The sequence below is a fragment of the Stieleria sedimenti genome (assembly GCF_025060895.1).
Taxonomy (GTDB): domain Bacteria; phylum Planctomycetota; class Planctomycetia; order Pirellulales; family Pirellulaceae; genus Stieleria; species Stieleria sedimenti.
The window spans coordinates 57,672-166,695 of record NZ_JANZKV010000146.1; the positions used below are offsets into that span (position 1 = coordinate 57,672).

The following is a 109,024-nucleotide window of genomic DNA, read 5'->3' on the forward strand; positions in this document are numbered from 1 at the left end:
CATCACAGCGATGTCGTCCGCGATGTGCTCAAGTTCCTCGAGGCGGTGAGTGATGTACACGATCGAAACGCCTTGCCGTTTCAAATCGCCAATCCGTTGAAACAGCACTTCGGTTTCGTGCTCCGTGATTGCCGACGTTGGTTCGTCCATGATCAGCATGCGAACATCACCGGCCAGGGCGCGAGCAATTTCGACAAGCTGCTGCTGCCCGACCCGCAGTCGTCGGGCGACTGCTGTCGGCGAAACATCCAAATCCAGAAGCTCCAGCCACTGCCTCGCGCGATGGTTCAGTTCGCGGTAGTCAATCAGCATGTCGAGGTGGAGTGGTTCGCAACCGAGGAAGATGTTCTCGGCCACCGTCATATCAGGAACGAGGCTAAGCTCCTGATGAATCATGGCAATCCCGTGATCGATTGCATCACGTGGGCGAGTAAAACGAACTGGGTGGCCCTGCAAGATCAACTCACCTTCGTCGGGTGTCTGCACGCCAGCCATCACGTTCATGAGTGTCGATTTGCCGGCACCATTCTCGCCGAGCAGAGCCGTCAGCCGGCCAGCACGCAGCGTCAAATTGACTCGATCCAGCGCCTTGACGCCGGGAAACGCTTTGGAGATCCCGCGGGCTTCCAGGACAACTTCGCCGCCTGCCATCATTGAGCCTCCGCAATGAAAGGGACGACTCGCAATGGACTCAAGTCGGTGGTCTCGTCCGTGATCTGAACGCAACCGACAAAACGAACGGTCCCGCCGACCACCGCGACTTTCCGCAGCGTTGGCAGGACCTGAGCCTCGATGCGCCGATTGATTTCCGACGAGATCCTGTTGAAGTCCTGCGAATTGGCATAATCGTTTACGTCTAGCAGGCCGGTAGCGTCACGAACGGCGTTGCCGAAGATGGGGCCGGACTCCAGCAACACTTCGGCGTCATCAGCACCTTGCCGGATCACCAACGCGACGGTGTTTCTTTCCACCCGGGTCACGCGGCCAGTGCCGGAGATGAAATAGTAGTAGGTACTGCTCAGTCCGACGCTTCGTCCACGAGTTTTTCGAGCCTTTGCGTGATCCTCCTGAATGGCGGCAATGAGCTTCTGAGCATCGACCGCACGCGACTCTGCCGGAATAAGTTGTTCGTTCCAGAATTTCTCCACGAACGCAGCAGGATCGAAGGACTCAGCCTCCGCCGCCAAAGATTCTTGCTCGGCTTGCTCCAGTGGCACGATCTGAAACAACGGCCAAAACCAAACCGCGACAACACAGGCTGCCGCGATCGTGCCTCGGATGACCCACCGCTGTCTGCTCGATTTCACTCCGCATCCTCTTTGCCGGTATCACCGTATTTGTCGGCGTTGCCTTGATGCACAAGCTCCACCGCGACAGGAACCTTCCGCGACAAGTCACGCTCGCCTTTCAGATACTTGTCCGCATATTCGGCGGCGGTTTGAGCCATCAGTTTGGGAAACTGCATCCCCGTGGCGACGATTTTGCCTTCCTTGATCATGTTGACCACGTCTTCCGCACCGTCGAAACCAAAGACCTTGACCTGCTGGTCCTTGCCCGCCGCCAGCAATGCTTGATAGGCACCCATGGCCATCGCATCGTTGCCGCAGAAGACTGCCTTGATATTGGGATGGGCCTGAAGAATCGTTTCCATCACGTCGAGCGCCTTGGCCCGATCAAAGTCGGCGCTTTGCTGAGCGACCAATTTCAGGTCGGGATATCGATCGACGACACTGTGAAAACCATCAGACCGGTTCCGCGTGTTGTTGTCGCCAACGAGCCCCAACAATTCGACATACTCTCCCGACTCGCCCACCTCCTTCACGAAGTGCTGTCCCAAAGCGACGCAACCGGAATAGTTGTCCGACAGGATCTGCGATACTGCCGCATCCGTCGCATTGATTTCCCGGTCCATGCAGAAAACGGGAACGCCTGCTTCTTTGGCGCGGCGGACATTCGCGACCGAACCGTCTGCATCCGTTGGGTTGAAGAGAATCGCTGAGTATCCCGACGCGATGACATTATCGAAGTGTGCGGTTTCTTTGGCGGGATCGTTCTGTGAATCGAAGACGGTGGCTTCATAACCGAGCTTCGTCGCATTCTCCTTTGCGGACTCGGCCAGAACGACGAACCACGGATTGTTCAGCGTCGAGATGACGACGGCGACTTTCTGTCCGCTGGATTGCGATGCTCCAGTGCTGGCTTCTTGCGTGTTGTGGTCACGACTTCGACTGTTACAGCCGGTAACGGCGATCGCCAGCGAACAAGCTAGCGTCGTCAGAATTCGAAGGAAGGATTGTCGAACCATGGGATGCTCTCCGGGAGTTCATTTGCCGATTACGAGTCCAACTGGACTCGCTCAGCGTCATTAAAATACAACGCCGGACTTAAGGATCACGTTCGCATAGGGCGTGCATTCGCCGGTGCGTACAATGACTTCGCTTTCGCGGGTCATACTCTTGAATTCTTCGTGATCAACTTCAGTTACTTTTGGGGACATTGACTGATTGTTAAATTGCTGAATCATCTGGTCAAAGATCGTCTGGTTGTGGTCGTGAATTTCCGTTGCCACCACGATCTCTTCCACCATCATCTCGCTTAGCATCGCGTCGAGTGTCCGAAGAAATGACGGATAGCCGCTCTCGATTGCGAGGTCGATGCGCTTGACTCCGGCTGGGATCGGCAAGCCGGCATCACACAACGTGATTGCTGCCGTGTGTCCAATGCGGCCGATTTCGTAACTCAGTTCACTGTTGAGGAGTCGGTTGCGTTTCATTGGTGGATTGCTTTAGCGCCTTTCGCTCCTGATTCTTGTGTTGCTTTCCCATGGCGAAAGGTGACGTTTGAACAGCGCAGGAGTTCCTTAGCTTTTATGTGGGACGACTTCGATTTTACAGCATTCATCAAAGTTCGTGACCGTTCCAAATTTCTCAACCAATTCATCAAGGCCGAAGCGGTGTGTGATCAGCGACGGGAAATCGTAACGGTCCGATTGCTGCTGCAGAATCTTAAGCACCGGACGCCAATCGGTCCCACAATGGAACACGGAATGAATGTGGAGGTTCTTGGAACTGATATGCTTCATCACATCCAGAGCGACAGGCTTTCCCAAGTCCACCCAGTTGCCGACTTCGATCACAGTCCCACCCTTGCGCACCATCTTGAGCGCCTCGATGAAAGCTTCCGGTTCACCAGCCGATTCGATCACAAGGTCCGGACCAACTCCTTCGGTCATTTCTTTGACCTGAGCAATTCGATCTTCCTCGGCTACCTGCGATGCGTTGATCGTTACGTCCGCATACAGGCTTTCCGCTTTCGATAGCCTCAGATCCGATAGGTCGGTTGCGATTCGCAGTCCCGCTCCATGGATCGTGGCCATGACGCCGTGCAGAATCCCCAGCGGACCGTTGCCAAGAACGGCGACCGACATGCCCGGTCCAAAGCCTTCATTCACCGGGGCGAATGGGACCGCCGCTCGACCGAGCGCGTGAAACGCAACCGCCATCTCTTCGACGAAAACGGCAACGTCGGTTGGCATCTCTTCAGGCACTTTGAAGAGATGCGTGCCGGGACGGATATACATGTACTCTGCAAAACCGCCTCGCAGGTACGGTTTCGTTTCGCAGTTTGGATGCAACCCGTAGGCCTGGATCTGATTCAGACACGTTGTGTTGTTGTAGTGTTTGCGACAGTAGTAGCAGTGGCCGCAGTTCACTTCGACGGCGATAGAAACTCGATCACCAACCTGAAGAAGTTGCTTGTCATAGTCCATCGTTTTGGCAGCGTTATCACCGATTTCAACGATCGTCCCAATGACTTCGTGGCCACCGACATAGGGGAAGATCGATTTGCCGCGTAGTTCCGTCGCTTCGCCTTTGAAGATGTGGCGATCGGTTCCGCAGATGCCCGCCATATCGACCTTCAGAATCGCCGAGTCGTGATCCATCGTCGGATACGGATAACTCCGCATCTCAGTTTCACCGGGGGCCGTCATCGCAACGGCACGAACCGTTTCGGGCTTCGTCGATGCTACTGCGGGCTGCCGCTGAAAGCTTTCCGAGTCCAAGATTTGTGACATGGTGAAATTCTCCATTTCGGCTGAAGCAACGAAAACAGGATGATGTTGAGGAATCCGCCAAGAAGCTGAACTCATCCTCGGAATACAACGCGACCACGATGAGCAGAGTTATCTCACAGGATTATTGCACAGTCTCCCTCGAAAACGGGCCAAACCTACACTATCCTGAGGCCATGCGACCATTTCAACACTTTGATACTGGGCGTCCCGAATTCGCTCCGTACGGCTTCACCTGTGAGGTTTGGGAGCCGATGCGGATGTCGAGACCGGACCGTCACGACGAAATTGAGATCAACTTTCTTGATCAGGGGCGCCTGACGTACCTGATCGGCGGCAACCGCATTACTGTCGAATCACGAGCGGTGACGCTGTTCTGGGCGGCTGTACCGCACCAGATCATTCAATTTGAAGATGTCACGCACTACTACGTGATCACGATTCCGTTCGGATGGTTTCTGCAGTGGGGGCTTCCGGAAAACCTGCAAACGCAACTCATTCTCGGAAACGTGCTTTCCACCGAAACCAACGAGACAATCGCCGCGCGAGACAAGATGCTCTTTGACCAATGGCATCGCGACCTGTCGGCTTCGGAAAGCGAGGCGCAAGAGATCGTCCTGCTCGAATTGAAAGCTCGCCTGCTGCGTCTGGCCCGTTCACACAGTCGCCGACCACCGCTTTCCGTCACACGCTGCGATGCGCGATCCAGCCGAGCATCGCCAAATCTTGAAAAAGCCGAACTGATGGCAAGCTACATTGCCAGAAACTTCAAGGCGCGACTGCTGATCAAAGACATCGCGGACTCGGTTGACCTGCACCCGGACTACGCCGCTACCTTATTTCGCAAGACGTTTGGAACAACTCTAAATTCTCTGATCACTCGACACCGCGTCGCGGAATCCCAACGCCTACTAGTCACCAGCAACGAACAGATTGTCAACGTTGCCCTGTCATCTGGATTCGATTCACTCAGTCGCTTCAATCGAGCATTCAAGGAGGTGACTGGAACCACGCCGAGCGGATTTCGCAAGCAGTGCCGTTCCGCAGGTGACTATCGATGATTCGTTTAGCTCGGTAGGCATGTGGTCGCAGGTTGGTAGAGGAATCCAGAGTCAGTGCAGAGAAGGGATGGGAAATCCGATCGGAACGCGTAAGCATTTGGTCGAATCCCAAGGGTGGGATCCCGCACATTAGCGGCTATATCTGAGTCTCCCTCGTCCTTGTCAAATCGGACAATTGAACTGCGTTCGGTCGCCACACCGACGCGACTTCCAGCTTCTTTTTCGTGCGTTCGGTTGGACCAATCAACGCAACCACATGAAACGCCAGCTTCTCAGCTTTCGTCATGCACGGCGGCTTCGTTGAAGTGCGGATTGTGAAAGTTGGATAAAAGTTTTCACACACCACTGTGAGAAAGCAGTCAAACCCGTATGATCTCTAGGGAGGGCTATGCCAGACCCCCCATTGAGCTTTGCGACTTCTATTTTTACGAGGGTTTCATGAAAATTTTGAGGAAGTTAACCGCCGCACTTTCAGCATTTTGCCTCTCGGCCGTGATTCATGCCGGCCCGGCACTTGCCCAGACCATCCCCTTCTACGCGGAAGGTTTTGGTACGTACAACCCGGCGGACGGCACCTACGCCGCGCCGGGGGTTGGAACGCTGCTGGGGCGTTACGACAATTTCGGAGGCGTTCAAGTGACTCCCACGGATGACCCATTCGTATTCAACTTCGAATCGAGCGGGACCAATCTGGGAATTTCGGGTGGAGATGTTCTGGAAACAGCGTTCCAGGACGGAACGCTCACTGTGACTCCCGTCGAAGGTGAAGAAGGACTCTTTACAGCCGTTTGGGAAGCAGACGTGGTGGTTATTGGGGGTGCGGGGGTTTACGCCGATGTCGAGTCGCATCGAAAGCCCTTAAAGATCGTCGCAGTCAATGAACCCTTCAGTTTCAGCGATACCGAATGGAAGTTCGGGTGGACATTGACTGGCAAGGTAGACCTCGGCGGACCCAAAAAGGTTGTCAGCCGCCCGCTTAAGATCAAGGGTGCGGGCGTCGTTTCAGAGTTGCCATCCGTTGACACTCCGTGGGGAGTCCAGGGGAATGCCAGTGGGCTAGGTCGATACACGAGTCCGCCTGTGGATTCTGCCGAAGCTAATCTCGTCTCAGTGGATTTCGATCCGCGGTTCTCGCCGCTCGAGGGACGCGTTCCGTTTAGCGGAACTTCCACCTTCATCGCCGCCGACGGTTCAGAACTCTCCCTCGATTTTGAAGGCTTCATTTCAATTCTTCCCAACGGAGAGTTGCGCTGGGTCGCTGATTTCATCCCGGCTGTTGAGATGTGCACCGGACGATTTAGCGAGGTGGAGAGTGGAAGCGTCGTGATGCTCGCGACTTCACCGCCTCTTGGACTGGGAGAAATTCCCTTTTCATGGTTCGGTGGCGGTCACCTGGTCATTTCAAAGTGATCATTCCAGTTTCTCACAAGAATTTTTGTTTTAGCGCTTCAACTTTTGGGGATTGAAATCATGGGAAACAAACTGAAACTTGGACTCGTTGTGATGGCGGTAGCATTCTTTACCGCTACGAATTCACCACTCAGTGCGAAAGGAGTGGACCGACCATTTAAGGGATTCGCAAATGCGGTGACCAACAATTTTGTGTTCGAAAACCCGGCTCCCGATTTATTCGAACCGGAAAACCCCGACGGGTTGGCCATCCTCGGATATTTTGACATCCAGTACGTTGGTCGATCGACACACTTGGGGAAGATGACTCGTCAAGAATACGCAGTCCTCTACGAAGACGGATCCTTTGAGGGTCTGATGATCTTTGTCGCTGCGAATGGAGACGAACTGTATGCGACATTGGATGGAAGCCTGGATTCGCTCGGACCACCAACAAACGGGTCGGGTTGCTACTTTTTCTTCGGCGGGACCGGACGATTTGAAAATGCCACCGGCATTACCTACTTTGAGTTGTTCACGCCAGACTTCAATGATGTCTTCGTGACCTTTGACGGAGTCGTGAACTATTGAGATCGTCTCGGCCCTGGCCGAGTCTTTCCAGCTGATCAAGCACCCCTTGTTGGCTGCCTCGTCAGTTGTTCTTCCGCGAATCCCGCGCGATCGGATGATCCGCCCGAAAGTTCCTCCGCCAAGACCGATCAAGATTCCGTCGATCTGATCGATGGATTTTTCGGTTCCGGTCAAAGCAAATCGAAAACGCCAGGCAACTCAAAACGCCAGAATCGAAATCGGAGTCGGCGTCAGCCGACGGCGGCTCTGAAGGCGTTTCGACTGGATCGAGCATTGAATCGGGGCCTGCGGAAAACGCAAAGCCGAAATCTAAAAAAAGACGTCGAGTGGGAGACCGCATTGAAGCGATTCACACCCGACTCCGACGAGATCAAACAACTCGCGGAATTGCTGTCCAGGCGATCGGCTTCTGTGCAGACCGCGGCCGCGAAACGGATGTCCGACCATCGGGGTGCGGCCGCGGCGGCTGTCGTCGACAAACTGCGTGTCGGCAACCTTTCCGCACAGTGAACGGCGCTGGAAATCATGGCCACCTGGCATGCTCCGACGGCCGGGTTCGATCCCTGGATCCGGACTCGATCAACGCCGATACGACGACCTCGTTGGTCGAGTGGCTCAGAGCGTTGCCCGCGGCGAATGATCCGGCGTGATCGGATTCGGACACGTCCGAGGCAGACCAGCAACAGGTCGGCGAGCTGCTGCGTGAACTGACCACCGCGACCAGCTTGCGTCACGTCGATCATCCGATGGGACACGGAGGCGTATCAGCCCCATCCGTCCTGTCGGGACCCATCGCCAGCGAGACGCTTCATCGTGGGCGGTCGGTGGTTGTGTTCAAGCCGGGAATCGGAGTTTGGCCAGCGGGGGATTGCTGCGAATGATTTCACCAGAATCCGAGACCTTTAAATAATAGGACGACAGAATATGGGCACGCGTTGAGTACGCGGAGTCCCCTGTCGGGGCCAATCTCTCCCAGATGTTGACCCGATAGTTGCCGTTGTGGTGACGACACACCTCGACACGATGCAGGCGGGGGGGCCTGCCGACTTTGTCCAGAACCTGTGACTTGATCTTTTCGGTGTGTTCTGATCCCGCCAGGGCGTTCTCTTTTTGCGGGGCTGCTGGATCGACGTTTGACATGGTTTAGCTCGGCCAATGGGATGCGATGGGATGCCGGACTGTAGCGTAACGCAGTTCAGTTCGATATGAGTCGAAACTTGCGAATGAAGCGGAAACGGAATGCCCCCCGATTGGTCGGGGCCCTGGGCTTTGACGGCCAGCCGGTTTGATTTCCGGTCGGTTCGGCTGTGGAAAGCTGACGCGAAGGTGCTCGAAACGACGTCGTTTCCGGAGTCTTCAATCATGCGAAAAGCCATGCCACTGGCGGTGATCGGTGGGATTTTGAACAACCCGATACGTTTGCGGATTTTGCCCGTAGCAACAAGATCGAATTGGTTGGCCACTGTCCGGTCTGGGCCAAAGAAGATCGCACCGATGAATGGATCCGCCTTCACTCTGACAGCGGCGCGAACTCCAGTTCACCATCGACGTCCGAGTTGCCGGCTTTGGAGCCGGTTGGTTCGCCGGGCAGGATGTCGTCGAACGACTTGTCAAGATTCGGTTTATAGCGATCGTTGGCTTCATTCAGGTCCATCAGATCACTCGGTCGGAGCGGATCGTCGGCCAGTCGCGTCCAGCCCACGCTGCCGGGTGAGATCATCGTCTGGTCAACCATCACCATCGGTTTGGCCGTCGCATGTTCCGGGTGTCGAGACGCCCGGTTGCAGCCAGAACTGCGGGCACACGTCTGACTTGCCCGCCAGAACATGAGTTCGTCCATGCAAGATCGTGCGGCGACGAAGACGCGGTCACCCGGCTGCAGTTGATAGTTGGTTGCCGTGTTCCCCATTTGAACAATCTCGCGATAGCACACCGGCAGCGTGACGCGGCACTCACCAGGATCTGTCGGTCGGGCCAGCAGGATCTGACAGGGATTGGCGCTGGATGTCAGCCCACCGGCGCTGACGATTGCATCGAGTACCGTTTCGGAGCCTGTCAAGGGAAACGATCCGGGCGCGTTCACTTCACCAAAAACATAAAACCGATGAACAGGTTCGAGCAGTCTGACGTTGATGGCGATCGTGTCGCAGTCATCGGGAAGCGGGGACTGAGAGATTGATTCCTTGACGTCGGGGCTCACGAACGGTTTACATGCCGAGATCTGCTGACGGATCTGGTCGGTGATCTGTCTCTCAATCAACGCTTCCGCCTGTTCCAGATTCCTGCCGACAACGATGACGCGGCCGTAGGGACCGAGATCGACCGTTCCGTCGGCGAGAACCGACTGGTCGGCCGGCAAACGCAGATCGCGATCCTGATTGACAGGTTCAATCAACAGGGCATCACCCGGTTGAAGCGAATGTAGCGGCAGCACACTCTTGGCGTTCTCTCGCGGTATGCCGTGGGGGATGCGAGAGGCTTCGAGAACGGTTTTGGCTTCCGTCGTTAGCGTCGAGTTTGAAGGATACAGTGAAAGCCCCAAGGGTGCGCAGCCGCTACTCGCGGCCATCAACAGAACTGCCAGAACAAGTAGAACTTGGTAAACAGAACGTTGCATCGCTTCACCCATTGTTGTGGAACACTATCCAGAAAGACAATCGGCTCGATGAGTGGATCATGAATGCTGAAAACAGTTTGGCTATGGCGACACGCGCCATCCTCAGTACCGGAACGCATCGTGATGGCGATAGAACTATGAACCTCCATCCAATCCATTCAACACGCCCAATGAGGTCCCGGCAAGGACGAGTCGTTGGCCCTCGCGTAGCAGGAACCGCGCGGCTTCTTCACGAAACGTTTCGATGGGTCGCAATCGCACGATCGGGTTTTGGGTGGTTCCCAGTACCGCGATGACCACGGTTCGATCGCGAAAGAGTTCGGTCACGCTGAAGATGGCGGATGCGGGCAGCAGAGAACGCAGAGCATACTTCTGTGCCAACTGGCTAAGGTTTGCGGCGATGTCACGATAGTCGCCGGTTGCAATCAGTGCGATCATGTCCAGACGACCGCTGCGGAGATAGAGTTTTCCGTCCGCTCGCACCAACGCGTTGTCGGCACCCAGCCAGAATTCGTCGATCACAACGACACCCTGACCGATGATCCCTTTCGCTTCCCCGACGTCGAAGGTTTGACCGGCAAGTGAGACGGGGCCGAGAAACTGTGACGCCGCGATCAGGCCAGGAATCGCGGCACCACGCGTTCGCCCCAACTGAAAGTCGAATCGGCCGGCGAGGTCATCGACCGATCGAATGGACTTGCCTCCGAGTGACATTTCGCCGGTGACTTCGCCAGTCGCTAGTGAACTGGATCGCCCGAACGGATGGGTCAATCGAAACACGTCGACTCTCCGCGTTTTCCACCGGCTCGTCATGTCAATGCCTCCACGACGACCGGACGATAGGTGCAGTTCGCCGTCGAGTTGTCCGCCGCCGACACTTGATCGAACCGACGGGATGCTCAAATCCCAGTTCCATGATTTCAAATTCGCGGTCGCAACGAGCGCACCGCGCGCCACGCCGATCGGCAAGTCGTAGGCGGCCAACTCGCGTCCATGCAGACTGCCTCGGATTCGAACGGATTCTTGACGCCCGGTGATGGTCGCCTTGGTGGAGATTCGTCCCTGGATTCGCTCAGCCTTTTGTCCCAGAAACCACAATCCCCGATCGAGTTGGATTCTGGACGCAACCAAACGAAGCTCGGCCCGGGGGCGAAATGTTTCGTCACGATCGAACAAGTAGACGCGACCGTCGAGCCGAAGTGATCCATTCGCGTAGTCGCCCAATAGGGGTTGGACCACAAAGACCCCCTCTTCGAGTCGTCCGTTCAGGGTCAGCTTTCGTGAAAGAAGACGCGAGCGATAATTGACGTCTGACAACTCAACGGACACCTTCACCTTGAGATTCGTTCGGTCAGTTGGTTGCGAATCAAAATCGACAATGATGTCGCCGCTGACGTCGCCCGTCAGGCCGACGCGACGACCGAGAGACAGGTCGACCAATGGGTTGATCGACATGTGTTCGAAACGAAAGACCGATTGCCCGAGTCGGGACATCACATCAGACCAACGATCGGTCGTCATCATGTTGGCGATGGTTCGCACTTTGACCGTCCCGCCGAACAGATCGCCGTTCGCTTGCAACGCTAATTCGCCTTGTCTTGCGACAAGTTCTGCGACCAGTTCGCCAATCCCTTCCTCGTTGATCCTGATCTCCGAGACAGACAGCGTTGCAGTGCCCGCGTGTTGATTCGGATCCAATAGCTTGTCGATCGGAACCCGCCAATCGATGTTTCCCGCGATGCTGGCGGTGGCGGTGGGGGCAATCCTGCCGAGGACTGGGATTCGAACGTTCGGACGGATGTCGGCGATTGTCAATCCGACAACCAAATCACCGTCGCCATCACGCGGCACCGTGGCGGTTCCCGAAATCTGTCCGCCAAAGGCTGTCGCCGTTAGCGACTCCAGGGTGAGGGCCTCGCTGGTGATTGAATACTTCGATCGAAACTTGACCAACGTGAACGAAGTCGGCAACGTCGTCTCGTCACGTCGTGGCAGAACATCGAATTGGTTGGGCGTGAATCGGATGGTGTGTTCCAAAACGCCCAGGTCGACACCTGCGACTTGCAACGACGGCGATGCAACCGAACCATCGATACTCCAGGTCGACTGTTCTGTTTCGGGGGCGAGGACACCGGATCCACGAACGCGAAAGTCGAGTTTGCCATCGACCACCGCTGGGGTTGTCCGTTGGGCGGGTCGACTCGAAAGTCGAGCGATCGCGCCGAGTGGTAGATCATCGCCGACGAGTTCGAACGAAAACTCGCCTTGACCACCTAGCGGCACGTCGGCCCGCCCGATCAAGCGAATGCCGGATGGTTCGAGATTCGATGGGGCAGCCATCAGATCGAGTCCCCCGAATTTCAGGCGTCCGTCCTCAATCGTGAGGTTGCCGATGTTTACATCGGCAGGCGGGAGACTGGCGAGCTTCAATCCTTGTCCATTGACCTTCCCAGCAAGTTCGTACGCCTCCATCTCGCTGATGCGGTCGATTGGCGCGCGAAAGCGAATGTCACCCGACAGCCGACCTGCGTCGGGCAACAAACCGTTTTGCGACGGTAAGAACTTGGCAATCAAGTCGCTGACCGGGGAGAGGGCGATGTTGTTGATCTTGATTTCGGCCGTCGCATCTCCCCGCGGAACCAATTGCAGACTGCCACTGCCTTCGATCGATCCACTCGCTTGGCGATCTTGCGTGCCGACCCGTGACTTCAGGCGTGTGAGTGTTGCCAACCCGTTGCGATAGGAGATCGAGGTTTCAAAGTCCTTCAGTTCGACATCATCGATCACCAATCCCGGACTGGTTAACGTGCCATCAAAACGGTAAGCGGCACCATCTCTTAGCGACGTCAGCGGAATCCCGACGTCCAGTTTGACGGTCGCGGTTCCGCGGAGGTGGAGCCCAAGATCAATGCCGATGGATTTTAGCCGTCCGGCGAGTTTGTCGATGTCGACGTTCTCAAACTCCCAGCGGGTCGTCCAATAACGCCCGGACTTTGCGTCTTCCTTCTGAACGGGCTGTTGGGCCGCCGCCACCGGCGTTTGAGCAGCAAGGCTTCCCCGTGACGCAATCACCGCCATCGCAATGATAAGCCGACAGACGTACCGGATCGCTGGGGAATGGGCGGAGTTAAAATGGGGCATAGGTACGAGGTGTTCCCGAATGAAACTCCAGTCGTGCACGACCGAATTCCGGTACTCAATGGTGAAGCGTTTTCCGGTTCCAACCGACGTCAGACTCCCTTTTTGCTGCCGATCGAAGCTCGCAGCTCCAAGCCGGAAAAATCGGACGTCGAAGTCTTGGATGGAAGCTACCGTGTGAAGTTTAGGCCACCGGTTCGATCGATCCGTCCTGTTTCGCATCGCTTCCGCTCCACTTTGCGAGGTTCTGTGTCAATTAAAATTGGTGGCGTACAAGGACAAACGGCGGTTTCCATCGACTTCTACCCCAGTATTGAGGGTTACACGGTTATTCGCGGACGTTGGTATTCGCGGACGTCGGCCATCGGAGTGGCCGCCCATCACGCCATCGTTGACGGTTTGCCATGCCTTGGCGGCATCTGAATCGTCGAATTTGAATAAGACTCGATCCTCGGCGATGGCCGATGAGGCCCCGAGAAAGGATGAGCCCCCGAGAAAGATGGTCAACAGCAGGATTCGTAGGATCATGGTCTTCTCTCTCATCGCGTGAAGGCTTGCTCAGATAGACAGCGATGCAATCACTGCAAGAGTTGGTCGGCGTCATTGTTTCCGACATGTAGCATACCGGGCACCTATCCGGCGAAGGTGACTGGCGAACTGAACAATCACATCGATGTCCGGCTGCGAGAAGACGGTCGGTGATGGGGGACTCTGTCGAGTTAAAACGGTAGCGATCGTAGGAACCGTTGCCCGAAGCGGCCGTAGTCTTGGCCGTCGATGTCGCCGTCACCGTCGCTGTCCAAGGCTTCGTTGTAATCGGGCTGGCCCTCGCTGGTCAGGAACGCAAGTCCGAATCGTCCATAATCTTGGCCGTCGACGTCTCGGTCGCCATCGGTGTCGCCGTAGAGTGCGAAGAAACTGTCCGCTTGCGTCGCGCCGAACTGTAGTGCACCTCCGGCGACGCCGTCACCGTCGCCGTCAAACTCGGCCGATGTGCCGGCGCGGCGCACCTTGGAAGGGTCAACGGTCAATTGATAATTCCCATCGACGAGCGCGCCCCCGGTTCGCGTGAAATCACCGCCAAACGAAAGCGTGACAACCGTATTGCCATCCAGGTCCGTCTCCACGGTATGACTGGTGTCGACCGCGACGGGCTGATCACCGCGTCGTTGCACCAGGAACGCGTCTGCATCGATGTCGACGGAACCGTCAAAGATCAATTCAAGTTGGTTCACTGTCGATCGCTGCGCCCCGGTGCCGAGCGAACGTGACATCACGTCCACCATGTCCACCAACTCCAATCGCACCTGTTCGGTCTGGCGAATCACGTCCCAGGCCAAACCGGCGGGAGCGGGCGGGAGCGTGTCGACGGTAAAACTGTCGCCGGCCGCGGCGATCGAAACCGATTCGATGTGCCGAAACTCCGTTTGGAACCCGGCCGTTTGTGTCGAGGCCGGATCGAAACCGGTGCGACGGATTCCCGAGTGGGTTGCCAGATACAGGTCGTTTTCGCCGACCGCCAGGTCCGACGTTCCAATGGAAACGTCATCGCCGGCCATATCGACGATCACGGCATGAAGCAACGACAGTTCGCCCGTCGCGGGATCGATCGCGTAGGTGGCGATCGTATTCTGGTCGCGACTGGTCAAGACCGCGACGGATGCATCTGTCGATAGCTCGATCTGGTCAACATCGAGCAGACCACGAACGCCGGTGTCGCCGTTGCGAATCGTTTGCACCGCATGAATCTGACCGGATGCTTCGTGGCGGCGATACACGCGGACCTCATCGGCGACCGGGGACGCGGTGTAGATGAACTGTCCGGTGGCGGATGCGGCGACCGCCAGATCGGTCACGCCGGCGGAGGTCGCGACGGCCAATTCGGTCACGTATTGGAGGTCTACGCCCGAGCTAAACGAGACATCTGAATGGACGGTTCCGGCGAACGTGAACCCGCTCCCGATCGTCAGGTTGGGATTTGCCGAGGCGACGAAAACCTGGCCGGAATTCGTGATCGCACGTAGACTCCAAGAACGGAAAAACGTGCGGGAAAAATCGGCGGAGTTGTCATCGTCGGTGACGACTAATCGCCAATCGCCGTTGAGCGTCAAGCCATTCAAGACAGACAGCGACTGTTCGGGGCGGTAGGTCCCGCTGCCGGTGTAGGCCAGGATCGAACGCGTGGCCTGGTCGCTCAGCGTGACCGTCCTGGAATCACGGGAACCACCGACGTCATCGAATAAACGCACCGATCGACCATTCGGCGCGATCAGGCGAACGTCCAACTCGTCCATGTCCGCATTATCGATCTGGACGGTCACGTCAAGATCGGTGATCACCGGAACGGTCAGACGACTCACACGGAGCGTCTCGGAGGAATCCGCGGTCAAGACGATGGGGGCAGGATCACCCGAGTCGGCTACGAAGGCGGCCGCGGTTTCGGAACCCAAGGGCGTCGTTTCAATGACGGTCGTCAGAGATCCATCGGCAGCACGCGACAGAGTGACAAACGTCCCGCTGCCGACGATGATCGTTTCACCGTCGCCGGAAATCTCGAAGATCGGGTCATCAAGCGACACCGACACCGCGATCGAGCCGGCGAGTGTAACCTGTCCCGTTGTGGTGTCTCGATCCAAGATGGCGACTCGCCCCTCATCCGCAGCCGTGACATAGACGTTCTGGCCGTCCGGACTGATCAAGACATCCGATGCACCGCCCAAGAAGTTGATGCCGTTGACGCCGTCTCGGAGTGATTGACGAAGCGTTCCGTCGGCGGCATCGATCACGAACAACGAGTCATCTTCCGAACTGACGGCATACAACGTGTCGCCGTCGGGACTGAGTGCGACCGCGTCGAACTGATCTGTGACGTCATTGACGCTGGGAACGTCGCCGGACAGAGTCGCCATTTGACCGGCGGCAAGGGTCTGGTTGTCGATGACGTTGCTTGCCCCTGCGACCGAAGCGGTCAAGTCGACGTCCCCTTCGGGAACCAAGGTGATCCAGACGCTGTGGGCGGGCAACGCGTGGAGGACATGCGTCCCACCGGGGCCGGTTCCGGCGGCACCGCCGAATGCCGGGTCGATCTGTCGTCCGCCGAGGGCCAACGGCAAGGTCGTCGCGCCGGCACCTCCGTTGACGATCAATCTCGGATCGGCCACATATTGATGCGTCAGGTTGGCCACCACCAAGACATCGTAGCCGACGAAATCTTCGTTTGTCGTTGCATCGTGATCGGTATCCAATTGGTCCATCCGCAGGATTCCGACGATGGCATCGGTACCGGCGAGTTCGCGGAAGACTTCGAAGTCGTCCGCGGTGAACTCGGTCAACAACCCGAACGCCTCGGCACCACCGAGCACATCGGGAATGCGAGGAGTCAACGGACTGCCCTGGACGAAGGGATTGCTGCGCGAGATCAGACCGGGCTGGGCGGTCCCGTCGAAGCGGCTGATGGTTCCATTGCCGCCGACCAAGACCGGATCGATGACGGCGGTGTTGCTGCCGAGCAAGATTCGTCCGTGGTCGGAGGGGACACCGCGGCCGTTGAGTCCACCGCTGGCATCGATTGCGACATCGGAGGTCAGGTTGAGCGAGGAAGCAAACCATTTGACGCTTCCGGCGGCTCCACCGGAACCTGCGCCACCGTCGCCACCCTTGCCGCCGTTGCCGCCTTTCCCTCCGTCGCCTCCGTTGCCGCCATCGCCACCGCTGCCGGGCAAGAATGGGATGTCGTCTTGGTAATCGCCTTCGAAGCCTTCATCACCCGAATATCCGATTTCGCCGAGATAGCCGACTTGGATCGCATCGGCCAACTCGCCGGGCGTGCCATCACCGCCAGCGATCGAGACGGACGTTCCGAGCAGATTGGCATCGCGATCGGGGGCGAAGACGACACGACCTGCGGCGATGATCTCCAGCGCCCCGCCGCCATTTCCGCCATCGCCGCCGTAGCCTCCCTCGGTGCCTTCGCCTCCGTCACCGCCGAAGCCACCATCGCCACCGTATCCGCCTTCGCCACCTTCGTTATAAGGGTAGTCGATTTCGCCTTCGTCATCGAGGAAACCGCCGACGGCTCCTCCTCCTCCGCCGCCGCCGCCAGCGCCGCCGCCTCCACCACCGCCTCCGCCACCCGCTCCGCCGCCTCCTCCGCCGCCGGCTCCACCACCGCCGCCGGTGATAATCAAGGCATCCAGTGGGACGGTTCGGGCGAGGGTCGCGTCGTCACCTGCCACGCCGTTTTCTCCATCGAGTCCCGCTTCGCCAGCGGTGCCGTGGAATCCGTTTTGGCCGTCGAACGCGTTTCGTCCGTCGCTTCCGTTGACATCGACTGAGTCTCCGCCTTCGCCTCCATCGCCTTCCGTACCGGCGATTCCTTCTCCGCCTCCGAAGCCATCTCGGCCACCGGCGCCGAACAGTCCGGGATTGCCGCCGTTGATTCCCGCTTGACCCGATTCACCCGGTTCGCCGGCAGTGCCCTGGTATCCGGGTTCACCGTCGAAGGCGAGTTCCCCAAATTCACCTTCTTCGCCCGGCGTCAAATCATCAAAGAAAGCACCGAAGCCGCCAACGCCGCCGTACCCGTTTTCGCCGCCAAAGCCGCCTTCGCCACCGAAGCCGCTACTGCCTCCGTAGCCGCGCTCGCCGCCACCCGGGCCCGGTGAATTTTCGGTCGCGGCAAATTCGAAGACCACGTTGTCGCCGAGATAGATGTCTCCGGCGACGTGGAACGAAACACCTCGGGCGCGATTGCCGACGACGCGAACGATCGAATGGTCAGGCAGGAACAAGTCCCCCGCGAAACGAAATTGGGCGATCGTGCCGCCGGCAATGTGTTCGGCGTAGAACCTCGTTCGATTGAAGAAACTGGACGATCCCGCCAGCGTTAGCGCCGCGGTGTCGATGTCGACCTGCCGAGAGCCCGCGATGGGGGGCAGCATCGCGGTGACCGGCAACGCGTACGATTCGGGAACCATGGCGTACTGCAAGTTGTCAATCGTCACGCCGTCGGATTGCACGTCCAGCGACTTGAGTCCGGCGAAGCTGGACGGTAGCGTCTTGCGAACGAATCCTTGGCCCGCAGGAATTCGCATCTCGGAAACAACCAACGACGAGTCAATCGTCAATCCGGCCCAGCGGATCAATTGTTCTTGATCGGTTTGCCAGACATCGACGCCGAATACTCCGAATCCCATCGCGTCGGCCGGATTGGTGATGGTGATGTTCTCGACCCACGCGGCATTGCCAACGCCGACCGCCACGCCAATCGTTGGGCTAGTTCCGGGCGCCGAAAACTGCAGTCCGCCTTCGGTGTATTGTGTCGAATCGGAGATCAGCGATTCGAAACCGATGCGCTGATCGACCGCAGGATAAACCATTCGGGCCGAGTCACCGATCAGCAGCGAGACCGGATTCAGATCGATCGTCGGTCCCAGCAACCGGGCCAAGGGCGCGGCCGCCGAATCAGCCGCTTCGACCGCGAGTGTGTCATCTGCGGTGCCGCCAGAAATGCGAATCCGTGTGTCTGGGTCAGCGCGGAACACCGTGACGGCCGGATCGGTTGTGTCCAGTCGCCGCGCCGAGACGCTGCCGTCGCTGTGACGGACCCAAGCGGTCGGTTGCGAGCTGGTGTGGTCGTCCAGTGCCACGGTCTCGACACCGAACCAAACATCGTCAAACAAGTCGGACGTCGGCAACGGGTTCATCCCGACCGATACGACATCATTGCCTGCGTCTCCGACCAACTGCAGCCCGGTCGGATGCGACGACGTGATACGAAACTCGTCGTCGCCAGCGCCACCGCCAAATCGAACGGGCGCGTCCAAGCCGGACGCGAATTGAAACACATCATCCCCCGTCCCCAACCGGCCTTCGTAATCTTCAAAGTCAGCCAATCTCACTTCCGATGCCCATCCACCGGTGATTTGCCCCCAGCCGACGACGACGTGTCCGGCATCGACATCGAACGACCCGTCGATGATGGCGACATTCAGTTCGCTTTGGTCCAAGACGAATTGATCGCGGCCCCTTCCGCCATCGACGGTGATCGAAGCATTGACTCGGTCGGTGACGAGTCGATCGTCTCCACCGCCCAGGAAAAGCTGCAGCAACTCGTTGGGATCGGTCAGCGTGACGTTGTCGCGCCCCTTTCCTAACCGAATCGATGAAGCGAGAAGCGGAGAGTCAATGATCAGGTCGTAATCGATCTTGTCCGCCCCAAGGAACGTCACGTCAGGTGATGGTGCACCCGCGTCGCGGCGAATCGTGACACTTGAACCGCCGAAGCCGCTGAACGTGTCGCCGCTGAACCAACCCACTTTCGTCGACCGCGCGTCGTCGTGTCGGTCGTCCAAAAGAATCGTTGCCGGCAGGTTACCGGAGTCGATGATCAATGGGGAATCAAGATCGGATAGCGAGCTGGGGAACCAAGGAATGTTGGTCAGTCCCGGCGTGCCGACGGTGGTTTCGGCGGTGTCGCCCGTGAATCGAACGGTGGTTTCGCCCCAATAAGCCGGTGTTTGGGGGACATAGACCTGGGACGCCGGCGTCACCAAGGTCATCGATGTCGCCCAGGACGACGCAATCAGTCGCCTCGAAGGTCGGATCGTCTGAGTTGTCGGTACGGCAGAGACCCCTGATCCTGTGATCAACCAAGGATGTTGAGCTTCGACCGGAACGTTCGTTTGATTGACTTCGATGGCAAAACCATTGGCTTCGATCCATTGGTAGGCTTGGTTGTCGGCGACGAGCGCGCCGTCGACATCAACCGTCAGCTGGTTGTCGCCTGCACCGCCGTCGACGAGATATTGCTGTGTCGAAAGATCGATGGCGTTGGGCACGGCTCCGACCGACAAGTGGACCTGGTCAGCTGCCGATCCGGTGTGGACGCGAACACGCTCGACAGAGCCGTCGTAACGGACTCCATCGGCACCGAGACCGCTGACGCGATCGGATTCGATTCTGACGTCCGATGGCAATGCGGACAGCGCGGCGTCAAAGAAAACCTCGTCGTCGCCGCCCGTCGCATGGATGGTGAGGGCTTCGGTAATGTCCGCTCGTTGTCCTTCCTTTCCGATCGTCCACAAATTCACGCCGCCGCTCGTGGCAAAATCCACCGGACCGCTCGTCGCGTGAATGGTGAACTGATTCGTGCCACCGGAGTCCTTCACCGTATGGCTGACGCCTGTAGCCGTGTCGCGAATCAGCAGGTTGTCTTGTGAGACACCCAGCCGCAATTCCAAGCTGGCGATCCCGGTGTAGTAAACTCCGAACGCCGACGCCAAGCCGTCGATCGCGTCGAACTCCGTCTCATCTTCCAACACGAAGCCCGTGACAAACGCGTTCGCCAGATTCAGGTCAAAGCCGCTGGTGGTGAACAGCCGAATCTCTTCCACGGCGCCATCGACCGCGTAGTCGACTTCCATCATCACGCCGATGCCCGACGACAACATCGCATCTTCGGCGATCGAAACCACGCCATCGGTGACGTCCACATCGAACGGATGGTTCGTCGCAAACGACTGGAACTCCGCCAAGGAGGCGAATTCTTGAACGGCAACGCCGGGTAGGAAACGGAGCGACGTTTCCAAACTGGGGTTGGCCAGCATTTGATCGATCAAACCGGTTTGACGAATCCGATGCAGGTCTCGGATCTTGTTGCTGACGGCGTTTTCCAGCAACGCAGCGGAGATCCCGGCGGGTACCATCGGTTCCAAGATGGCAAGGTCGGTCGTCAGCGACCGGGTCTCGATCACCTTGCGTTGCAGCACGCCGACTCCGCTGCCATCGACTTGGCCGTCGTTGTCACCGTCGAGGTGGGACAGCGTGTTATCGATGATCAGTTGATCGCCACCGGCGAATCGGTTTCCATCGACAATCACCGGTCCGTCGAGGCGTCCCAAATGCCGTGCCTCGGGCATCGTGATGGTTTCCGAATAAGCCGGGACGGTGATCTGTTCGGGCACCAGTAGGTCGGCTTGCGGCGTCCGAATGGTTCGGGTGCCATAGCGGGCTGACACGTAGACTCGCGTATAAATCGGAAACAGTTTGAACAGGGGAATCCCGTAACCGATGATCTTGCTGTAGGAATACGCCGGCCGAATCAGGTAGCTCTCAGTGGTGATGATGTCCGGTTGCGGGATGCGATTGATCCGGGTGTAAGTGGACTCGGGGATCAGGATATCCAAACCTCTTTGTCCACCACCCAGGAACACTTGATCGTCACCGCTGCCCGTGTTGATCTGGATTTCCAGTTCAGCCAGCGTGCCATACACGTAGATCCTGTCGTCGCCGGCGCCGGTCAGGATGATCAATCGTTCGACGTTTTTAATTTCGGGGACGACCAGCCCGGCGCCGAAGATCCGTTGAACCAGTTCGCCATCGATTTCTTCGGTAAAGACGATGAACTCGTCGTCGACCTGTGTGCCCAGGATGACGAGGGTGTCGATCCCGTCGCCGCCGTCGACGTTGACTTGTGCATTGCGGACGTAGGAAAGCGTGTCGTTTTCGCCGGCTGCGGAAATGACGTTGACGGTATTGAGCGACAACGGTTGGCCCTCGTCACCGGCTTCATTGGTCGTCAGATGTGCTTGAATGAAGAAGATGTCATCACCGGCTTCTCCGAACAGTGAGATCTCGGCAAGGTTGTGGTTGACTTCGAAGTAGTCGTTACCGCTGCCGCCATAAAAACGGGTCGGAAACGACACGCCGTCGGTGATCTGGTCGACGACGTCGATCAGGCCCAGCGTCGGATGGTTGAAGGTTTTGGTCGACAGGATGTTTCCGATGAAGAAACGGTCGCTGCCATCGTCACCGTAGATCGACATCTCGGTTGCGGTGTCGTCGGTGATAAACAGGTCATCGCCCGCCAGGCCACGCAGCGTGACCAACTCGGTCGTGAAGTACTGAACCTCTTGCCGATAGAGTGCCGCCAGCTGCGGGCTGCGGACGACCAGGTCGGTCGTGAATTGCGTCAACACCGCAAACAGCGAATCCAACGAATCGCCTTGTTGGGGCAGGTAACGTTGGATCGCTCCACCACCGAGTCGCAAAACGTCGTCGTCATGCGTTCCGACCACCGTCAAGGCATCCAGTCCGCTCGCGCCGGTGTCTTCGATCCGCAAAATCGAATCGCTGGCGCCGGCAACCGTCACATTCAAAGAGATTTCATAGATGTCGCTGCCGATTCCCCCGTCGAAGGTCGCGTCGCCGCTGAATCCGTCCACAACGAAGCGATTGACGTCGGTGGGTTCATTGCCGCTGACGAGATTAAATCCGAACAAGGAGACCGATGAAAAGATCGCCATCGGTTCGGTTTCTTCCAGGACGACACTTCGCTGCGTTTCACCGGCAACGCTGGGCGCTAATTCGGCGATCGTCAACGAAGCATCGCTGAGTGTGAAGTTGGCGTCGCGTGATTCGGCCAGCGTGTTTGCACCTCCGGCATCAAGGAACACGTCGACACCCCGTCCTCCGGTGTACAGGTCGTCTCCCAATCCGCCGTCAAGCGTGTCGACGAACGGAGTCCCGATCAGGACGTCTTGACCGTCACCGGCGGAAACGGAAAGTTCGATGAGTGATGCGGAGATGTCACCGGCGTCGATCTTGTCGTCACCGGCAAACGTTTCGATGATCAACCGATCGCCGCGTTCGACGCCGCCGTTGCTGATCGAAAACTGAATGCTGTTCTCGATCGAACCGGAAATCGTTTCGTCATCGCTGCGAACGGTGATTGAATCTTCGCCTGGCGTGCCGAGCAGTCGAAGTGTGTCGGCGTCGAAATCGATGCCATACTCCGGCGTGATGAAGACCTCTTCGATCGCCTTGCCCTGGCTATCCAGCAGCGGATTTCCGTCTGGGCCAAAGACGGGAATGGAGCGCTGGCGTGACCGTTCGACGTTGCGAAGTTCATGCAACACCGGGATCGAATCCGAATCCACTTCCCAGACCGGCTGGCCCGCCTGGTCGACGACTCCGTCGCCCTCGATCTCTTGGAAGTAGATAAGCGTGCTGTCGGCGGTCAAGCTCCCCAGGATCGGGGCGCCGCCGGCGTCGTAGCGGTAACTTGCCCCGGCGGATAGCTGCTGGCGGCGGAATCGCTCGACGGTGGCGTCAGACGACATTCCTTCGTTGAGCGTTAGCGATGCATCAAAGACCCGCCGCACCTCGCGATACTCGATTTTGGCTCTGGTTTCAAAGGCCACGAAAATCGGCTCGCCATCGGACAGCACCGCGGTGCCGCCGCGGTGCGACTGGACCCACGCGATCTGGCCATCGGGAAGTGTCTGTTCGGTCAACGTTGGCGTGCCGTCCACTTCGAAATCGTACGATCCGCCATCGAATGTCTGACGATAAAAGCTTGTCGCGGTTGTGGTGTCGGCGTCGAAGGGATCATCGAGGGAGAAGATCTGCGCGAGATTGGCTCCGTCCAAGATCAGCGTTTCACCCGTCTTGAGTTGCTCGGTCACCGCAACGAATTCCAAAATCTCGCCCGTACCGAAGTCGACGTCGACGTTCTGCAGGGTCGTCGAGGTCACGTCATCAATCGTCACCGAATCGGCGCCGGCTTCCAGGCGGAGGATCACGCGTTGGAATTCCTGCAGCAGAAACGTGTCGGTTTGGAATTGATCCGGCAACCGTTCTGACTGATACGACAGCATGACGTCTGCCGGATTCGCAAACGACGGAGCAATGGCGACGGTATCGTCGTTCCGATCTTCGATGGAAATCAGCCGGATCGTATCGAGGTCTTCGATGGTTTCGCCGTCCACCGTTTTGGTCGACTGGCCGCCGAGGATCAATGCATCGGTACCGTCCCCGACCATCCATTCGAACGTATCTTCGCCGTGATTGCCGCGGAGTGTATCGATGTCGGGGCCACCGGTGATGGTATCCGGGCCGCCTTGCCCCCAAATGACATCATCGCCGCCACCGCCGAGCAGAAAATCTTGTTCGCCGGCCGGGTCAACGGTGAGGGTGCCGTCGCCGGCGATCGAGATCACATCGCCATAGATCTCGTCGTTTCCGTCACCGCCATCGATGCGGTCTTCGCCCTCGCCACCGACGATGAAATCTTCACCGCCGTCGCCGGTGATTGCATCGTCGCCACTGCCGCCGTCAATGGTGTCATTGCCTTCGCCGCCGCCGATCAAGTCGTTTCCGCCGCCGCCGCTGATCGAGTCGTCGCCTCCCATGCCGCCCAGAACGTCGTCGCCGGCACCGCCGTCAATCTGATCGGCCTCGTCCGAGCCGATGATCGTGTCGTGTCCGGGACCGCCGAACAACTTTCGGCTGGCGCCCAGCGACGAATGGACTTCGATCGTATCATTGCCCGCGCCGCCGTGGATCTCGATCGCCGCGGTGACGTCGGCCGAGACGATGTATTCGTCGTCGTTGGGTGTGCCGGCGATGAAGAGTTTCGACACGGTGGCAGGATCGAATTCTTCGCGATTGCCACGTGATCGGACGACGATCCGCAGGTGTTGTGTGTTGTCGGTCGGATCGCCGGGTGTGGCGTCGACCATCTTTTGTTCGACCAGGTACTTTTCGCCCCGATTGGGATCGACCGGTTCTCCCGGACCGGGTTCGTACTTCAGCGTGACCACATCATCGGTCTGTGAAGCGATCGTCGCATTCGGATTGGGACAGCTGAAATTGAACTCCGCCAGCACGGCACTGAAGAAGGTCTTGCGCGCTTCGAACACCGTGACTTTGCCAAAAATACCCAAATCCATTCCGACCCAAAAAAAGGCATCCAAGAACGTCGAGAGCCGTCCCGTGGTGTCGAACAGACATTGAGCCCCTTGATCGAGTCGTTGATCCAACTCGCTGAATCGCAGTTTTCCGTCATAAACGTCCACTCCCGCGATCGCCGGATCGGGCACGTCATTCAAGTTGAAACCGACGTTGGCGCGAATGCCGCCTTCGACCCCAGCCTCAATCAATCCCGCGATACCGACCGACGCTCCGGCGGTGATCGTTGAACTGAGCGTGACTTCCGGTAAATCTGAACGAATGGAGCCGTCGCCGTTGAACGTGACTTGATCGTCGACATAGAACCCTTGAAAGATTTTTTCGGCCTCTGTGATCGCAGAGTTGCCTTCTTCTTTCCACTGCCGAATGCCCGAGGTGTCAAAACCGAAGATGAAATCGGTGTCCGCTTGAACGCGACCGCCCAAGCGTGCGTTGAGGCCGGCGAAGATCGGGAACGATTTGCCGTATTGGAAGTTCAGGTTCAAACCCGGCATTTCGTACTTGAACAAGTCGACGTCTTTTCCCAACAGCAACCCAAACGCGGCAAAGGGATCCGTCAGCAGCGGAAACTCAATCGATCCCTTGGTGGTACCGATCTTTTCGGTCACCCCTTTGGTCTTGGGGTTCGTCGACTGGTCCAGTTGGGAGGTCGTGTCTTTGGCGCCGTCGGTTGACGGTGTACCGCTGCCGCCGGGCGAACGGACTTCATCTCCGATTTTGAAACTGCCGAAATCAATGATCAATGACTCACCCTGGGAGTCGTTGAGAAAGGCTTCGACGCGATCGACCAATTCGACGACCGCCGCAATCGCCTCAACGCCCTTGGCGACCGGGGCAAACTTCGTCGGCCCCAAAACGACTTTCGCGATGTCGAGCAATGAGGTTTGGGAGGCGCCCAAACGCTTCAGCAACGGGATGTCATCGGTCAACACCGACACGATCGGCTCGAGCGGTTCGGTCACCCGAGCCACTTCGGAAATGACCGGCCCGACGAAGCCGGTGATGAATTCACCCAAGTCCAACTTCACGTCGGCGAATTCGATGATCGGCGAGCCGCCAAACGTTGCCGAGGAACCGCCGGTGCCGAATTCGATTTCGGCGAACAATTGATCGTAATGCAACGTCGTCGTCAGGTTCGGTAATTGCAACCCGTTGGCTTCGGGCAATTGCACCGTTGTGTCCAGATCGACGTTTGCATCGGCGACCAAGCGGCCTTGAATGCCAAGACTTTCCAATTGAAGGGGTGCCCAGCGTCCGTTGCCGTCTCCGTCTTGCAAATCGATTTCGAATCGACCTCTCAATCCGCTGGAACCATCGGCGTCATCGATTTCGTTGATCTGAACTTGCAAGAATCCCAGTTCACCGGTCAGTGACGTTCCCGGGGCGAGTGTCGCGGAGAGATCGAGTGAGAACTCCGCGCCGCTATCGGTCACGCCGTTGGTGTCGACGTAAAACCAATCGCCGCTGGAAAGGCCAAACCCGAACCCGAAGACGTAATCCATCTGGATGGTGATCGCGCTGTCGTCTTCCGAGCGGAGGCCCAATCCCGGCACGCTGGCATCGAACGTCAGTGGCACCGTGATCGCTTCAAACACTTTTCCCGAAAGGACAAGATCAAATTGGACGGCGTCGTCGCGGATCGTCAGACCGATGTCTTCAGGCGCTTGGATGTCCTTGAGCAGCAACCGTCCTTCGCCGTCGAACTGCAAACGTCCGTTGGAATCGAAGTCCGGCACCATCAGCGCGCCTTCACCCAGCTTGCTGACCAATGCGAAAAGTTCCGCGCGGATCAGATCGAGAACCGTTTCATCGTTCGCGATTGCCGATTCCAACGCCGCACCCAATCTCGCGTCATAGCCGGCATCGCCATAGTAGTAGAATCCTCCGGCGTTGGGCACGTCTTGCTTGATTCCCAGCAAGTCGTCTTCGAGCGTGCCGACAAAGGACGCGGCATCTTTGAGCGCGTCGCCGGCGAGTGGCAGCCCGAGTTCGGCGAATTTCGCATCCAGATCCGAATTCAGGCCCGCGAACAGTTGCTCCAACCCATCCAGCAGGTTTTTCGGATCGTTGATCATCGCCCCCAGCCCGAACAATTCCTTCACACCCGGGCCGGACAGGTCATAGTCGAAATCGCCGCCGCTGAAGCCTTGGCTTTCCATGGAAACGCCGACGTGCAGCACGTTGTCGCCGAAGCCGTTGTCGTCGTTGTCTTCGGTCGTGCCTCCGACGGGAATGTTGTCACCCAGATACAGCGGCAGCGACAGATCCGCCCGTCCAGCGACGGAGATTTCTAAATCGTCCGCACCGATTTGGCCGACCTCGTGACGCCCCTGGTCGTTGTCTTGGAGTCCGTAAGCCGCCCGAACATCAATCTCCGCGGTCGCCTGTTTGATCGAGAACCCGATGGTTCCCAGCGAGGTATTTTCACTCTGGCCGATCAAATCCGCCAAATCCAAACGGACATCCAAATCCACCGGTTGGGAAAGGCCGGCGGTCGCGGAGACAAAAACTTCCGACGCGTCGGTAAAGTACGACACCGGGTTCAAGACGTCGCTCAAATCGTACCCGAACCCGAAACGGATCCCGCCCGAACCCGACACACCCAATTTGATTTGTCCGTCCGAATCGCCCACACGCACGTCCAGTGCGTCCAGGTCCACGGTGACGTCGGCCAGCAGCGGACTGTTGTCAACGAAGTCTTGGATTTCATCTCGGAACAATGCGTTCAGATCCACCGAGAAATCGAACTGCTTGTCGACCAACAGCCGCTCCAGGGCGAAGTCGATCAAGAAGTTTGAATCTTGATAGGTGATGGTGAACGGTTCGACCGGTTCTCCGAAGAAATCGCTGACGGCCGTGTTCAGATCATCGGCGACACTGGCGAGGTGGCTGCCTGCATTGTCCCGAACCCCTTCGATCGCGTTCTTCAGCCCGACGATCAAGTCGTCGGTGCCGTCACCGAATAATTCCATCGCACTTTGGTTCAGCCCGGGAATCCTGCGGGCGATCAAGCTGCCGTTGACGGGATCTTCGTCGACCAATTTGTCCAGACCGGCGATGATGCCGTTGAGGATCGCGTCCAGGCTGACCCCGCGGAGCCCCAGAATGTCGCTGAACTCGGGGACATCAAAGCGAATTCCCGAGACCAGGCTGTCCAGCGTTCCGACCGTTTCGCCGAAGCTGCCGCGGGCTCGGATCGCAAGTCCGTCGTCGTTGAGTCCGGAGAGAAACCCGTTCAATTGGATCGGCAAGTTGATGTCGACGATCGAATCGCCGCCCAGTCGGGGCAGCAATTCAGTGGCGAGCGAGGTGCCGTTGATCAAATCGCGGTAGGAGAGACGTTCATTGGTTTCCAAGATCATCGAGCCAACAATCTCCGCCGTCCCGCCGACGACGCTCAGCCCGATCGGTCCCAGGTTGACGTCCAAGTCAAATGGCACCAGATCCCCGTCGACGTCACGCCCGGTGTCGACTTGCAGATCGGCGACCAAAGCGGGCGAATCGACGTAAAACTGCCCGCTCGAATCGATCCCGAATTGAAACGTCAGGTCGATGCCAGCGCTGACGTTCAAGACCGGGGGCGTAGCACTGTTGACACTGAAGCCGAAGTCGGATGGGTCAAATCCGCCCAACCGTAACTCGTCAAAATTAATCGCAATCGTTTGGTTGTAATCAAAGGTGGGCAGATCGACGGTGGCGAGGAACGACATCGGATTGTTGCCGGCGGCAAAATCGATGTGGTCCAAACCCGCCAGTGTCACGTTGGTGACTTCGTTGCCAACCGTCGCGATGGCAAATGCATTTTGGATCGGGGTCAGGATGTCGCTTCGCAATCCCGTTTGCAGCTCGTTGGCAAAGACGGTTCCGTCCAGATCGATGCCGAACACATCAGCCACCGACAGTGATCCCAGCAATGGAATCGAGACGCGTGGACTGAGCGTTTCGACGAAACGATTGGCCAGACTCTGGCCGTTGTTGGCACCCGCAACCCAGCCCGCAAAGGCCTCCAGCCCGATCTGCAGTTTCGCTTGATCGGCAGTGGCGGCCGAGACGACGTGTTGGTCCGTCGGCGGATCGATGCGTGTTCCCGCCGTAATCGTTTCATGCATCAATGCGGTTGCGCTGGCATCGCTGCCCAGTCCGATCGCGCTGCCCATCTCGTGCATGATGACGTGCAACAGATCGATGTGATCGTTGTCCAGGTCGACATCGGTCGTGGGGCTGGGGTCGACGAACCATCCGTGCCCGGCCGCCGTGGGATCGATCTGGATCGTGCCATCGGGAAGTGTCCGCGAAACTTCACCCAGCGGAAGATGCCCGATGACAACCGTCGGTGTCTCGACAGAAATCGTCGCGCCGCCGCCGGCGATCACCGTGTATCCGCCGACCACGTCTTGCCATCGCGAGACGGCTTCAGCGATGATCGCAGTCAGGTCGGTCGATTGATCCAGCTGGGTCGCCGGAGTTTCGCTGACAATCAATGGCGGCTGATCGTTGGCCAGCGGATCGATCGTGATCGTGGCATCCACATGACGACTGGCGACACCGGGTGCAAGCTCGGTTTGCGTAGGCGTCTGTTGCAACAGGATACCGATCTCGTGAATCAACACGGAAAGCAAATCTATCCGATCGGCCTGGACCGTTGCCGAACCGGTGACGTCCCATCCAAAATCGCCGCCGGTATGATCGATCAGCACATCGCCCGAATCATTGCGGTTGGACAGCTGGCCGTCGGGAAGGTCCCGGATCAGAAACGGCAGCTTGTCGCTGACCAGCAGGACCTGTCCGGAGTCCGATCTGATTTCATACGCTTCCCCCGAATCCCCCGGGCCGGCGGTCAATCCGACCAAGGTATCGCCGCCGTCGTTGTCAACCAATCGCAGCGTTTTGTCGTGAAACGCGAGAACAGCTTGATGGACCAACGCGGAGGGCAAGGAGCCGATCGGATTGGCGATCGTCGTCGATAGCCGCCCGGACGCGGTAACGGCCGGCAACGGTCCCGACGTACTTCCTGGTGTAGGCACATGCACTTGAATCGGCCATCGATCCGCCGCGATCGTGCCGTCCTGGTCACGGATCCGAAGGTCAAACTTTTGGTTCGGCTCGATCGTGATCGTGTGCGGAAGATTGGTCCCATCACCGTCGGCAAACTGAACAACAACATCAGCACCCGAGGTCACGATTTGGTACGTCCAGTCACGGGGAATGCGGGTCAGATCGATCGTGTCACGTCCAACTTCCTGATCGGTCTGCGACGCCGTCGCGTTGGAACGCAAGACATCGTGCCCCCATCCTGCCGAATCGGTGGCGGCAAAGTAGAACACGTTGTCGCCACTGGAGCCGATGAGGGTGTCGTCACCTTGTCCGGAGACGACGTCGAAACCGTCTTCCCACGTTAAAAAGTCTTCGGTCGTCGCTCCCGGCTGATAGGTGACGCTGTGGGTGTCGATGTTGATCGTCAAGTTTTTGTCGACGCCGCTTTCGAACAGATTCAAGACTCCTTTGACGCTGTCACCTCGATCGGCAACGAACTCGATCTTGAGATTGTTGCTGATCAGACGGTCCTGATGCGGACTACCGATCACTTTGCTCAGACCCGAGACGCCGAAATCGGCGATGAAGCCCGAGACCGGATTGTCGTATCCAAAGACTTTGGTGACGTCAACAACCGTTGTCAGGCCTTGCAGCCGGTGGCCGCCGACACCACTTGCACGGCCCGACGACGTTGCCGCTGTGGCAAAGGATGGCGGAAGAATGTCACCGTCCAGGGCGTAGGTCTGCACTTTGTTCAACAATTCTTCAAGGAAGGGATGACGCTCACCGTCGACGACGCTGCCCAAGACCTTTTCGTCGGCCAGAACATCGACGGTCGGATCCAACGGCGGTCCTTGATCGGGCACGTCTCCGGTGTAATCCGAATAGTCCAGGGTCACGGTTCCGTTGTTGCCGGAATTGATGGTTCCCCTGAGAGTCGCGTCACCGTGGAAGCGAACTGTCATGTTGCCCAGTTCAGGTCCCTGCAACGACTCGATGTCCATCGCGACCAGGAAGCTGGCTTTGTCGCGTAGAAAGTCGGTGATCGGTCCCGTTTCGGGGGCACCGAGCCATCGATTCAAGATCGCGTCGGGAGTCACATCGCGCACGACGATATAATTCGAATCCAGATTGGGGGCGACGGGATCTTCGAAGAATGTCTGGTCGGGACCAGCGATCGCTTCATGGGCTGCATCAAAGGCATCGTCAACACCATACGAGTAGACGTCGACGACAAGGCTGCCGACCATCCGGGAGAAATCCAGCGTGTCGAGCGATTCGGGGATCGGCTCGCCGTTGATTTCCAAATCGGGATAGTCAACGATCGCAGCGGCGCCCCAGAAATTGGTAAAGCTGTAAGTGTCCGCCCCCGCTCCGCCGGCAATCATGTGAAGCCCCGGCAACGGTCGCTCATGGACGAATCGATTCGATAGACCGTTGCCGTACAGCTTGTTGAAACCGCCTGCGTATTCGACGCCCGTGATGCGTTGGTTACCGGCAGAATCCAGTTGCAGCTTCAGACCATTGACGGTCTCCGTTCGCAAGTCGGCGATGTTGCTGGCGTTGTAGATTCCGTTGGTGATGTCGATGGTGTGACCGACGTTGAGGCCGTTGGGGACAGACCACTCGCTGCGCGGGACGGAACGATACCGAAAACCGTCTTTCAGAACGAGCTTGCCGGGGAACTCGACATCGATCTCATGCAGATAGGTGTTTTCGTTGATGCCGCTGATGATCGTGGTGTTGGCGTCGACATGAGAGATCCAGATCGAGTCGGCGTACCGGTCAAAAACATAATCGTCGATTTGCGAGGGTAGAACATTCTGAATCGCATCGGTGAGTGCCTTCCCTCGTTTGACCCGCATGCCGACGCTGCCGTCTTCGTTTTTGAAAGGCTCGAATTTGAGCGGGATGGCCGAGTCGGAAAAGTCAAAGGTCAGCGTCGCACCGGTTTGTCGTGCCGTTGACGTGTCAAAGTGCAAGTCCTTCCAGCGATTGCCGATCTGGACGGTTTGGTTGCCCGTTCCCGTGACCACCGTTTTCACCGCCGTCCCCAGTCCGCCTTCGGTGTGGAGCTGGTTGCCCGCGTTATCGCTGGCAGCGATTTGTTCGGACTTCACGTCGAACGTGAAGTCAGTGGTCGTTTTGCTGAAGTCGAGCTTGTCGGTGCGGAAATCCAGCAGGCCGGTGGTGATGGTGTCGTTCCCAAAACCGTCTTCGAATTCGAAGGTGTCTTCGCCACCGTTGCCGGCCAGCGTGTCATCGCCCGCGCCGCCGACGATCGTGTCATCACCGCTTCCGCCGTCGATGCGGTCGTTGCCTGGACCGCCGAGCAGCACATCGTCGCCGGAGTCGCCACGGATTTCGTCGTCGCCTGCTTCGCCAGACACATAGTCATCGTCATCGCCGCCGCGGAGCACATCGGCACCGGCTTCGCCGACGATGGCATCGTTTCCATCGCCACCGTTTAAGTCGCTGCCGGTCGTTTCGGCGAACAAAAAGTCTTCGCCGCGTCCTCCCGTGACCGCAACCACATTGCGGACCGTTCCACCGATGGCGGGGAAGTCGCCCGCGTCGGCTCCGATTGAAAACCGCACGCCCGAGGGATTCGTCGAAAACAACTGGGGAAACGCGGCGGTGATCGTGTCGATGGCCGTGGCGTCTTCGGGATCCAAATTCCCGTCTGCCTCGCTGCTCGGCGGATCGTCCGGGACATACAGGTATTCGGCGCCTCCGGTTCCGCCGTCGAGGTCACCGGCCAGCCGGGCGTCTTGCTCCAGCGTGACTTCGTCGCGAGCCTGGGTGCCGATGATGCTGCGAACGTTTGTCACCCAGAGTTTTTTGCCCGACTCAAACGTGACCGTCACGTTGTTGTGCACCGGGCGACCGGAATCGCGTTTGGTGAGCGTGATTTTTACCTTGCTGGTCAACTGGGAAAGATCCAGCACGGCCGTCGGATCATCTGAGGGCATCAGCGGATTGCCGATCGTGATCGTCTTGTTGAAGAATCCGTCGACGGCCAGTGAGTCACCGAACTGGTCAAGCACGACGATGGTGTTGGTCCCCGATCCGGCAACGATTCGCTCGATGTGGTTGCTCGCTGCAACTTCATGAACCTGGCCACTTTCGGCCGGCGTGGTGACCTGAAGGAATTTCAACGGATCGCCAAGTGTGATCGCTAGATCTGTCGTGACTTGCGTGAAGTAGAGGGTGTCTGTTCCTTCGCCGGCAGCCTCGTCGACTCGGTCTTTGCCCCAGCCCTCTGCGGGAGAGTTGGCTGCGAAATGGTATCTGTCATCGCCGGGGCCTCCTTCCAAGGTATCGTTTCCGACACTGAAGTCGGCCGCCGCATCGAACGAATCGTGGTCACCGAAAAGCTTGTCGGCCCCCGGACCGCCGTACAATTCGTCGTCGCCGGCATCCCCGAACAGCGAGTCGTCGCCGTCATCACCGGAGGCGACATCATTGCCGGGACCTCCAAACACCTGGTCATTTCCGGCACCGCCCAACAGCGCCGCGGCCTCGAAACCGAACAGTCCTGGTATCCGGTCATTCCCATCGCCGCCGAGAAGGGTGTCATCGCCGGCGTCACCGCGTAGACCGTCGACGAGGTCACCGCCGACGATGCGGTCGTTACCCTTGCCGCCGCGCAAATCATTCTCGTCGGTATCCGATCGCGCGGTGAGCGTATCGTTTCCACGCCCGCCGGTGATCTCGATGTTTCCATCCAAGACGTCAAATCGAACGCCCGCCGAACTCGTGGTCGGGCTGGCATTCAGATCCAAATTCACCGGTTTGTTCACACCGCTGGCAAACAGCTTGTTCGGGTTGGCATAGTCGCTGGTGTATGCCAACACGATCCGGGTGGGCGAGACCGGAAAGCCCTCGCGACCGTTCCCCAGGATGGCTCCCTGGTCCAGTGCCGCGCCTTGTTCGACGATGAAAACATTTTCCATCGGGCCGGGAACAAAATGCTCGACGTGAGTCGCCGTCGCTTTCTTGCCGCTCGCGCTGGTCACTTCCACTCGGTTTTTGGCTTGGATACGAAACGTCAAGTTTTCCGTGACGTTGCGAAAGTCCAGCGTGTCCAGCGATCCGCCCGCGGCGGCGGATTCGTTGATGTTCGTTCCGTTCCAGTCGGCGGTGCCGAATTCGTAAACGTCGTTGCCGGGGGTGGCGGCGAACACTTGATTGTCCGGGCCGACCGGATTGACCGCCAGCAGTCGGCGCGGTTCGAGCGTCTCGATGCTTCTTTGAAACATGCGTCGCCGCTCGTCCGACGCGCGCCTACGTTGCACACGTCGCCTGGTTGTTGCTCGTTGATCCATTATCTTGGGGGGGGTGTGTCTAGGCTGTGTGAATTCCGTAGCCCTGAGTCTAGTGGTATGCCTCCCACCACGGTGAGACCGGTTTGTCGGATCGGTCCCCAGTTACCGCCTGTTTTTGCTTGATCCCGCAATCGTGGTGGGTGATCGCGTGAGGTTGTTGTGAAGTGGGGGAAGTCGCAGGGCGGTTGGTCGCCGGTCACGATGGCATGATCGCAAATCGGGGCTACACCCACTCCTGCGAGATTCCGGAGAGAAGGCCTTAACCGAATTTTGAAAAAGAAATTTCCCCCATTCCGCATCGCCACCGCCCGGGCAGAGCGACGAGGGAACACCATTTGCGTGCGATCAGTCTCGCTCGATAGCTCTGCCCCCTAGAGTGAGTGAGGTGAGTCATGCGTGCTTATTCTGATATGAACACCCACCGTCTTGAGAAGCTGGCGCGTGAGAAAGGAGTCGACTGTCAGATCAGAACGGTGGAGGCCCAAGAGGACGGTCGGTTTTTCGTGTTTGCCGTTGACGGTGTCCCACTTCGCCGCCCCGTCTCGCTCGGTTTCACGGTGGACCGTGCGATTCACACGCTGAACGTCGGATCGTGGCGGCGCTACGCACTGGTCGGCGAGCCCACGACGCTGGCTTCCGCGTGACAAGAGGGTGAGCGCAGGTGACACGATCGATCGACTGGGGCTCCACGGTGCGGACGATCAAACACTGCAACCACGTCTTCAACGCCCCCAATCCGCCTCGCTCGAACATCCGCGACATTCTGGAATTGGTTCGGGCGGTTGGTGAGATCGTGAAATTCTCACGTCACTGCTGTGTTCCGTAGCAGGATGCTGGCCCACCATCCTGCGTTCCGGGTGTGCGGGGTGGCACAGAGGGCAGCGGTGATTCGTGCCGTGTTGGCCGCAACTGGGCGAATCGGCGCGCTTCGCAGTCGATGCCCCTTTCTTTCACGAGGGAATGCTTGGGAACAGGAGTTGCTCAGCACAAGCATGGTTCTCCTGTTCCTCCGCCGCGCGGTGAAAGCACATGTGTGTGGAGTTTGATCGAAACATCCATCGTGTTGAGAGGTCGACACTGAGAATGAATCCCCAAAACGCACCTCGCCCGACGGAGCGAAAACGATGTTGATGGACCGTCCGCGAACCGAACGAACCGCCGTGGTGGCACCACCGGACGACGACAAACGTTGGAAGATCATCGATGTCACGATGCGTCGCAATGGCTACGCGGGACACGCCTTGATCGAAACGTTGCACGCCGTGCAAAGCTGTTTCGGGTATCTGGAAGACCGGTCGCTGCGCTACGTCGCGATGTCGTTGCAGCTGCCGCTGAGCAAGGTCTACGGGGTCGCAACGTTCTACCATCTGTTCACGCTCAAACCACAGGGCGAGCACACTTGTGTGATTTGCACCGGAACGGCTTGCTACATCAAAGGGTCTCGCGGTTTGGTGTCGGCGATCGAAGCGCGTTACGGGGTCAATCCGGGCCAGACCACCGAAGACAATGCGTTGTCTGTGTTGAGCGCTCGTTGCATCGGTTCTTGTGGCGTGGCTCCGACCGTCGTCCTGGACGGAGACGTGTTGGGGGAACAGACGCCAGATAGCTTGATCGCCGAGCTACAGGAGATCGTTTGAATGAATTTAGAAGACCTGGCGGAGATCGCTGAGCAATCGGTCGAAGCTGAAAAATCACAGCGTCATTGTGTCCGCGTCTGCATGGCGGCGAGTTGCCAGTCCAGCGGCGCCGGCGCGGTGCTCGAAGGCCTCCGGCAGCATGCCAAACAGGACGCCGATGGCGGTGTTCACGTCAAGCCGGTCGGTTGCATGGGACTCTGCTCGGCCGGACCCTTGGTCAGCGTCGACGCGACCGAGTCGAAAACAGAGGTGATGTACAAAGACGTCAAGCCGGACGACACCGAAGAGTTGTATGCCGGCCTCGACGGCGCCCCGCTGGAGCGGCTGCGGTGTCCGACGGACATCCCGTTCTTTGCCTGCCAGCAACGCATCGTGCTGAAGAATTCGGGAATCATCGATCCGGAAAATCTTGACGACTACATCGCCGCCGGTGGTTATTCGTCGCTGGTTCGGGCGGTGACCGAGATGACTCCGGCGGACGTTCTTCGCGAAGTCAAGCAGAGTGGATTGCGGGGACGCGGCGGCGGTGGCTATCCGGCGGGTCTGAAATGGTCCACGGTCGCGATGGCGCCGGAGCCACACAAGTTTGTGATCTGCAATGCCGACGAAGGCGACCCCGGCGCCTTCATGGACCGAGCGGTGTTGGAATCGGATCCCCATCGGGTGCTCGAAGGGATGGCGTTGGCCGGGTACGCGATCGGAGCCGAGCACGCCTACGTCTACATTCGTGCCGAGTACCCGCTGGCCGTCGAGCGGCTGAAGAAGGCCATCAAGCAAGCGACCAAGAAGGGGTTGTTGGGACGTCGCATCAGTGACACGACGTTCAATTTCGAAATCGAGATCCGTCTGGGAGCCGGCGCATTCGTCTGTGGCGAAGAAACCGCGCTGATGGCGTCGATCCAGGGCCTTCGTGGGCAGCCGCGGCCCAGGCCGCCGTATCCGGCCGAGGAGGGGCTGTGGGAGTGTCCGACGTTGATCAACAACGTCGAAACGCTCGCCAATATTCCCTCAATCTTGGCCCGCGGCGGAGACTGGTTCAAGGGAATCGGCACCGAGACGTCGACCGGGACGAAGGTCTTTGCCTTGGCCGGACGGATCGCGCATTCCGGCTTGATCGAAGTCCCGATGGGGATCCGTTTGCGCGAGATTGTCGAACAAATCGGCGGCGGTATCCCCGACGGACGACGATTCAAGGCAGTGCAAACCGGTGGGCCCTCCGGCGGTTGTCTTCCCGAAGAACACCTCGACATGTCGGTCGAATACGACACGCTGCGTTCGGCCGGATCGATCATGGGGTCGGGCGGGATGATCGTGATGGATGAGACGTCGTCGATGGTCGATGTCGCGCGCTACTTCATGGAATTTTGCATGACCGAATCGTGTGGCAAATGTGTCCCCTGCCGCGCCGGCACGGTTCAGATGCACGAGTTGCTGGACAAAATCGCCGAAGGTCGGGCAACGCAAGCGGACCTCGATTTACTCGAAGAACTGTGCGACGTCGTCCAGGCCACTAGCCTCTGTGGACTCGGGCAGACCGCACCAAATCCCGTGCTCAGCACGTTACGCTACTTCAGGCACGAGTACGATGAAAAGCTGCGTCCCGAGTCCGAACGTTTGCCACCCTTACCTGTCGTGACGGGAGATCATTGAATGCCTGGACCTCCCGTTACAACATCGACCGGCATGAAAGTCCGCGTCGTCACGTTGAAAATCAATGAACACGACATCGGTGCCCGCGAAACGGACTCCATTCTCGACGTCGCTCAGGCGAATCACATTCGCATTCCCTCGTTGTGTTTCCTGGAAGGACTCAGCACGTGGGGCGCCTGTCGGTTGTGTGTCGTCGAAATCGAAGGCTACCCCAGGCCGGTTTCGGCATGCTCGACGACGGTCAGCGAAGGCATGGTGATCACGACCCATAGCGACCGGCTGAAACGCTACCGACGCACGATCCTGGAATTGCTGTTCGCCGAACGCAACCACGTTTGTTCGGTCTGCGTTTCTAACGGCCATTGCGAACTGCAAGATCTGGCGGCCGAGTGCGGCATGGATCACGTCCGCGTTCCCTATCGCAATCAGCCCTACGCGGTCGATTCGACGCATGAAATGTATCGTGTTGACCACAACCGTTGCGTGCTGTGCACCCGCTGTGTGCGTGTCTGTGACGAAATCGAAGGCGCCCACACGTGGGACGTGATGGGCCGCGGCATCGAATGCCAGGTGATCACCGATATGAACCAGCCCTGGGGTGATAGCAGCTCGTGCACTTCGTGTGGAAAGTGCGTTCAGGTCTGTCCGACCGGGGCGTTGGTCAAGAAGGGAACGGCGGCCGGAGAAATGGAAAAACACGACGAATTCTTGCCTTACCTGGCGCAGATGCGGGGCAACCGATGAGCGATTCAGCCAAAATCACGTTGGCGACCGCGTGGCTGGACGGCTGCTCGGGCTGCCACATGTCGTTCCTGGATCTCGATCAACGGCTGATCGAGCTGGCCGAGAAGGTCGACATCGTTTACAGCCCGATCGTCGACACCAAAGAATTGCCCCGCGACGTCGATGTCGGGATTCTGGAAGGCGCGGTCAGCACCGAAGAGAATTTGCAGGTAGCCAGGAGATTCCGCGAGCGTTGCAAGTTTCTCATCAGCCTGGGCGATTGCGCCGTCAGCGGCAACGTGCCGTCGATGCGAAACACGTTCGATTTGGATGACGTTTTCGATCGCGCCTTCGTCGAAACCGTTCAGACGCAACCCGGCCGGCCCACCGAAAGTTTACCGACGCTGCTGCGGACCGTCGTGCCGATTCATCATGTCGTGAACGTCGACTTGTTTGTCCAGGGTTGCCCTCCGTCGGCGGACACCATCTGGTACGTGTTGACCGAACTGATCGCCGGCCGCACGCCGGATCCCACCCAACTCACCCGCTTCGGAGCCTGAAGTCCGCCATGGGACGTACGATCAAAATCGATCCCGTTTCTCGCATCGAAGGTCATGCGCACATCACGCTGCACCTGGACGATGACGGCAACGTGGAGGATGCGAAATTTCATCTGACCCAGTTCCGCGGCTTTGAAAAGTTTTGCGAGGGGCGGCCGTTCCCCGAAATGCCCGCGTTGACCGCCCGGACCTGCGGCATTTGTCCGGTCAGCCACCTGGTCGCTTCGTCCAAAGCCTGCGACCACCTGTTGAGCGTGACGATCCCGCCGACCGGGGCCAATTTGCGACGGTTGATGAACCTGGCTCAATTGATGCAATCCCACGCGCTCTCGTTCTTTCATCTTTCCTCGGCCGACCTGCTGTTGGGCATGGATTCGAATCCGAAGTCGCGAAACATCTTTGGCCTGTTGGCCGTCGATCCCCAATTGGCCAAAGACGGAATCCGATTGCGGCAAATTGGTCAGACGATTATTGAAATTCTGGGCGGCAAGAAAATTCACCCCGGCTGGATGGTCCCCGGTGGCGTCAGCGCGCCGATCACCGAAGAGAAGCGTGCCGAAATGTTGGCGATGCTTCCCGAAGGCCTGGAGATCGCCCAACGCACCTTCGAATCCTTCAAAGGCTTGATCGGAAAATTTTCCGAGGAAATCGAACACTTCGGTAACTTTCCGACGCTGTACCTGAGCCTGATCAAACCGAACGGTGGACTGGAACACTACGACGGTTTCTTCCGAATCAAAGACGACAGCGGCGCGATCGTCGAAGACATGGTTCCGTTGGAGGAATACGAACGCGTCATCGGTGAAGCGGTCGAACCCTATTCGTACATGAAGTTTCCGTATTACCTGCCGGCAGGCTACCCCGAGGGGATCTACCGTGTCGGACCGTTGGCGCGATTGAATAACTGTGATTTCTGCGGGACCAAACTCGCCGACGCGGCGCTGGACGAATTTCGCGCCCTGCAGCACGGTCGTCCGGTCAGCAGCAGCTTTCACTTTCACTTCGCCCGACTCGTCGAAATCATCTTTGCGCTCGAGCGGATGAAGGAACTGCTGGACAATCCCCACATCCTGGACACGCGGGTTCGCGCCCGTGCACGTGGCAACAGCGACGAGGGCATCGGGGTTGCCGAAGCACCTCGTGGAACGTTGATTCACCACTACAAGATCGACGACGACGGTCTGATCACGTGGGCCAACCTGATCATCGCAACGGGCCACAACAACCTGGCGATGAATCGAGGCATCAAACAGGCGGCCGAACACTTCGTCGATGGCAACAACATGCAGGAAGGGATGCTCAATCGAGTCGAAGCGGTGATCCGGTGCTACGACCCGTGCTTGAGTTGTGCCTCGCACGCCTTCGGCCAAATGCCGCTGCGAATCGAGTTGCAAGACTCACGCGGGAAGGTCCTCGATCAGTTGCTGCGGGAGGTTTCGTTGTAGCTCACGCTGTGCGTGACAATCGGCGAATCAGACGCTGAAGGTGTTAGCGGAACGGCGCGAGCCGTCCGGTGACGCCGCCCGCGGCGCGTGAAAGACCGGAGGGCTCGCGCCCTGCCGCTAACAAGAAACATCGACAGGTTGGAAGCCAATCCCACATCCCATGAAACTCGCGGCGCTCGTCATCGGTCTCGGAAACACCCTACGCGGTGATGATGCGCTCGGGCCCATCGCCGCCGAACGGGTGCGGCAGGCCGTTGATCCGCAATCGGTCCGCGTCATCAACCGGTGCGAGCCGACACCGGATCTGGCTTTGGAACTCATTGAAGCTGGATGCGCCATTTTCCTGGACGCGTCCATCGAAGGGCCTGCCGATCGGGTCCTCGTCCGACGGCTGCATGAAACCAACGCCGCCGAGGCACTCGGGCACCAGTTGAGCCTCGGCACGCTGTTGAGCCTCACGCGTCGTTTGTATGGTTACGTTCCAAAAGCGTTCGCGATCACCTTTCGAGGCCGGACGTTCGAGTTGAGCGATCACTGTTTGACCCCCGAAGCAGAATCCGCTGTCGCGGAAATGGTCGCCGAGACGCTGCGGTTGATCGAGTCGCAGAAGGTGACCGCTGATGCATGAGCTCTCCATCGCATTGAACATCTTGGACGTCGCGGCCGAAGAAGCCGAACGTCGGAGCATCGGTTGCGTCGAAGCCGTTCATATCAAACTCGGCCCGCTCTCGGGGATCGTGAAGTCCGCCTTGCTGTCGGCATTCGATCTGGCCCGCGAGCACTCGGCCTTGCCCGAAGCTCGACTGGTGGTGGAAGACATGCCGATCGTGATCTACTGTAAACACTGTCAGGCCGAACAACCGGTCGAGTCGATCCAGGAACTCGTCTGTTCGGTCTGCCGAACGCCCTCCAACCATGTGGTGGGGGGGCGAGAAATGGAAATCACTGCGCTGGAAATCACTGCGCTGGAAATCGCTGATCCGGAAATCAATGCATGAATGCTCCAACCCGCCTTGTCGAAGTCCGCACGAAGATCTTGAAACAAAATGACGTGCTGGCAAGGGAGCTGCGGGAGCGGTTCCGGCAAGACGGCGTGACGGTTGTCAGCTTGGTGTCCAGCCCCGGCGCGGGCAAAACGGCGCTGTTGGAGGACTTGTTGCTCCGATTGCGCGAGAACTACCGAGTTGCCGCGCTCGTCGGCGATCTGGCCACCGACAACGATGCCCGACGCTTAGCCCGGGCCGAGGTCCCAACGAAGCAGATCACGACCGGAACGGTGTGTCATTTGGAAGCGGACATGGTCGCCGACGCACTGCAGGGGTGGAACACCGACGAACTCGACTTTCTGTTTATCGAAAACGTCGGCAATCTGGTCTGTCCGGCCACCTGGGACCTCGGTGAGGCGTTGCGTCTGGTCCTGTTCTCGGTGACCGAAGGCGAAGATAAACCGCTCAAATATCCCACCATCTTCAACACCGCGGACGTGGCCGTGATCACCAAAATGGATCTGGCGACGGCGGTCGAATTCGATGCCGCCGAGGCAAAGCGAAGTCTGCAATCCGTCCGGCCGGGAATCGAAACCTTCGACGTCTCGGCCAAGACCGGCGAAGGAATGGCGGAGCTGGTAGAGCGGCTGCGGAGCCTGCGGGGGCTCGGCGATGCAAGCAACCAACAGGAGGCGATCTGAAGTGGGAAGACAGCATGATGGGTGGCAGAGGCCAATGGCACGGGCACACGTGTTGGTGTGCAGGCTTCAGCCGCCCACACTCGCTGCCCCGCCGCGACAGCGAATCGCCTCAAGGCCCGACTCCAAAGATTACCCAAGTTGCCAAAAAGGTGTCGGACACCTTTTTTAGGTTCAAAGATTACCCAGGTTGCCAAAAAGGTGTCGGACACCTTTTTTAGGGTGCAAGGCGTTTGCGTTCCCAGGCTTCGTGTTCGTCGCGTTCGTAACAGATCCGATCGTGCAGTCGGTTGGGACGCCCCTGCCAGAATTCGAAACGGGTCGGTTTCACTCGGTAGCCTCCCCAGAAACTGGGCAGCGGCACTTCTTTGGACGCGAATCGCTGCTTCATTTCCTGCATCTTGGCTTCCAGCATTGATCTCGACGATACGATCTCGCTTTGGTGGGAGACCCAGGCGCCGAGTCGACTGCCCCGCGGTCGCGTCAGGAAATATTTCAGCGACTCGGCGGTACTGACCCGCTCGGCTGTGCCCCCGATTTCGACCTGTCGTTGCAATGGCAGCCACTGAAACAGGATCGAGACGCGGGAGTTGAGTGCGATATGTCGCGCCTTGCGACTTCCATAATTCGTAAAGAAGACAAAACCGCCCGCATCGAAGTACTTCAGCAGCACCGTTCGCTGGGTCGGCTGGCCGTTCGGGGCGACCGTGGCCAAAATCATCGCGTTGGGTTCCAGCAATTCCGCCGTCGAGGCTTGATGGTACCACCGCTCGAATTGCACGAAGGGACACGGATCGACACGATCGATGTCGAGTGATTCGAGCGCATAGTCCTGTCGAAGATGTGAAAGATCCATCGTAAACGATTCCGCGAAGCCTCCGAGACGTGATGGGGTTAGTTTAGTGGATCGGCTGAGGTGGTGAGTTGGAACGGCATTTGCGGCATTCAATCACCCTGGGGAAACTTTGGACCAAACGCACACCCACCCCTGGTCCCCCGCCGATAACGAGTACCCTGACATGCCGCAACGCGGTATCGCGATGAGTTTGCAGTGTCCAGTCCCTCTGTCAACTCTTCCCAACCGATGGTGGCGACACGCCTGAGTTTCTCGTGCACCTTGGATTGCGGCCTGCCGCAAGAAGGAGTCATGCGCGATGTTAGAACGATCATTCCTCTGGTTCATTCTGTGTTTGACGTTGGTCTGGCGCGGAGTCGCGATTGCAGATGATCGCGCGGCGAACCTTTATGAGCGTGCTGATCCGGCAACGTCGAATGGCGAGATCGACAGGATCGTTTTTGCCGAGCTGTCGGCGTTGGGCATTCAGCCAGTCACCTGCTCCGACGCGGTGTTCGTCCGCCGGGCGTACTTGGACGTCATCGGTACGCTGCCGACCGCCGATGAAGCTCTCCAGTTCATCGAAGATCCAGACGTCAAAAACAAACGCGCGGCGCTCATTGACCGCCTGTTAGACCGACCCGAATTCGCCGACTACTGGTCGATGAAATGGGGCGACGTGTTGCGGATCAAGGCGGAGTTTCCCATCAATTTGTGGCCCAATGCGGCCCAAGCGTATCACCGTTGGGTGCGGGCATCGATTGTGGAGAACAAACGTTACGATCAATTTGCCCGCGAGATGCTGACCAGTAGCGGAAGCAATTTTCGAGTCGGTCCGGTCAACTTTTATCGCGCCATGCAGAACAAAACTCCCGAGGGCATCGCCAGCAGCGTCGCGTTGACCTTCATGGGCACGCGTACCGAATCGTGGCCTGAAGAACGATTGACCGGCATGGCCGTCTTCTTCTCGCAGGTCGGTTACAAGCCCACCGCCGAGTGGAAGGAGGAAGTCGTTTTTTGGGACCCGCTCGATGCAAGCACTTTGCCGGACAGCGCGGCGCCCGGCCAGGCTGCCGTCGTCACATCGCTGCCATCGAGCCAAGGAACCGACGACGCCCGTGAATCAATCGCGAAACCGGCGAAGACCTACAAACGGTCCGCGGCGGTCTTTCCCGACGGCACGAAAGCATCGTTGAGACCAGATCGAGACCCACGTGAAGTGTTTGCCGATTGGTTGATCACGGCGGAAAATCCGTGGTTCACGCGAAGCATCGCCAACCGCGTTTGGGCTTGGCTGATGGGCCGCGGGATTGTCCACGAGCCAGACGACATTCGAGAGGACAACCCGCCGAACAACCCTGAACTGATGGCCTTCCTGGAGCAGGCTTTGATCGCCAGTGACTACGATTTGAAACAGTTGTACCGACTGATTCTGAATTCCGCGACGTATCAAATGTCGTCGCTGCCGCTTGCAGATCAATCGGAGGCTCCCTGGGCCAGATATCCGCTGCGTCGACTTGATGCGGAGGTGCTGATCGATGCGGTGAACCAGATCACCGGAACGGTCGACTTATACACCAGTCCGATTCCGGAACCGTTTACTTACATTCCGAAAGACCAACCTGCCATTGCGCTGGCCGATGGCAGCATCACCAGCCCCTTCTTGGCCTTGTTCGGACGTTCCGCGCGGGCCACGGGAATGGAGAACGAACGCAACAATCGACCGGTGGCTTCCCAATGGCTGCACATGCTCAATTCCGGGCATCTCCAAACCAAATTGGAACGTGGCCCGGCGCTCAAAGCAGTGCTGGTGTCCAGTCGCAATCCCACCGTAATCGCCGAGCGTCTCTATTTGACGATTCTTTCACGCCGGCCGACCGACGCGGAGTTGAAGGCGGTGGCATCGTACGTCGGATCCACCCCTCTAAAAAGGAACGAGGCAGCGATCGATCTTGCATGGGCGTTGATCAATAGCCCGGAATTCCTTTATCGACACTAAAACTCGTTGGACAGCGATCACCATGAACACGAACCATCCATCTGCCACCGCGACGCGGATTTCCAGGCGTGACTCATTGCAACGCGGCGTTTGCGGTGCCGCGGGCGTGCTGGCGGCCCATCAACTCGGATCCCAATTCGTCTCCGCCAAGCCGGCCAACACCACGCCGCGGTTCGGCGCGAAGTCGGCGAGCGCGAAGTCCGTCATCCAGGTGTTCTTGTGGGGGGGGATGTCTCACAACGATACCTGGGACCCGAAACCCGAGATGGGACGCGAGTACATGGGAGAGTTTGGGGATGTGCTGTCGACCAACGTCGTTGGGATGCAGATCGGCGGATTGTTTCCCGAACTGGCCAAGCAGGCCGACAAGTATTCGCTGATCCGCAGCATGACGCACGGCATCAACGGCCATGAAACCGCGGCCTACCTGATGCAGACCGGCCACAGCGCCGGCGAACGGCTTGCCTATCCGAGCATCGGTGCCGTGTTTTCGCTGTTCAAGGGTCAGGACTACACGGGAATGATCCCGCCCTACGTCGTGTTGACGAAACCTCAGGGCCGGTTTTCCGAAGAAGGATTCCTGGGGCCGAAATACAAGCCCTTTGCGACCGGTGGCGACCCGGCGGCAGCCCGTTTCGAAGTGGAAGGCATCGTGGCTCGCGGCATCACGGACCAACGTCAATCGGCGCGTCGCGACTTTTTGGACAAGATCAACACGATGGGCCGGCTGATGGACGGGCATCCTCAGTTGGCGGCCGCGGAGGAAGCCAAGGCACAGGCGTATGAGTTGATCCTGGGGCAAGGCAAGGAGGTGTTCGATCTAAGCAAGGAGAAACCGGCACTGCGAGATCGCTACGGTCGCCACACGTTTGGCCAGGACTGCCTGGTCGCGCGGCGGTTGGTCGAATCAGGCGTTCCCTACGTCGTGATCAACTATCCCGGCGGCTGGGATACACACAAGAATCACTTTGCGACGATGCGCCGACAATGCCCGGAACTGGACCAAGGCCTGGCCATGCTGCTGCAAGATTTGCACGATCGCGGATTGCTCGACAGCACCGTTGTCTGGTGCTGTGGCGAGTTCGGTCGCGGCCCGAAGGTTGATTGGCAGCCGCCTTGGAATGGCGGCCGCAACCACTACGGCAAAGTCTTCAGTGCCCTGCTGGCCGGCGGCGGATTCAGCGGCGGCCATGTCGTCGGATCATCTGATGACAAAGCAGAGGAGGTCGCTGATCGTCCCGTCTATCCGGCGGATTTGCTGGGCAGCATCTATCAATTGGCCGGTATCGACGCGAATGCCGAATTGCCTCATCCGCTCGGCCTGGAAGCCCACGTGCTGCCCACCGAGTCCGAAGACGCACCATCCGCCGGACGTTTAACCGAAATCATGTAAACAACGATCGGAAAATGAGTGGGATAGGCTGCCAGCCTGTCGACTCGCGAAAGAGCCTTCAACTGGACAAGGAACGCACCATGGACAAGTCGACTTGGATTCCGATCTTGGGACTGACCCTCGTTCTGGTCGCGGCTCCCTGGGCAACGGCTCCCTGGGCGGCGGCTCAGCGGGCATCAGGCCAATCGGCACCGTACATCGGATTCGTCTATCCCGCCGGCGGTCAACAGGGCACCACGGTCGAAGTCAGAGTGGGCGGACAACGGATCGACGGCGCGCACGCCGCGCTGGTCAGTGGTGAGGGCGTGTCCGCCGAAGTCACCCAGTTTTATCGCAAGCTGAGCAACCAGGAAGTGACGTTGCTCAGGGAGCAGCTCAGGGAACTGCGGCGCGAAGTCGCTCAGCAGAAGAAAGCCGAACAGGAGGTGGACGAAGCGACCGAGCAGTTCATCGTCAGGCTCGAAAAGCGTATCGGCGAATGGGTCAACCGGCCGGCCTGTGAAGCGATTTCTAGCATCGCGTTGGTCAAGATCGCGATCGACGGTGACGCCGAACCTGGGGCCAGGGAAATCCGCTTGATCGGCGCGCGCGGGATGACCAATCCGATGGTCTTTCACGTCGGGCAACTGCCCGAGTACTCTCGCAAACCCATGCTGACGAGTCCGTTCCAGGTGCTCGGCAAAGAAGCTCTCGCGCAACGAAAGCGACCGGCGGAGGAAGTCGAGTCGAGGATCAAATTGCCCTGCACCGTCAATGGCCAGATCGCATCGGGTGAAGTCAACCGCTATCGCTTTGAGGCCCGTGCCGGTCAACGACTCGTGATTTCCGCCCAGGCGCGGGCATTGGTTCCCTTCATTGCCGACGCTGTTCCAGGCTGGTTTCAGCCCGTGATGGCAGTTGATGACTCCGGCGGACAAGAACTGGCGTTCAACGACGACTACCGATTCAAGCCGGATCCGACGCTGTTTCTGGATGTGCCCCGGGACGGTGAGTACGTGTTGACGATCACCGACGCCCTGTACCGTGGTCGCGAAGATTTCGTCTATCGCATCTCGATCGGTCAGTTGCCCTTTGTCACCAGCGTCTTTCCGCTCGGACGCCGTGTCGGGCAATCACCGGGGTTCGAACTATTCGGGCGGAATCTGGATCATGCCCAACTCTCCCCGCCTCCGCCCAACGCCGCCCCGGGGGTTTATCAAGCCGTTGCCGATGTCGACGGCCTTGCCAGCAACACCTTTCCACTGGCTGTCGACTCGCTGCCAGAAGTTTTCGATCGCGAACCCAACAATCGCCCGGCCGATGCGCAGCCGGTCAAGCTTCCGATCATCCTCAACGGGCGTATCGATCGACCGGATGACTGGGACGTTTTCAGGATCAGCGCCGCCGCCGGCGATCGAATCGTGGCGGAGGTCCATGCCCGCAGACTCGATTCGGCGTTGGATTCGATGTTGAAAGTCACCGATTCGAGCGGCAAGCCGCTGGCCCTCAACGACGATCACATGGACGCCGCTGCCGGTTTGAACACGCACCACGCCGATGCCTATGTGGCGATCACCTTGCCCGAGGATGGAGATTATTTCGTGCATTTGGGCGACACGGCGCGCGACGGCGGACCGGATCATGCCTATCGCCTTCGCATCAGCCGTCCACGCCCCGACTTCGCCCTCCGCGCGGTCCCGTCGAGCATCAACCTGCGCGGCAAGTCGGCCGCCGCGGTCACCGTTTACGCGATCCGCCGGGATGGATTCGAAGGTCCGATCAACCTGACTGTCGAAGATCTACCGGCCGGTTTCAGCTCGGCACCGGCAACGCTGAAAGCCCATCAGAACGAAGCCAAACTTTATGTCAGAAGCAATCGGAACGTCATCGATCAACCGGTGGACCTGACGATCGTCGGCCGCGCGAAGATGCTCAATCGCACGGTCGCACATCCGGCGGTCCCGGCGGAGGATCGCATGCAGGCGTTCCTGTGGCGTCATCTCGTTCCCGCCCAAGATTTGAAGGCCCTGGTGATCAACGCCGCCTCGGGACGGCCGCCCACACGCGTCCGGCCGCCCAAGCTGGAACGGACGGATCTGCCGAGTGAGCCGCCGCAGTTCTCCAAGAACCAAGTGGCGGGGCGATTGAGGCAGCTCAACCTACTGTTTGACGAGTGGCTGCTGACCGATGACTTCTACCGTCGGAAGGTGGCGCAGTGCGAGGTCTACGGGCCGGCAGAACCCGTGGTGGCGAAGAAAAAATAGCAGTGCTCCATGCAAACTTCGTCACTCGGCAATTGTCGCACCGCTGAAATCGCCGAACGCGAACGCGAATGCGTTCACGATCCTGATTCTCGCTCGGCGAAGTTTCTGGTCCCTGCTTCATCGCGCCCAAGCGGCTGTTCGAGCAGCGGGATTCGTTGTGACGGAGGGGCGGACGTCGAAAGTGAAAAATTTACAGTCGTTTGAAAATTTGGGTGTGCTTGCCGGCGATTCCGGTTGCCTTCGACCGACTTGCCCGATCGAAAATCCCGTTTTTCTTTCCACGCACGCCGTCCTGCATTTCCGCCACTGATCGTGTCGGCGGAAAGAGACGATGCGTCGCGGCCTTTTGGCATGCCGGTTGCTTTCCTGGTTGCAGCCCGCCGTTGGACGACCCCTTGGGACGATCAACGCGAACGGCCTTGGAAGAGTCAGGATGACCCGCAATCAGAATTCAGGAGGAATTCGACCATGTTTCAATCTCACATCCCGCCCGGTGGTTCAATGGAAGTCGCACGATGTTCAGGGCAACGATGTTCAGGGCAACGGATTGCAACGGTGCACGCGTTCGGCAACACCGCCCTCGCGTGCGCCCTGTTCGCCGTTTGTGCCGTGGCGATGTCGCCGGTTTCGGCCCAGCAAGCGGTTTCCGCACAGCAAGTCCCGCCATTGGATCAACCCGGTCACCGCTTTGCGGTGATCGATGTCGGATATGTGTTTAAAAATCTTCCGGCGATTCAAGCACAAATCAGCAAGGTCAAAGCCGAACTGCAACAACACGAAGCCGAGTTGAAGCAGAAGAGGGATGCATTGAACCAGGCTGCGATCCGTCTGAAATCGATGACGCCCGGAACGGCGGAATACAACCGACAAGAAGAACTCGTTGCGGATCTGGATTCGAAGCTGCGGTTGGACATGCGACGCCGCCACAACGAGATGAGTGAGGCCGAGGCGAAGATCTACTACGACAACTATCAGAGCCTGAATGCGGCGGTGAAGGCCGTTGCTGTCCACAACAACATCAACGTGGTGTTGCGTATCAATGGTGAAGACGTCGATTCGCAGAAACGCGATTCGGTGATGCGTGACGTCATGAGGAACATCGTCTTTCACGACCCCGCCATCAACATCACCGACACCGTGATGCGGTACTTGGAACAGCAGACGAAGACGTCGCAAGCTGCCGCGGGATTCGGTGCCACTGCGGGGACACAACGTTGATACGTTGGCGGTACGGCCGGACAGGCTGCGGTGGGGGCAAACGGAGGGGGGGCCAGATGGACGGGGGCACCCGGGATGAAGGGCAACGCGAAATCGCTGGTGACGCGGACGCGCCAAACTTGATACACCTGGAGAGTCCGTTGCGCCACGTACGTTCCATTGCAAGCATTCGATTTGATATGAGTCTCCAATCCCCCGAACCGTCTGCCAAGTATTCGGACACACAAACGTTTGAAGCGGGGACCCTCCGCGTCGATGAAGGGGTCACGCCTGCGGATCGCCAAGCCCCCAAACGAGCGTTTTTGAATGTGATTCGCAGCCGCGCCGACATCGGTGTCAACGCATTTTTGGAAGATCGAACCGTGATCGGCCGTAATCCGACGTGCACGTTTCCGTTGCACGATCTAAAGGTGTCCGGATATCACGCGGCCATTACGCCCAGTGGCGACGGCGAGTTTGTCTTGGAAGACTTGAATTCGACCAATGGAACACGCGTCGACTCCATGCCGCTGATCGGTCGCAGGACGTTGCGGGATGGTGACAAGATCTTCGTCGGGGAAACGGTGATACGTTTTTCACTGGCCGACGAGCTGGACATCGATTTTCACAGCGAAGTCGCAACCCTCGTCGGCAGGGATCCGCTGACCGATCTACCCTCGAAACGACGCTTCGACGAAGCGTTGGAGTTTTCGCTACAGAGTTCGCAACGCCGCGGCGTACCGCTGGCCGTTTTGATGATGGACATGGATGGCGTCAAGCAAATCAACGACACCTATGGGCATCTTTACGGCGCGCACGTCATTGGTGAAACCGGGCGGCTGATTGCAAACGTGCTGGGATCTCGGGGACAAGCGTGTCGGTTCGGCGGCGATGAATTTAGCGCCTTCCTGCCCGGCCATGACCTGGAGGCCGCCCTTGGGATCGGAGAACAGATTCGCGTTGCGGTCGAATCGGCGGGATTTGAAAAGAACGGTGTCGCACTGCGGCCCACGATCAGTATTGGCGTGTCCTGTTTTCATCTGACGGCTACCGATACGCTATCGCTGGTCACCGCCGCCGATGCGGCACTCTATCGAGCCAAAGCGCGCGGAAAGAATTGCGTGACCTCGTAAGTCCGCTCGAATCCGCCGCGCAACGAGTTCGCCGACCTTACCGCCACCGCCGGCAATTTTCGCCCGGCAACTTTTTCGCCCTGATGGGGTTGCGGCGACACCTCGACGAAACCTACATCATTTTGTGCGGCTTGAGCGAGCACCTGAAAGACATTCTCGAAGCCTGCAAGCCCCCAATAAAGCCGGGATGTTCGCCATGGTAAACACGGTCGACGAACTCTACATCAGCGGAAGGTTCCGTTTGCGAATGCCGGTCGCGTCGAAGTAGGCGTTGGCGATCGCGGCGGCGACCGGGACCGTGACGGGTTCGCCGACGCCGACCGATGGATTCTCGGTTTGCCCGACAAGAAGGGTCTGCACTTCCGGAGCGTCTTTCGAGCTCAAAATCGGGTATCTGCCAAACCGAGCGTTGCTTACTGCTGCGTCTTCGATTTGCACGGCTTCACCGAGACTGTAGCTGGTCGCCATCGTGACACCGCCCTCGGCCTGTTTGCGGACCCCTTCTGGATTGACGACAAAGCCGCAATCGATGGCGGTGAGGACCTTGGCAACTCGAATTGACTTTCCGTCCGGATCGGCATCCACCTCGGCCAGTTGTGCCACGTAGGTTTTGTCGCGGTACAAACAGCACGCCAAGCCGAATCCGTGGCCGGTCTTGGCGGGGGCGGTGGAAGGCGTCCAATTCGAATGCGCCGCCAAGGCACGCAAGGTTGCGGCAAGACGGGGCAGGTGCTCGCCTAACGCCCGCAATCGGAACGTCAACGGATCGATGCCCGCGGCGTAGGCCAATTCATCGATGAACGACTCGCGTGCGAACGCATTGATCGGGCTGCCCAATCCGCGGAACGATCCGATCCGGACTCCCGAGGGAACCAAGGTGAAGCGGGTGCGATGAAAATCGCTGGGGTAGAAGGATTGCAGATCGCGTGTGCTGCTGAACTTGCCACCGGCGGCGGCCAAGCAGTAGTCCCAGGAGACCAACCGGCCGTCGTTGCTGATTCCCGCCTCGACCTCCATCCGCGCGGCAGGTCGAAATGACGATTGAGTAAAATCCTCTTTCCGTGTCCAGACGACGCGGACGGGACGCCCGACCGCGCGTGAAAGCAGCGCCGCTTCGCGCGCCGCGTCGCTATCGTTTTTGCGTCCGAATGCGCCGCCGATTTCGGCGACGGTGACATGCACCTTTTCTGGCGACAAACCCAACAACTCCGCGATCTGCTGGCGAACGCCGAACGGCCGTTGTGTTGATGCATGAACCCATGCTTCGCCGCCTTCGACCTTTGCCCAGGCGGCTTGTGGTTCGAGCGCGGCATGGTAGACGAACGCCGTTTCGTAGACGGCTTGCAATTTCCGATGCGATCGATTCGATGCTTGAGCCGCGTCACCCTGCTCGTGAACCAACTCGGCGTGCGGGCATGCAGCTTCGAGTTGGGACCGGATGTCGGCATCACTGAATGCTCGACCGCGTTCCCATCGGGCCTGCAACAGGTCGACCGCCTTGTGTGCGACGCTCTCCGTTTCGGCAACGACGCCGACAAAATCGTCCTGCCGGACGGTTTGGACGAAACCGGCAAGAGCTTTCGCCCGACTCGCGTCCAACCCGACGAGGCGTGCGTCCCAGGCGGGCGGACGCAAGACGGCTCCGTGCAACATTCCCGGCGACGAAAAGTCGGTTCCGTAGATGGCGGCCCCCGTCACGCGTTGAATCCCGTCGACCCGCGCGATGCCTTTGCCGACGAATCGATAGTCGTCCGGGTTCTTGGGTTCCGGTTCGTGCTCCAGGATATCGACCAGTGGAGATTCCTTGACCAATTCGCCCAGGTCGATCGATTGTCCCGTCGGTCCCAGCACTCGGCCGCCCTGAAGTTTGACATGCGTTTCGGACACACCCCATCGCTCTGCCGCCCGTCGTTGCAAGAGCACACGCGCGCGTGACCCGGCGCGTCGGAATCTCGGACGCATCATCTCGGTCGACATGCTCGCATAGGTGCCGGCGTCAAAGGGAACGCGATCGGTGTCCCCCATGATCAACTGCACTCGATCCAAGGGGAGGTCGAGTTCTTCTGCAATCACTTGAATAAAACCGGTGCGGGTTGACTGGCCATATTCCACCTTGCCCGTAAACCCCGTGGCGATTCCATCACTCCCCACGTGCAACCAGACTTCGAGCCGCGGATCTTCGGGCGACACGGCTCCGCCGACGCTCGCAGGCCTGGCCAGCACGATCAAGCCGCCCAGCAGGCTTGTGAGCCACTCTCGACGTGAAAGCTTCAACCCGTTCGCCTGCAGGTCAATCTCCGCCTTCCCATCCATCACGCAGACCTCGATTGCTTGGTTGCCGCGCTGATGACCGCTGCGACGATTCGCTGATACGATCCACAACGGCAGAGATGCTGGCGGAGTGCCTGCCGCACTTCCGCTTGCTCCGGTACCCGACCATCAAGTCTGGCAAGAAACCCACACACTTCTAAGATCATGCCGGGCGTGCAAAACCCGCATTGAAACGCTTCGTGTTCCAGGAAGGCCTGTTGGATGGGGGAAAGTTGCCCGTCCCGTGCGAGTCCCTCGATGGTTTCAACGCTCTTGCCCTCGGCGCGGCTGAGATGCGTGGTGCAAGCACGGACGGGAGTGCCGTCCAGCAGAACGGTACAGGCACCGCAGGCTCCGTACCCACAACCGCACTTGGTTCCAGTCAGCCCCAACGTTTCGCGCAAAAATTCCAGCAAGTGCATGTCGTCAGGCACGTCGGCCTGCTGCTCGGTCCCGTTGACCGAAACGACGATCTGACGCATCGGTTGACTCATGTGTTCAGACCTGCCAGCACGCGTTCGGCCGCTTGTTGTCCGCTGCGAATGCAGTGTGGAATGCCGACGCCGTGATAGGCGTTGCCGGCCAGTTCGAGACGCGGATGTTTGGCGGCAAGTTGTTCGATTCCTTTCACACGCTGCGCGTGCCCGAGCACGCACTGCGGCATCGCGCGATGCCAACGCTTGATTCGTGAAAACAACGGCGGCTTGCTGACTTGCATCAACTGTCGAAGTTCGTTTTGCACGGTTTGCACCATCGTTTCATCGGACCACTGCATCACTTCCTCGCGACAGGCCCCGCCGAGAAACGCCCGCAACAAGACTTTGCCATCCGGTGCCCGACCGGCATACTTCACACTGCTGAAGGTGCAGGCCAGCACGGGCCGTTGTTCGACATGCGGCACGAGGAAGCCAAAATTGTCCAGCTCACCAGGAAATGCGTCGCGATCGTAGGCCAGATTCACCACGACACATCCCGCGTACGGAATCTCGTTCAACGCTTTCGCGAGTTCTTGATCGGTAGTTTGCAAGACCGAAGCGGCGTGATGAGCGGGCACGGCCAGGATCACCGCCGCATACTCTTCGCGTCGCGTTTCGCCGGATTCGGTTTGTTTGATTTGCATCGCCCAACCGTTGTCACTGCGTGCCAGGGAGAGCACTTGATGGTTGGTGCAGATGTTGCATCGGCCCAACCCGGATGCCAACGCATCGATCGCGCTGCCCAAGCCGCGCTGCGGCGCGACAAACAAACTGTACTCGGGTCCGCCGGCGGCGGGATTTGGAGGCTTTGCTCCCGGTGCTGCCGCTCGTTGTGTTTTGGCACCCGCCCGCGCCGCCTTGATCAAACTCCCATACTTGGATTCCATCTCAACAAACTGCGGAAAGGTCGCGTTGATGCTCAGCTGTTCCGGGTCGCCCATGTAGATCCCGCCGGCGAGCGGTTGGACAAGGCGCTGGAATGCTTCACGGCCCAGTCGGCGGCAGGCGAAGGCTGCCAAGCTTTCATCGTCTGAAGCATGGCGTCTGGGAATCAAACGTTCGGCGGCGAGTCGGACTTTACCGCGCCAGCTGAGAATCGGCGTCGTCACCATGGGCCAGATTCGCTGGGGCGCCATCACCGCCAAGCCGTCGGGCAACCGTTCCAAACGCCCGCGACAGACCACGTCGACGCCATGGTGCAATGGATTGGTATTGATCAGCTGGTCACTCAGACCGACGTCGCGAAACAGGTTCACGGCCCATGGCATTCGGCTGAGAACACTATCGGGACCGAGTTCGATGCAAAAGCCGTCGGTCTGTTCGGTTTGCAAGACGCCGCCCAACCGGTCGTTCGCTTCAAACACGTTGATCTCAAGTGAAACGTCCGATCGACTCAACTGATGAGCGGCGGCCAGGCCGCTGATCCCCGCACCGACAATGGCGACGCGATGTTTGCTGTGGTTCATGAAAGGCTCGCCACGACGTCGGTTTCAATCGGCGAGTAGACACAATCCGGTTCGCTGGCCAGGGGGTCGCCGAAGACGGCGTAGGCGCGGGAGCGACTGCCCCCGCAGGCATCTCGATATTCGCACACGCCGCACTTGCCGCTGAATTGTTTCGGGTCGCGCAGCGAACGAAAGGTCGGATGGTTTTGATAAGTGTCGACCACGCTGTTGTCGGGAAAGCGTCCGCACTGCAGTGGCAGGAACCCGGCCGGATAGATTTCACCGGTGTGACTGACAAACATGATGCCCTTGCCGTCGCCGACGCCCAGTGGCGCACGCCGCCGTCGCCCCGGATGAGACGAGGCCAGCGGGTCGCCTCCCCGTTCCATCACGAAGCGTCGATAGTGTGGCGCTTCGGTCGTCTTGATCCCATAGGGTTGCCGTTGCGATTGCGTCCACAGTTTTTCGAAGACCTGCTCGTACTCGGCCGCCGAAATTCGCTCTTCCATGGTGCCGCGACCGACCGGAACCAGGAAAAAGACCGACCACATCATGATCTGTTGATCGGCGAAAAGTTCCGCCATGGCATCGATCTGGTGCACGTTGCGGCGCGTGATCGTCGTGTTGACTTGGACCGGCAGTTCCAACTCACGAGCATCGGCCAACATCCGCAGCGTCCGCTCAAAGCTGCCCTCCCAACCTCGAAACGCATCGTGCGTCTCGGCGTCGCTGCCGTCCAGGCTGATGCCCAGCACACTGACGCCGGCATCGCGGGCCTGCTGCAGGGCTTGCCGCATGGCCAGTGGTGTCGCCGACGGGGTCAGCGCGATTTGCAGTCCCTTGTCGCGGGCGTGGCGAATCAATTCCAACAAATCGGGGCGTTTGAGCGGATCGCCGCCGGTGAACACAACGACCGGCGGGCGAGGAAAGCTCGCGACCTGGTCCAGCAACGCCCGTGACTGCGCCGGTGTCAGCTGATGTCGGTCGGCGATCGGTTGCGCAGAGGCTCGGCAATGTTGGCAGGCCAGATCGCACGCCTGCGTCACTTCATAATAAAACATCAGTGGGGCGCTGCCGAAATCGACTTGCCCGTAGTCAGCATTTGGATGGGGCATGAAAGTGGCAATTTGCTAAAAGTGATCTGCCAAGATTCCGATTCGCATCGTGTCGTCTTCGTGACTGGAAAGCCGTTGGGACGCCAGAACCGGAAGGGAGAGAGAGTTGGTCAAAAAATGGGGTGGTCAGAAAATGGGGTGTCAAAAGATGGGGTGTCAAAAGATGGGGTGCTTGGTGGAGTGTGACGTGACGGGGGGGCTCGCGTCGCACGCGAGCCCTTGCGTTTGGCGTGGGGCTAGAGCTCGACCCACTCGCCGGCTTCGGGCGGCGGGAAGAAGCCGTTTTCGTCGGCTTTGACCGGCGGCGGGCTGTCTTCGGTCAGATCATCCAGGTAGTCGCAGAATTGGAAATTGGACTCGGTGACTTCGTCCCACGTCACGGTTCGATTCAAGTGTGCCGCCGCTCGGCCCATCAGTGAAGCAAAATCGGCGTAGACCGCCCGCTTGCCTTCGTTGTGGGGGAGGTCGTTGCGGATACTGTGAATGAAGTCGATCCATTCGTAGTCCCAGGGATTTTCGGCATCCGGTGTCGGCGTCCACTCGATGTTGTCTTTGGCGATCCGATGGTCCTTGAACATGTGGACGGTCGCCTTGTGGACGTTGCCGGAAAACTGCCCCGCTTTCTTGCTGCAATGAACGTAGGTGGCGAAGTCGTTGTCGCCGTTCTTGGCCCGACGGAAGCCGCAGAATGCTTTCTTGCCGTTGGGGAACGTGTACTCCATCGAATAGATGTCGTTATTCTGGCCGCGATCTTGACTATTGACTTCGCGACCACCCATCCCGTGACAGCTGGTGGGCCAATCGTCCATCAACCAACAGCATTCGTCGATCTGGTGAATCAAGTTGTCGACCATGTGTCCGGAGCCGACCCACATCAGTTGGGCCTTGCCGAACTTGAGTTGTTCGCCGAATAGGTTGGACTTGTCACGTTGGTCGCCCAGCCACCGCCGTCCGGTCAGCCGGTTCGCCCGGATGTAGGACAGCTCGCCCATTTCGCCGCTGGCGATTTTGTCGATCAAGGCGGCGCGTGCCGGCGAGTGTCGGCATTGCAAACCGGCCGCGATCTTGACGCCGTTTTGTTCGGCCAGTTCAGCCGCCTTGAGCATCCGGCGCAGGCCCACCGGGTCCGGCGAGAATGGTTTTTCCATGAAGACGTTGATGCCTTTTTGGACGGCATATTCGACGTGTACCGGGCGGATGTAGGCCCGCGTCGTGCACATCGCGACGTCGCCGGGGCGCAGCGCATCGATCGCGGCCTTGTACGCCTGGAACCCGAGAAACTGTCGGTCCTTGGAGACATTGATGCCGTCGGGGAATTTTCTCGCCAGCGGTTTGAGCGAGTTTTGGATCTTGCTCGCCTCCAAATCCGCAACGGCGTACAGTTCGATCGGTCCCTGGTTGCTGGTGTTGAGCGCGTTGACGACCGCTCCATTGCCGCGTCCGCCACAGCCGATCAATGCTAAGCGGATCGTGTTGTTTTCACCCGCGTGGACCGCCGGAATGGTCTGCCCGAGGATCGTCGCGCCGACCGCCGCGGCACCGGATCGTTGAATGAATTGGCGACGGGACGTTTCGGAGGAGGTTTGGGGTTGGGCCATGGTTAACTCCTAACCATCAAGTGGGGATCGGGGTGGGCAGCGGGCGTGTCAACGCCGCCAGACGAACAAGCCGGGCACGAGCACGCCGGATTCGAAGGTGAAAGCCGGTCAAAGGATGCAAATGGCGTTCCATGAGGCTTGGTCTGGCCAACCGAAATGTCACCATCGAGAAACCGTGACGCATGCGTCAGACGGTGAATCGGCGATTTTCAGCGGGCTTACGATGTGTGGAAGATCACCGGCGTCGCTGCGACATGACGCACATGTCGGGGCCTGAGCAGATGCTCCAAACCGCGCGCCTGTGCGAAACACCGCATGTGATGGGAGCCGACGACATGTTGCCACGTGCTTTGGCACTGCAGGTCTTAGCGGAACGGCGCGAGCGGGCTGTCGATTTTGTGAGCCGCGACGCGTAAGCGGCCGGGCACAGCGACGTTGCCCGAGGCCTTACGGCCAGCGGCTCACCATTGACTCAGCAGATCCCGACTAAATCGACAGGCCGCGAGCCGTCCGGTGTCGGCTTGACAGCCTCGGAGGGCTCGCGCCCTACCGCTAACCAACAACACCCCGCGGTGATGTCAAGCTGGGTCGCGCTGGTCGTCGGCGTCAAACCGCTGACGGCTTTCGCGACGTTTGGCTGAGATTCCCTCTCGCGGAGCCAGCGACGGGCAGATCAGATCGCTACATTGTGACCTGCCAGCATGCTTGTCACGTTGGACCGGTCGCATCAGACAATCGGGCGATGCGGCGAGAAGACGCCACCGGGCGCACGCTCGTGGCACGCTCCCGATCACTCTCTCCTTCGGACTCATTCACGCCTTTCGGGCAATCAGGGACAATCTTGTGTATTTGGTCACTCTTCTCTCGTTCCTTTTTTTCACGGGACTTGTGGGCCTGTGTACGTGGTGGATCACTCGCAAAGACGATCACGGCAGCAGCACCGGTTACTTTTTGGGGGGGCGTTCGCTGACGTTTCCGCTGATCGCAGGCTCTCTGCTGCTGACGAATCTTTCCACCGAACAAATGGTCGGGCTCAACGGAGCGGCGTTCACCGACGGACTGTGCGTGATGGTCTGGGAGGTCGTCTGTGTGGTGGCGTTGGTGTTCATGGCTTGGTTCTTTCTGCCGCGGTTTCTGCGAAGTGGCGTTGCCACGGTCCCGCAGTACCTGGAGATCCGTTTTGATCATCAAACCCAAGTGATCACCAACCTGATTTTCCTGGTGGCCTACGTCGGCATCTTGTTGCCCATTATCCTCTACACCGGTGCGACGGGGATGGTCGGCATTTTGGATGTGCCTTCGATGCTGGGCAGTCTGCCCGAACGCGTTGGAATGGAACCGGGCACCCTGGCGCTGTGGTTGATCGTTTGGGCGGTGGGGTTGATCGGTTCGGTGTACGCCTTGTTCGGCGGGCTCCGCACCGTCGCGGTTTCCGACACGATCAACGGCGTCGGGCTGTTGGTCGGCGGCTTCATGATCACCGGGTTTGCGCTCGCGCAACTCGGAGGCGACGGGGGGATCTCCGAGGGCGCAAGTTTGCTGGTGGAACAACAACGCGATCGATTCAATTCGGTCGGCGGCGAAAACAGTTCGGTACCGTTCGGCACAATTTTTAGCGGCATCTTTTTGCTGAATTTGTTTTACTGGACCACCAATCAGCAAATCATCCAGCGGACCTTCGGTGCCAGCAGCTTGGCCGAAGGTCAAAAAGGCGTCTTGTTGACCGGCGCGCTGAAACTGCTTGGGCCGCTGTACTTGGTCATCCCCGGCATGCTGGCGTACAGTTTGTTTGCCGGCGATGACATCAAGGCCGATCAGGCCTATGGCATGTTGGTCAACAAAGTGCTTCCCGCCCCGCTGACGGGCTTTTTTGCGGCCGCAATGATCGGGGCGATTCTGTCCAGCTTCAACTCGGCGCTCAACAGTTCCTGCACGCTGTTCAGTCTGGGACTTTTTAAGAACGTGATCAAGAAGGATGCCAGCGAACAGACTGTCGTCCGGTCGGGAAAAATCTTTGGATGGATCGTCGCGGTGGTCGCCATGTCGATCGCTCCGTTGCTGGCCAACACGACCAGCATCTTTGGCTACCTGCAAAAGATGAACGGCATGTACTTCATCCCCATCTTCGCGGTGGTGTTGATCGGCATGCTGACCAAGCGGGTCCCGCCGTTGGCGGCAAAGGTCGCGTTGATTGCCGGGTTTTCCGTCATCGCCATCGGCTACTTTGTGCATCCCTTCGACATCATTGTCGCCTCCCTGCACGAGTACCATTTCCTGGGAATCGTCTTCGCCTGGTTGCTGATTCTGATGCTGGTGATCGGCGAAATCAAACCGCGCGAGACGGAGTTTGTGCAGCAGGATGTCGGCGCGGTGGACATGACGGCGTGGCGATTTGCCAAACCCGTCGGTTTGCTGCTGATCGCGATCGTGTTTGCCATTTACATCACGATGGCTGATTTCTCAGTGCTCGTGCAATGATCTGAATTGTCGACCCTTCCGCTGTGGCGGCGCGTCACGGCGGCCGAGATGGATGCGACTTGGCACGCAAATTGCCTCATCGATGCAGAGAACTGAATCTTGTCCCCTTCCCGGAGGAACTCTGCGATGAAAATTGTTAGTGCGATCATCAACCCCTTGAAATTGGATGCGGTCAGGGATGCCCTGGCCGAGATCGGTGCCAAAGGAGTGACGGTAACCGAGGTGAAGGGCTATGGACACCAACGAGGGCATACGGAGATGTATCGGGGCGCGGTCGTGGACGTGAAGTTCAACCCGAAGGTCAAGCTGGAGGTGGCGATCGAAGACGCATTGGTCGACCCGGTCATCGAGGCGATTTCCAAGGTTGCCAAGACGGGACACATCGGCGCCGGCAAGATCTTTGTCACGCCCCTCGAACGCGTCGTGCGAATCCGCACCGACGAAACCGGAGAAGCAGCCCTTTGACCCAGGTCAACGTCTGACCGACACCAGGCAACGCAGTGAGGCGGACTGCGGTTGCCGCCGTCCGATCCGGGTCTGAGGAAAAACATTCGTTGAGTACGCCCGATCGAGCCCACCCTCTGTGAAGCAAGTTTGCGATCAGAAATGTGCCAATCCGCGCGCTAGCAAGCCCGTTCAATCGCTCAACGCACACCTGCATTCCGGACGCGACGATCCGCAGAGAATCTCTTCGACTTTGGCATTCAAGGAGCGAGCGGAACGGCGCGATTTTATCAGCCGTTTGGCGCCAGCCTTTACGGGCCCTGGTGTGTTTTCATCGCGCTACAGGCCCGTACGCTCGCCGGCTGTCGATTTAGTCGNNAACCGACAGACCGCTCGCGCTGTTCCGCTAACAAATGCTTCACAGCGTTGCCCGTCGGGTGAGGCGACGTGTTGTATGATGTGGATCATCCCGTCGCCTGCGTGCCTCGTCGCGGCAGCGGAGTTGGCGAAGCGGGGCCGCGTTCATTCCGTGATCAAGGACAATCCAGATGGCAAAGCATGAAGTCGACTTTGATGTTCCCAAACGCCCCCTCGGTCGCGCGGACATCGAATTCACGGTCAAGGCAGACGGCAGCGTGTTGGGCACGTTGACCGTTTCCAACGGCTCGCTGGTTTGGTTTCCCAAAGGCACGACGAACGGCTGCAAGATGGGATGGAGCAAGTTTGATGCGTTGATGCAGGAACATGCCACCAAGCAAGAACGACGCTAGCGTTCTACCGAGTCGGCTTGCCGATGTGGAAAACTGGTAGGAAGATTTTGGAGGTAAGAAAATGATGCAGATGCACCATCTCTTCGATTGAGCCAATCTTCCTACCCTCAAAATTTTCCTACCTGTCCATCCAACGAAGCGAGAAACTTTGGCACTTCGATCGACGCCTTTCCTCGAATGGTCAAATCAAATTGGTCGCTTTGGGGGGTGTCGTCCAGATTGATTTCGACGCGGCGACAATGCGGGGGTGTGGCTGCGACAATGCCTGCGGCCGGATAGACGACGGCCGAGGTGCCGATCGCCAGGAACAAATCGCAGTCTGCGGCAAAGTCGGCGATGTGATCCAATCCGATCGGTATTTCACCGAACCAGACGACGTGGGGACGCAGAGTGCCGACCAAATCGGGTTCGGTCGGGTGCGGCGTTTGGACACTTAAATCGTCAGTCCAATCAAACAGATCGCCTGTCAGCGTGCAGCGTGCTTTGAGCAGTTCGCCGTGCATGGGCAAAACGTTCTGACTGCCGGCGCGCTGGTGCAGGTCGTCGATATTTTGCGTCACGAGTAGAAACGCATCGTCGTGCTGTTTTTCAAATTCGGCCAACGCGACGTGTGCCGCGTTGGGCTGAATCGATTGGTCGAACAGTTTGCGGCGTCGCGCGTTGTAGAACTCGTGAACCAGATCCGGGTTGCGTTGGAACGCTTGCGGTGTGGCGACGTCTTCGAACCGATGCCCTTCCCACAACCCGTCGTCGCCGCGAAACGTCGGGATTCCGGATTCCGCGGAGATCCCGGCGCCGGTCAGCACAAGAACTTTCATCGTGACGGGTCCGCATGGGTGTGGGGCAAACGGTCGTTGGGTTCGAGTCGACGAGCGATCACACGCCGGCCAAGCGGTCGGCCAAGACGGGATCGTCCGCCGCCACCCGCATCGGATCTGCACCGAGTGTTCCGACCAAACCCTTCAAATACGTCGGCGATTCCGCTTGGGCCAATCGTTCTTTGGCGTAGGCGAGACGTTCATCGAGATCGAGATTGAGCCGTGGTCCGTCGCCGTCCAGAGTTTCGATCGCTCGTTCAACCCGGTCGATGCAGTCCGTCCAATGCTGGATGTCGCGTTGTTGCTGTTCCACGAGGCGTCGTCGATACCATTTGCTTTGCAACATGTGGTCCAGAGTGAACATCTCGCGGACTCCGGGATCGTCGATCGTTTTGCCTTCGTACCTGCCGGTCGCCAAGATGCTCAGGATCGCGCGAAGCGGCGGACAGGCCAACTCGTAGCCGCCGTCTTCCATGTAGACCTTGGCGACTCTGGCCTGAGCCTCGGCGATATGTAAGATTCCGTCGGCGAACGAATCGTGGTCTTGAAGTTCGGGTTTCAGAATATCGTCGGTAAAGACTTTGCTGGGGTTATCAAAGACGCGAGCCATGTAGGTACGGACGAAGCGTCGGGTGATGCGATATCCGAGTCGGCTGGCAGGGATGTCGACACCGTTGTGCTGGAAATCTTCGATGCGTTCCAGCATTCCGTTGTCGATCATGTGTTGTGGTGATCGCTCTTCGGGGGTCAAGCGGCACCAGACCTCGGGGATCAGCAACGAGATGTCGTGTCCGACTTCGAAGCGAGGCCCGATGTGACCGGCGGCGGTGCTGTACCCACCGAGCCCGGTCAGGATCATGGACACGATCATGTTGTTCATGTCGGTCGACGGCATCAACGCATTGAAGGGGCCTTTGGTCAGTGCGCCTTCGCTGCCGGCGCCGGTGGTGCTGGGGCTTTTGCCGGTCAGCGAGCAGAGGTAGTCCATCACCAATTCGGGCAGCTCCTGGTAGTGCAGGGGCGAGTAGACGGCCAACGAACGAATTCGTTTGGCCGGTTCCGGGGGATTGTTTCGCCGTCCTCCCAGCACTGCTCCGACGGGGAGATGGATCGGTTCATCGGGGCCGAGTCCGCGGTTGAATTGGACTCCGCGTCGGGCGACGTAGGTGTCGCGGGCAAACACCATGTCGGGGCGGTCTTGCAAATAACGCGGGTTTTTCGTTTGTTGGCCATCGACCAGCCGTGGGTTGGCGGTGCTCACGACATAGCTGTCACCGCGCTCATAGGCTCGTTTGAGCAGATCTGCCATGGGGCCGGTGAATTTGTCAAACTCGATCGCGTCGAGCACGATGTCGCGAACTTCCGAGTGGGTCAACGGATGGAAATTGCTGATGAAGTTGGCCGGCCGCGACAAGTCCCATTCGGTCTGTTTGTCCAATCCTCGATGGATGGCATCATCGGGACGCTGGAACAAGCGGTACTCGCAGTTTTCAATGAACTTGTAGCTGGTCGCGGGGAGGACGCTGCCGCCGAGGTTTTCGATTCGGTCGGCCGGGACGATCGTGCTGGCGCTGATGTCGTCTTCACGCTGCACCTTGGCTGCCGGCATGAAATCCTGACGCACCTTGAACGTTCGCCAGCGTTTGTTGTCCAAGCCGACGCGAAGATACGTTCCCACCAGGGCTCGATCACCGATCTTCAATTCGTGTCCGGGCGAGCCGTTGACGATGTCTACGCCGAATCGTTCTTTCCAATTCAACGCTTCGCCCTCCTTGGTGAATCGTTTGATGATCAAGGCCATCGAGTACACGCGTTCGGGGATGCTTTCGAGCCATCGATTGTAGTGTTCGTTGTAATCGGGCGACGGTGTCAGCAGCTTGATCACACTGCCGAGACTCCGCTTCGGGCTCAACACACTGCGGCTCGGTCCATCGGTGTAATCGGTGCGCCCGGGATAGGTGTCCGACCAGCGGGTGGAGTAATCCTTCTCGAAAATCTCATCCAGTTTCGCAAAGTCATCGTCTCGGTCGCCGATAAAGATCGGGCCGTAGAGCATGTAGTCGCGAAGGCTCTTGCTGATTTCGCTCTTGCCGCCACCGCTGACGGTGCAGGGTTTGTGACAGAAAACGCCTTCGCCGACCGTCCCGACCAGTCGCCACGAGGGCGCGTTGGGGTGTTTTTCCAAGCGGATTTTATACCCGCTCGGGGCGATGTAGATTTGTTCCGGTGAAAGCGGAATCCGGTAGTCGTTGCCGTCGCGTGTCCACTTGATGCACCGCTCTTGCAACGTCACCTTGGCATTCTCGGGAATATAGATGATCGAATCATCATTCCGGTCGACACCGTAGCCTTCCGGTTTGGCATCGATAAATTCCGCGTAGTCGCGGACCACGTCGTCGAACGTTCGCCCGTTGTAGCGTTGACTGTCGACTTGGAATTCTTCCCCCAACGAATACGACGCGAACGCGAGCGCTCCACCGGCGTGTTCCTCTTCCGACCGCCCCATCAGATTGCAGGCGTAACTGATCTGCGTCTTGACCTCTTTCTTGCAGTATCCGTAGTAGTTGTCCGCGATCAGCGTGACGACGACACCACGGCGGTCACGACAGGTCAACTTGAACGCCGTGCCGTTGTTGTAACACTCCGTTTCGTCGCTCCAGCACATGCCGTCGCGGCGTTGCCGTTCGGACGCACTGCTTTCATGGGGTAACCCAAGTTCCTTCTTCGTCAACTTGGTCAGGTGGGGCGCCAAAATCACACAGCCCGTGTGTCCGGTCCAGGATTTTACATCGAGCCCGGCATCGTTCTCGGGGATCAGCGGATCACCTCCGTTGCCGAAAATCGATTCAACAAAATCCAGGTTGCTGACCAAACTGGCGGGGGCAAAGAATCGCGTCTCCATCGACAGTGCGTTGGTGAATCCGGGGACCGCAGGGCAGACCAGCGGGCGCAACAACAGCGAGACCCAGGTGTGGGCCGGATTGGTTAACTCACTGGTGTAAGGCAGCAGCATCAAATCTTTCGGCGGCGACATTGCCGCGCGGAACAGTTTGACAAACACGCCTTTGGGAACGGAGCGTTTGTCACCGGGGATCGGCAGCCCGCCTTCGACAACATGGAACGTCCCCGCTGTCGTTCGACGGTCCGCGCGTGGATTGTTCAGCACCCCATTGGTGCAGCGATAGGAACTGACCAGATCGTTTTCGAAGGAGTCCCCGTTGATCGGCAGACTCAGTTTGCGGGCCATCCCGTGACGGTCCAACGTCAACGGGTTGGACGGCAGATGAAGTGTTCCGTTGCGGAGTTCGTCGGCAAAGTAACCGTTGAGAAACGTTTCGATTCGCGTGTCCACCGGGACACGGTGGGACGAAAGCAAACGCGACTTTTCGCGAATGCTATCGAGAATCCCGCTCGAAAACTTGGTCATCGCGTTGCCGAGTTCATTGTCTCGGCCGAGCAGCCCGGCGGCCGCTAACTGCAAGACCAAGTACGTGCGTAGATTGTCACGTTCGACCGGGTCGGTGGTGAGCGACTTGTCCCAACCAACGGCACGCTGCAGTTCGTCAGCATCATGGAACAGTGAGAGATTTTCACGAATGAGCGACATAAAAATCTTGGTGGTTGGAGACAAAATGATGAAAACACGAAAAGAATAGCAGACGCGTAGCTGCCCGATGACGTCTCGGCGAAAGGAATCGCCAGCACGCAGCGGTCTAGCCTGGGAGAGGTTTCTCCGTCGTCAATGCCAGTGACCGGTAGCGTTGCCGAGTTGCCCATTGTCCGGCGATGACGGCGTGATGCACGCCGCGCCGGATGAGGGGGTGACGATCGGCCCCGCGGATCGGCAGCCGCGAGGTTTTCCGGCATCGGGGAGCCCGATGCCACCGGAGCAGTCGGCGGAACGGCGCAAGCGGGCTGTCGATTNNGATTGAAGCCCGCACGCGTTGGCGAGGGGCCACGCGGCGCCCCGCGCTCGCGCGTCGCGCCTGGCATGATCACGCTGATTTCGGAACATCGACTAAAACGACAGCCCGTGAGCGGCCTGCCGCTAACTGATAACGGCGCCGCTGGCGGAATCCAAGATCCCGCTCAATCCACCGGTTGCTGGATCGGTTGGGGCGACTCACCGAAGGTGTAGATCAAGGTTTCACCATCGATCGTCGCGCGAACGCGTCGCAATTCCGGTTGGGCGGTCAGGAAGGTGGTCAGCCCGGTCGACTGTGGCGAAACGACTCGCTCCAACTGTTCGTGGATCGTTTCGCCATCGGTCAGACGGAGCATGGCAACATCCATTTTGGGCGTTGATTTGTTGATCTCATAAATGGTTTTCGAACGTGCCATCAACACCACGGGCGAACCATACGGCTGGTCGATGGTCATGCCCCAAGGGTCTTGCTCGAAATCCCGCGTCCAACGGATCTCGCCCGATTGCGTCGAGACGGCAATGATCTTGTGGACCGTACGGTGCGTTTCGCCATGCTGGGTCAGCATGTCGCCTTTTTGACGCACGACGGCGTTTGCCGGCAGCACCAGGATCTGGCCGTCCATCCACATCGCGTACATCGATTGAAGTTCCGGCATCTCACCGATCTCGTGACGACACAGTTCGGTCGCCTGCAGAAGGTCCCAAATCACAAGCCGCCCCGTGCTGTCCAACAGCACCAGATAGCGGTCTTGCAAGATGCGTCCGCAACCTCGTCCGGCCGCCTGGGTTAGCGGTTGCTTGATCAAGGCTTCGATTTCTAAGGCAACTTCGCCACTGAACGGATCCACCAAACGCACGATCGCCGCGGATGATTTCGAATCGACTTCATAGGCCAAGACGTGTTTCCCGCTGGTTGCCCAGACCTTTCCATAATCCCAATCCGCCGAATCGATCTTGCGGCCGTCATACAGGTCGAACTGTGACACCGAGGCGAAGATTCCTTTGACGTAGGAGACAACGGCGACGCGGTTGTCGTTGACCACGATGTGCCCAATCGTCGGGGCCGACGAATTTCGCCACAGTGTTTCTTTGTCTCTCGTATCAACAGCAATCAAGTCACCTGCTTGCAGCACCAGGACGCGATCCCCGAGCACCGGTCCGACGCGGAACTCGCTGATCTGATTGGCCGCACCGGAATTGGTCGGGTAGGAGAAATTGGAATCTCCGAAGACGGTCGTTTCGATCTTGCGCTGGGTATTGGTTACCCCGTCCGCCCCAAAGTCGCGCGACCATAAGGACGCTTCGCTGCGCCGACTGCTCTGCATCGCAAACAGATCCACCGCAGAGATGCGCCCCGGACGCTCCAGGATCATCAGCCCGCCGCTGATCTTGGCCTTGCGGTCCTGAATCCTGGCCGCGCGGAATTCATCCATCGGTAACGGCATCACGTCGCCGTTGGGATTTTGGAACATCACCGAACCGCCGCGGTTGACCACTTTCCAGCCTTGAAAGGTTTGTCCGCCGTAGAGCGTCGGGTCGACCACCGCTTGCAGAAACGTCGACCGTCCTCCGCCCGGCAGCGATTGCGATTGCCACGACAGTGAGACCGGCGCGGTGACATCGAGCGTGGGCGTCTGCGCCGCGATCCGGTCTTCGGCGAGTGTCCCCATTTCCTGCAACTTGGCTTTGATATCCGCCGCGAGATCGGCGGAGTCTTCGTTCGCATCGGGATTCAGAATGGCCTGGCTGACGGCCACGGCATCCTGATGCAGCGCACCTTCGCTGTAGACCTCGCCGAGCGCGGCGGCACGCCGGGGCGTGTACCGCCACTGTTGCTGGTCAAACAGCCGAGACGGCAAAGTCGGTCCCAGCAACAAGCGTTCGGCCGAAAACAATTCGTCCTCGGCAACGCGTCGTTTGGCCAGCGAGATGACAAGATCATCGATGCCCAGTGGGCCTAACTGCCCGGTCATGACCGACAACCGTTTGGTGGATTCCAAAGGCATCGATTCCAAGTGCGTTTTTAATTCTTGTGCAACGGCGTCGAGTTGGTTTTCTTCTTCCGCGATCCGCATCACTTCGGCGGCTCGCGCGGAGACCCAGCTATCGAGTGCACAACCGCGTGTGGGGTCGCGAAGGATCGCATCCTCTTCATTGCCGACCAGAGAAATGTTGGTCATCACGTCGGAGAATTCCAGCAACCGCTTCGTCGCCGTCTGGACGGATCGGTTTCGCAGTGCCGATTGGATTCTCAACGCCAAGAACTCCAAACGTTGGGCCGGAGTATCGATCAACGCATCGAGATCGTCTTCCAAATCCGAAGGCGGCGTGGGGTTTTCACGCAATTCACCCAGCATGGACGAAATCGACAACATCAGCACGTCATCGCTGTCCGGATCGATCTTGCGTGCTTTTTGCAGCACCATCAGTGCTTCTTGACGCTCGCCCCGTTCGCTCAACAGCAGCGCTTTTTGGACGAGCGCGTCCAAGTTGTCCGGGTCTTCTTGAAGAATCCGTTCGACACGCGGCCCCAGCGTTTTTTTGCCGAGGGCGACGACAAGACGTGTGGGGCTCTGTGAAATGATTTCACCGTCGATGGCGATCAAGTTGCCGAGCGGGAATTGGGCCGTCACACGATCGACCAGCGAGCCGTCGTCCAAGGAAATCTCGACCAACTCGTTGCCGCTGGTCGGAACGATGTAGGAATGGTCACCGAACACGCCCCGGCCGACGATTTGTTGTCCGGCGGAAATCAGGCGTTGGTCGGTCCGCCAGTTCAGACGCCCATTTTCCAGGTCGTGGCTGACGACTTCACGTGCACTGACCATCAACAGCTGGTCGTCGCGAATGCCGGCAACATAAAACGCGGCCTGTCGGGATTTACTGAAACGCTTTTTGCCATCGACCAGTTCAAAGCAGTACAGGTTGTCGGTCGCGGCGGGGGTGACCAGCACACTCAAGCCGCTGGCGGTCGCAACGGAGTTGTGCCAGCGTTGCAGCAACTGGTCGGACGACTTCCCCGAACGCGAGTTGAACATGATGCTGCCCATCGCGCGGCGCTGATAGGAATTACCCCAGCGTAGCGTCCGATCGGCCAAATCGACCGCGACGGTCGCGCCGGCACCGGTCGGGCAAATCAAGACTCCTTCGTGGTAGCTGGGCGTCGCTCCGGAGATGCGTCGGATCGCATCAAACTGAATCCCGGCACCCTCGATTGCCACCAGTTGTTGTTGCCACAACAGCTTCCCCGTCGCCGGATCCAGGCTGACCAGCATGATGTCACCGGCGATTTCCGCCATCGCGTACAAGGCTCCATCGACCGCGATCGGTGCCCCCAAAAAGAAAGCCTGGTTCAGCTCGCTTTCGATGGTCGGGTTTTGGCCCAGACGCCACAACGTCTTGCCTTCGGTTTCCAATTCCAACGCGACCAAGGTGTTGCGCCCGCCGTCGGCCGTACTCGTGTTGCGAACGCCCATCAGCGGATTGATTTGCAACATTTGAAACGGCGAGAGGTCGTCGAGCAGATAGACCCGCTCGCCGTCGCTGGTGATTTGCCCGTACGGCAAGTCATTCCACACGCGGCGGCTGAGGCGGTCCGGCGGATCGGAGGATCCCATCCCGAGCATCGCGTCGTATTGTTCGTTGTCGGCCGAGACGTCGGTTTGAAACCAGGGGTACTGCCAGACGCGTTTTCCGGTTCGATAATCCACGCCCCGCAGACGTTCGGTCGTCCGCATCAGCAATTGGTTGCCGACTCGGATCGGTGTCCAGCTGGGCGGAACCAAACGACCGCTGGCCGCCAATTCTTCTTCCTTCTGCCGTAGCCGTTGTTCTTCTAACGGAGTCGCGGTGGTTTCCAGCATCCAACGGGGCGTCGAAAGCGGCAGCTGGCCGTCGGCGGTTTCGTTTCGCGAAGCCGATCCTCCCAACAACGGATAGTCGGTCGAACGGCTGATCGAATCGGTTTCGGGCGATTGGTAGTGCCCATCAATCCAGCTCCGCCAATCGGTCACGGTTTCGGCGGTCTGGCGGTCGCCCCCGTTCCATCGCACGCTGATCGATCCCAGATCACGCGGGATCGTGCGATCGGCCAAGCGACAAGCAATCGCATGCATCGCCGACACCTCGTCGCCGAGTTGATCGACCGCGTGTCGGCTGGTCACCACATCATCGAGCAGCAACGAGCAAGCCAAGGGATGCCCCAGGTACAACTCTCGCTGTGCCAAGATCAACGATGCTTGATATCCTGCTGCGGTGTGAAAGTACTTGCGGCGGACGCTGCGGAGAAGTTTCCAATCGCGTTGCCCGGTCGCTTCGTCGAGCAATTGTTTGGCCAGCGCGCCATAACGAAGCTCGTAGGTGGCAAACGCGTCGCTGGGCAACGCCCCGATCAAATCACGGCAATGACGCAAAAAGCTCTTGTCCAGCCGCTGTTGGTCGTTGTCTCGGATCTCCAGAAAAAAATCTTGGCCGGCGATCGTCGGATCGTTCGTCGGGTCGACGTGGCGTTCGAGCAAGTCGCCCAGAATCACCACCGCGTCACTGTACCTGGCGCCGGCGATCGCCTCCTCGGCGTCCTTCAATTGCTGATTGAGCAATCGAGGCGGCGGGATGAACCGCGACATGTTTTGATCAAAACCCACCCCGAAGCGGCCTTGTTGGGCCTGGGCACGATCGCCAACGCAAATCGCAAACCACAGCGACAGCGACAGCGACAGCGCGAAAAACCGAGACGTAAACGGAACGGCGGATGGGGCAGCAAAATTCATGTTCAAACGACTTGCGGAGCGGAACAGCGGAGCCGACGCGGCGAGGCAGTACACCTCAGCCATCATTGTAGCGCCCGAGGGCAAAGAAGGCGCCCACAGCTGACCATTTTATGACGTTGGATCGCGTTGCGACGCAAATCCGTTGGGGTTTCGCTGCTTCGCAGCGAGCGGGGATCGCCTGAAGGCTGGACACCAACCTTAGCGGAGCGCATCGCGAATGGCTGTGAACACTTCGTCCGGTGTCCCCGCGGCGTCGACGTCGACCACGATGCCCCGCCGGCGGTAAAACTCCAAGACCGGTTCGGTTCGATTTCGAAACACCTTCAGCCTGGTTTGAATCGTTTCGGGGGTGTCGTCGGCGCGTCCTTCCGACTCCGCTCGAGCGAGCAACCGCTGAACCAAAGCGTCTTCTTGAATGATCAGATTGATGACCGCGTCGAGCCGCTGATCGCGCTCGGCCAAGAATCCGGTCAGCATCTCCGCCTGGTTCACCGTGCGGGGGAACCCGTCGAACAGGTACCCGTTTTCGCAATCGGGTTGTCGAAGCCGGTCGATGATGAATTGCATCATCAAGTCATCGGGCGCCAAGTTGCCACCGTCGATGTAACCGGCGATCAACTCACCGAGCGGTGAGTCGGTCCGGCAGGCCCGTAGCATTTCACCCGAAGAGATGTGCGGGATCGCCAACTCGCGACTGAGGCGACGGCACTGTGTGCCCTTGCCAGCGCCCGGTGGACCGATGAAGACGATGCGCACTGGATGGTTCGCTTCGAGCAGGGTAAGTGGCGTAAGCTTCCAGCTTGCGAGTGTGGAAGGTAATCGCAAGCAGGATGCTTACGCCACGTTGATTTACACGACCGGGCTGACGCCACCGCCGGCGCCTTCCAACAGGCCGCGGTAGTTCCGCATCACCAGGTGACTGTCGATTTTCTGAACCAGGTCAAAGGCGACGCTGACCGCGATCAGCAACCCCGTCCCGCCGTAGAATCCGGCGATCGAATACGGCACACCGAGAGAACCGTAAACAATCGTCGGCACGATTGCGACGATGGAAAGGAACCCCGCACCGACGTACGTGATCCGAACCATGACCTTTTCCAAGTAGTCGGTCGTCCGTTTTCCAGGCCGGTAGCCGGGAATGAACGTTCCACTGTCCCGCAAGTTGTCCGAGATCTCTTTCGGGTTGAACGTGATCGCGGTCCAGAAGTAGCAGAAAAAGAAGATCAACGCGACGTACAGCAGGTTGAAGAAATACGACGCTTGGTCTTGCATGGTCAGACTGACCAAGTTCAACCCCTTGAAGATCGCCCCGCCGGTTTCGAACGCTCCGGCCATCAGGCCGAAGAACACGCCGGGGATCATCAACAAGCTGCTGGCAAAAATGATCGGCATCACGCCGGCCTGGTTGATCCGCAGCGGCAGGTGTTGTCGGGTTCCGCCGTAGACCTTGCGGCCGCGGGTGAATTTCGCCGATTGGGTTGGGATTTTACGCTGGCCGAGGGTGATGAAGACCACCCCGACGACCACGCCGATGAACAACACGAATAGCAAGATCAACGTTTCGATCCCGACTTGACCCCGGCTCAGTCCTGTCAACTGGGTTTCCATGTTGCGAATCAATTCGTACAGCGCTTTGGGCATCTGCGCCAGAATGCCGGCCATGATCAACAGGCTGATGCCGTTGCCGATCCCGTGCTCGTCGATTTGTTCGCCGAGCCACATCAGGAACACACTGCCGCAGGTCATCACCGCGACGGCGACGAACTGCCAGGGCAAGTACAGGCCTGTGCCGGCTTCGTTTAAGAAGTTGGCGTTGATGTTGCCGCCGCCCGGTCCACTGGCCGACAGCATGACCGAGACATAAATCCAGCTCTGCACCAGACAGATGCCGACGGTCAGGTAGCGGGTGTATTCGTTGATTTTCTTCTGACCCGCCTGGCCTTCCTTCTTCAGCTCCGCGAGTGCGGGAACGGTCGTTCCGAGCAGCTGCAGGATGATCGAAGCGGAAATGTAGGGCATGATGCCGAGGCCGAAGATCGTCAATTGACGAAGATCGCTGGCGGCAAACAAGCTGACTTTTTCCAGGAAATCGGCCGCACCACCGCCGGCCGAGTCGGTCGGGGCGTTGTCCACCATCGGCAGCGGGATGTGGAAACCGATCCGATAAATGGCCAGCAAACCCAGTGTCAGGAAGATTTTCTTCCTCAACTCAGGGATGGTGAACATGATTCGCAGTTTTTCAAGCATTCGCTCGATCCGTCTTTCGTTGATTGGGACGCGGCAACTCTGGCGATCGGCCGAATTGATGCCGCCTGCGGAAATTTAGTGTTTTTGGCGATCCATGGCGAGGGCAACGCCCGTTCAAAACAAAACGCCAGTCCGCGGGGGCGACTGACGTTTTGAACGTTTCATTCAGTGGCTCGTTTGTCTCAAACGAGTGCTCGCTGCGCCGGCCGAGCGACCCATCGATCAGGCTTGATTCAGGGCCGCGACGCGTTCGTCGGGGGTCCGTTTGGGCGCCAATTTGTTGACGGTCCCGCCGGCGGCGGTGATTTTTTCTTCGGCCGACTTGCTGAACCGGTGCGCCGACACGGTCAGCTTTTTGGTCAGTTCGCCGTCGCCGAGGATCTTGACTTCGTCGAACGTGCCCTTGGCGACATCTTTGGCAGCCATCGCTTCCAAAGTGACTTCGGCACCGTCTTCGAAATGGTCGTTCAGCTTGCCGACGTTAACCGCAAACACGGTCACCGCCCAACGGTTGTTGAAGCCGCGTTTGGGAACGCGGCGAAACATCGGCATCGCCCCGCCTTGGAAGCTGGGTTTACGGCTGTAACCGCTACGGCTCTTGTGACCCTTGTGACCGCGGGCGGACGTTTTGCCGGTGCCGCTGCCGGGACCACGCCCGATGCGTTTACGTTTGCGGTTCTTTTGAATTCCGCGATGGACATCATTCAGGTTCATAACGAAACCGAGGTAAGCAATGTTGCAAGTTGCGTCGCGGCATGATTCGCTCCGGACGCGTCAATCTTGAGTATTTTTTTAGGACGACAGTTCTTCGACGGTCAACCCACGCAGTGCAGCGGTTTCTTCACGCGTCCGCAGTTGCTTGAGGGCTTCGACGGTGGCTTTGACCAGCGTGACCGGGTTATTGGTGCCGTAGGACTTTGTCAAAATGTCGTGGATGCCGCAGGCTTCGCAAACCGCACGCACGGCCTGGCCGGCGATGATCCCGGTACCAGCCCCGGCGGGGATCAATGTGACCTTTGCGGCACCGAAGCTGCCCCAGACTTGGTGGGGGATGCTGCCTTCGACCAGCGGCACCTTGACCATGTCACGGGTCGCTTGTTTGGTCGCTTTCTGGACGCTCGGAGGCACTTCGTTTGCCTTTCCGTAACCCCAGCCCACTTTCCCCTGGCCGTCACCGACGACGACCATGGCGGCAAAGCTGAAGCGACGACCGCCCTTGACCACAGCTGCACAGCGTTTGATCTTCACCACGCGATCGAGCAAGCCGTCATCTTTCGACTCTTCCGCTTGCTTTCCGCCACGACGACGATTCTGGTTACTTCCGCTACTAATTGTTCCGACCCTCGGTTAGCCGACCCCTCGGGGTGCGGCAAGTTGAATTGGTTTTCGTAATCTCTGCTTTTCGATTAAAGCACGAGCCCGCTTTCACGGGCGGCGTCTGCGAACGCTTTGACGCGTCCGTGATATTTGTTGTGGCCACGATCCAGTTTGACTTCCTTGATCCCGGCGGCTTCTGCCTTGGCAGCGATCGCCTTTCCGACTTCGGCGGCACCGTCACAGTTACCACCGACCTTGACCGATTCGCGGAGGTCCTTGTCGCGGGTGCTGGCGCTGGCCAGGGTTCGTCCGGTGGAATCGTCCACCAGTTGAACCGAAAAGTGCTTCAGGGTGCGTTGCACACACAGCCGCGGTCGATCCGCGGAGCCACGGAGCACGTTCCGCACGTGGTTGCGTCGACGAACACGTCTCTGTCCGAGTTTCTTGTTTTTGTCCATTGAAGTGCCGTCCTGTATCGCGGCCGATTCTTTTCGTTATTTGAAACGGGTCTGACGGGATTACTTGGTCGCCGACTTACCGGGCTTGATCTTAACTTGTTCGCCTTGGTAGCGAATCCCCTTGCCCTTGTAGGGTTCGGGCTTGCGGAGCGATCGGATTTCGGCGGCGAACTGGGTGACCTTTTGTTTGTCACAGCCTTGGACGACGACGTGCGTCTGGTCGGGGCAGGTCACGGTCAGATCGCCGGGGATCTTGCGGTGCAATTCATTGGCGTAGCCGACACGCAGCTGCAGCGTATCGCCGGAGATGCTGGCGAGGTATCCCACGCCGACGATCTCGAGTTTCTTTTCGTAGCCGTTGCTGACGCCCTCGACCATGTTGCCGATGATCGCACGGGTCAACCCGTGCAATTCTCGACTGGTTCGGTCTTCACCGCTTCGCGAGCAGGTGACGGTATCACCCTCGACGTCGACCGAGATCTCGGGACGATGGGTGAAGGTCAGCTTGCCCTTGGCACCCTCGACGGTGACGACACGATCGGCAACGCCGACGGAGACACCGCTGGGGATCTGGACTGGTTTTTTTCCGATACGACTCATTTCAGATCACTTGCTGAAAACGTTATTTGTACGGGTGTTAGGCGACTTCGCAAAGGATTTCGCCGCCGATCTTCTCTCGCCGAGCTTCGCGGTCACTGATCACACCCTTGCTGGTGCTGATGATCGTGATGCCCAGCCCGCCCAGGACCGGTTTCAGGTCCTTGCAGTGAGCGTACAAACGGCGTCCGGGTTTGCTCATTCGGCGAATGGTTTGGATCACGCGTTCGCCATTGGAACCGTATTTCAGTTCCAGGCGAAGCACATTGACGGGGTTTTCTTCGACCTCCGCCCAATCCCAGATGAAACCTTCGCGCTTCAGCACGTCGGCAATCCCCCGCTTTACGCGGCTGGAAGGGATGTCCACAAAGGCACGTTCAACGCGAACGGCATTGCGGATTCGGGTCAACATATCGGCAATCGGGTCTGTCATCATGGCTTTTCGTCGCTCCGTTGTCTTACCAACTGGCCTTACGAACACCGGGGATCAAACCCAAGTTCGCATTTTCGCGGAAACAGATTCGGCACAAACCGAACTTGCGGTAGACCGAACGAGGTCGACCACAGAACTTGCACCGGTTCTCGCGCCGGGTACTGAACTTCGGCTTCCGATTTGCCTTGGCGATTTTTGATTTACTTGCCACTGGCTGTCTTGGGGTTGCAGCTGTGAAACGGTTCGCAAAATAAAGTGACTGTTAAAACGTCGCTCACGCAGCGTCGCTTTTTCCCGGCGCCGCTTTGAACGGCATGCCGAACAATTCCAACAACGCTCGTGCTTCATCATCGGTCTTGGCCGACGTCACGTACGTGATGTTCATGCCCTGCGGGCGGGTAAACTTGTCAGGGTTCAGTTCGGGAAAGACCAATTGCTCGGTCAGTCCCATCGTATAGTTCCCACGGCGGTCGAACGCTTTGCGGCTGATTCCGCGAAAGTCGCGGACTCGGGGCAGCACGATCGAGACCATCCGGTCGAGAAACTCGTACATGTGTTGTCGACGCAGGGTCACCATGCATCCGATCGGCATGCCTTCACGCAAGCGGAAGTTCGCGATCGATTTTCGGGCGACCGTCATCACCGGTTTTTGGCCGGCGATTTGGGTCATTGCATCGTAAGCCAGGTCGAGGATTTTTTTGTCGCCGATGGCTTGGCCGACACCCATGTTCAGCGTGATCTTTTCCAGACGCGGAACTTGGTGCGGGTTCTTGTAGCCGAAGCGTTCCACCAACTGTGAGCGGATGGATTCTTCGTAGGCCGTTTGGAGTCTTGGTTTGTTTGCCATGGTTCGGTTCACGCCTTCTTATAGCTGTCACGGGGCGGGGAGATCTTTCCCAGGCTAGCACCGCTTTTCTTTGCAAATCGTTCCTTGGTGCCGTCGTCCAAGTAGCGGACTCCGATCCGCGTGGGCTGGCCGGATGTCGGATCGATGACCATCACGTTGCTGGCGTGAATCGGCATCTCCTTGCTCAGACGGCCCCCTTGCGGGTTCTTCTGGCTCTTCCGAACGTGTTTCCGCACCAAACCGGCGCCTTCGACGACAACTTTGTTCTTCTTGCGATCGACGACCAGCACCTTCCCGCGATGACCCTTGTCACCGCCGGCGATCACTAGCACTTCGTCTTCAACTTTGAGCAACATGACTGGAATACTCTGCATGGACTGGGCGATGGGACGCCCAATGTGATTTGTTTCGAGACTCGGAGTCTGTGACTCCGGCCGCTTGGAGGGTTTAGACCACTTCGTTGGCCAGGCTGACGATCTTCATGAAGCTCTGCTCACGCAGTTCACGGGCGACCGCACCGAAAATCCGCGTGCCGCGAGGCGCCTTGTCTTTATCGATCAGGACCACAGCGTTGCTGTCGAACTTGATGTAGCTGCCATCGTTACGGCGTGTCGGGGTTTTCGTCCGAACGATGACCGCTCGCACAATCGCCTTCTTCTTGATCTCGCTGCCCGGGATCACGCTTTTGACGCTACAGATGATGACGTCGCCCACGCGGGCGAATCGGCGTCGGCTGCCGCCGAGCACCTTGATGCACATCACCTGACGAGCACCGGTGTTGTCGGCAACATCGAGACGGGTTTCTTGTTGGATCATGGCTGGTTATTCAACTGAAAAATTATTCGCTTTCGCTTTCGGATCCGGCCGACGCAGCCTCTGCTTGTTCAGCTTCCTTGCGTGCGGCACGCAAGGCGACCAAGTCCACTTCGGTGCTCTTCTCAATCACTCGAACCAAACGCCAACGCTTCAACTTGCTCAGCGGTTCGGATTCGATGATCTCGACGCGGTCACCGACGCCCGACTCGTTTGCCTCGTCGTGGACGTGACAAACCGTTCGACGGCTGATGTATTTCTTGTACTTGGGGTGCTTCACCAGGCGATTGATTTCGACGCGGCGCGTCTTATTCATCTTGTCGCTGGTGACGATGCCCGAAACTACGCGTTTTGGCATGGTGCTACGCTTCGGCTGGGGTGTTGTTGTTGGCTGCTTTGCTTCGCTCGGTCTGAATCGTCTTGACGCGAGCAATCAAACGTCGGTTCTTGCGGATGTCGCTGGGCGTGTTCAAACGCTCCGACTGAGACTGAAAACGCAGTCGAAACAAGTCGGCGGCCGCTTCGGCAGCGGTCGCTTCGAGCTGTTCGTCGCTCATCTCTCTCAGTTCGCTATTGCTGGTCATGACCAGGCCTTCGGTAAACAAAAGTGGAGGTCGGGTCCGTGGGCGGTTGATGCCCGTCGGCTACTCATTGTCTCGATCGAATCAGAGCCAATCTCTGATTCCCATTTAGAACGACCGTCGTTCGACGAATCGCACTTTCACCGGCAGCTTGCTCGCCAAACGGGCGAAACAAACCTTGGCTTGCTGTTCGGTCACACCGCCGAGTTCGTAAAGGACGGTGCCCGGCTTGACGACCGCGGCCCAGAAATCCGGTTCACCCTTGCCCTTCCCCATCCGTGTTTCCAGCGGCGTGCTGGTGACGGACTTGTCCGGGAAGATTCGGATGTACAGTTTTCCTTCGCCACGGACGTATTGCTGAGCCGCAATCCGTCCCGCCTCGATCGTCGTCGCCTTGATCCAACCGGGTTCCAAGGATTGGATCCCGTAGTCACCAAAGACGACCGTGTTGCCACGAGTCGCACTACCTTTTATGCGCCCTCTTTGGCTTTTTCGATGCTTGACCCGTTTGGGCATCAGCGCCATCGTTGTCGTCTCCGTAAGTACCTTGGTTAATCCAGACCTGAATTCCGATGTGCCCCTGTGGCGTCATCGCTTCGGTCGTTCCGTAATCAATCTTCGCCTGCAACGTGCTCAACGGAATCGAGCCCATGCTTTGTTTTTCGCGGCGTGCCATTTCGGCTCCGCCCAATCGTCCTGCCAGTTGGATCTTGATGCCCTTGGCACCGGCGTCCATCGTCTGCTCGAGCGATCGCTTCATCGTGCGTCGGAAGCTCGATCGCTTTTGCAACTGTTGTGCGATATCTTCGGCCACCAGTTGAGCTTGCAGCTCGGGGCGTCCGACCTCTTCGACCTTCAGGTTGATGCGGCGGCCGATCAGGTTCTGCAATTCGGCTTGCAGGATCTCGATTTCTTGGCCTTTCTTGCCGATGATCAAACCCGGCCGAGCGACGTACATCATCACCCGCACTTCGTCACGCGTTCGTTCGATCTCGATGCGATCGATTCCGGCGTTCTTGTATTGGTTCTTCTTGGGGTGGTTGGTGATGAAGTTTCGCAGTTTGCGATCTTCGACCAACAGGTCTGCAAAATCTTGCTTCGACGCGTACCATCGACTGCTCCAGCCGCGGGTGACACCGGTTCGAAACGCGATTGGATTGACTTTCTGTCCCATCGTTTACGACTCTTTGATTGTGCTGTTTCCGAGGGGCTTAAATTTCGTCGATCGGCGTCACTTTGACGCTGATGTGGCTGCTGCGTTTTTTGATGATGTGGGCACTGCCTCGTGCCTTGGGACGCATCCGCCGGAACATCGCCCCGCCGTCGACTCGCACATCGGTCAAAACCAGTTCATCGATTCGGTGTGGGCTGCCGCCGGTCTGGTCCGGATCGAGTGCGTTGGCGACGGCACTGCGGATCACTTTTTCCAGCATGCGGGCACCGCGTTGCGGCTGATACTTGAGCGTATCGAGCGCTTCGTCGGCGTATTGGCCACGCACCAGGTCGGCAACCAGACGCACTTTTTGTGCACTGATCCGAGCATTGCGGTGGCTTGCTACAAATGTTGACATCGTATCGACCTATTTCTTTTTGCCGCCGTGACCCTTGAACGTCCGAGTCGGAGCGAATTCGCCCAACTTGTGACCCACCATGTCTTCGGTCACTTGAACGGGGATGTGTGCCCGTCCGTTGTGAACCATAAACGTCAGATTGATAAACTCGGGAACGATCGTGCAGGCACGAGCCCAAGTTTTAATCGGCGTCTTCTTGCCTTCCTCGGCCTGCTTCTGCACCTTGAAGTACAGCTTCGGGTCGACGTAGGGACCTTTTTTGCTACTGCGGCTCATCGTTCTTCAGCTACCTGATTACTTGTGCAGTTTCAACTGACCGTATCGCTTGCTCTTGCGACGACGAACGATCGAGCTGTTACTTGGTTTACGTTTCTGGCGTGTGGCACCACCCTTGGCACTCTTGCCCTGCGGGCTGACCGGGTGACGACCGCCCTTGGTTCGGCCTTCACCACCACCGTGCGGGTGATCGATCGGGTTCATCGCGGTTCCACGCACGTGTGGGCGACGTCCGAGCCATCGGGCTCGGCCGGCCTTGCCCAGGACCACGTTCATGTGCTCGCTGTTGCCGACCTGGCCGATCGTTGCTCGGCACCGGTTGGGGACACGTCGCACTTCACCGCTGGGGAGTTGCAATTGTGCCCAGTCGGCCTCGCGGGCCATCAGTGTCGCACCCGTGCCGGCCGAACGGCAGAGCACCGCACCGCCACCGATTCGCATTTCGATGCAGCACACTGTAGTGCCCAGCGGGATGTTCTTCAGCGGTAGGCAATTGCCCAGTGTCGGCGGAGCTTCGGGGCCATTGAGCAGCTTGTCGCCGGCCTTCAGGCCCGAAGGAGCCACCACGTACGTCTTTTGACCGTCGGCGTACTTCAGCAACGCGATTCGGGCGGACCGGTTGGGGTCGTACTGAACCGAGTCGACCGTCGCAGACACTCCGTCCTTGACACGACGAAAGTCGATCAAGCGGTACATCTGCTTGTGACCGCCGCCGCGATGTCGGGCGGTGATCTTGCCTTGGTTGTTGCGACCACCGGTCTTTCGTTTCGGTTTCAGCAGCGACTTTTCCACGGTGTAGCCGGGCGTCAGTTCAGCGAAATCGCTGACCGATGCATTTCGGCGACCGGGGCTGGTCGGCTTGTAGATGCGAATTCCCATCGCTGAGTTCTATCTGGCTGTTAGGAAATAACTGGTTTCTGGATGCACGCCCCGGTTGGGGCGAGTGGCTGGGCGACTTCGTCGGCGGCGATTGACGGCCTAGAAGAAGTCGATTTTGTGATCTTCGTGCAAGTGAACGATGGCTCGGCGCCAGTCGGACGTGCGACCGAGACCGTTGCGTGTGCGGCGGAACTTGCCTTTGCGGTTTTGGGTGCAGACCTTTTCGACCTTGACATCAAACAGCTTTTCAACAGCCGCCTTGATTTCGGGCTTGGTGGCCATGCGGTGCACTTCAAACGCGTATTCGTTGTGCCGTGTTGCGCGGTGAACGCCTTTTTCAGTCACGAGCGGACGCAGCAGGATCTGGTGCGGCTCGAGCTTGATTTTCGTTTCCGGCTGGGCAGGTGGTTGAATTCTTGCCATCGCTCAAATTCTTCTTGTATTAGTGTGGGGGAGCGGTCGGACCTAAACGGCCTGCCCGTCGGCAAACGAGCCATCTTTGATCTTGTCCAACGCCGCCTTGGTGACCAGCATTCGCTTGGGCTTGAGCACCGAAAGAGCGTTCAGCTGGCGAACCGGCTGCACCTCAACTCCGGGGATGTTTCGGCCGCTCTTGTAAACCGCGACGTCTGCGTCGGCGGTTGCGACGAGCGTGGTGGTCGATTCGAGGCCCAGGTTTTTCAGCGTCGATGCGAGTTTCGACGTCTTGGGCGCGTCATAGTCGAGTTGATCGATGACGAGCATCTCGCCGTCGTCGATCTTGCTGCGGATCGCCATGCGGGTGGCTCGTCGCAACGCTTTTTTGGGCAATCGGTAGCTGTAATCGCGCGGTTTGATCGTGCGTGCAACGCCACCGCCGCGGCGAACGTTGGTTCGCTTCGAGCCGGCTCGGGCGTGGCCGGTGCCCTTTTGGCGGTACATCTTTTTGTTGGTGCCGCTGACTTCGCCACGGGTTCGCGTGTTGTGTGATCCCTGGCGATTGTTCGCCTGGTACATCACCACCGCGTCGTGGAGCAGTTGCTTGCTGATTCGGTCCGCGATCGCGGCCGAGTCGATTTCGTAGGTTCCGACTTCTTCGCCGGACTCGTTGACGATTGAGAGTGTTGCCATCGGGACTAACCCACCTTGTTCGTTTGACGGATCGTCACCAGGCCACCGTTCGGCCCGGGGACGGAGCCGCGGATCAACAGCAAATTGTCTTCGGGGACGATTCGCACCAATTCCAGGTTTCGCGTGGTGACCTTGGTGTTACCGTATTGGCCCGCCATGCGGATGCCCTTGAACAGGCGGCTCGGCGACGCACTGCAACCCGTACCACCGGCGTGGCGGTGTACTTTCTTGACACCGTGGGTGGCTCGCTGCCCCGAGAAGTTGTGGCGTTTCATGACGCCGGAGAAGCCGCGGCCCTTGCTGGTGCCGGTCACGTCGACGCGTTTGACGCCGTCGAAGATTTCAACCGTGACCGTGCCGCCGACGGAGAGGTCGGTTTCGCCGCGGAATTCGCGGATGAAACGCTGGGGCTCGCAGTCTGCTTTTTCGATCAGCTCGACGCCTGCGTCGGCCCGTTTCTTGGACCGTTTGCTGTCGAGCTTTGCCACGTGGCCGCGCTCGGCTCGACTGGCCAGGCGGCGTGGCTTGTCTTCAAAACCCAATTGGACAGCGCTGTAGCCGTCGCGGTCAGCAGAGCGAATCTGGAGCACATTGCACGGGCCGGCCTGGATCACGGTCACGGGGACGACGGTACCGTCCTCTTCGTAGACCTGAGTCATTCCGATTTTGCGACCAAGTATTGATGGTGACATAGCTCTAGCACCCCGGCTTTCGCCGTGGTCATTTATCGCTCGTATCTGGGTTTTGAACTTCTCGTCCCGAACCGGAAGCTTGCGTCGCCCGCGAAAGGCGGTTGGCAGCTAGGGTTATCGGGAGCGATATCCGTTCATGCGGAATACCGGACCTAAAAACTTTGGGGCGTCGACCCGCACCGCGTTCGGCGGTGAGGCGAGGGCGAAACGTCGCGACGAGCGACGTTCGTGCTATCGAGCCGAAGCTTTGATTTTGATATCCACCCCGGCGGGTAGACTCAGTTTGTTCAGTGCTTCGATCGTCTTGGCGGTTGCTTGGACGATGTCGATCAAGCGTTTGTGGGTTCGGATCTCGTACTGCTGACGAGCCTTCTTGTTCACAAACGGGCTTGAAAGCACGGTGTAGCGTTCGATGCGAGTCGGCAACGGGATCGGCCCGTGGACTTCGCTGTGAGTTCGCTTGACCGTATCCACAATCTCCTGGGCACTCTGATCGAGCACGGAGTGATCGTATGCTTCCATACGGATCCGAATGACTTCGTTGGCTCCGGCTGACACAGTACGATTCCAGTAATAATGAGTGGCGAAACAAAGGACAGCAGCACCTGGCCGCTCGGCGAGGTGTTTCCCAGGTGACGTTCGTCTCACGGGAGGGCGAGAATGTAGGGGCGGCTCTGGTGAGCGTCAACGGCTCTTCGCAAAAACTAATGAAAAGTTTCTTTAAATTGGTTGGCGTGGGATTTCACGGGGGTTGGCGAGGTCACCGGTTCGCTGCAAAACCGCCGACCTGGGCGATTTGCCACGTCGACACGCATCTGTCGGGCCGGTATCAGATAAGTGACAGCCAGTGCTCGCTGCTGAACGGAATGATCGGTGGCGAAATGGCGAAACTGAAATCAGAAGGAGTATTTGTATCGTGAATCAGCTCGGCGGGCTTTGGCGTGACACATGGTGGGTTTGGGTCGGTTTCCTCGTGCTGACGGTCGTCTTGGCCGTCACCGTTGGGAAGTTTTTCTACCTGCTGATCCCCTGCTTGCCTGTGCCATTTGCCTATTTTGCCTTCAACCGCTACGACGAGCAGGGGAACGAGAAGGCGGATCTTTAAGAGTGCTGTGGCAGCGGCGAGCGTTTGTCGCTCGCTCGACGGGCCCGTCGGGCGAGCGGGCTTGCGCGGTGCCCGAATGCTGGCGCGAATCGGCTGATATCACTCGCACGCATCAGCCGTTTTGCGTGGGGCTGCGAGCGCTCTTTGGTCGTTGGCGTGACCCCGGATGGGGTCAAAGCCAGTAGCCGGAGGTGAGCGTGGCGACACCTCCGGGCATACGGTCTCCCGCCTGACGCGACCCCGGAGGGTGTCGAAGCAAGTCGCGTTCGAACCCGCGGTCCCGACCTGCTCCACCGATTGGCCCCGCCTCTCGATCGACTCTTTTTGGAACGCGATCTGCACCGCTGGCGGATTGATTCGCTTCGACCCCGTCCGGGGTCGTTGGGATTCTCGCGGGGGGCTTTCCGGAGGTGCCGCTGCGCTGGCCTCCGGCTAGCTGGCCTCCGGCTAGCTGACCTCCGGCTACTCGCTGCAATCCCTTCGGGATGCTGCGGGTCGCCTGTGGCGACGCAGGTGTCGTGCCGGGGTGCGCTGGAAATGAAAAAGGCACCCGCGGCGGAGCCGAGGTGCCTTTTTCGCATTTGAGAGCGGCTGATGGGATTCGAACCCACGACAATCACGTTGGCAACGTGATGCTCTGCCAACTGAGCTACAGCCGCGTCATTTCTGTCAGTGCGGGCAGATTATCAACAGATTGTGAGAATCGGCAAGCCCTCGGGGAAACTTGAGGCAGATTGTTTTCAGAAATCCTGACGATTGTGTGAGAATCGCCGGAAGCAGCGTAAAATCGCGGCGGCGACTTGCCGATTTTGACTCGACCGCGATAGATTACGGGCTTCTCCAGCAAACAGAGCATTTCGCTGCAGCGAAAAAACGCTTTGCGGCAGACACACTAATTTTGTTCACCCCGTTCCCGTCCAAGGTGCGTTACAGGATGTCCACGTCCATAGATTCCCCCGAAAACGCCGAAGAAGCGACCCCACTCCAACTGGAGGTCCAGGTCAGTTCCCCGCAGGCGTGTGTCCGCGATGTTGTCGTGACCGTTCCCGAGTCCGAAGTCAAACGCTACCTCAAAGACGCGTATGATGAATTGGTGCCGGAAGCCCAAGTGCCCGGTTTTCGCAGCGGTCGTGCACCGCGGCGTCTGGTCGAAAAACAGTTCAAAGACCGCGTGGTCGAGCAGGTCAAGGGCAAGCTGTTGATGGACAGCCTTTCGCAGGTCACCGAAAGCCAAGACTTCTCGGCGATCAGTGAGCCTGACTTCGACTACAACTCAATCCCCGATCCGGGTGAAGGTCCGTTCTCGTTCCAGTTCTCGATCGAAGTGCGTCCCGAGTTTGAGACTCCCAACTGGAAAGGGTTGGAGCTGACCAAGCCGGTTGAAAACATCGACGACGATGCGGTCACCGCGGCATTGCAACGGGTCTTGAAAGACCGGGCTTCGTTCGAAGCGACCGACGAGCCGGCTGAATTGGGCGATAAGCTGGTCGTCACCATTCGCTTCAAAGAAGGCGACGAAGTCATTTCGACGATGGAAGAGGAATCCATCACGCTGGCTCCGGCACTGTCGCTCAGTGATGCCGTGTGCGAATCCTTCGGCGCCGATGTCGCCGGTAAAAAGGAAGGCGATACCGTCACGACGGCGGTCACGCTCGGTGATTCCGACGACGATGCGGACAGCGCTCGCACGCTCACCGCCGAAGTCGAGTTGGTCGAAGTCCAGAAGCTTGAGAACGTTGAGCTAACCGGCGACGTGCTCGAAGAGCTCGGTGACTTTGAAACCGAACAAGAGCTTCGCGAATTCGTCAAAGATTCGCTGGTCCGTCAAGCCGAATACCGCACGCAGCAAGCCGTTCGCCAGAAGGTGACCAACCTGTTGGCCGAGTCGGTCAGTTTTGAATTGCCTGAAGACCTGGTTCGCCGTCAAACCAATCGCGAATTGCAACGACGCGTTTTGGAGATGCGTCGCAACGGATTTGACGACACAACGATCCGCGGCATCGTCAACGCACTGCAGCAGAACGCACGTGCCTCGACCGAGGCGGCGTTGCGTGAGCACTTCGTGCTGGAGCAAATCGCTGAAGAGGAATCGATCGACGCCGAGCCTCAGGAATTCGAAAACGAAATCATGTTGATTTCGCAGCAGTCCGGGCAAAGCCTGCGGGCCACACGGGCTCGGTTGGAAAAGACCGGTCAAATGGATGCCCTGCGGAATCAAATCGTCGAGCGGAAGGTGATCGAGTTGGTTGTCGAGAACGCCAAGGTCACCGAAGAAGAGATTTCGGCCGACATGGATGATCCGACCAAGGACTCCTATCCGGTGTCGCACAGCGTCTTCGGAACGAAAGCGGAGTCGGAAATTCCGGAAGCGAAATACGAGGACAATAGTGTCCCCGAGTCGCCGCTGCCGGGTTCGTCCGAGCAAGACAAGGATTGATTCGGACCTGATTCTACGAGCACCGGCAACCTTTTGAGGGGCCAACGAATCGATGGCGTTTTTGTCAACTAGTGTCGGAAGCAGTGCACTCGATGCAGGCGTCGACTCCGCCGCTGGCGCGATCAGCGGCGGGCCGGAACGCTTTGAATTGGCCGAAGAGGAGACTTCGATCGGACGCCATCCTGATTGCCACATCGTGGTCGATGCCGGTGCGGTCAGCCGATTTCATGCCAAGGTCGTTCGTCAGAAGGACCAATTCACGGTGTTCGATCTGGGCAGCCGAAACGGCACCTTCCTGAACGGTCAGTTGCTCTCCGGCGGCCAGGTGCTGCGTGAAGGCGACCGGATCCGGATCAGCGACATCGAGTTGATCTTCCACGGCGATAGCTATCCCGAATTCGCCTCCAGCGGGGCGTCGGAATTGACGTTCAGCGGTTCCAGTTTCGGAATCGTGATGGTCGACGATGATTCGGACAACTCGCGCGTCGTCGCGCCGCAGGTGGAGTTCGAAAAGTCGGGCGAAGGCCTGAAGATGAGAGCGACGCCCGAGGCGAAGCTCGAAGCGTTGTTGAAGATCAACCGCAACCTCAGCAACACGCTTTCGTTGGACAGCGTGTTGCCGGGAATCTTGGACAGTCTGTTCGCGATCTTTCCGTCGGCCGACCGCGGTTTCATCGTGATGGAGACCGCAGACGGCGGGTTGCAGACCCGCTGGATCAAAACCCGTCAGGCCCGTGACGAAACTGAAACGGTGCGGATCAGCCGGACCATCATTCGCCGCGTGATCTCAAGCGGTGAAGCCCTGCTGTCGTTCGACGCCATGCAGGACAGCCGTTTCGATAGCAGCGAGTCGATCGCAGACTTTTCGATCAAGAGCATGATTTGCGCACCGCTGGGCGATGCCGAAGGCAATCGGTTCGGCGCGATTCAAATCGATTCGACTCAAGGGCGTGGACAGTTCGTCGAAGAGGACATCGATCTGTTGGCCGGCATTGCGGCCCAGGCGGGCATTCTGATCAACAATGCTCAGATGCACGAACGGGCCTTGCAGCAACGCGAGGTGGAGCACGACTTGAAACTCGCGACGGACGTTCAAAAGGCGTTCTTGCCGCAGCGGTCGCCCGACGCAAACGGTTATGCCGTCGAAAGCTATTACCAAGCGGCCAATCACATCGGGGGCGACTACTTCGATTACATCCACTTGGCCGATGGCAAGATCGCAATCGTGGTCGCCGACGTCGTCGGCCACGGTGTGGCGGCGGCGATGTACATGGCCAAGTTATCCTCCGAGACGCGGTTCTGTTTGGCCGGGGAGCCCGACGTCGCACGGGCGATCGAAAAACTGAACGATCGCATGAGTGAACTGGGCGTCGAGCGATTTGCGACGTTCCTGCTGGTCGTCCTCGATCCGGCCAGCCCCCACGTGACGATCGTCAACGCCGGACACATGCCTCCGATTTGGCGGCACGCCCGCACCGGCGAAATCACCGAACCGGGCGGCGAAGAATCGGGGTTGCCGATCGCGATCTATGCGGGAATGGAATACGAAGCCGTCAGCGCCGAGGTGGAACCCGGCGACGTGCTGTTGCTGTACACCGACGGCGTCAACGAAGCGATGGACGCCGAGGACAACGAGTTCGGGATCGAATCGATTCGAAAGCTTGCCGCGCTGGAGAGCGAAGCCGGGGCCATCAAAGACCGCGTCGTCCAGGCGGTCATGGAACACGTCGGTGACGCGCCGCCCTTTGATGACATGTGCATGGTCGTGATCCAGCGGACACAGCCTGTCGAGCCCCCACCCGGGGCCGAGTCGGCGGCTCCGGTCGATACGGTCGATGGCGATGAGATCGATACGGCGCTGCGATGAACGTTCGATTGATCGCACGCTACCGTGGTCGCGTTCAAGGTGTCGGGTTTCGAGCGACGGTGCTGTTTCACGCCGGCGGCCTGGACATCCATGGCTTCGTTCGCAATGAACCCGACGGAAGCGTCTTGGTCGACGCCGATGGGACCAGGAGCCAATTGAAGCAACTGCTCAGCCGGATCGATTCGCGGCCGGCCGGTTCGATCGACGATTGTGAAGTGACGTGGGTGGATTCGTTGCAGCGGAACAGCGGGTTTTCGATCGGTTAGTGTGATTTCGTTGCGGACCAGCCAGGAGGCTCACCCGGAAGGTGGATTTGGATCATGGAACAGTCTTTTCTCGCTTACTTAAAAGGTCGCACGCGGTCGTTGCCGCAGGTCATCGTCGGGATCGGTGACGACGCCGCCGTGATCCGGTCGCCCGCCTCGCCGTCCATTGTCTGCACCGATCAGATCATCGACGGGGTCGATTTTGCCATCGATGAACACGACTTGGCAGACGTCGGTTTTAAAGCGATGGCGATCAACTTAAGTGACGTCGCGGCGATGGGAGCGATCCCGACCAGCGCGTTGGTCACCCTGGCCTTGCCCAAACAAAACGCGACGAAGATCGCCGGTGAGGTTTACGAGGGGATCCTCGAATCCGCCCAACCATTCGACGTCGCCATCGCCGGCGGCGATCTGTCGACCTACGACGGTCCGCTGGCGATCAGTATCACCCTGCTCGGCCACGTGCCCGACGGCGATCCCTGGTTGCGGAGCGGCGCCGTCGAAGGCGATGTCGTGTTGGCCAGCGGCAGCTTCGGCGGCAGCATCGGCGGACGGCACCTGAGGCCGACCCCACGCATCGAACTCGCCTCCGCCATCCGAAAACTGGCCACCGTCCACGCGGCGATCGATGTCAGCGACGGGCTGTCCCTGGACCTGGATCGGATGTGCGCCAGCAGCGGCTACGGTGTTGAGTTGGACGTCGACGCGATTCCGATCCACACCGATGCGATCAAGTTGTCGGCCAAGACGGGGCGCGAGCCGTTTCAACATGCCTGGAGCGACGGCGAAGATTTCGAACTCTTGCTGACCGTCGCGCCGGCCGACGCCGAACGACTGTTGGCGGCAGACCTTCCCGCCCCACTGACCGCGATCGGGAAAATCGTCGGACGCACCGGGCTGTGGAAACTCCATGAAGGCAAGTACCTGAGACTTTCGCCGCAAGGTTACATTCACGACGAGTGAAAGGGCGGCACCGGTCAGACGGCGGTGCGGTGCCAAAGGAAGAGCTGGTCAAACGATTGATTGGTCAAACGATTGGGGCCGGCTGAGGGATACCGTTTCCGGGGTCTCAGCATTTTTTGACCCACCCATTTTTTGACCCACCTTTCCGCATCCGTCGCGCGTACCCGGCTCCGACGCTGCGCCAGGAAAGTCGATAGCGGTCTTCCAGGCACCACTGGACGAAGGTGTTGCTGTTGGGGCCGGGGACATAGCGGTAGGTGTGGCACCAGGGATAAGCGTGCGGTACGGTTTCAATCCGGCGCGCCAGTTGGTCGGCTTCCTCGCCACACCATCGATGCAGCCCATAGGCAAGGTGATTGCGGATGCCGGCGGTAGGGGCCATCAGATTTCGATGCACGTGCCCCCAGCTCTCTCCTCCGACGTCGGCGTCTTGCCAGACTTCCCAGCGGTCGCATCGGTCGCCATGACGGATCAGCAGCCAGCAATGCTCGGCAAATCGAAAGGGGCCCGGCAGGCGGGCTGCCCAGAGTTCCACGGTGACGGCATCGGCTGTCATGCGAGTGCTTTTTCAGCTTTGAATTTCGGGTTGCTGGAGCACTAAGAACCGATTTCGCCTCGGTCACCGGTTTGCCCGGCGGCGATGTCGGCGGCATAGCAATCGATCAGGGTAGACACGTTGGCCATCCGTTCGAGTTCTCGGAGCGCGCGAACGCTGCGATCGAGCCGCGCCAGCGTGATCGGTTGAGGGGCTGCGGCGAAGGCTTCTTCGCGCATCGTGTTGCGATAGTGTCCGATGGCCATGGAAAAAACGTCGCGCAACACGGCGCGTTTTTTCGGAGCCTCTTTGCCGGCTTCATCCACACGCGTCGTGACGATCCGTCGGATCGCGATCGGATCGGGGAACGGGCTCGCCAGTGCGCCGATCAACGCATCGCGAAAGCGTCTCGATTCGTCACTGAGCAGACGCAGTGCTGCCGGAACGTCTCCGCCGGCGACCTCGACCGCCTGAGAGACCTCGGCCGGTTCGGCTGGGATCTGGTGGACGTCACGGATCAGCCGTGTCGCCTCTTCGGCGGTCAAGGGCGCAAAGCGAATCACCTGACAGCGGGAACGGATGGTGGGCAATTGCTTTTGTTCGCTGGTTCCGACCAGCAGGATCACGGCATCCGAGGGCGGTTCTTCGAGCGTCTTGAGCAGGCAGTTGGCGCCTTCTTCGTTCAGGAAATCGGCGTCTTCCAGGATCGCGACCTTGCGGCGCCCGCAGTACGGGCTCAGCCGGACGTCACGGCAGAACCCTTCTTGCATTCGCACTTCCGGGCGACCGATCAACAGGTCGACGGGGATCACCGTTTTGTCTTTCGGTTTACGAATGCGAATCAGGTCGGGGTGGGTTTCGGCGTCGACTTGGACACACGCTTCACAGGTACCGCAGGGTTGCATCGACTCGGGCGGATTGCGGTTGCACAGCATGGTCCGGGCCAGCAGCGTCGCGACGCTGCGTTTGCCGACACCGGGCGGGCCGACCAGCAAGAAGCTGCCGCCGAATCGTTGTTGTCGGATCGAGTTGCCGAACCACTGTTCCAGGTGGCGGTTTCCGATCAAATCGGTCCAGTTGGCGATCATGAGGCCTGGGAATCCGCTGCGGCCGTGTGGCCGGTCACGCGGTTGTCGCTGTGACAATTGGGCTGGTGCACGTTTTCCTTTTCGATCTTTTCGATCTTGGCGATCCGTTCGGCGTGACGGCCGCCGTCGAATTCGGTTTGCAGCCAGCGGAGGACGAGGTCATCGATGGAACGTTCGCCGATCAGATCGCCGGGCAGGCACAGCACATTGACGTCGTTGTGTCGACGGCTCATTTCGACCATGACTTCGTCGTAACACGGGGCGGCGCGGACGCCGGCGAACTTGTTGGCGGTGATGGCCATCCCGATGCCGGTGCCGCAGATCAGGATGCCGCGATCGGCCTGGCCGTCGCTGACGCGTTTGGCGACCACTTCGGCAAAGTCGGGGTAGTCGACCGAGGAGTCGTTGAAGGTGCCTTCGTCGAGGATCTCGTACGAGTTGGCGGTCAGGGATTGGATCAGACGCGCTTTGATCTGCACGCCGCGATGATCGCTACCGAGTGAAATTCGCATTACGCAGACTCCTGATCTCCGTCGGAGACCTCGGGAAAAAAGTCGTCGTCCAGCCGTTGGAACCATTTTTCCAGCTCGCCTTCCATCTGGTCGGCACACTGTCGGTACGCATCGACCGGCATTCCGATCGGATCGGAAATGTCGCCGCCGTCGTGACGCAAGGTGAACACCCGATCGTGCATGTCGGGCCAGGCGGCCAAAATCGCCGCTCGGTGCGAACGGGTCATGGTCAAAACGAGATCGGCGACGTTCATGATGTCATCACCAAGCGGTTGGCTGGCGTGTCCGGTTAAGTCCAGTTTACGCTCTCCCATCACCTCGATCGATTGAGGGCTCGCGCTCCCGCCGGCAGAGGCGGCCACACCGGCTGAAAGCACCCGGACGGCGTCCTCCCGGCCCATCTTCTTTCGCAGGAGTTCACGCATCAGGGTTTCCGCCATCGGGCTGCGACAGGTGTTGCCGGTGCATACCATTACGATAACGGGTTTGACGAATTGATTCATGGCGGCTCGTTCAATCACTCCTTCTCGCAACAGTTCCCAACGTTTTCCGATGACCCGGACCACCGTGGATGCTCCACCATAACGGGTTGGGCCGTCGTCGAGCAGCAGTGGTAGAGTTTCGGAGAGTTGCTCAAGCACACCGGCGGCGGTGGTTTGCGTCGGTTTTCCAGATAAATTGGCACTCGTCAGCACCAACGGGGCGGCCATAAATCGGTGGATCGACTGCAAAATTCGGTGCTCGACGACGCGAAATCCGACCCCCCCACTCGGTCCGGTGATCCGCGGGCGGACCGAGGGTGGCAATTGGTGCACCGCGGAGTGGTCGTTTTCACAGGGGGTGACCAGGGTCAACGGACCGGGCCAACAGCGGTGGCTCAGCCGACGAGCCACCGGAGAGGCTTCGCAGAAAAAGTCTTCGGCCGCTTGACGGCTCCGCACCGAAATCGCCATCGGTGTCTCGCCCCGGCCCTTGATCTCGATCAATTTCTCGACCGCTTGGGCATCCAACGCGTGTGCGGCCAGCCCGTACACCGTGTCGGTCGGAAACGCCACCACCTGGCCTTCGGTCAACGCTTGGACGGTGCGGTGGATGATGTCGCTGGGGTCGTCGGTTTCGCGAAGATCAAGGACTTTGGTCATGAATGCCGACGAATGAGTCTGTCAAAGACGAGCGGGGCCCGTGCCCCGGTTCGAGTGCCGCCATTGTAAGAGCGGCAAAATTAAGTCCACAACCGGACGAACCGGAAAAGACCTGTAGAATGAGAACCTCCCCCGCAAAAAACGACGACGCGTCAATCCGATCCGATGAGACACCTGCGACAACCGGTCATGCAATCATCCACTCCACTACCGCGCCGCGCGATGCTGAAGCGGGCGGGGCTTGGCGCTGCAGCGTTGCTCGCCGCTGCCGTGCCGGGATGTGTGCCGGCCAGCGGGCACGGCCAGGCCGAATTGGTCTGGGGCAGACGGGGGCAGAGTTCGGGGCGTTTTCTCAAGCCGCGCGCCATCACGATTGATCGCAGCGATCAGCTTTACATCGTCGATACGACCGGGCGTATCCAGGTCTTCGACCGCGATGGGAATTGGTTGCGTCAATGGAAAACGCCGGAGACGAAGAACGGCCGGCCGACGGGGCTGGCGATCCAACACGGGCGACGTCCCGAAGACGATCTGTTGCTGGTCGCCGATACCCACTATTATCGTATGTTGGTCTACCACCTTGACGGCCGGCGGATCGAGTCCAAGGAGATCGGCGGCCAGCCCGGGCGCGAACCCGGCCAGTTCGCCTTCGTCACCGATGCGGTCTCAGACGACGACGGCTGTTTTTACATCGGCGAATATGGCGATTCCGACCGCATCCAGAAGTTCGATCCCGACGGCAACTTCATGACCCAGTGGGGCGGGACGGGACGCGAACAGGAAAAATTTGTTCGTCCCCAAAGCCTGGTGATTGCCGGCGACGTGTTGTGGATCGCCGATGCGTGTAACCATCGGATTCAACGTTACGACATCAGCGGCCCGACGCCGCGCTGGATCGACGCCTGGGGACAGCAAGGCCAACAGCCGGGCCAGTTTCATTATCCCTATGACTTGGCGCTGCTTGCCGATGGAGGCGTGCTGGTGTGCGAATATGGCAACCAGCGGATTCAACGTCTGGCCGCCGACGGCACGCCGCAGTCGATTTGGGGCGCGCCGGGATTCGAAGTCGGCCAGCTCTACCAGCCCTGGGGACTGGTCGTCGATTCAAAAAACAGGATGCACGTGCTGGACAGCAACAACCATCGCATCCAACGCACCCGCTTGCCAGTCTGATGAACCCTCCACACCCGCAGCGTTTCGGATGATCGCCGGCGTAGGGCTCTGCCTGGAAACACACTGATTCGGAGGCTCCGCCTCCGGATCGCCCGCAAGGCGTGGCGGAGCCACACCGGCATTGCGTTCCAAGGCGGAGCCTTGGAACGAGGGTCGGGTTCAGCGCACCCGTTTGCCGGCGTGATGCTAACCGGCGAGTAACGCGTCCATCGATGCGACCAAGCCCTTGACCGCGTCGACGCTCTTTTGGAAGTCGGCCGTTTCGGATTCGGTCAGGTTCAGTTCGATGATCTTTTCCACACCCGCGCTACCCATGATCACGGGCACGCCGACGTAGTAGCCGCCGACGCCGTATTCGCTTTCGCAAAGTGCGGCGACGGGGATGCAGCGTTTCTTGTCTTTGACCACCGCTTCGACCATCTGTGCACAGGCCGCCGCGGGGGCATAGTAGGCACTGCCGGTCTTGAGTAGCGAGACGATTTCTGCACCGCCCTTACGGGTCCGCTCGACGATTTCTTCCAATCGTGCCGGATCGATCAACTGGGTCACCGGAATCCCGCCGACGCTGGTGCAACTGGGGATCGGAACCATCGTGTCACCGTGGCCGCCCATCAGCAAAGCGCTGATGTCTTCGACGCTGACGCCCAGTTCCATCGCCAAGAATGTGCGGTATCGCGCGGTGTCCAGCACGCCGGCTTGGCCGCAAACCTTGGAGCGATCGAAACCGGTGACCTTCCACATTTGTTGGACCATCGCGTCGAGCGGGTTGCTGACGACGATCACGACGGCATTGGGACTGGATTTTTTGATCTCTTCGCCGACGCTGGTGATGATCCGTGCGTTGGTGCTCAACAAGTCATCGCGGCTCATGCCCGGTTTCCGCGGGATTCCGGCCGTGACGACGATCACATCGCTGTCCGCCGCGTCGTCGTAACTGGTCGTGCCAACGATCTTGGAATCAAAGCCCATGATCGGCGACGACTGCATCAGGTCGAGTGCTTTCCCGGCCGGCATGTCTTCGGTTTGGGGGATGTCCAACAGGACAATGTCACCGAGTTCCGCCGCAGCACACCAATGTGCACAGGTTGCTCCGACGTTACCAGCTCCGATGACGGTGATTTTTGCGCGACGCATGGTTGATTCTTGAAACGAGGAAGGGGGGGCGAAAACGCTTTGGCGTAACAATCGCCCATCGTCTCAGCGCAGCCGTGGCGGTCAAGTAGAGGCAGTGTCGCTGGAGTCGGCGTTGACCAGAATTTCAGTCGATTCACTCGCCGGAACCCGCCGCACCAACAGGAATCAAGCCGCCAACGGCAACAACGCGACGGATTTTTGAAAAAATTAACCGGCTCGGCGTGATTCGATCCGCCGGCGGCGCCTTTCTTTTATCGCAAGCGAATCGGCGAGACCGCCGCGACGCGATGTTCGCAGCATCGTTGAGTTGACTCGCTGCACAACCACTGCCGGAGGAAACGAGATGGTATGCCATATCCGCACATCCACCCTCATGTTGGTGGCCATTTCTTTCGCGATGACCCTCGCCGCAACGAGCGTCACCCAGCAGGCAGTTTCGGTGGAGCCCGGCGATTGGGCGCAGTACAACTACGACAATCGCGGCTGGCGTTTGAATCACGTCGAAGAGAAGTTGAAGGCCAGCAACATCGGGACACTTGAAGAGAAGTGGCGGTTTCCGCGACGTGGTGCGACCGACCAAGTGGGCGTCGTGCACGCGACACCCGTCGTGGTCGACGGTTACGTTTATTTTGGTACCACGCGGACGCGACCGTCGTTCTACAAGTTGACGCCCGATGGAGAGCTCTGCTGGTGCTACGAGATTGAATCGATCGTGACCGCCGAACATGGCGATCCGTACATCGAGCACGGATTAACGTTGACCGTAGATGGCGTGATGAATTCGGCCTTGGTGGACGATCAACGCGTCTACTTCGGCACGTTCGGCGGGCAATTGATCTGCCTGGACCGCTTCAGCGGTGCCGAACGGTGGAAGGTCAACACTAAGCATGATTCGTTTCCGTTGTCGCATCCGGCGAACACAATCATGTCTTCTCCGATCCTCGCCGACGGCAAATTAATTGTCGCCGGCGGAGGATTCGAGCACGCTTTGGGAGCGATCCCGGACTATCCCTGTTGCTCCGGACGAGGCTTTGTCGCCGCCTTTCACCCGGAGAACGGAAATTTCCTTTGGGGCTATCCGGTCGGTCCCGAGCCAGAGCAGTTCGATCCTCCCGTCGCCATGGAGTTTGACAATGGCGAACGCATAGAGTTTGTTGCCGGCCCCTCGACGAGTTCAGTCTGGTGTACGCCCAGTTACGACCCGCAATCAAAGACGCTGTTCTTTGGTACCGACACCCACAACGCCCCCCGCAAGCCGACCCCGGACGATCAGCGTCCCTACAACAAGTATTCCTCGGCAATCATCGCAATCGGTGTCGAACACGGGAAAGAGAAATGGGTGCGGCAACTCGTCGCCAACGATGTCTGGAACAATGCCATCCAAGCTTATGACCCGCGGACCGGTCAATACAAAGACCTGTCGATTGGTGACACACCCAAGCTGTATTCGATCACCGAAAACGGAGTGCACCGAAACGTGTTGGGTGTCGGGTGCAAAAATGGAGCATTCTACGTGATCGATCGCGCCGACGGACAGATTCTCTATCAAACACCGACGTATCAAGGACCGCCCGAGCCCGATATGACCGCACCAAAGCAAACCCGCATCTTAGCTCTTCCCGGCGTGCTGGGCGGGTTGCAGACCGGATGTGGATTCGATGGCGATCGTGTCTATGCCAACGGGACCGACTGGCCGGGACTTGCGATCGCACTACAGGGCGTAGCCAGTTCCAGGACCCATCCGATCATTCCACCTTCGGCGGGGCGCGTCACCGCAATCTCCCCCAATACCTTGGTCGAACATTGGCGTCATGAGCGACCGCGTTTGCATCACACCAATCTGGATGACGGCGGAAAATTCACCTGCGGTGATCCCGTTGCCTCCGGCGTCGCATTGACCGACGAACTGGTCTTTTTTACCACCAACCTGAGCGGCAAACTTTCGGCGCTCGATTCGAGAACCGGCGAACTGCTCAAAGAAATCGCGATCGGACCGGTCTGGTGCGGCCCCTCGATCTCCCGGGGCCGAGTCTACGTCGGATCGGGGTCCGATCTGTTCCAGGCATGGAACAGCAAAGAACAAGTCAAAACACGGATCGGGTTTTCGCTCCCGAAGACAGAGGTCGGGGCCGTCTTCTGTTTCGGATTGCCCGGCGATGATGGGGCTCCGTTTTCACATTCGGAAACGTGCCCGGAATGCGCAACCAACTGATTCACGCTTGCTTCCTCTTCTTCCCATTGAACTCGGAGTCCTCCATGACCATTCAACGCATCGTATTCCTCCTCCTGTTCGTCGGCTCTCTCTCTCTCTCAGCCTCCGGTCAGCAGCCTGGCCAGGGCGGATCGCTGCCGGATAAAATCGACAAGCACTTTCAGTTTTTGACCGGAACGTGGGAGTACAGCTACCAGGAAAACGGCAAGACCTACAACGGCGTGTGGAGTGTTCGGCGCAGTGAAAACGGTGCGGCACTGCTGAGCCATTTCCGTGAAGTGGGGCCCAAGGGAAAAGTCTCGGGAAACTATCTGCACGGTTGGAACGCCGGTTCGAATCAACTGATCGACAACTTCGTCAGCGATAAAAATGGCATCGGCCAAGCGACCTATACCCTGATCTCGAAAGACAAAGCCGAGGGATCGAGCGAGAGTACTCTGCCCGACGGCACACGGCGCACCACGAAGTTGCGATCGGAGTACTCGCCCGACAAGATCGTTTGGACAAACTACCAGACGGTGCTCGACGGACAAAAACAGCCGGATCGGGTGTTCACATTCATTCGGCAAAAAAATACCGCCAAGACGAATCGCCCCGAAACCGCCAGCGCGACGTTGCCCGACGATGTGAAAGCGAAGATGGCGAAACAGGTCGGCACCTGGACGACACGTGGGACGCGAGACGGAAAGACGTTTGAAGGCTTGTACCAGGCGCAATGGAACGACGCCGAGACCGGATTAATTTTTAACAGTCGCGAAGGGCATCATGTGCTCCACGGAATGAGCCACTGGGATCCGCAGACCGGTGCGATCGTCGAAGTTTGGGCGACGCCCCAGGGTACCGCGATCTTGCATTTTGAAAAACTTGATGACGACCGTTGGTCCGGGCATGCGGATCTTCAATTCGATGCCGACAGTCCAATCAATGGTGTGGGGATCGAGCTAAAATTTCACGACGGTGGGTTCGCCTTCTTCGGTGATGCAGCACCAGGCAAGCTACCTTTCTCCGTCACCAACACCCACGTCTCTCTTGACCAATCGATGCGAGCCTTGCAGTCATTTGGCGACCTGTTTGTCGGCGGGACTTGGGTCAACAAAGAAGACGATTCGGTCGCAGAGCACATTTACACCTGGTTGCCCGGCGAAAAGGTTTTGAACCTGCGACGCACAGGCGGCTCGTATCCCGGAGTGTCCGTCTATTCAGTCCATCACCCCACGCAGAGCGTTCGCGGATACGAATTGGACAACGATGGTGTCATGGGCATAGCGACCATGGTCCAGACTCGCGATGACCAATACAAACTGTATGGCCATTACACCGGGAAAGACGACACGCAGGATTTGCTGCTGACGATCACGCAAACGGGTCCCGATTCGGTGGAAGCGACCGGTTCGATTCGAATCAATGGAAAAACGCTGCCCTGGAAAGCCCGTCACTGGACACGCAAATAGACAAAGATTTTGCTGCCGATCTGCCATGACCGAGACATCGCCAAGCTTTAAAAAATTGACCGCTCGACCGGGTGGGCCTATGATAGTCCCTTTCGCCACTCGGTCGAGTGTGGATTCAGTCGCAAGCGGGCACGTCCTATGTCGGAAACGACTTCGGTATCAATGGTTCACCGGCTGCAAGCGGGGAATCAAACACGATCGTGGCATCAGTTTTTCGAGTTCTATGAACCATTTATCCAACGTTGGTTGACGCACCAGCGGCTGCCCGAATCGGACGCCGAGGACATTCGGCAAGAAGTGATGTGCACGGTACTGCACGAGATCTCGAATTTTCGTCACAACGGTTCGGTCGGTGCATTCCGTTGCTGGCTGAGGATGATCACCGTGAATCAATTGCGGCGGTATCGTCGGCGGCGACGCGATCAATCCGGTGTGGACTTGGAATGGTTAGCCGCGTCGCTGGCGTCGTCTGATCACGAAATCCATCGACAATTTGACATCGAACATGATCGCTATTTGCTGACAAGGTTACTGGAATTCGTCGTGACGGATTTTTCCTCGTCGACGATCGACGCGTTTCGCATGACGGCGCTCGAAGGGAGATCGCCTGCAGACGTCGCCGATCGGCTGGGAATCACCAAGGCGGCGGTCATTGCGGGACGCTCTCGAGTGCTCTGTCGATTGCGAGAATCGGCAGCCACGTTGTTCGTCGAGGATTGATCGATCCAGTCCCCGTGGTAGCTCGTTAGTGTCTCGCTACATGTACGACGGCCCTTCCGGGCCGTCGCCTCAACGCGACCGCGTTTACGGGTACGATGGCCCTTCCGGGCCGTCGTCGGTAGGACTCTCCGCGACGACCTAAAAAGGACGTCGCACATGCGACACGCGAGAGAGGGGAACGTCGATGCCACCGTCAAACGATCACCCGACACCGGAGGAATGGATTCAGTTCCTATCGGGAAAACTCTGTTCCGATCGCGCCAAAGAATTGGAAGAACATTGCAATCGTTGCCCTTCGTGCTCGATGTTGTTGGAATCGCATTCGGAATCGGTTGGCAATCTTTCGCTTGTCCCCTGGGACGATGCAGCGCAAACGCTCGACGTCCAATCCGGCTCGACGCCTGGCGGCGAAGAGTTTGACATCCCAAAGGTCATCTGCTGCGACACAGTTACGTTGTACGAAGCGGGAACGGAGCTTGGTCCCTACCGTTTGCAGTCTGTGATTGGACAGGGCGGCAATGGAGTGGTTTACCGCGCGGTGCAGCAACATCCGATTCGGCGTACCGTCGCCATCAAAGTTGCCAAGCGGGCGGCCAGGGGGACCGACAGACTTGAGCGATTCCTGCTGGAACATCAAACGCTTTCCCGATTGAAACATCCGGGTCTCCCACACGTCTACGATGTTGCTGTGGAAGAAAACGCACCCCGATGCTCTGTTGGACCAAGTGAAGGTGTTTCATGATCGGATTGACGATATGGCGGTGTCGAGCCAAAACCAAGTCGCGACGCTTTCGCGGAAATACCAGATGATCAAATTCTACGATGCCGACGCGGACACGCTGCACGGGATCGGAGCACTTGATTCCGCAACGCTTCGAAACTCCGCTCCCCAGGTTCGTTCGCACTGGGATGAACATGCCGACCAATCCGATCATCAGCGCGTCGCCTCGATGACCTGGGGGCGAAACCCACAGCCGTTGATTTCGTGTGTCGCCTACACACCCGATGGCACCACGCTTGCAATCGGGACGTGCGGCGGGATGGTGTTGATGTGGGATGTCAACAAACAAACACTGACGCAAGTGCTGGATTGCGGATCTGATCTTGTCTACCGCGTTGCGATTTCGGATGACCAGCGGTGGTTGGCGACCGTGGGAACAGCCGTGCGATTGTTTGATCTCAACAATCGCTCGGCGAATACCAAGCCTCGACTGTTGCTGCAGTCGCCCCAAACCACCCGCGCCGATTTTTCATCCGACGGCCAATACCTGGTCATCGCGGACCATGAAAGGAATCTCAGGATCTGGCGGACATCACCGGACACCGACGGCGTGCATCAGCCCCCGGTTACGGTCCGCGTCGGAAAACGATCCACAATCCGTGACGTCCGCTTCTCACCGGATGATTCCTGCGTGGTTTACGGAATGTCCAACTCCGACATTCTTCGACGCACGTGGGACGGCCAACAATTCGGTGTAGCCGAGCGGTTGACCGCAACCAAAAACGGAGTCAAATCGATTCGGTTCGCCGGCGATGAATTACTGGGCAGCACGTGTGACGGGGGGCTACTGCAATACCTGGATCTGACGGATCCTGAACATCCGCAACGGTCCGCCCACTTAGCCGGACATTCCGGTCCCGTGGGTTGTCTGTCTTATCTGACGACGCGTGATCGATTTCTGACCGGCGGGTACGACGGATCGCTCGGGCTCTACAACGCCAGACCAGCTCGGCAACTGTTTAAAACCCCAACCCCCATCACGTGTCTAGATGTGGGATCTGACGCAAAATATCTGGTGTTGGGCTTTCAGTCGGGCGTCATCGAATTGCGTCGCACCGATTCCATCGAAATCGAAAAGACGTTGCACAAAAGCGAGGCTTCGGTGTCGGCATTGTTTTATTCGCAGGAGCGAAATAAAGTGGTTGCCATCTTTTCGGATCACCGACTACGCGTTTGGAATGTCCAAACCGACCATTGCGAAACGATTGAGTTGCCCGCGGCGCCGAAAGGCATTGTGGGCGATTTACCCGATGGCCGGTTCCTGGTTGCATTCCGAGACAGCACGGTTGGACTGTTCGATTCAAGCGGACGGATGAATCAACGGTGGCGCATCAATGAAAAGAGTTTTGCCGGATCGAGTTTCTATCCCAAAGTGAATCAGATTGTGACGTGTGAAAATCACTGGATTCGATTCTGGGATCTGGGCGGGAACGCAGTTCGGAAAATCCCCGTCGATCGCGATGTTCGTGCCGTGGTTGCACATCCGACCGAAGACGTTCTGATCGGGTACGGAGTCGTCGGGTGCATCGTGGCGATCGATCCCGCGACGGGCGAAACCATCCGAGAGTATCGCGGGCATGTCGGTGTGGTCGAACGAGTGATCGTGCAGCAAGGCGGCAAACGATTGCTCTCGATCGGCAGCGATTTCACGTCGCGATTTTGGGACTACGAATCTGCAATGGAAGTGTTGATGCAGGACGGCGGGTCGAGGCACTACCGGAGGTACGGAACCAATGTGCGACAAGACATTCTGGTGACAGTTTTTTCAGACAACACCGTGGAGATTGTCGACCTAAAGGACGACTGACACGCACCGCTGCCAAGCAACGAGCGGAACAAAATGTCAGCTGTCGCAAGTGGGATCGGTTTACAACTGATCTTTCGTACGTTGATTGATGCGTTACAGATCGATCGTCGTGGTTTGACTGGCACGCTTGCGAACCTCGGCGTCCTCTTTGGCGTTGCGTCGGGTCCACCAGATCGTCGCAAGGATGGCCACCGCGATTCCGATCGCCAACGCGTATCCGATCACCCGAACCCCGCCATCCTCGTTCGTCGGCGGGGCCATGGATCGCCATTGCGAAACGACGATCAGCGGCCCGACCTGTTTGCCGCCGCCCTCGCGGGTCATGAATTCGTTCTTGTAGCTCCACAAGCGATAAAAGAAACCTTCGATCGCGACGGGGTGGCTGAGCATCGTGACGACCGCCTTCGGGTCGTTCCGCTCCGCACTGAGGAAATCGGGCAACTCGCTGGCGACCAGCGAGACCGGATAGGTGCCACTCATCCGAATCGGCTCGCCGGGATCGTCTTCGCTGCGGGCCAACTGGATGATCGTGTTACCCAGATCGCCGCTGGCATCGACCTGGTAATAGTGGTCTTGGCCCAGTTGCGCCCGCCGCGCCGGATCGGACACGCTGATGCGTGTGATCCGGACCGTCGAAGCGTTCATCCGGATCCACTGTCCGTGATAATCCTGAGGGCTTTGCAACAACTCCACCGGTTTCACTTTCAGGGGAGTCAGGGCGACGTTCGGATCAAAGGGTTCGGTGCTCAGGTTTTTGGCGGCCGCGAGCATCGAGTAAAACGCGTCTCCGTCGGCCGCTTCGAGCGATCGGCGATTCCTGGACGCCGCTTCGGCGATGCGGCTCAAGTCGACGCCCTGACGGGCCAACAGTTTCCATCCGACGTTTTCAGCCATCGCGGGGAACCACGCCACGCGTCCGGCCGCAAAGACTTGTTCGGCACTCGAAGCATCGATCACAACCGCGTTCGCTTTGACCCGGTCGCCTGCCGAAACCTTGCCGACCAACGATGGCGCAAAAACCGCAATCGAATCTTCGGAATCCGGCAGCGTCAGGACCAACTCTTGAAACGTTTCCAACTCCAAGAACTCGATCAACGATTCGGGGACGTTGTATTGGCGAATTGCGGCGATCGTGCCTTCGACCTCGACCGAGTCGCCGGTCGTCAGGCGTGCCGCGATGGCGGCGTCGGTGAGCGAACCGACCGATCGCGACTCCAACGCGTTCTCATCGGCTTTGCGCAATCGAAACAACAGTCGCGACATTTCACCGGCCACGTCGGAATCGCTGACCGGATAACAGCCTTCGATCCGCCGGGCATCAAAACCGCTGAGCAGATCGATGGCGGATTGTGCTGACGCCCGCCCGCTGAAGCACAACGCCGAAAAAACGAACATCAAGTAAACAGCAGAACTCGCCACCAGTGGCACCGTCCGACGGGGCTGCTGGTTCGGCAATCGTTGCTGTCCAGCCTTGAGGCGATTCCCGGTCGCTGCATCGCAGCGACCGTTGGCGGCTAAAGCCTGCACACCAACACTAACGAATCTCATGATGGCGGTCCTTGCTTTTCGGAGTCGTGGTCGGTGAGAGCGACGAGGTCGAGTTTGACATCGTCGCCTGCTTGTTGTCGTAAGTTTCGAGTTCGCTTGGCATCCAAGGCGCTGCGGTACATCAGCCATCCGGCCAGCGCGATGCCGGCGAGAACCGCGAATAAAATTCCCGTGATCCCCGCGACGTGATCGGCATCCGCATCCGGGCCGCCGTCAGCGTTCTTCGCCGCTTGCCCATCCGTCGTCGTTGCGACACCCTTGGCTCCGACGAGACGACCGATCACCACCGGCGCCAAGTCGGCGCCGATCGATGAACGATAGGGCAGCCGTTTGATGAACCGACCGACCGCGGCGATCTGCCCGTCCGGGTTGGCGGGATGGGAGGCTCGGTCCCATGATCCGTCCGAGGTCAAACAGTCCGCGATGGTCTTGGGCAGTTGTCGGGTCATCAGGATCGTCGGGCGAATGCCGCCGTCGGCAGGTATGATCCACAGTTTCCAATAACTTTCGACGGCGACACGATTGGTTTGAGCGGTTTTCTTTTCGGCCAGTTGCAGCCGACCGACCAGTCGAACCGTCTGCCCGCGATAGACCTCGGGTTGTTGCAGCAGCGGCAACGTGCCCGTCGTGACGCCTTGATCGGCGGCAAGCTGGTCCGCGCGAGCCAGCCCCAAGTAAAACGCATCGCTGTCGGCGCTGGTCCAAAACGTTCCGTCGTTGACACGCTGGAATGCCGCGGTCTCGAGCGCATCGAGCAGCGGCGAAGCCCAGGGCGAAATCTGGTTCCATGATCCCGAGGCACATCCGCCGCTGGCGGCGCACGCGCGCAGTGTCTGCAACCCCGCCAGGACTTCAACGTTCGAATCACCGACGGTTGCATCACTGCCCGGTGCATCACTGCCCGGTGGTGACTGAGCCATCAACTGTTCGGCCGACGCATCGAGTTGTTCGACCGACAATCCGACCCACTCCACTGGTTTTCGATCGTCAACCGATTGCGTGCCGACCGATTGCGTGCCGACCGATTGCAACTGGATCAACGATTGAATCCAGGCCCGTTGCAACGGCAGTTCCATCGCGTCGACCCACCGCGGGGCGGCGTCCCAAGTGGCGGCAAGTGACGTCGCCGCGGCGGATGGGGGCGAGGCAACGCGAGCCGAACGAGTGGCTGGTCGATTGGCTGGTCGATTCGCAGGGGCATCACTCGATGCATCGACCTGCTCGGCCAAGGCCAACGCGGGCGTGGTTGCCGGTTCGATTTCGACCCAGGTTTCTTCAGGGGCGTCAAAAAAGGTCTGGTAAAGTCCCGGCCGGCGGGCCTCACGCATCACCACGATCACCAACAGCAATACCACGCCCAGCCGAATCAGGCGGCGTCGGCTGTCTGCCGCGCCGGGCACCGACGTCCGCTTTTTCGCATTTTTCTCCCCTCGCCTGGGGCGATAAAGGCTGGAATCGTTAAATTGCGATGGGATTCGCATGACTCGTCGGACCGAAGGGGGGCGTGCGCTTGAATGACTGCAGGGACGACTTTACGCTAGATTAACCTCTTTCTTCAATCTGATCACTTTTCGACGAATCGCGGTATGACGAATCTCATGCGCCACAGGCGGCCGAAGTCGTGTTTCCATGGGCCATCGGATCCAGTTCGCCGCCTCTTGGCCATGGCCTCTTGCGTGCTGTTTGCGTCGGCGGTGTCGCAAGACGTCCGTGCCGAGGGTGAACCGGCCGAAGCCTTCGTCAAGCAACTTCGCAACGCCGGCTACTTTGATACCGCGATCAGCTATCTGGATCGAGCGGGAAAGATGCCGGGGGTTGATCCCTCATTCGTCGCCGCGATCCCGCTCGAGAGAGCGCAGACTTACATCGAGACGGCACTCAACTCGCGCAACCCCGACGACCGGGACAAGGCGTTCGCCGATGCCGAAGCTTCGCTGCAGGAGTTTCTGGGGCGCGAAAGCCACCCGCGTCAAAGCGAAGCGCGGCTGCAGTTGGGCAAGCTGCAAATGATTCGGGCGGCACAATTGCTGGCCGGCGAACCCGTCGAAACCGAAAAGCAGCAAGCCCGCCAATCGTATTTGGCGGCCGCGAAAACGTTCGACGGCATTGTCAGTGACCTGAGGGGAAAACTGGAGTCGATGCGGGGCCAGAAAATCGATCCCGAGAAGGACCCCGACGCGGCCGCGCTCCGCGATCAATACCGATTCGAATTCCTGCAATCCCAGCTCAACGCCGCTGATGCCATCAAGCTCGCCGCAAAGACATTTGCCGATCCCGCCAAAGAAGGCAAGACGCAACTCGAAGACGCCGTCAAACGCTTTGAGGAACTCAACCAGAAGTATGCCAGCTACTCCCCCGGCGCGATCGCGCTGTCCCATCTCGGCGATCTGAACGAATTGCTCGGCAAGTCCGATGTGGCGTTGGACAATTATTTGCGGATGCTCGAAGAACCTGCCGTCGACCAACTCCGCGAAGCCAAGTTCATGTCCGCCGCCGGCGTGATTCGGCTCAAGCTGGCCGCCGACCCGCCGGCGTACCAAGAAGCGATCGACCGCACCGCAAACTGGGTCAAGGAGATTCGCCCGAACGAGGAGTCCCTGCCGGTGGTGCAGGAATTTCGCATCCAATTGGCCAAGGCCTATCTCGCCAAGGCGGCCGACGACAGTTTGAAGAAGGGTGAAATCGGCCGCGCCAAATCCGAAGGCCGCGATCTGCTGCGCGCCGCCAGCAAGGTCCCCGGCCCGCACGTCGAACAGGCCAAAGCGATGTTGGCCGACTTGGGGATCGAGCAGGAAGCCGAGGCGCTGCCCACCGCCGAGCCCCCCTCCAGTTTTGACGACGCGATGGAAAAGGCGACGCAGGTCTTGAATGTGACCAGCGATTTGGAAGACGCGCTCAAGGTCATCCAAGCCCAGGAGCAAACGCCTGAACTGAAGCAACAGATCGAAGACATTCAAAAGCAGATCGACGAATCGTATCGAATCGGCGTCCAAGTCTTGCGCGGTGGTTTGGCGTTGGCGACGCCGGAAACCAACATCGAATCGCTCAACCAGGCTCGCCAGATCTTGGCATACTTCCTGTACCAGTCCAAGCGGCTCCGTGAGACCGTTGTGGTCGGTAACTTTTTGGCGCGCCATGCCCCCGGCACCGACCTGGGACTCAAGGGGGGCTTGATGGCGCTGACCAGCATGCAGTTGCTGTTGGCCGAAGTCCCCGATGATGCCAACGAAGGATTGATCCTTCAGCTGGAATCACTCGGAAAGTTCTTGGCCAAAACCTGGCCGGATGATCCCAATGCCGCCGCCGCCCAAGGATTGCAGATCCGATTGTTGCTCAAGAAAGACGACTTCGACGGCGCCCAGCAGCTGATCGACGACATGGCCGCCGGCAGTGAACGGGCTTCCTTTAAACGTTTGCTGGGCCAACTGTTGTGGAACCAATCGATCGTTGCGAGGACTCAAGAGAACGATGACGCCAAGTCCGAAATGTTGATGGACCGCGCCAAACGCAATCTGCAATCCGGGTTGGACGAGATCGAAGGCAATCTGATTGAAGTCGAGGGCATGCAAGCCGCCACCGTGCTGGCCAAGATCCATCTGATGCAACAGGACAGCGCCGCCGCCCTCCAGGTCCTTGATCATCCGAAGTATGGTCCGCTGGAATGGATCACCAAACTCGGCAAGCAGTCGGAAGCCTTTGCCGGTGAGTTGTACAGCACCGAACTGAAAGCCCTGGTCGGCCAAATGTTGGCCTCCGACACACCGGACACCTATCTGGACCGGATGACCGCCACGATGGAAAAACTCCGCAAGGCGTACCAGGGAGAGGAGTCGCAAACCAGACTGACGCAGACCTACATGCGTTTGGCCAATGATCTGAAAGAACAACTCGACACCGCCACGCCGGCCCGAAAGGTCAAGTTGATCGAAGCGTTCCGCGTGATGCTGCAACGCATCTCCGACGCGACCAACGACAACGCGACCCTGCGGTGGGTCGGCCAGACGCTGATGTCGATGGGCGAAGCATCGATGGAGCAAGGACAGGTCAAGGCGACCGGCCAAGCCGCAGACTTGTTGGCGCAAGCCGTCGAGACCTTCAAATCGCTGCCCGATCAAGACAATCCGACGACCGCCTATCTGTTGGGACTCTCTCAGCGGTTGCTGGGCGAGTACAAGGACTCGATCGACACGTTTGACAAATTGTTGCAACAAAAACCGCTGATGTTGGAAGCCCAGGTCGAAGCCGCCCAGGCCTACGAATCCTGGGCCGGCACCCTGCCGCCCAACATCGCCTACAAAGCCTACCGGGCCGCATTAGAAGGCGCTCGGCCGGGCAAGGACAAGAAAAACGTCATCTGGGGTTGGGCGGAAATCAGCAGCAAAACCAGCAAGATGATCAATCGCAATGAGAACTTTAAGGAGAAATTTTTTGAGTCTCGCTACCACGTCGCCCTCTGCTTGTACCTGATGGGAAAAGCCGGCAAGCGAGACGATGACATCAAGAAAGCGATCAAGGTGATTCGAGAGGCGGCCACGTTGTTCCCTGACCTTGGCGGCCCCAAACGACGTGCCGAATACGACGCACTGATGAAGGAGGCCCAGCGTTCGGTCGGCCAAAATCCGGTCGGGATCGCCAAGCCACAACCCAATGGAAACTAATCTTCAACGCCGACCGCTACCACAACCACCCGTTCAACCTTTGCGTCCCACGATAACACGATTCATGACCCACCCTCGCCTACTCTGCCTTTCAGCTATTGCCGCCGTGTTCAGCTTCGGTCTCATGATCGAGGATGCCCAGGCTCAACTCGATCGCGTCTACACCTATGACTCCGGGACCGCGTCCAGCGGTACCATCACGACGGTGACCAAGAACGGCATCCAGTTGAAGGTCGGATCGAGCACGAAAAACTTTACCGAAGACGAGATTCGCAAAGTCGCTTTTCAAGGCGATCCGCCTCCGTTGGCACGCGCCCGTGAATTTGCCATCGACGGGCAATACGAACAGGCGCTCGACGAATTGAAGGCGCTCGATTTCAACACGATCTCGCGAGAATTGATCAAAGTTGACGCCGCGTATTATCGGTTCCTCTCGCGCGCCAAGTTGGCGTTGGCCGGACAAGGCGATCGCAAAGCCGCGACCGCAGAAGGACTCAGTTTCGCCGGCAGCAATCGTGATTCGTATCACTTTTATTCGGTCGCAAAACTGCTGGGCGATCTCGCGCTGGCGCAAAAACAACACGCCAAGGCACTGCAGTTCTATGGCGCCTTGGCCCAAGCACCGTCGACGGAATCGAAAATCCAATCGCGTTACCTGATCGGCCTCACGCTGTTGGAGCAAGACGACATTCCGGGAGCGGAGAAAGCGTTTTCGGACGTCGCATCGGTTGAAGTCAATTCGACCAGCGCGTTGCGATTGAAAACACTCGCCAAGGCGGGGCAAGCCGTCGCGCTGGCCAAAGGCGGCAAAGCCAAAGAAGGGCTGGAGTTGGCCGACACGTTGATCACCGAACTCAATCCCACCGACATCGAAATGTCCGCCAAAATCTACAACGCCCAAGGCGCCAGCTACGAAGCCGCCGGCGATATCGAAGGTGCCATCCTGGCCTATCTGCACACGCATCTGATGTTCTCCGGCCAGCCCGACGCTCACGCCACCGCGCTCAGCCGACTGGTCGAATTGTGGCCCAAAGTCGGCCGAACCGAACGCGCCGCCGAAGCCCGCCAAGAACTGCAAACCCGCTATCCCGGCTTCGTCAATTGATCTCGTGGGCTAGGCTTCCAACCTGCCGACGGTGACGCGGAAAAGGGATCAGGCATAAGTGTTGGTGTGCA

General features: G+C 58.8%; 83 protein-coding genes and 1 tRNA gene (1 of these 84 running past the window's edge). 35 read left to right on the forward strand and 49 right to left on the reverse strand.

Annotated features, from left to right (window positions below):
- From NZK35_RS18405 to NZK35_RS18425, 5 genes are all read right to left on the reverse strand, one after another.
- A protein-coding gene (locus NZK35_RS18405) for a sugar ABC transporter ATP-binding protein (RefSeq protein WP_259634002.1) crosses the window boundary here: on the reverse strand, positions 1-654 show its beginning. It extends 882 nt beyond the left edge of the window; 654 of the gene's 1,536 nt are visible here — the first part of the coding sequence; its start codon is at positions 652-654; the stop codon falls past the left edge of the window.
- Positions 651-1,307, reverse strand: coding sequence for a DUF2291 domain-containing protein (locus tag NZK35_RS18410; protein WP_259634003.1), 657 nt, complete (start codon positions 1,305-1,307; stop codon positions 651-653). Before NZK35_RS18410 ends, NZK35_RS18405 begins: the two co-directional genes overlap by 4 nt.
- A complete protein-coding gene (locus NZK35_RS18415) occupies positions 1,304-2,305 on the reverse strand; it encodes a D-ribose ABC transporter substrate-binding protein (RefSeq protein ID WP_259634004.1) in 1,002 nt (333 codons plus the stop codon). The genes NZK35_RS18410 and NZK35_RS18415 overlap by 4 nt, the downstream gene beginning before the upstream one ends.
- A gap of 60 nt (positions 2,306-2,365) precedes the next feature.
- Positions 2,366-2,773 (reverse strand): D-ribose pyranase, encoded by a 408-nt coding sequence (gene rbsD / locus NZK35_RS18420; protein ID WP_095739815.1) that lies wholly within the window; start codon positions 2,771-2,773, stop codon positions 2,366-2,368.
- A gap of 87 nt (positions 2,774-2,860) precedes the next feature.
- Positions 2,861-4,075, reverse strand: a complete 1,215-nt coding sequence (locus NZK35_RS18425; protein WP_259634005.1) for a zinc-dependent alcohol dehydrogenase — start codon at positions 4,073-4,075, stop codon at positions 2,861-2,863.
- Between the two features lie 173 nt (positions 4,076-4,248).
- On the opposite strand from NZK35_RS18425, the gene NZK35_RS18430 reads away from it, so the two are divergent.
- The 4 genes from NZK35_RS18430 (at position 4,249) to NZK35_RS18445 (ending at position 7,623) form a co-directional block, all read left to right on the forward strand.
- Positions 4,249-5,133 carry a helix-turn-helix domain-containing protein gene (locus tag NZK35_RS18430; protein WP_259634006.1) on the forward strand — a complete coding sequence of 295 codons (885 nt, stop codon included), beginning with the start codon at positions 4,249-4,251 and terminating at the stop codon, positions 5,131-5,133.
- A gap of 438 nt (positions 5,134-5,571) precedes the next feature.
- Positions 5,572-6,543 (forward strand): hypothetical protein, encoded by a 972-nt coding sequence (locus NZK35_RS18435; RefSeq protein ID WP_259634007.1) that lies wholly within the window; start codon positions 5,572-5,574, stop codon positions 6,541-6,543.
- Between the two features lie 60 nt (positions 6,544-6,603).
- Positions 6,604-7,113, forward strand: a complete 510-nt coding sequence (locus tag NZK35_RS18440) for a hypothetical protein (protein WP_259634008.1) — start codon at positions 6,604-6,606, stop codon at positions 7,111-7,113.
- Positions 7,114-7,452: 339 nt separating this feature from the next.
- On the forward strand, positions 7,453-7,623 hold the full coding sequence (locus NZK35_RS18445) for a hypothetical protein (RefSeq protein WP_259634009.1): 171 nt from the start codon (positions 7,453-7,455) through the stop codon (positions 7,621-7,623).
- Between the two features lie 324 nt (positions 7,624-7,947).
- Here the strand turns inward: NZK35_RS18445 and NZK35_RS18450 are convergent, their stop codons facing one another.
- The 5 genes from NZK35_RS18450 to NZK35_RS18470 form a co-directional block, all read right to left on the reverse strand.
- Entirely contained in the window at positions 7,948-8,253 is a 306-nt protein-coding gene (locus NZK35_RS18450) for a hypothetical protein (protein WP_259634010.1), read from the reverse strand.
- A gap of 370 nt (positions 8,254-8,623) precedes the next feature.
- Positions 8,624-9,730: a polysaccharide biosynthesis/export family protein gene (locus tag NZK35_RS18455; RefSeq protein ID WP_259634011.1), complete on the reverse strand. Its 1,107-nt coding sequence runs from the start codon at positions 9,728-9,730 to the stop codon at positions 8,624-8,626.
- 135 nt (positions 9,731-9,865) lie between these two features.
- Positions 9,866-12,871, reverse strand: coding sequence for an AsmA-like C-terminal region-containing protein (locus NZK35_RS18460; protein ID WP_259634012.1), 3,006 nt, complete (start codon positions 12,869-12,871; stop codon positions 9,866-9,868).
- A 249-nt stretch (positions 12,872-13,120) separates the two neighbouring features.
- Positions 13,121-13,396 carry a CIA30 family protein gene (locus NZK35_RS18465; RefSeq protein WP_259634013.1) on the reverse strand — a complete coding sequence of 92 codons (276 nt, stop codon included), beginning with the start codon at positions 13,394-13,396 and terminating at the stop codon, positions 13,121-13,123.
- Between the two features lie 191 nt (positions 13,397-13,587).
- The gene (locus NZK35_RS18470) at positions 13,588-33,915 is read right to left on the reverse strand and encodes a beta-propeller fold lactonase family protein (RefSeq protein ID WP_259634070.1); all 20,328 of its coding nucleotides are present in this window, start codon (positions 33,913-33,915) and stop codon (positions 13,588-13,590) included.
- A gap of 458 nt (positions 33,916-34,373) precedes the next feature.
- Here NZK35_RS18470 and NZK35_RS18475 point away from each other — a divergent pair, with 458 nt between their 5' ends.
- From NZK35_RS18475 to hypB, 10 genes are all read left to right on the forward strand, one after another.
- Positions 34,374-34,625 (forward strand): hypothetical protein, encoded by a 252-nt coding sequence (locus NZK35_RS18475; protein WP_145219140.1) that lies wholly within the window; start codon positions 34,374-34,376, stop codon positions 34,623-34,625.
- 17 nt (positions 34,626-34,642) lie between these two features.
- On the forward strand, positions 34,643-34,807 hold the full coding sequence (locus tag NZK35_RS18480) for a hypothetical protein (RefSeq protein WP_259634014.1): 165 nt from the start codon (positions 34,643-34,645) through the stop codon (positions 34,805-34,807).
- A 298-nt stretch (positions 34,808-35,105) separates the two neighbouring features.
- Positions 35,106-35,618, forward strand: coding sequence for a bidirectional hydrogenase complex protein HoxE (hoxE, locus tag NZK35_RS18485; protein ID WP_259634015.1), 513 nt, complete (start codon positions 35,106-35,108; stop codon positions 35,616-35,618).
- Positions 35,619-37,268 carry an NADH-quinone oxidoreductase subunit NuoF gene (gene nuoF, locus NZK35_RS18490; RefSeq protein ID WP_259634016.1) on the forward strand — a complete coding sequence of 550 codons (1,650 nt, stop codon included), beginning with the start codon at positions 35,619-35,621 and terminating at the stop codon, positions 37,266-37,268.
- Positions 37,269-38,012 carry a bidirectional hydrogenase complex protein HoxU gene (hoxU, locus tag NZK35_RS18495; protein WP_259634017.1) on the forward strand — a complete coding sequence of 248 codons (744 nt, stop codon included), beginning with the start codon at positions 37,269-37,271 and terminating at the stop codon, positions 38,010-38,012.
- Positions 38,009-38,551, forward strand: coding sequence for an NADH-quinone oxidoreductase subunit B family protein (locus tag NZK35_RS18500; RefSeq protein WP_259634018.1), 543 nt, complete (start codon positions 38,009-38,011; stop codon positions 38,549-38,551). The genes hoxU and NZK35_RS18500 overlap by 4 nt, the downstream gene beginning before the upstream one ends.
- Positions 38,552-38,559: 8 nt before the next feature.
- On the forward strand, positions 38,560-39,996 hold the full coding sequence (locus NZK35_RS18505) for a Ni/Fe hydrogenase subunit alpha (protein WP_259634019.1): 1,437 nt from the start codon (positions 38,560-38,562) through the stop codon (positions 39,994-39,996).
- A gap of 160 nt (positions 39,997-40,156) precedes the next feature.
- Positions 40,157-40,624, forward strand: coding sequence for a hydrogenase maturation protease (locus NZK35_RS18510; protein ID WP_259634020.1), 468 nt, complete (start codon positions 40,157-40,159; stop codon positions 40,622-40,624).
- Entirely contained in the window at positions 40,617-40,994 is a 378-nt protein-coding gene (locus tag NZK35_RS18515; protein ID WP_259634021.1) for a hydrogenase maturation nickel metallochaperone HypA/HybF, read from the forward strand. Before NZK35_RS18510 ends, NZK35_RS18515 begins: the two co-directional genes overlap by 8 nt.
- Complete coding sequence (gene hypB, locus NZK35_RS18520) at positions 40,991-41,683, forward strand: hydrogenase nickel incorporation protein HypB (RefSeq protein WP_259634022.1); 693 nt, start codon at positions 40,991-40,993, stop codon at positions 41,681-41,683. The genes NZK35_RS18515 and hypB overlap by 4 nt, the downstream gene beginning before the upstream one ends.
- Positions 41,684-41,897: 214 nt before the next feature.
- On the opposite strand, the gene pdxH is transcribed toward hypB, so the two are convergent.
- Positions 41,898-42,536, reverse strand: a complete 639-nt coding sequence (gene pdxH / locus NZK35_RS18525) for a pyridoxamine 5'-phosphate oxidase (RefSeq protein ID WP_259634023.1) — start codon at positions 42,534-42,536, stop codon at positions 41,898-41,900.
- Positions 42,537-42,834: 298 nt separating this feature from the next.
- Here pdxH and NZK35_RS18530 point away from each other — a divergent pair, with 298 nt between their 5' ends.
- From NZK35_RS18530 to NZK35_RS18550, 5 genes are all read left to right on the forward strand, one after another.
- Positions 42,835-44,514 carry a DUF1549 and DUF1553 domain-containing protein gene (locus NZK35_RS18530; RefSeq protein ID WP_259634024.1) on the forward strand — a complete coding sequence of 560 codons (1,680 nt, stop codon included), beginning with the start codon at positions 42,835-42,837 and terminating at the stop codon, positions 44,512-44,514.
- Positions 44,515-44,536: 22 nt separating this feature from the next.
- Positions 44,537-45,907, forward strand: a complete 1,371-nt coding sequence (locus NZK35_RS18535) for a DUF1501 domain-containing protein (protein ID WP_259634025.1) — start codon at positions 44,537-44,539, stop codon at positions 45,905-45,907.
- An 80-nt stretch (positions 45,908-45,987) separates the two neighbouring features.
- A complete protein-coding gene (locus NZK35_RS18540) occupies positions 45,988-48,150 on the forward strand; it encodes a PPC domain-containing protein (protein WP_259634026.1) in 2,163 nt (720 codons plus the stop codon).
- A 468-nt stretch (positions 48,151-48,618) separates the two neighbouring features.
- The gene (locus NZK35_RS18545; RefSeq protein WP_259634027.1) at positions 48,619-49,368 is read left to right on the forward strand and encodes an OmpH family outer membrane protein; all 750 of its coding nucleotides are present in this window, start codon (positions 48,619-48,621) and stop codon (positions 49,366-49,368) included.
- Between the two features lie 179 nt (positions 49,369-49,547).
- A complete protein-coding gene (locus NZK35_RS18550; RefSeq protein ID WP_259634028.1) occupies positions 49,548-50,480 on the forward strand; it encodes a GGDEF domain-containing protein in 933 nt (310 codons plus the stop codon).
- Between the two features lie 219 nt (positions 50,481-50,699).
- Here the strand turns inward: NZK35_RS18550 and NZK35_RS18555 are convergent, their stop codons facing one another.
- The 5 genes from NZK35_RS18555 to NZK35_RS18575 all read right to left on the reverse strand — a co-directional run bounded on the left by NZK35_RS18555 (position 50,700) and on the right by NZK35_RS18575 (position 57,424).
- Complete coding sequence (locus NZK35_RS18555) at positions 50,700-52,793, reverse strand: xanthine dehydrogenase family protein molybdopterin-binding subunit (protein ID WP_259634029.1); 2,094 nt, start codon at positions 52,791-52,793, stop codon at positions 50,700-50,702.
- Positions 52,793-53,272 (reverse strand): (2Fe-2S)-binding protein, encoded by a 480-nt coding sequence (locus NZK35_RS18560; protein WP_259634030.1) that lies wholly within the window; start codon positions 53,270-53,272, stop codon positions 52,793-52,795. The genes NZK35_RS18555 and NZK35_RS18560 overlap by 1 nt, the downstream gene beginning before the upstream one ends.
- A gap of 8 nt (positions 53,273-53,280) precedes the next feature.
- On the reverse strand, positions 53,281-54,732 hold the full coding sequence (gene hemG, locus NZK35_RS18565; RefSeq protein ID WP_259634031.1) for a protoporphyrinogen oxidase: 1,452 nt from the start codon (positions 54,730-54,732) through the stop codon (positions 53,281-53,283).
- Positions 54,729-55,826 (reverse strand): TIGR04053 family radical SAM/SPASM domain-containing protein, encoded by a 1,098-nt coding sequence (locus tag NZK35_RS18570; protein ID WP_259634032.1) that lies wholly within the window; start codon positions 55,824-55,826, stop codon positions 54,729-54,731. Before NZK35_RS18570 ends, hemG begins: the two co-directional genes overlap by 4 nt.
- 236 nt (positions 55,827-56,062) lie before the next feature.
- The gene (locus tag NZK35_RS18575) at positions 56,063-57,424 is read right to left on the reverse strand and encodes a Gfo/Idh/MocA family protein (RefSeq protein WP_259634033.1); all 1,362 of its coding nucleotides are present in this window, start codon (positions 57,422-57,424) and stop codon (positions 56,063-56,065) included.
- Positions 57,425-58,267: 843 nt separating this feature from the next.
- Between NZK35_RS18575 and NZK35_RS18580 the strand changes: the two genes are divergently transcribed.
- From NZK35_RS18580 to NZK35_RS18590, 3 genes are all read left to right on the forward strand, one after another.
- Complete coding sequence (locus NZK35_RS18580) at positions 58,268-59,902, forward strand: solute:sodium symporter family transporter (protein ID WP_259634034.1); 1,635 nt, start codon at positions 58,268-58,270, stop codon at positions 59,900-59,902.
- 126 nt (positions 59,903-60,028) lie between these two features.
- A complete protein-coding gene (locus tag NZK35_RS18585; protein WP_259634035.1) occupies positions 60,029-60,367 on the forward strand; it encodes a P-II family nitrogen regulator in 339 nt (112 codons plus the stop codon).
- 527 nt (positions 60,368-60,894) lie between these two features.
- The gene (locus NZK35_RS18590) at positions 60,895-61,116 is read left to right on the forward strand and encodes a hypothetical protein (protein ID WP_095738310.1); all 222 of its coding nucleotides are present in this window, start codon (positions 60,895-60,897) and stop codon (positions 61,114-61,116) included.
- A 107-nt stretch (positions 61,117-61,223) separates the two neighbouring features.
- Here NZK35_RS18590 and NZK35_RS18595 read toward each other — a convergent pair whose 3' ends face one another.
- The 25 genes from NZK35_RS18595 to rpsJ all read right to left on the reverse strand — a co-directional run bounded on the left by NZK35_RS18595 (position 61,224) and on the right by rpsJ (position 83,007).
- Complete coding sequence (locus NZK35_RS18595) at positions 61,224-61,934, reverse strand: SIR2 family NAD-dependent protein deacylase (RefSeq protein WP_259634036.1); 711 nt, start codon at positions 61,932-61,934, stop codon at positions 61,224-61,226.
- 58 nt (positions 61,935-61,992) lie between these two features.
- Positions 61,993-65,541, reverse strand: a complete 3,549-nt coding sequence (locus tag NZK35_RS18600; protein ID WP_259634037.1) for a hypothetical protein — start codon at positions 65,539-65,541, stop codon at positions 61,993-61,995.
- Positions 65,542-66,023: 482 nt separating this feature from the next.
- Positions 66,024-70,628 (reverse strand): outer membrane protein assembly factor BamB family protein, encoded by a 4,605-nt coding sequence (locus tag NZK35_RS18605; RefSeq protein ID WP_259634038.1) that lies wholly within the window; start codon positions 70,626-70,628, stop codon positions 66,024-66,026.
- Positions 70,629-70,826: 198 nt separating this feature from the next.
- Complete coding sequence (locus tag NZK35_RS18610; RefSeq protein WP_259634039.1) at positions 70,827-71,384, reverse strand: adenylate kinase; 558 nt, start codon at positions 71,382-71,384, stop codon at positions 70,827-70,829.
- A 93-nt stretch (positions 71,385-71,477) separates the two neighbouring features.
- Positions 71,478-72,875 (reverse strand): preprotein translocase subunit SecY, encoded by a 1,398-nt coding sequence (gene secY, locus NZK35_RS18615; RefSeq protein WP_095738314.1) that lies wholly within the window; start codon positions 72,873-72,875, stop codon positions 71,478-71,480.
- 222 nt (positions 72,876-73,097) lie between these two features.
- A complete protein-coding gene (rplO, locus tag NZK35_RS18620) occupies positions 73,098-73,589 on the reverse strand; it encodes a 50S ribosomal protein L15 (RefSeq protein ID WP_259634040.1) in 492 nt (163 codons plus the stop codon).
- Positions 73,590-73,667: 78 nt separating this feature from the next.
- On the reverse strand, positions 73,668-74,138 hold the full coding sequence (gene rpsE, locus NZK35_RS18625; RefSeq protein ID WP_197455395.1) for a 30S ribosomal protein S5: 471 nt from the start codon (positions 74,136-74,138) through the stop codon (positions 73,668-73,670).
- A gap of 143 nt (positions 74,139-74,281) precedes the next feature.
- Entirely contained in the window at positions 74,282-74,650 is a 369-nt protein-coding gene (rplR, locus tag NZK35_RS18630; protein WP_095738317.1) for a 50S ribosomal protein L18, read from the reverse strand.
- A 60-nt stretch (positions 74,651-74,710) separates the two neighbouring features.
- A complete protein-coding gene (rplF, locus tag NZK35_RS18635) occupies positions 74,711-75,250 on the reverse strand; it encodes a 50S ribosomal protein L6 (RefSeq protein WP_259634041.1) in 540 nt (179 codons plus the stop codon).
- 37 nt (positions 75,251-75,287) lie between these two features.
- On the reverse strand, positions 75,288-75,683 hold the full coding sequence (gene rpsH / locus NZK35_RS18640) for a 30S ribosomal protein S8 (RefSeq protein WP_259634042.1): 396 nt from the start codon (positions 75,681-75,683) through the stop codon (positions 75,288-75,290).
- Positions 75,684-75,705: 22 nt separating this feature from the next.
- A complete protein-coding gene (locus tag NZK35_RS18645) occupies positions 75,706-75,891 on the reverse strand; it encodes a type Z 30S ribosomal protein S14 (protein WP_095738320.1) in 186 nt (61 codons plus the stop codon).
- A 63-nt stretch (positions 75,892-75,954) separates the two neighbouring features.
- Positions 75,955-76,527, reverse strand: coding sequence for a 50S ribosomal protein L5 (gene rplE / locus NZK35_RS18650; RefSeq protein ID WP_259634043.1), 573 nt, complete (start codon positions 76,525-76,527; stop codon positions 75,955-75,957).
- A gap of 8 nt (positions 76,528-76,535) precedes the next feature.
- On the reverse strand, positions 76,536-76,883 hold the full coding sequence (rplX, locus tag NZK35_RS18655) for a 50S ribosomal protein L24 (protein WP_259634044.1): 348 nt from the start codon (positions 76,881-76,883) through the stop codon (positions 76,536-76,538).
- Between the two features lie 91 nt (positions 76,884-76,974).
- The gene (gene rplN / locus NZK35_RS18660) at positions 76,975-77,343 is read right to left on the reverse strand and encodes a 50S ribosomal protein L14 (protein WP_095738322.1); all 369 of its coding nucleotides are present in this window, start codon (positions 77,341-77,343) and stop codon (positions 76,975-76,977) included.
- A gap of 22 nt (positions 77,344-77,365) precedes the next feature.
- Positions 77,366-77,698, reverse strand: a complete 333-nt coding sequence (rpsQ, locus tag NZK35_RS18665; RefSeq protein WP_095738323.1) for a 30S ribosomal protein S17 — start codon at positions 77,696-77,698, stop codon at positions 77,366-77,368.
- Between the two features lie 4 nt (positions 77,699-77,702).
- Complete coding sequence (gene rpmC / locus NZK35_RS18670) at positions 77,703-77,924, reverse strand: 50S ribosomal protein L29 (protein WP_259634045.1); 222 nt, start codon at positions 77,922-77,924, stop codon at positions 77,703-77,705.
- Positions 77,925-78,029: 105 nt separating this feature from the next.
- Positions 78,030-78,446 carry a 50S ribosomal protein L16 gene (rplP, locus tag NZK35_RS18675; protein ID WP_095738325.1) on the reverse strand — a complete coding sequence of 139 codons (417 nt, stop codon included), beginning with the start codon at positions 78,444-78,446 and terminating at the stop codon, positions 78,030-78,032.
- Positions 78,385-79,095 (reverse strand): 30S ribosomal protein S3, encoded by a 711-nt coding sequence (gene rpsC / locus NZK35_RS18680; RefSeq protein ID WP_095738326.1) that lies wholly within the window; start codon positions 79,093-79,095, stop codon positions 78,385-78,387. The genes rplP and rpsC overlap by 62 nt, the downstream gene beginning before the upstream one ends.
- Positions 79,096-79,132: 37 nt before the next feature.
- Positions 79,133-79,492: a 50S ribosomal protein L22 gene (rplV, locus tag NZK35_RS18685; RefSeq protein WP_095738327.1), complete on the reverse strand. Its 360-nt coding sequence runs from the start codon at positions 79,490-79,492 to the stop codon at positions 79,133-79,135.
- Positions 79,493-79,501: 9 nt separating this feature from the next.
- Positions 79,502-79,768: a 30S ribosomal protein S19 gene (gene rpsS / locus NZK35_RS18690; protein WP_095738328.1), complete on the reverse strand. Its 267-nt coding sequence runs from the start codon at positions 79,766-79,768 to the stop codon at positions 79,502-79,504.
- Positions 79,769-79,786: 18 nt separating this feature from the next.
- Entirely contained in the window at positions 79,787-80,647 is an 861-nt protein-coding gene (gene rplB, locus NZK35_RS18695) for a 50S ribosomal protein L2 (RefSeq protein WP_259634047.1), read from the reverse strand.
- A gap of 99 nt (positions 80,648-80,746) precedes the next feature.
- Positions 80,747-81,070 carry a 50S ribosomal protein L23 gene (gene rplW / locus NZK35_RS18700; RefSeq protein ID WP_095738330.1) on the reverse strand — a complete coding sequence of 108 codons (324 nt, stop codon included), beginning with the start codon at positions 81,068-81,070 and terminating at the stop codon, positions 80,747-80,749.
- Positions 81,071-81,112: 42 nt separating this feature from the next.
- Positions 81,113-81,757, reverse strand: coding sequence for a 50S ribosomal protein L4 (gene rplD / locus NZK35_RS18705; RefSeq protein ID WP_259634048.1), 645 nt, complete (start codon positions 81,755-81,757; stop codon positions 81,113-81,115).
- A 5-nt stretch (positions 81,758-81,762) separates the two neighbouring features.
- On the reverse strand, positions 81,763-82,416 hold the full coding sequence (rplC, locus tag NZK35_RS18710) for a 50S ribosomal protein L3 (RefSeq protein WP_259634049.1): 654 nt from the start codon (positions 82,414-82,416) through the stop codon (positions 81,763-81,765).
- A 264-nt stretch (positions 82,417-82,680) separates the two neighbouring features.
- Positions 82,681-83,007, reverse strand: a complete 327-nt coding sequence (gene rpsJ, locus NZK35_RS18715) for a 30S ribosomal protein S10 (protein ID WP_095738333.1) — start codon at positions 83,005-83,007, stop codon at positions 82,681-82,683.
- 358 nt (positions 83,008-83,365) lie between these two features.
- On the opposite strand from rpsJ, the gene NZK35_RS18720 reads away from it, so the two are divergent.
- Positions 83,366-83,554 (forward strand): hypothetical protein, encoded by a 189-nt coding sequence (locus NZK35_RS18720; RefSeq protein ID WP_259634050.1) that lies wholly within the window; start codon positions 83,366-83,368, stop codon positions 83,552-83,554.
- Positions 83,555-84,140: 586 nt separating this feature from the next.
- Here the strand turns inward: NZK35_RS18720 and NZK35_RS18725 are convergent.
- Positions 84,141-84,213, reverse strand: a tRNA-Gly gene (locus tag NZK35_RS18725).
- Positions 84,214-84,488: 275 nt separating this feature from the next.
- On the opposite strand from NZK35_RS18725, the gene tig reads away from it, so the two are divergent.
- From tig to NZK35_RS18745, 4 genes are read left to right on the forward strand one after another with little or no spacing between them, the layout of a single operon-like run.
- A complete protein-coding gene (gene tig, locus NZK35_RS18730; RefSeq protein ID WP_259634051.1) occupies positions 84,489-85,991 on the forward strand; it encodes a trigger factor in 1,503 nt (500 codons plus the stop codon).
- 52 nt (positions 85,992-86,043) lie between these two features.
- Positions 86,044-87,858 carry a SpoIIE family protein phosphatase gene (locus NZK35_RS18735; protein WP_407699804.1) on the forward strand — a complete coding sequence of 605 codons (1,815 nt, stop codon included), beginning with the start codon at positions 86,044-86,046 and terminating at the stop codon, positions 87,856-87,858.
- Positions 87,855-88,124: an acylphosphatase gene (locus tag NZK35_RS18740; protein ID WP_259634052.1), complete on the forward strand. Its 270-nt coding sequence runs from the start codon at positions 87,855-87,857 to the stop codon at positions 88,122-88,124. Before NZK35_RS18735 ends, NZK35_RS18740 begins: the two co-directional genes overlap by 4 nt.
- Positions 88,125-88,178: 54 nt before the next feature.
- Entirely contained in the window at positions 88,179-89,087 is a 909-nt protein-coding gene (locus NZK35_RS18745) for a thiamine-phosphate kinase (protein ID WP_259634053.1), read from the forward strand.
- A 106-nt stretch (positions 89,088-89,193) separates the two neighbouring features.
- Here NZK35_RS18745 and NZK35_RS18750 read toward each other — a convergent pair whose 3' ends face one another.
- From NZK35_RS18750 to NZK35_RS18765, 4 genes are read right to left on the reverse strand one after another with little or no spacing between them, the layout of a single operon-like run.
- Entirely contained in the window at positions 89,194-89,643 is a 450-nt protein-coding gene (locus NZK35_RS18750) for a DUF3750 domain-containing protein (protein WP_259634054.1), read from the reverse strand.
- 41 nt (positions 89,644-89,684) lie between these two features.
- Complete coding sequence (locus NZK35_RS18755) at positions 89,685-90,710, reverse strand: DNA polymerase III subunit (RefSeq protein ID WP_259634055.1); 1,026 nt, start codon at positions 90,708-90,710, stop codon at positions 89,685-89,687.
- Positions 90,707-91,222, reverse strand: coding sequence for a ribose 5-phosphate isomerase B (gene rpiB, locus NZK35_RS18760; protein ID WP_259634056.1), 516 nt, complete (start codon positions 91,220-91,222; stop codon positions 90,707-90,709). The genes NZK35_RS18755 and rpiB overlap by 4 nt, the downstream gene beginning before the upstream one ends.
- Positions 91,222-92,364: an L-threonylcarbamoyladenylate synthase gene (locus NZK35_RS18765; RefSeq protein ID WP_259634057.1), complete on the reverse strand. Its 1,143-nt coding sequence runs from the start codon at positions 92,362-92,364 to the stop codon at positions 91,222-91,224. The genes rpiB and NZK35_RS18765 overlap by 1 nt, the downstream gene beginning before the upstream one ends.
- Positions 92,365-92,529: 165 nt before the next feature.
- Between NZK35_RS18765 and NZK35_RS18770 the strand changes: the two genes are divergently transcribed.
- Positions 92,530-93,537, forward strand: a complete 1,008-nt coding sequence (locus tag NZK35_RS18770) for an NHL repeat-containing protein (RefSeq protein WP_407699805.1) — start codon at positions 92,530-92,532, stop codon at positions 93,535-93,537.
- A gap of 186 nt (positions 93,538-93,723) precedes the next feature.
- Here NZK35_RS18770 and mdh read toward each other — a convergent pair whose 3' ends face one another.
- On the reverse strand, positions 93,724-94,671 hold the full coding sequence (mdh, locus tag NZK35_RS18775) for a malate dehydrogenase (protein WP_259634059.1): 948 nt from the start codon (positions 94,669-94,671) through the stop codon (positions 93,724-93,726).
- A gap of 379 nt (positions 94,672-95,050) precedes the next feature.
- On the opposite strand from mdh, the gene NZK35_RS18780 reads away from it, so the two are divergent.
- From NZK35_RS18780 to NZK35_RS18800, 5 genes are all read left to right on the forward strand, one after another.
- Positions 95,051-96,883 carry an outer membrane protein assembly factor BamB family protein gene (locus NZK35_RS18780; protein ID WP_259634060.1) on the forward strand — a complete coding sequence of 611 codons (1,833 nt, stop codon included), beginning with the start codon at positions 95,051-95,053 and terminating at the stop codon, positions 96,881-96,883.
- A gap of 44 nt (positions 96,884-96,927) precedes the next feature.
- Positions 96,928-98,334: a hypothetical protein gene (locus tag NZK35_RS18785; protein WP_259634061.1), complete on the forward strand. Its 1,407-nt coding sequence runs from the start codon at positions 96,928-96,930 to the stop codon at positions 98,332-98,334.
- 138 nt (positions 98,335-98,472) lie between these two features.
- Complete coding sequence (locus NZK35_RS18790) at positions 98,473-99,054, forward strand: sigma-70 family RNA polymerase sigma factor (RefSeq protein WP_259634062.1); 582 nt, start codon at positions 98,473-98,475, stop codon at positions 99,052-99,054.
- A gap of 184 nt (positions 99,055-99,238) precedes the next feature.
- Positions 99,239-99,796 (forward strand): protein kinase, encoded by a 558-nt coding sequence (locus NZK35_RS18795; RefSeq protein WP_259634063.1) that lies wholly within the window; start codon positions 99,239-99,241, stop codon positions 99,794-99,796.
- A complete protein-coding gene (locus NZK35_RS18800; protein ID WP_259634064.1) occupies positions 99,735-101,642 on the forward strand; it encodes a WD40 repeat domain-containing protein in 1,908 nt (635 codons plus the stop codon). Before NZK35_RS18795 ends, NZK35_RS18800 begins: the two co-directional genes overlap by 62 nt.
- Positions 101,643-101,735: 93 nt before the next feature.
- Here NZK35_RS18800 and NZK35_RS18805 read toward each other — a convergent pair whose 3' ends face one another.
- Entirely contained in the window at positions 101,736-103,190 is a 1,455-nt protein-coding gene (locus NZK35_RS18805; protein WP_259634065.1) for a hypothetical protein, read from the reverse strand.
- A complete protein-coding gene (locus tag NZK35_RS18810) occupies positions 103,187-104,671 on the reverse strand; it encodes a hypothetical protein (RefSeq protein ID WP_259634066.1) in 1,485 nt (494 codons plus the stop codon). Before NZK35_RS18810 ends, NZK35_RS18805 begins: the two co-directional genes overlap by 4 nt.
- 183 nt (positions 104,672-104,854) lie before the next feature.
- Between NZK35_RS18810 and NZK35_RS18815 the strand changes: the two genes are divergently transcribed.
- Together NZK35_RS18815 and NZK35_RS18820 are read left to right on the forward strand one after the other, a co-directional pair.
- Entirely contained in the window at positions 104,855-107,848 is a 2,994-nt protein-coding gene (locus NZK35_RS18815) for a tetratricopeptide repeat protein (protein ID WP_259634067.1), read from the forward strand.
- 64 nt (positions 107,849-107,912) lie between these two features.
- Positions 107,913-108,953: a hypothetical protein gene (locus tag NZK35_RS18820; RefSeq protein ID WP_259634068.1), complete on the forward strand. Its 1,041-nt coding sequence runs from the start codon at positions 107,913-107,915 to the stop codon at positions 108,951-108,953.
- Positions 108,954-109,024 lie beyond the last annotated feature (71 nt).

What these genes read in the sequence shown, in the direction of transcription:
- NZK35_RS18415 (WP_259634004.1), bottom strand. Translation starts at nt 2,305, where the DNA reads ATGGTTCGACAATCCTTCCTTCGAATTCTGACGACGCTAGCTTGTTCG.
- rbsD (WP_095739815.1), bottom strand. Translation starts at nt 2,773, where the DNA reads ATGAAACGCAACCGACTCCTCAACAGTGAACTGAGTTACGAAATCGGC.
- NZK35_RS18425 (WP_259634005.1), bottom strand. Translation starts at nt 4,075, where the DNA reads ATGTCACAAATCTTGGACTCGGAAAGCTTTCAGCGGCAGCCCGCAGTA.
- NZK35_RS18430 (WP_259634006.1), top strand. Translation starts at nt 4,249, where the DNA reads ATGCGACCATTTCAACACTTTGATACTGGGCGTCCCGAATTCGCTCCG.
- NZK35_RS18435 (WP_259634007.1), top strand. Translation starts at nt 5,572, where the DNA reads ATGAAAATTTTGAGGAAGTTAACCGCCGCACTTTCAGCATTTTGCCTC.
- NZK35_RS18440 (WP_259634008.1), top strand. Translation starts at nt 6,604, where the DNA reads ATGGGAAACAAACTGAAACTTGGACTCGTTGTGATGGCGGTAGCATTC.
- NZK35_RS18450 (WP_259634010.1), bottom strand. Translation starts at nt 8,253, where the DNA reads ATGTCAAACGTCGATCCAGCAGCCCCGCAAAAAGAGAACGCCCTGGCG.
- NZK35_RS18455 (WP_259634011.1), bottom strand. Translation starts at nt 9,730, where the DNA reads ATGCAACGTTCTGTTTACCAAGTTCTACTTGTTCTGGCAGTTCTGTTG.
- NZK35_RS18460 (WP_259634012.1), bottom strand. Translation starts at nt 12,871, where the DNA reads ATGCCCCATTTTAACTCCGCCCATTCCCCAGCGATCCGGTACGTCTGT.
- NZK35_RS18465 (WP_259634013.1), bottom strand. Translation starts at nt 13,396, where the DNA reads ATGATCCTACGAATCCTGCTGTTGACCATCTTTCTCGGGGGCTCATCC.
- NZK35_RS18470 (WP_259634070.1), bottom strand. Translation starts at nt 33,915, where the DNA reads ATGTTTCAAAGAAGCATCGAGACGCTCGAACCGCGCCGACTGCTGGCG.
- NZK35_RS18475 (WP_145219140.1), top strand. Translation starts at nt 34,374, where the DNA reads ATGCGTGCTTATTCTGATATGAACACCCACCGTCTTGAGAAGCTGGCG.
- hoxE (WP_259634015.1), top strand. Translation starts at nt 35,106, where the DNA reads ATGTTGATGGACCGTCCGCGAACCGAACGAACCGCCGTGGTGGCACCA.
- nuoF (WP_259634016.1), top strand. Translation starts at nt 35,619, where the DNA reads ATGAATTTAGAAGACCTGGCGGAGATCGCTGAGCAATCGGTCGAAGCT.
- hoxU (WP_259634017.1), top strand. Translation starts at nt 37,269, where the DNA reads ATGCCTGGACCTCCCGTTACAACATCGACCGGCATGAAAGTCCGCGTC.
- NZK35_RS18500 (WP_259634018.1), top strand. Translation starts at nt 38,009, where the DNA reads ATGAGCGATTCAGCCAAAATCACGTTGGCGACCGCGTGGCTGGACGGC.
- NZK35_RS18505 (WP_259634019.1), top strand. Translation starts at nt 38,560, where the DNA reads ATGGGACGTACGATCAAAATCGATCCCGTTTCTCGCATCGAAGGTCAT.
- NZK35_RS18510 (WP_259634020.1), top strand. Translation starts at nt 40,157, where the DNA reads ATGAAACTCGCGGCGCTCGTCATCGGTCTCGGAAACACCCTACGCGGT.
- NZK35_RS18515 (WP_259634021.1), top strand. Translation starts at nt 40,617, where the DNA reads ATGCATGAGCTCTCCATCGCATTGAACATCTTGGACGTCGCGGCCGAA.
- hypB (WP_259634022.1), top strand. Translation starts at nt 40,991, where the DNA reads ATGAATGCTCCAACCCGCCTTGTCGAAGTCCGCACGAAGATCTTGAAA.
- pdxH (WP_259634023.1), bottom strand. Translation starts at nt 42,536, where the DNA reads ATGGATCTTTCACATCTTCGACAGGACTATGCGCTCGAATCACTCGAC.
- NZK35_RS18530 (WP_259634024.1), top strand. Translation starts at nt 42,835, where the DNA reads ATGTTAGAACGATCATTCCTCTGGTTCATTCTGTGTTTGACGTTGGTC.
- NZK35_RS18535 (WP_259634025.1), top strand. Translation starts at nt 44,537, where the DNA reads ATGAACACGAACCATCCATCTGCCACCGCGACGCGGATTTCCAGGCGT.
- NZK35_RS18540 (WP_259634026.1), top strand. Translation starts at nt 45,988, where the DNA reads ATGGACAAGTCGACTTGGATTCCGATCTTGGGACTGACCCTCGTTCTG.
- NZK35_RS18545 (WP_259634027.1), top strand. Translation starts at nt 48,619, where the DNA reads ATGTTTCAATCTCACATCCCGCCCGGTGGTTCAATGGAAGTCGCACGA.
- NZK35_RS18550 (WP_259634028.1), top strand. Translation starts at nt 49,548, where the DNA reads ATGAGTCTCCAATCCCCCGAACCGTCTGCCAAGTATTCGGACACACAA.
- NZK35_RS18555 (WP_259634029.1), bottom strand. Translation starts at nt 52,793, where the DNA reads ATGGATGGGAAGGCGGAGATTGACCTGCAGGCGAACGGGTTGAAGCTT.
- NZK35_RS18560 (WP_259634030.1), bottom strand. Translation starts at nt 53,272, where the DNA reads ATGCGTCAGATCGTCGTTTCGGTCAACGGGACCGAGCAGCAGGCCGAC.
- hemG (WP_259634031.1), bottom strand. Translation starts at nt 54,732, where the DNA reads ATGAACCACAGCAAACATCGCGTCGCCATTGTCGGTGCGGGGATCAGC.
- NZK35_RS18570 (WP_259634032.1), bottom strand. Translation starts at nt 55,826, where the DNA reads ATGCCCCATCCAAATGCTGACTACGGGCAAGTCGATTTCGGCAGCGCC.
- NZK35_RS18575 (WP_259634033.1), bottom strand. Translation starts at nt 57,424, where the DNA reads ATGGCCCAACCCCAAACCTCCTCCGAAACGTCCCGTCGCCAATTCATT.
- NZK35_RS18585 (WP_259634035.1), top strand. Translation starts at nt 60,029, where the DNA reads ATGAAAATTGTTAGTGCGATCATCAACCCCTTGAAATTGGATGCGGTC.
- NZK35_RS18590 (WP_095738310.1), top strand. Translation starts at nt 60,895, where the DNA reads ATGGCAAAGCATGAAGTCGACTTTGATGTTCCCAAACGCCCCCTCGGT.
- NZK35_RS18595 (WP_259634036.1), bottom strand. Translation starts at nt 61,934, where the DNA reads ATGAAAGTTCTTGTGCTGACCGGCGCCGGGATCTCCGCGGAATCCGGA.
- NZK35_RS18600 (WP_259634037.1), bottom strand. Translation starts at nt 65,541, where the DNA reads ATGTCGCTCATTCGTGAAAATCTCTCACTGTTCCATGATGCTGACGAA.
- NZK35_RS18605 (WP_259634038.1), bottom strand. Translation starts at nt 70,628, where the DNA reads ATGAATTTTGCTGCCCCATCCGCCGTTCCGTTTACGTCTCGGTTTTTC.
- secY (WP_095738314.1), bottom strand. Translation starts at nt 72,875, where the DNA reads ATGCTTGAAAAACTGCGAATCATGTTCACCATCCCTGAGTTGAGGAAG.
- rplO (WP_259634040.1), bottom strand. Translation starts at nt 73,589, where the DNA reads ATGAACCTGAATGATGTCCATCGCGGAATTCAAAAGAACCGCAAACGT.
- rplR (WP_095738317.1), bottom strand. Translation starts at nt 74,650, where the DNA reads ATGGACAAAAACAAGAAACTCGGACAGAGACGTGTTCGTCGACGCAAC.
- rplF (WP_259634041.1), bottom strand. Translation starts at nt 75,250, where the DNA reads ATGAGTCGTATCGGAAAAAAACCAGTCCAGATCCCCAGCGGTGTCTCC.
- rpsH (WP_259634042.1), bottom strand. Translation starts at nt 75,683, where the DNA reads ATGATGACAGACCCGATTGCCGATATGTTGACCCGAATCCGCAATGCC.
- rplE (WP_259634043.1), bottom strand. Translation starts at nt 76,527, where the DNA reads ATGGCAAACAAACCAAGACTCCAAACGGCCTACGAAGAATCCATCCGC.
- rplX (WP_259634044.1), bottom strand. Translation starts at nt 76,883, where the DNA reads ATGTTGCTCAAAGTTGAAGACGAAGTGCTAGTGATCGCCGGCGGTGAC.
- rplN (WP_095738322.1), bottom strand. Translation starts at nt 77,343, where the DNA reads ATGATCCAACAAGAAACCCGTCTCGATGTTGCCGACAACACCGGTGCT.
- rpsQ (WP_095738323.1), bottom strand. Translation starts at nt 77,698, where the DNA reads ATGCCAAAACGCGTAGTTTCGGGCATCGTCACCAGCGACAAGATGAAT.
- rpmC (WP_259634045.1), bottom strand. Translation starts at nt 77,924, where the DNA reads ATGACCAGCAATAGCGAACTGAGAGAGATGAGCGACGAACAGCTCGAA.
- rplP (WP_095738325.1), bottom strand. Translation starts at nt 78,446, where the DNA reads ATGGCGCTGATGCCCAAACGGGTCAAGCATCGAAAAAGCCAAAGAGGG.
- rpsC (WP_095738326.1), bottom strand. Translation starts at nt 79,095, where the DNA reads ATGGGACAGAAAGTCAATCCAATCGCGTTTCGAACCGGTGTCACCCGC.
- rplV (WP_095738327.1), bottom strand. Translation starts at nt 79,492, where the DNA reads ATGTCAACATTTGTAGCAAGCCACCGCAATGCTCGGATCAGTGCACAA.
- rpsS (WP_095738328.1), bottom strand. Translation starts at nt 79,768, where the DNA reads ATGAGCCGCAGTAGCAAAAAAGGTCCCTACGTCGACCCGAAGCTGTAC.
- rplB (WP_259634047.1), bottom strand. Translation starts at nt 80,647, where the DNA reads ATGGGAATTCGCATCTACAAGCCGACCAGCCCCGGTCGCCGAAATGCA.
- rplW (WP_095738330.1), bottom strand. Translation starts at nt 81,070, where the DNA reads ATGGCAAGAATTCAACCACCTGCCCAGCCGGAAACGAAAATCAAGCTC.
- rplD (WP_259634048.1), bottom strand. Translation starts at nt 81,757, where the DNA reads ATGGCAACACTCTCAATCGTCAACGAGTCCGGCGAAGAAGTCGGAACC.
- rplC (WP_259634049.1), bottom strand. Translation starts at nt 82,416, where the DNA reads ATGACTCAGGTCTACGAAGAGGACGGTACCGTCGTCCCCGTGACCGTG.
- tig (WP_259634051.1), top strand. Translation starts at nt 84,489, where the DNA reads ATGTCCACGTCCATAGATTCCCCCGAAAACGCCGAAGAAGCGACCCCA.
- NZK35_RS18735 (WP_407699804.1), top strand. Translation starts at nt 86,044, where the DNA reads ATGGCGTTTTTGTCAACTAGTGTCGGAAGCAGTGCACTCGATGCAGGC.
- NZK35_RS18740 (WP_259634052.1), top strand. Translation starts at nt 87,855, where the DNA reads ATGAACGTTCGATTGATCGCACGCTACCGTGGTCGCGTTCAAGGTGTC.
- NZK35_RS18745 (WP_259634053.1), top strand. Translation starts at nt 88,179, where the DNA reads ATGGAACAGTCTTTTCTCGCTTACTTAAAAGGTCGCACGCGGTCGTTG.
- NZK35_RS18750 (WP_259634054.1), bottom strand. Translation starts at nt 89,643, where the DNA reads ATGACAGCCGATGCCGTCACCGTGGAACTCTGGGCAGCCCGCCTGCCG.
- NZK35_RS18755 (WP_259634055.1), bottom strand. Translation starts at nt 90,710, where the DNA reads ATGATCGCCAACTGGACCGATTTGATCGGAAACCGCCACCTGGAACAG.
- rpiB (WP_259634056.1), bottom strand. Translation starts at nt 91,222, where the DNA reads ATGCGAATTTCACTCGGTAGCGATCATCGCGGCGTGCAGATCAAAGCG.
- NZK35_RS18765 (WP_259634057.1), bottom strand. Translation starts at nt 92,364, where the DNA reads ATGACCAAAGTCCTTGATCTTCGCGAAACCGACGACCCCAGCGACATC.
- NZK35_RS18770 (WP_407699805.1), top strand. Translation starts at nt 92,530, where the DNA reads ATGAGACACCTGCGACAACCGGTCATGCAATCATCCACTCCACTACCG.
- mdh (WP_259634059.1), bottom strand. Translation starts at nt 94,671, where the DNA reads ATGCGTCGCGCAAAAATCACCGTCATCGGAGCTGGTAACGTCGGAGCA.
- NZK35_RS18785 (WP_259634061.1), top strand. Translation starts at nt 96,928, where the DNA reads ATGACCATTCAACGCATCGTATTCCTCCTCCTGTTCGTCGGCTCTCTC.
- NZK35_RS18790 (WP_259634062.1), top strand. Translation starts at nt 98,473, where the DNA reads ATGTCGGAAACGACTTCGGTATCAATGGTTCACCGGCTGCAAGCGGGG.
- NZK35_RS18795 (WP_259634063.1), top strand. Translation starts at nt 99,239, where the DNA reads ATGCCACCGTCAAACGATCACCCGACACCGGAGGAATGGATTCAGTTC.
- NZK35_RS18800 (WP_259634064.1), top strand. Translation starts at nt 99,735, where the DNA reads ATGTTGCTGTGGAAGAAAACGCACCCCGATGCTCTGTTGGACCAAGTG.
- NZK35_RS18805 (WP_259634065.1), bottom strand. Translation starts at nt 103,190, where the DNA reads ATGAGATTCGTTAGTGTTGGTGTGCAGGCTTTAGCCGCCAACGGTCGC.
- NZK35_RS18810 (WP_259634066.1), bottom strand. Translation starts at nt 104,671, where the DNA reads ATGCGAATCCCATCGCAATTTAACGATTCCAGCCTTTATCGCCCCAGG.
- NZK35_RS18815 (WP_259634067.1), top strand. Translation starts at nt 104,855, where the DNA reads ATGGCCTCTTGCGTGCTGTTTGCGTCGGCGGTGTCGCAAGACGTCCGT.
- NZK35_RS18820 (WP_259634068.1), top strand. Translation starts at nt 107,913, where the DNA reads ATGACCCACCCTCGCCTACTCTGCCTTTCAGCTATTGCCGCCGTGTTC.